Origin of the sequence: Halomonas sp. 328 (assembly GCF_015645095.1) — a bacterium.
Lineage (GTDB): Bacteria > Pseudomonadota > Gammaproteobacteria > Pseudomonadales > Halomonadaceae > Bisbaumannia.
In genome coordinates this window covers 1-107,463 of record NZ_JADOTW010000012.1, presented here as the reverse complement: position 1 = coordinate 107,463, position 107,463 = coordinate 1, and the positions used below count along the sequence as shown (strand labels likewise).

The 107,463-nt window shown below is 67.9% G+C and carries 92 protein-coding genes and 1 other RNA gene; 50 read left to right on the top strand and 43 right to left on the bottom strand.

Annotation, left to right across the window (positions count from 1 at the left end):
* The 5 genes from IHD13_RS07960 to IHD13_RS07940 form a co-directional block, all read right to left on the bottom strand.
* Positions 1-462, bottom strand: a 462-nt coding sequence (locus tag IHD13_RS07960; protein WP_326838327.1) for a DUF6708 domain-containing protein, incomplete at its 3' end; no start/stop codon positions are given.
* Positions 463-465: 3 nt separating this feature from the next.
* Positions 466-3,069 carry a toxin VasX gene (locus IHD13_RS07955; RefSeq protein ID WP_195860502.1) on the bottom strand — a complete coding sequence of 868 codons (2,604 nt, stop codon included), beginning with the start codon at positions 3,067-3,069 and terminating at the stop codon, positions 466-468.
* Positions 3,066-3,593, bottom strand: a complete 528-nt coding sequence (locus IHD13_RS07950; RefSeq protein ID WP_195860501.1) for a DUF4123 domain-containing protein — start codon at positions 3,591-3,593, stop codon at positions 3,066-3,068. Before IHD13_RS07950 ends, IHD13_RS07955 begins: the two co-directional genes overlap by 4 nt.
* 20 nt (positions 3,594-3,613) lie before the next feature.
* Positions 3,614-5,461 carry a type VI secretion system Vgr family protein gene (locus IHD13_RS07945; protein ID WP_230086199.1) on the bottom strand — a complete coding sequence of 616 codons (1,848 nt, stop codon included), beginning with the start codon at positions 5,459-5,461 and terminating at the stop codon, positions 3,614-3,616.
* A gap of 8 nt (positions 5,462-5,469) precedes the next feature.
* Positions 5,470-5,988: an Hcp family type VI secretion system effector gene (locus IHD13_RS07940; RefSeq protein WP_195860500.1), complete on the bottom strand. Its 519-nt coding sequence runs from the start codon at positions 5,986-5,988 to the stop codon at positions 5,470-5,472.
* A 495-nt stretch (positions 5,989-6,483) separates the two neighbouring features.
* Here IHD13_RS07940 and ilvA point away from each other — a divergent pair, with 495 nt between their 5' ends.
* A complete protein-coding gene (gene ilvA, locus IHD13_RS07935; protein ID WP_195860499.1) occupies positions 6,484-7,998 on the top strand; it encodes a threonine ammonia-lyase, biosynthetic in 1,515 nt (504 codons plus the stop codon).
* A 478-nt stretch (positions 7,999-8,476) separates the two neighbouring features.
* On the opposite strand, the gene IHD13_RS07930 is transcribed toward ilvA, so the two are convergent.
* From IHD13_RS07930 to IHD13_RS07920, 3 genes are all read right to left on the bottom strand, one after another.
* Entirely contained in the window at positions 8,477-9,121 is a 645-nt protein-coding gene (locus IHD13_RS07930; protein WP_195860498.1) for a 5-formyltetrahydrofolate cyclo-ligase, read from the bottom strand.
* A gap of 11 nt (positions 9,122-9,132) precedes the next feature.
* Positions 9,133-9,317: non-coding RNA, 6S RNA (gene ssrS, locus IHD13_RS07925), on the bottom strand.
* A gap of 55 nt (positions 9,318-9,372) precedes the next feature.
* Positions 9,373-9,672, bottom strand: coding sequence for a cell division protein ZapA (locus IHD13_RS07920; RefSeq protein ID WP_195860497.1), 300 nt, complete (start codon positions 9,670-9,672; stop codon positions 9,373-9,375).
* Between the two features lie 137 nt (positions 9,673-9,809).
* On the opposite strand from IHD13_RS07920, the gene IHD13_RS07915 reads away from it, so the two are divergent.
* From IHD13_RS07915 to ubiH, 3 genes are all read left to right on the top strand, one after another.
* Positions 9,810-10,382, top strand: a complete 573-nt coding sequence (locus IHD13_RS07915; RefSeq protein ID WP_195860496.1) for a UPF0149 family protein — start codon at positions 9,810-9,812, stop codon at positions 10,380-10,382.
* A gap of 24 nt (positions 10,383-10,406) precedes the next feature.
* Complete coding sequence (gene pepP, locus IHD13_RS07910; RefSeq protein ID WP_195860495.1) at positions 10,407-11,744, top strand: Xaa-Pro aminopeptidase; 1,338 nt, start codon at positions 10,407-10,409, stop codon at positions 11,742-11,744.
* A gap of 83 nt (positions 11,745-11,827) precedes the next feature.
* Positions 11,828-13,063 carry a 2-octaprenyl-6-methoxyphenyl hydroxylase gene (ubiH, locus tag IHD13_RS07905; RefSeq protein WP_230086198.1) on the top strand — a complete coding sequence of 412 codons (1,236 nt, stop codon included), beginning with the start codon at positions 11,828-11,830 and terminating at the stop codon, positions 13,061-13,063.
* A 79-nt stretch (positions 13,064-13,142) separates the two neighbouring features.
* Here the strand turns inward: ubiH and IHD13_RS07900 are convergent, their stop codons facing one another.
* Positions 13,143-14,528: a uracil-xanthine permease family protein gene (locus IHD13_RS07900; RefSeq protein WP_195860494.1), complete on the bottom strand. Its 1,386-nt coding sequence runs from the start codon at positions 14,526-14,528 to the stop codon at positions 13,143-13,145.
* A gap of 222 nt (positions 14,529-14,750) precedes the next feature.
* Here IHD13_RS07900 and IHD13_RS07895 point away from each other — a divergent pair, with 222 nt between their 5' ends.
* The gene (locus IHD13_RS07895) at positions 14,751-16,016 is read left to right on the top strand and encodes a UbiH/UbiF/VisC/COQ6 family ubiquinone biosynthesis hydroxylase (RefSeq protein WP_195860493.1); all 1,266 of its coding nucleotides are present in this window, start codon (positions 14,751-14,753) and stop codon (positions 16,014-16,016) included.
* 70 nt (positions 16,017-16,086) lie between these two features.
* Here the strand turns inward: IHD13_RS07895 and IHD13_RS07890 are convergent, their stop codons facing one another.
* The 3 genes from IHD13_RS07890 to gpmI all read right to left on the bottom strand — a co-directional run bounded on the left by IHD13_RS07890 (position 16,087) and on the right by gpmI (position 20,174).
* The gene (locus IHD13_RS07890) at positions 16,087-17,364 is read right to left on the bottom strand and encodes a S41 family peptidase (RefSeq protein ID WP_195860492.1); all 1,278 of its coding nucleotides are present in this window, start codon (positions 17,362-17,364) and stop codon (positions 16,087-16,089) included.
* Between the two features lie 84 nt (positions 17,365-17,448).
* A complete protein-coding gene (locus tag IHD13_RS07885; RefSeq protein WP_326838326.1) occupies positions 17,449-18,603 on the bottom strand; it encodes a murein hydrolase activator EnvC family protein in 1,155 nt (384 codons plus the stop codon).
* Positions 18,600-20,174, bottom strand: coding sequence for a 2,3-bisphosphoglycerate-independent phosphoglycerate mutase (gene gpmI, locus IHD13_RS07880; protein WP_195860491.1), 1,575 nt, complete (start codon positions 20,172-20,174; stop codon positions 18,600-18,602). Before gpmI ends, IHD13_RS07885 begins: the two co-directional genes overlap by 4 nt.
* 274 nt (positions 20,175-20,448) lie before the next feature.
* Here gpmI and IHD13_RS07875 point away from each other — a divergent pair, with 274 nt between their 5' ends.
* The 16 genes from IHD13_RS07875 (at position 20,449) to IHD13_RS07800 (ending at position 34,810) form a co-directional block, all read left to right on the top strand.
* Complete coding sequence (locus tag IHD13_RS07875; protein ID WP_195860490.1) at positions 20,449-20,871, top strand: rhodanese-like domain-containing protein; 423 nt, start codon at positions 20,449-20,451, stop codon at positions 20,869-20,871.
* Between the two features lie 42 nt (positions 20,872-20,913).
* The gene (secB, locus tag IHD13_RS07870) at positions 20,914-21,438 is read left to right on the top strand and encodes a protein-export chaperone SecB (RefSeq protein ID WP_195860489.1); all 525 of its coding nucleotides are present in this window, start codon (positions 20,914-20,916) and stop codon (positions 21,436-21,438) included.
* A gap of 3 nt (positions 21,439-21,441) precedes the next feature.
* Positions 21,442-22,170 (top strand): 16S rRNA (uracil(1498)-N(3))-methyltransferase, encoded by a 729-nt coding sequence (locus IHD13_RS07865; RefSeq protein WP_195860488.1) that lies wholly within the window; start codon positions 21,442-21,444, stop codon positions 22,168-22,170.
* A gap of 27 nt (positions 22,171-22,197) precedes the next feature.
* A complete protein-coding gene (locus tag IHD13_RS07860) occupies positions 22,198-22,878 on the top strand; it encodes a CvfB family protein (RefSeq protein WP_195860487.1) in 681 nt (226 codons plus the stop codon).
* Between the two features lie 135 nt (positions 22,879-23,013).
* Complete coding sequence (gene gshB / locus IHD13_RS07855; RefSeq protein WP_195860486.1) at positions 23,014-23,967, top strand: glutathione synthase; 954 nt, start codon at positions 23,014-23,016, stop codon at positions 23,965-23,967.
* Positions 23,968-24,027: 60 nt separating this feature from the next.
* Positions 24,028-24,864, top strand: a complete 837-nt coding sequence (locus IHD13_RS07850) for an energy transducer TonB (RefSeq protein ID WP_195860485.1) — start codon at positions 24,028-24,030, stop codon at positions 24,862-24,864.
* A gap of 14 nt (positions 24,865-24,878) precedes the next feature.
* On the top strand, positions 24,879-25,436 hold the full coding sequence (locus tag IHD13_RS07845) for a YqgE/AlgH family protein (RefSeq protein ID WP_195860484.1): 558 nt from the start codon (positions 24,879-24,881) through the stop codon (positions 25,434-25,436).
* Entirely contained in the window at positions 25,436-25,894 is a 459-nt protein-coding gene (gene ruvX, locus IHD13_RS07840; protein ID WP_195860483.1) for a Holliday junction resolvase RuvX, read from the top strand. Before IHD13_RS07845 ends, ruvX begins: the two co-directional genes overlap by 1 nt.
* Positions 25,895-25,902: 8 nt before the next feature.
* Positions 25,903-26,415: a bifunctional pyr operon transcriptional regulator/uracil phosphoribosyltransferase PyrR gene (pyrR, locus tag IHD13_RS07835; RefSeq protein ID WP_230086196.1), complete on the top strand. Its 513-nt coding sequence runs from the start codon at positions 25,903-25,905 to the stop codon at positions 26,413-26,415.
* A 16-nt stretch (positions 26,416-26,431) separates the two neighbouring features.
* Positions 26,432-27,448 carry an aspartate carbamoyltransferase catalytic subunit gene (locus IHD13_RS07830; RefSeq protein ID WP_326838325.1) on the top strand — a complete coding sequence of 339 codons (1,017 nt, stop codon included), beginning with the start codon at positions 26,432-26,434 and terminating at the stop codon, positions 27,446-27,448.
* A 76-nt stretch (positions 27,449-27,524) separates the two neighbouring features.
* Entirely contained in the window at positions 27,525-28,802 is a 1,278-nt protein-coding gene (locus IHD13_RS07825; protein ID WP_195860482.1) for a dihydroorotase, read from the top strand.
* A 101-nt stretch (positions 28,803-28,903) separates the two neighbouring features.
* Positions 28,904-29,335: a hypothetical protein gene (locus tag IHD13_RS07820; protein WP_195860481.1), complete on the top strand. Its 432-nt coding sequence runs from the start codon at positions 28,904-28,906 to the stop codon at positions 29,333-29,335.
* A 278-nt stretch (positions 29,336-29,613) separates the two neighbouring features.
* Positions 29,614-31,299: a methyl-accepting chemotaxis protein gene (locus tag IHD13_RS18545; RefSeq protein ID WP_195860480.1), complete on the top strand. Its 1,686-nt coding sequence runs from the start codon at positions 29,614-29,616 to the stop codon at positions 31,297-31,299.
* Positions 31,300-31,786: 487 nt separating this feature from the next.
* Entirely contained in the window at positions 31,787-32,926 is a 1,140-nt protein-coding gene (locus IHD13_RS07810; RefSeq protein WP_195860479.1) for a tyramine oxidase subunit B, read from the top strand.
* Between the two features lie 80 nt (positions 32,927-33,006).
* Positions 33,007-33,432: a Rid family hydrolase gene (locus tag IHD13_RS07805; RefSeq protein ID WP_195860478.1), complete on the top strand. Its 426-nt coding sequence runs from the start codon at positions 33,007-33,009 to the stop codon at positions 33,430-33,432.
* A gap of 85 nt (positions 33,433-33,517) precedes the next feature.
* Positions 33,518-34,810, top strand: a complete 1,293-nt coding sequence (locus IHD13_RS07800) for an NAD(P)/FAD-dependent oxidoreductase (protein ID WP_195860477.1) — start codon at positions 33,518-33,520, stop codon at positions 34,808-34,810.
* Between the two features lie 18 nt (positions 34,811-34,828).
* Here the strand turns inward: IHD13_RS07800 and IHD13_RS07795 are convergent, their stop codons facing one another.
* From IHD13_RS07795 to IHD13_RS07780, 4 genes are read right to left on the bottom strand one after another with little or no spacing between them, the layout of a single operon-like run.
* Positions 34,829-35,740 (bottom strand): helix-turn-helix domain-containing protein, encoded by a 912-nt coding sequence (locus tag IHD13_RS07795; RefSeq protein ID WP_195860476.1) that lies wholly within the window; start codon positions 35,738-35,740, stop codon positions 34,829-34,831.
* Positions 35,741-35,794: 54 nt separating this feature from the next.
* Positions 35,795-37,063, bottom strand: coding sequence for a tyrosine--tRNA ligase (gene tyrS, locus IHD13_RS07790; RefSeq protein WP_195860475.1), 1,269 nt, complete (start codon positions 37,061-37,063; stop codon positions 35,795-35,797).
* A gap of 36 nt (positions 37,064-37,099) precedes the next feature.
* Entirely contained in the window at positions 37,100-37,963 is an 864-nt protein-coding gene (locus IHD13_RS07785; protein ID WP_195860474.1) for a helix-turn-helix transcriptional regulator, read from the bottom strand.
* A gap of 30 nt (positions 37,964-37,993) precedes the next feature.
* Complete coding sequence (locus IHD13_RS07780) at positions 37,994-39,394, bottom strand: APC family permease (RefSeq protein ID WP_230086195.1); 1,401 nt, start codon at positions 39,392-39,394, stop codon at positions 37,994-37,996.
* Positions 39,395-39,630: 236 nt separating this feature from the next.
* Between IHD13_RS07780 and feaR the strand changes: the two genes are divergently transcribed.
* On the top strand, positions 39,631-40,563 hold the full coding sequence (feaR, locus tag IHD13_RS07775; RefSeq protein ID WP_195860472.1) for a transcriptional regulator FeaR: 933 nt from the start codon (positions 39,631-39,633) through the stop codon (positions 40,561-40,563).
* 429 nt (positions 40,564-40,992) lie between these two features.
* On the opposite strand, the gene IHD13_RS07770 is transcribed toward feaR, so the two are convergent.
* The 6 genes from IHD13_RS07770 to IHD13_RS07745 form a co-directional block, all read right to left on the bottom strand.
* Positions 40,993-42,486, bottom strand: coding sequence for an aldehyde dehydrogenase family protein (locus IHD13_RS07770; protein WP_195860471.1), 1,494 nt, complete (start codon positions 42,484-42,486; stop codon positions 40,993-40,995).
* 146 nt (positions 42,487-42,632) lie between these two features.
* Positions 42,633-43,940, bottom strand: a complete 1,308-nt coding sequence (locus tag IHD13_RS07765; protein WP_195860470.1) for an OprD family outer membrane porin — start codon at positions 43,938-43,940, stop codon at positions 42,633-42,635.
* A gap of 132 nt (positions 43,941-44,072) precedes the next feature.
* The gene (locus IHD13_RS07760; RefSeq protein WP_195860469.1) at positions 44,073-45,554 is read right to left on the bottom strand and encodes an amidase; all 1,482 of its coding nucleotides are present in this window, start codon (positions 45,552-45,554) and stop codon (positions 44,073-44,075) included.
* A 24-nt stretch (positions 45,555-45,578) separates the two neighbouring features.
* Positions 45,579-47,108 (bottom strand): malonate--CoA ligase, encoded by a 1,530-nt coding sequence (locus IHD13_RS07755; RefSeq protein WP_195860468.1) that lies wholly within the window; start codon positions 47,106-47,108, stop codon positions 45,579-45,581.
* A 28-nt stretch (positions 47,109-47,136) separates the two neighbouring features.
* Positions 47,137-48,486: a malonyl-CoA decarboxylase gene (locus IHD13_RS07750; RefSeq protein ID WP_195860467.1), complete on the bottom strand. Its 1,350-nt coding sequence runs from the start codon at positions 48,484-48,486 to the stop codon at positions 47,137-47,139.
* Positions 48,487-48,514: 28 nt separating this feature from the next.
* Positions 48,515-49,903, bottom strand: coding sequence for a short-chain fatty acid transporter (locus tag IHD13_RS07745; RefSeq protein ID WP_230086194.1), 1,389 nt, complete (start codon positions 49,901-49,903; stop codon positions 48,515-48,517).
* Positions 49,904-50,021: 118 nt separating this feature from the next.
* On the opposite strand from IHD13_RS07745, the gene IHD13_RS07740 reads away from it, so the two are divergent.
* The gene (locus IHD13_RS07740) at positions 50,022-50,693 is read left to right on the top strand and encodes a GntR family transcriptional regulator (protein WP_195860466.1); all 672 of its coding nucleotides are present in this window, start codon (positions 50,022-50,024) and stop codon (positions 50,691-50,693) included.
* Positions 50,694-50,754: 61 nt separating this feature from the next.
* On the opposite strand, the gene IHD13_RS07735 is transcribed toward IHD13_RS07740, so the two are convergent.
* Positions 50,755-51,519, bottom strand: coding sequence for a LuxR C-terminal-related transcriptional regulator (locus IHD13_RS07735; protein ID WP_195860465.1), 765 nt, complete (start codon positions 51,517-51,519; stop codon positions 50,755-50,757).
* A gap of 99 nt (positions 51,520-51,618) precedes the next feature.
* On the opposite strand from IHD13_RS07735, the gene IHD13_RS07730 reads away from it, so the two are divergent.
* The 3 genes from IHD13_RS07730 (at position 51,619) to IHD13_RS07720 (ending at position 54,080) form a co-directional block, all read left to right on the top strand.
* Entirely contained in the window at positions 51,619-53,277 is a 1,659-nt protein-coding gene (locus IHD13_RS07730; protein ID WP_195860464.1) for an FAD-dependent monooxygenase, read from the top strand.
* Positions 53,278-53,356: 79 nt separating this feature from the next.
* Positions 53,357-53,557 carry a hypothetical protein gene (locus IHD13_RS07725; protein WP_195860463.1) on the top strand — a complete coding sequence of 67 codons (201 nt, stop codon included), beginning with the start codon at positions 53,357-53,359 and terminating at the stop codon, positions 53,555-53,557.
* 79 nt (positions 53,558-53,636) lie between these two features.
* Positions 53,637-54,080: a hypothetical protein gene (locus IHD13_RS07720; protein WP_195860462.1), complete on the top strand. Its 444-nt coding sequence runs from the start codon at positions 53,637-53,639 to the stop codon at positions 54,078-54,080.
* A 34-nt stretch (positions 54,081-54,114) separates the two neighbouring features.
* Here the strand turns inward: IHD13_RS07720 and IHD13_RS07715 are convergent, their stop codons facing one another.
* Both IHD13_RS07715 and IHD13_RS07710 read right to left on the bottom strand, forming a co-directional pair.
* Positions 54,115-55,326 carry an MFS transporter gene (locus IHD13_RS07715; RefSeq protein WP_195860461.1) on the bottom strand — a complete coding sequence of 404 codons (1,212 nt, stop codon included), beginning with the start codon at positions 55,324-55,326 and terminating at the stop codon, positions 54,115-54,117.
* 13 nt (positions 55,327-55,339) lie between these two features.
* Positions 55,340-55,813: an Lrp/AsnC family transcriptional regulator gene (locus IHD13_RS07710; protein WP_195860460.1), complete on the bottom strand. Its 474-nt coding sequence runs from the start codon at positions 55,811-55,813 to the stop codon at positions 55,340-55,342.
* A gap of 188 nt (positions 55,814-56,001) precedes the next feature.
* Here IHD13_RS07710 and IHD13_RS07705 point away from each other — a divergent pair, with 188 nt between their 5' ends.
* Positions 56,002-59,487, top strand: coding sequence for an indolepyruvate ferredoxin oxidoreductase family protein (locus IHD13_RS07705; RefSeq protein WP_195860459.1), 3,486 nt, complete (start codon positions 56,002-56,004; stop codon positions 59,485-59,487).
* A gap of 93 nt (positions 59,488-59,580) precedes the next feature.
* Here the strand turns inward: IHD13_RS07705 and IHD13_RS07700 are convergent, their stop codons facing one another.
* The 7 genes from IHD13_RS07700 to IHD13_RS07670 form a co-directional block, all read right to left on the bottom strand.
* Positions 59,581-60,858 carry a multidrug effflux MFS transporter gene (locus tag IHD13_RS07700; protein WP_326838324.1) on the bottom strand — a complete coding sequence of 426 codons (1,278 nt, stop codon included), beginning with the start codon at positions 60,856-60,858 and terminating at the stop codon, positions 59,581-59,583.
* Positions 60,859-60,938: 80 nt separating this feature from the next.
* Positions 60,939-61,583, bottom strand: coding sequence for a maleylacetoacetate isomerase (gene maiA, locus IHD13_RS07695; RefSeq protein WP_195860458.1), 645 nt, complete (start codon positions 61,581-61,583; stop codon positions 60,939-60,941).
* Between the two features lie 14 nt (positions 61,584-61,597).
* Entirely contained in the window at positions 61,598-62,617 is a 1,020-nt protein-coding gene (locus tag IHD13_RS07690; protein WP_195860457.1) for a fumarylacetoacetate hydrolase family protein, read from the bottom strand.
* A gap of 100 nt (positions 62,618-62,717) precedes the next feature.
* Positions 62,718-64,028 carry a homogentisate 1,2-dioxygenase gene (gene hmgA / locus IHD13_RS07685; protein WP_195860456.1) on the bottom strand — a complete coding sequence of 437 codons (1,311 nt, stop codon included), beginning with the start codon at positions 64,026-64,028 and terminating at the stop codon, positions 62,718-62,720.
* Positions 64,029-64,046: 18 nt separating this feature from the next.
* Positions 64,047-64,253: a DUF2783 domain-containing protein gene (locus IHD13_RS07680; RefSeq protein WP_195860455.1), complete on the bottom strand. Its 207-nt coding sequence runs from the start codon at positions 64,251-64,253 to the stop codon at positions 64,047-64,049.
* Positions 64,240-65,946, bottom strand: a complete 1,707-nt coding sequence (locus tag IHD13_RS07675) for an FAD-dependent oxidoreductase (RefSeq protein WP_195860454.1) — start codon at positions 65,944-65,946, stop codon at positions 64,240-64,242. Before IHD13_RS07675 ends, IHD13_RS07680 begins: the two co-directional genes overlap by 14 nt.
* Before the next feature lie 65 nt (positions 65,947-66,011).
* Positions 66,012-66,980: an MBL fold metallo-hydrolase gene (locus IHD13_RS07670; protein ID WP_195860453.1), complete on the bottom strand. Its 969-nt coding sequence runs from the start codon at positions 66,978-66,980 to the stop codon at positions 66,012-66,014.
* Positions 66,981-67,279: 299 nt separating this feature from the next.
* On the opposite strand from IHD13_RS07670, the gene IHD13_RS07665 reads away from it, so the two are divergent.
* The 5 genes from IHD13_RS07665 to IHD13_RS07645 all read left to right on the top strand — a co-directional run bounded on the left by IHD13_RS07665 (position 67,280) and on the right by IHD13_RS07645 (position 72,520).
* Positions 67,280-68,341: a TRAP transporter substrate-binding protein gene (locus tag IHD13_RS07665; protein ID WP_195860452.1), complete on the top strand. Its 1,062-nt coding sequence runs from the start codon at positions 67,280-67,282 to the stop codon at positions 68,339-68,341.
* Positions 68,342-68,445: 104 nt separating this feature from the next.
* Complete coding sequence (locus IHD13_RS07660; protein WP_195860451.1) at positions 68,446-68,922, top strand: MarR family winged helix-turn-helix transcriptional regulator; 477 nt, start codon at positions 68,446-68,448, stop codon at positions 68,920-68,922.
* A 665-nt stretch (positions 68,923-69,587) separates the two neighbouring features.
* Complete coding sequence (locus IHD13_RS07655) at positions 69,588-70,658, top strand: TRAP transporter substrate-binding protein (protein ID WP_195860450.1); 1,071 nt, start codon at positions 69,588-69,590, stop codon at positions 70,656-70,658.
* A 12-nt stretch (positions 70,659-70,670) separates the two neighbouring features.
* Positions 70,671-71,228, top strand: coding sequence for a TRAP transporter small permease (locus IHD13_RS07650; RefSeq protein WP_195860449.1), 558 nt, complete (start codon positions 70,671-70,673; stop codon positions 71,226-71,228).
* Positions 71,225-72,520, top strand: coding sequence for a TRAP transporter large permease (locus IHD13_RS07645; RefSeq protein WP_195860448.1), 1,296 nt, complete (start codon positions 71,225-71,227; stop codon positions 72,518-72,520). The genes IHD13_RS07650 and IHD13_RS07645 overlap by 4 nt, the downstream gene beginning before the upstream one ends.
* A gap of 74 nt (positions 72,521-72,594) precedes the next feature.
* Here IHD13_RS07645 and IHD13_RS07640 read toward each other — a convergent pair whose 3' ends face one another.
* Together IHD13_RS07640 and uraD are read right to left on the bottom strand one after the other, a co-directional pair.
* Positions 72,595-73,428 (bottom strand): IclR family transcriptional regulator, encoded by an 834-nt coding sequence (locus tag IHD13_RS07640; RefSeq protein WP_195860447.1) that lies wholly within the window; start codon positions 73,426-73,428, stop codon positions 72,595-72,597.
* Between the two features lie 111 nt (positions 73,429-73,539).
* Positions 73,540-74,070: a 2-oxo-4-hydroxy-4-carboxy-5-ureidoimidazoline decarboxylase gene (uraD, locus tag IHD13_RS07635; RefSeq protein WP_195860446.1), complete on the bottom strand. Its 531-nt coding sequence runs from the start codon at positions 74,068-74,070 to the stop codon at positions 73,540-73,542.
* 200 nt (positions 74,071-74,270) lie between these two features.
* Between uraD and uraH the strand changes: the two genes are divergently transcribed.
* The 3 genes from uraH to IHD13_RS07620 all read left to right on the top strand — a co-directional run bounded on the left by uraH (position 74,271) and on the right by IHD13_RS07620 (position 76,762).
* Positions 74,271-74,624 carry a hydroxyisourate hydrolase gene (gene uraH / locus IHD13_RS07630; protein WP_195860445.1) on the top strand — a complete coding sequence of 118 codons (354 nt, stop codon included), beginning with the start codon at positions 74,271-74,273 and terminating at the stop codon, positions 74,622-74,624.
* A gap of 57 nt (positions 74,625-74,681) precedes the next feature.
* Positions 74,682-75,884 (top strand): urate hydroxylase PuuD, encoded by a 1,203-nt coding sequence (locus tag IHD13_RS07625; RefSeq protein ID WP_195860444.1) that lies wholly within the window; start codon positions 74,682-74,684, stop codon positions 75,882-75,884.
* Positions 75,885-76,045: 161 nt separating this feature from the next.
* Positions 76,046-76,762 carry a GntR family transcriptional regulator gene (locus tag IHD13_RS07620; RefSeq protein ID WP_195860504.1) on the top strand — a complete coding sequence of 239 codons (717 nt, stop codon included), beginning with the start codon at positions 76,046-76,048 and terminating at the stop codon, positions 76,760-76,762.
* 73 nt (positions 76,763-76,835) lie between these two features.
* Here the strand turns inward: IHD13_RS07620 and IHD13_RS07615 are convergent, their stop codons facing one another.
* The 3 genes from IHD13_RS07615 to IHD13_RS07605 all read right to left on the bottom strand — a co-directional run bounded on the left by IHD13_RS07615 (position 76,836) and on the right by IHD13_RS07605 (position 80,631).
* Positions 76,836-78,293 carry an NCS1 family nucleobase:cation symporter-1 gene (locus IHD13_RS07615; RefSeq protein ID WP_195860443.1) on the bottom strand — a complete coding sequence of 486 codons (1,458 nt, stop codon included), beginning with the start codon at positions 78,291-78,293 and terminating at the stop codon, positions 76,836-76,838.
* 70 nt (positions 78,294-78,363) lie between these two features.
* A complete protein-coding gene (locus tag IHD13_RS07610) occupies positions 78,364-79,752 on the bottom strand; it encodes an NCS1 family transporter (protein ID WP_230086193.1) in 1,389 nt (462 codons plus the stop codon).
* 132 nt (positions 79,753-79,884) lie between these two features.
* A complete protein-coding gene (locus IHD13_RS07605; RefSeq protein WP_195860442.1) occupies positions 79,885-80,631 on the bottom strand; it encodes an aspartate/glutamate racemase family protein in 747 nt (248 codons plus the stop codon).
* A 403-nt stretch (positions 80,632-81,034) separates the two neighbouring features.
* Here IHD13_RS07605 and IHD13_RS07600 point away from each other — a divergent pair, with 403 nt between their 5' ends.
* Together IHD13_RS07600 and puuE are read left to right on the top strand one after the other, a co-directional pair.
* Positions 81,035-81,727, top strand: coding sequence for an aspartate/glutamate racemase family protein (locus IHD13_RS07600; protein WP_195860441.1), 693 nt, complete (start codon positions 81,035-81,037; stop codon positions 81,725-81,727).
* 119 nt (positions 81,728-81,846) lie between these two features.
* Positions 81,847-82,782: an allantoinase PuuE gene (gene puuE / locus IHD13_RS07595; RefSeq protein ID WP_195860440.1), complete on the top strand. Its 936-nt coding sequence runs from the start codon at positions 81,847-81,849 to the stop codon at positions 82,780-82,782.
* Between the two features lie 99 nt (positions 82,783-82,881).
* Here puuE and IHD13_RS07590 read toward each other — a convergent pair whose 3' ends face one another.
* On the bottom strand, positions 82,882-84,324 hold the full coding sequence (locus tag IHD13_RS07590) for a YfcC family protein (protein WP_195860439.1): 1,443 nt from the start codon (positions 84,322-84,324) through the stop codon (positions 82,882-82,884).
* Between the two features lie 323 nt (positions 84,325-84,647).
* Here IHD13_RS07590 and IHD13_RS07585 point away from each other — a divergent pair, with 323 nt between their 5' ends.
* The 10 genes from IHD13_RS07585 (at position 84,648) to IHD13_RS07540 (ending at position 98,943) form a co-directional block, all read left to right on the top strand.
* Positions 84,648-85,499: a bifunctional allantoicase/(S)-ureidoglycine aminohydrolase gene (locus IHD13_RS07585; protein ID WP_195860438.1), complete on the top strand. Its 852-nt coding sequence runs from the start codon at positions 84,648-84,650 to the stop codon at positions 85,497-85,499.
* Between the two features lie 17 nt (positions 85,500-85,516).
* Positions 85,517-86,005 (top strand): ureidoglycolate lyase, encoded by a 489-nt coding sequence (locus tag IHD13_RS07580; protein ID WP_195860437.1) that lies wholly within the window; start codon positions 85,517-85,519, stop codon positions 86,003-86,005.
* 263 nt (positions 86,006-86,268) lie between these two features.
* Positions 86,269-88,044, top strand: coding sequence for a glyoxylate carboligase (gene gcl, locus IHD13_RS07575; protein ID WP_195860436.1), 1,776 nt, complete (start codon positions 86,269-86,271; stop codon positions 88,042-88,044).
* A 64-nt stretch (positions 88,045-88,108) separates the two neighbouring features.
* Complete coding sequence (hyi, locus tag IHD13_RS07570) at positions 88,109-88,885, top strand: hydroxypyruvate isomerase (protein WP_195860435.1); 777 nt, start codon at positions 88,109-88,111, stop codon at positions 88,883-88,885.
* Between the two features lie 113 nt (positions 88,886-88,998).
* A complete protein-coding gene (locus IHD13_RS07565; protein ID WP_195860434.1) occupies positions 88,999-89,889 on the top strand; it encodes a 2-hydroxy-3-oxopropionate reductase in 891 nt (296 codons plus the stop codon).
* Positions 89,890-90,100: 211 nt separating this feature from the next.
* Positions 90,101-91,402 carry a glycerate kinase type-2 family protein gene (locus tag IHD13_RS07560; RefSeq protein WP_195860433.1) on the top strand — a complete coding sequence of 434 codons (1,302 nt, stop codon included), beginning with the start codon at positions 90,101-90,103 and terminating at the stop codon, positions 91,400-91,402.
* Entirely contained in the window at positions 91,399-92,856 is a 1,458-nt protein-coding gene (gene pyk, locus IHD13_RS07555) for a pyruvate kinase (RefSeq protein ID WP_195860432.1), read from the top strand. The genes IHD13_RS07560 and pyk overlap by 4 nt, the downstream gene beginning before the upstream one ends.
* A gap of 114 nt (positions 92,857-92,970) precedes the next feature.
* A complete protein-coding gene (locus IHD13_RS07550) occupies positions 92,971-94,599 on the top strand; it encodes a Glu/Leu/Phe/Val dehydrogenase dimerization domain-containing protein (RefSeq protein WP_195860431.1) in 1,629 nt (542 codons plus the stop codon).
* Positions 94,600-94,698: 99 nt separating this feature from the next.
* On the top strand, positions 94,699-97,665 hold the full coding sequence (locus tag IHD13_RS07545) for a hybrid sensor histidine kinase/response regulator (protein ID WP_195860430.1): 2,967 nt from the start codon (positions 94,699-94,701) through the stop codon (positions 97,663-97,665).
* A gap of 6 nt (positions 97,666-97,671) precedes the next feature.
* Positions 97,672-98,943, top strand: coding sequence for an amino acid deaminase (locus IHD13_RS07540; protein WP_195860429.1), 1,272 nt, complete (start codon positions 97,672-97,674; stop codon positions 98,941-98,943).
* Positions 98,944-99,180: 237 nt separating this feature from the next.
* On the opposite strand, the gene IHD13_RS07535 is transcribed toward IHD13_RS07540, so the two are convergent.
* From IHD13_RS07535 to serA, 3 genes are all read right to left on the bottom strand, one after another.
* Complete coding sequence (locus IHD13_RS07535) at positions 99,181-100,077, bottom strand: DMT family transporter (RefSeq protein WP_195860428.1); 897 nt, start codon at positions 100,075-100,077, stop codon at positions 99,181-99,183.
* 134 nt (positions 100,078-100,211) lie between these two features.
* A complete protein-coding gene (gene trhO / locus IHD13_RS07530) occupies positions 100,212-101,174 on the bottom strand; it encodes an oxygen-dependent tRNA uridine(34) hydroxylase TrhO (protein ID WP_195860427.1) in 963 nt (320 codons plus the stop codon).
* A 286-nt stretch (positions 101,175-101,460) separates the two neighbouring features.
* A complete protein-coding gene (gene serA / locus IHD13_RS07525) occupies positions 101,461-102,711 on the bottom strand; it encodes a phosphoglycerate dehydrogenase (RefSeq protein ID WP_195860426.1) in 1,251 nt (416 codons plus the stop codon).
* 346 nt (positions 102,712-103,057) lie between these two features.
* Here serA and IHD13_RS07520 point away from each other — a divergent pair, with 346 nt between their 5' ends.
* The 3 genes from IHD13_RS07520 to dxs are packed head-to-tail and all read left to right on the top strand — an operon-like array spanning position 103,058 to position 106,142.
* Positions 103,058-103,339 carry an exodeoxyribonuclease VII small subunit gene (locus tag IHD13_RS07520; protein WP_195860425.1) on the top strand — a complete coding sequence of 94 codons (282 nt, stop codon included), beginning with the start codon at positions 103,058-103,060 and terminating at the stop codon, positions 103,337-103,339.
* A complete protein-coding gene (gene ispA / locus IHD13_RS07515; protein WP_195860424.1) occupies positions 103,329-104,213 on the top strand; it encodes a (2E,6E)-farnesyl diphosphate synthase in 885 nt (294 codons plus the stop codon). Before IHD13_RS07520 ends, ispA begins: the two co-directional genes overlap by 11 nt.
* A gap of 15 nt (positions 104,214-104,228) precedes the next feature.
* Entirely contained in the window at positions 104,229-106,142 is a 1,914-nt protein-coding gene (gene dxs, locus IHD13_RS07510) for a 1-deoxy-D-xylulose-5-phosphate synthase (protein ID WP_195860423.1), read from the top strand.
* Between the two features lie 65 nt (positions 106,143-106,207).
* Here the strand turns inward: dxs and IHD13_RS07505 are convergent, their stop codons facing one another.
* Both IHD13_RS07505 and IHD13_RS07500 read right to left on the bottom strand, forming a co-directional pair.
* Positions 106,208-106,591, bottom strand: a complete 384-nt coding sequence (locus IHD13_RS07505; RefSeq protein ID WP_195860422.1) for a hypothetical protein — start codon at positions 106,589-106,591, stop codon at positions 106,208-106,210.
* 235 nt (positions 106,592-106,826) lie between these two features.
* Entirely contained in the window at positions 106,827-107,261 is a 435-nt protein-coding gene (locus IHD13_RS07500) for a hypothetical protein (protein ID WP_195860421.1), read from the bottom strand.
* Between the last annotated feature and the right edge of the window lie 202 nt (positions 107,262-107,463).

Sequence of the window (107,463 nt, the reverse complement as noted above, 5' to 3'; positions counted from 1 at the left end):
GTACTGGGTCAGGGTGCGGCTCTCCTGCATCCAGGCCACCGCCTCGTCCCAGGGCACGTGGTAGAGCTTGTCCTTGTTCTGGAAGTAGACCTCCCGGGTACGGCGATTAAAGCGGATGGGGGAAGAGGATGGCCAGAAGACCTCCAGCAGAAAGACCGCCAAGGTAATCCCCAAGGCACCACCAATAACCATTAGGTACTTAACCAGCTCACCTTCTAGACGCAATGCCGGTGCCATCAATATCGCGCTATAAACCGCCAGCATCCCCCATATGCCGGTAAGGATCCCCTTGCCTTCTTCGGCACCGCTGGAGAGATCGAGATACAGCTCGGTCTGCTCCTGCACCTCGCCCAGTTGCATGGGCTGGCGGGCGGCCCGGCGCCTGGGCGAGAGCACGACCAGCTCGTCGGCCAGGCCCAGTCGTTGGGAGAGGTTGGCGAAATACGTCTTGATGCTCTGCATGGGCTAGCCGACCTCGATTTCGATGGGGGAGAGGGTCAGATCCGGGAAGGGCCGATAGTAGAGTGTGCCAGAAACCGAGCGTAGGCTCTGGCCTTCCCGGGTGCTATGGAAGACCCGGCGATAGACGGGGCGATCATGGCGATGCTGGCCGCCAATATCCAGGTCGAAGTCCTGCTCCGTCCATACATTTTCTTGCGTCTCGCCGCCCCACCACCCGGCACGCCAGCGCTCGGTGGCCCGGAGGGTAAACATGCCGGGAAAACGCTCGGCGGCGGGAAATTCCACATAGAGCCAGACCGCGGTATAACGGCGATCGAGGCGGTGGTTCCAGACATCCTTGCGTTCCAGCCGTATCCGCGGCTGGTAGAGCAGGCGGTAGAGCGCATCGAGCTCCCCTTCCAGATCGCCGGCCCAGGCGGCGGGCCGGGTACCGAAGCGGGTGTTGCGCAGCCACTGTTCCAGTGGATTCTCGCGGGTGTAGTAGAGGCTGACCGCCCCGGCGACGATCAAGAGCGTCAGCCCCAGCATCAGTCCCGGCTTGCCCGCCCGTGATGCCGTGGTGGCGGCCTGGACCAACTGGCCGCTGCGAAGTGCCGCCTGGGCGCGGCGGTATTGCACAAAGGCCTTGGCCGCCAGTGCCGTCTGGCCGGCACTGGCGGCACTCATGCCCGTTGCAATGGTCGCGGAGTCGAGATCGCCCTGGCCATAACGCTCCCAGGCCAGGCGACCAAAATAGACGCTATCGAATAGCGCGGTAACGCCTAGGGCACCATTGGTCACCTGGCTCAGCAGGAGATACTGACCAAATTTCGCTTCCCAGGCACCTGACATCCCCTGGGACAGTTGCAGGCCCCGGGCATCGGTCTGGGCAAAGTGCTGAAAGATCGCCGCCGTGGCCGTGGTGGTGCCGAAAAAACCAGAGCCAATCGAGATGCCGGTATCGATTGAGCGATCACCACCCGCGAGTGTTAATGCCCCGTCCAGCAACATCGCGCCATTCAGCAATACCAGAACGCTTTTCAGCGGGGCTTCACTGAGTGCCCGCGTAAAGGGGTTGCCCTGCACGGGCGCCGTGGCGTCATTCGCGGCCAGGCGCAACAGGGTCATTTGACGGCCTTCCAGGGGCTGCAGTAGCTCGGGACGCAAGCGATGGATCGCGCTGGGTGCGCCTGCTGCCCGGGCGCTGGGTTCGTTAAGCCAGTCGGCCATCTGCCGGGCCGGTACCGCCTCGGCGGTGATCGACTGGCTGCTGCGGGCCAGGGCAGCGGCGAAGTAACCGGCAACCAGAACCTTGTGCAGTGAGGCGGCACCCAGCTCCTTGAGGAGAGGCCCAATGGTGGTGCCAATAGCCAGAAACAGCCCCTCCCGCGCCGCCATCAGGCCACTGCCCAACTGGGAGGAAAGCTGGTTGAGGCTATGTGCCCAGGTGTCCCAGTCTGTCGCCTGCAGTCCGTCGGGAAGGGTCAGCATGCGGTGCACATCGCTAAGCTGCAATTGCCTGGAGAGGCCCAGTAGCGCTGTCCATAGCGAGTGACCCCCATGGTCGAAGGCGGGCCCTTCCTCCGGGTCGAGCATGCGCTCCACCATAAGGGCCCCGACCTGACTCTGCACGACACCCATCAAGGCGGCACTCCACAGGGTCTCCATGGCATCGTGATCGTCGGGCCGCGATGGATCGAAGTGACTCTGGGCGGCGGCCAGTGTGACGGGGCTGCCCTCGGCCCAGAAGGTGTCCATCCAGCGCCGCCAGTCACCGACTAGGGTGGCGAGTCGCGCTTCCAATACCTCGATCTCGGCATCATAGCGCTTGGCCGCCTCCTCGATCCTCGGCTGGTCGGCCAAGCGCGGAAGCTTGGCCCAGAATTCCCGGTTCTGCCTGGCCAGGGCAAGGATATTCTGGGCGAGGATCCGCTCTTCCCCTTCCCTGGCAAACCAGGCCTCGCGCTGTGCTAAGCCCTGGCGCTGCAAATGAACGAGGTCGATGATCACCCCCCAGGGATCATCGACGATAGCCACAGCCTGCACCTCGGCCTGAGTCAATACCGGCATCAGCGTTTCCCAGCGGGGCAGGGATGCCGAAGGCTCGCAGCTCCAGGCGAAGGCGTCGTCGTTCGGCGCGTTCAATTCAGGGACTTCGGTGGCCCATTCCAGGGGACCACTCTGCGGTGCCTGCGCCGGGTTGAACTCGCGCATCAGTGCCTGTCGACGTTCACTGCTGTGCTGCGTCGCTGTGTAGTGATCCTCGCTCCAGGCCACGGGCGACCAGGCAATGGCCGCGGGTTGCCCACAAGGCAGGAACAGGTAGGGGCCGCCGCCAGGCATGATTGGGTCGCCAGCCCGAGGGGTCTCCTCCAGCGCGCCGCCGGTTACCTGGTACTCGATCAGACGCTGCTGGTTCTCGAGCCAGACGTAACACCAGCCATCGCGAAGTGGCCGAGCCACATAACGCAGGGCGATCTCGGTTGCCTCATCGCCCGCTGTCATTATCTTGCCCTCGAGCTCGGGCAGCTCAATGCCTGCCAGGCAGGGGCTTTCCAGCCCGTCATGCCCGATGGCATAACGTACGGGAATAATGGCAGCAAGCAGCGGGCATTGGGCAGCGCTCATGAAGCGGTCTCCGAAGGCGAGAGTGAGGCCAGTTGGCGCTCATCGAAGGTGAACAGGGGACGCAGCGCATCGTCGTCAGGCTCTTCCCATGCCTGCCGTCCAGATACGGGAAGGGGTAGCCACTCTCCCTGTGGTGCGGAAAGCCGCAGCGAGGCAATGGCGTGCCAGAAGGCATCGGGGAAAACCCGTTGTTCGATTCCACGAGCCAACACGCGACCATCGGCATAGCGAAGCCAGAGCGTGCGCCCCATGGGGCCACGAATCAGCAGGCGGCGTCGCCAGTAAGCCGTAAGGGCATAGGGCGACAAGGGGCTGGTAAAGTACCAGGCGTCGCGTACCGGCGCTTCATTGGCACGCCAGCGCTCGAACAGCTCGCTATCGATATGGACTCTGGCCATCAGGGGACCGGAGGCCGCGATAGGTTCGTAGACGGTACCCTGCAATACTGCGAAGACATCTTCTGCCATTCCCGGGGCATATAGCGCGGGCAAGGCGCGGGGATTGAGCTTGCCATCGATCATCATCCAGCCTTGGGCTCCCATGATCAGGCACCTCCCTTAGCTTCGCAGACCTCGCAGACACCCTCGCCCAGTCGAGCGGCTTCATGCAGCACATAGTCCTGCTTGAGCAGGGCCGCAGGAGCCTTGAAGCTGACGTGTCCGCTCTCCTCCGCCAGCGTATGGCCTGGCAATAGCGGGGCCTCGGCGGCCTGGCCAGAGCCCGAGCCGGGGCTGCCGCCGGCGTTGATCTTGACGCTGGGGCCGGCGAGGGTCACGCCGCCGCCGTCGAGCTTGAGGAAGCTGCCGCCGGCGTTCAGGGTCAGCTCGCTGCCGGCCTCCAGCACCACCTTGTGGCCAGCCTTGATATGCAGCTCGCGGCCACACTCGCTGAGCCAGGCCTGGCCGGCCCGGACGTGCAGGCTGCCCTGGACGATCAGGTGCTGGTTGCCGTCGCTCTGCTCATGGCGGTTGCCGTGGACACGGTGGTGCTCGTCGTTGTCGATCTCACTGATGCGGTCGTTCGCGACCCGCAGGTAGCTATCGTGGCCGATCGCTTCGGTGCGGTCGTTATGGGTCAGTAGCTCCAGGTCCTTCTGGGCGTGCAGCCAGATCTGCTCCTGGTCGGCCTGGTCCTCGAAGCGCAGCTCGTTGAAGCCCTCGCCCTGGTGGCTCTGGGTGCGCAGCACGGTGCGGGTCTTGTGCTCGGGCAGCGCGTAGGGCGGGGTGTTGACCGCGTGGTAGGTGCGCCCGGTGATGATCGGTTGGTCGGGATCGCCCTCCAGGAAGCTGACGATCACCTCGTGGCCGATACGCGGAATGGCCATGCTGCCATAGCCACCGCCGGCCCAGCCCTGACTGACCCGCAGCCAGGCGCTGGCCGTCTCGTTGGGCTCGGCGTAGCGGTCCCAGGGGAACTGCACCTTGACTCGGCCGTGTTCGTCGCAGTGGATCTCCTCGCCCTCGGGGCCCACCACGAAGGCCACCTGGGGGCCGTCGACCCGGGGCCGCCGCGGCGGCTCGGGGCGCCAGGCACGGTCGGCGGGGGCCAGCACCAGGGTGTTGGCGAGGCGGGTCAGGCCGTCGGCCTGGGCGGCCTCCTCCTCCAGGGCCTGGGGCTGGCTGCCGGTATGGACCACCGCCACCACCTGCCAGTCGCGGTTCGTCTCCTCGAGGTCGTGGCCCTCGAGGGTGAAGCGGGTGCCGGGGGCCAGCTCCGGCAGGTCGCTCTCGGCCTCGGCGGTCAGCGCCTGGCGGCGCAGGGCCTCAAGGCGGATGCGGGTAAAGGCCGTGCCGGAGGCGTCCGCCTTATAGCGACCCGGGTAGTCGTAGTGCTCGTAGTCGTCCCGTTGCGCATGCGCATCGAGCCCGTCGGCCATATGCTCATGGAGCTGGGCCTGGTGTAACTGTGAATAGGCCGGCTGCTTAAAGGAGTAGTCCTTGAGCACGGCGCTGGCCGGGGCCACCCGCGAGACCTGGCGCAGCTTGCGCAGGTGGCGCTGTGGCGGGGTGCCGCCGGCACGGCCATGGTAGGTCCGCGGCCCCAGGCCGCCCAGCACCTGGGGGTCGTCGGCGAACACCAGGCGGTGGGCGCCGCCCTCGGTATTCTCAAACTCGTGGAAGAAACACAGCCCCTCCTCGGCGGCCAGGCGCTGGATAAAGGCCAGGTCGCTCTCGCGGTACTGCACGCAGTACTCGCGCTCTTCGGGCTCGCGGGTCACGGCAAAGGCCACATCACGCAGGCCGCGCTCCTCGCAGAGGGTATTGATGATGGTCAGCGGCGAGACTCGCTGGAAGATCCGCGAGTTGTGGCGCAGGCCGAGGCGCCACAGCGCCGGGCGGACCTCGAGGTGATAGAAGGTACGGCGGTGGCCGCGGTCGCCGCGGGCGGCCATCCTGGGGCTTACGCCTCCAGCGGCGCGCGCCAGTCGTCGGAGCCGGAGGTGCCGGCCACGGTGTGCTCCCAGTCGATCTTGCGATAGGCCAGGGAGACGTCCATCAGCTGGGTGAACTCGGACTGGGTCGAGTCCTGGGCATGCGGCATGCGCAGGTTGATGTCGACGATGGTGGCGTCGGTCAGGGTGGTGGTGAAGAAGTGCTCCTGACGGCCCTCCACGGAGGTGCGGTACCACTTCAGCTCGACATTCGGCAGCATCTCGCCGGAGGCCAGGGCGTTGTACATCAGCGGCACGGCCTTGTTCAGCGCCACGGTGAAGATGAACGGCTTGTGGGCGCGCTGGCCGGCGGGCTGGCCGGACTGCGGGTCGGTGGGCACGGTGACGATGTGCTTGAACTCCTGCACCAGCATCTCGTCTTCGTGGCCTTCCACGTAGATGTTGCCCACGGAATCCGGGGTGAAGGCGCCGGCGGTGATATGGCCCTGGGTCTGACCGTGGATGCTGATATAGCAAGGTGTCGGCATGAGTCTGCTCCTTGACGGTATGAGAAAAATGTCCTGAGGACACCAGTCATAGGGCAGGAGCCATGCCAGAAACCACAAAACCATTGATAATCAATGCATTATAAAAACAGGCACAATAAAAACATCCCGATCGGGCAAGAAGTGGCCCGAAAATCGGGTCATTTCTTGCTCGCGGGCAAAAAATGACCCGGCGTTTTGTTGCCGCAGGGTTAAGGAAGGTTATCGGGGTTACGAAGATTCCCCGGACGCGCCCTGCCCTGTCGCCACTCGATATCCCGGCGCATAAAGTCGAGGATCCAGCGGGCCATCAGGGCGTCGTGCCCTGGGATTCTGCTGGCCACCACGCTAATGAGGGGGGCGGCAGCATGGCGCGCCCAAGGTCCCTCTACTCCCGGCAGGCTGGACGGGGCGCCCAAGGGTCTGCTACCAATAGTCTCTTTTCCTCTCTCGCTTCACTCCGTGCGGCAATTCGGCCGCGCGTCTTGGGATATCAGGATGCTCGAAGATACAGTCAAGAAGATTCTCCAGGCCCGGGTCTACGAGGCGGCCCGGGAAACGCCGATCTCTCCGGCATCCTTTCTCTCGCGGCGGCTCAACAACCAGATTCTGATCAAGCGGGAAGATCTGCAGCCGGTCTACTCCTTCAAGATTCGCGGCGCCTACAACAAGATGGCCCAGCTCAGTGACGAGCAGAAGGCCAAGGGCGTGATCGCCGCCTCGGCGGGCAACCATGCCCAGGGCCTGGCCCTGGCCGCCCGGCTGATGGGGGTCAAGGCGGTGATCGTGATGCCGCGCATCACCCCGGAGATCAAGGTGGCCGCGGTGCGTGCCCGGGGGGCCAAGGTGGTGCTCAAGGGGGATGCCTTCGCCGCCGCCGCCGAGCATGCCCAGACGCTGATCGAAGAGCACGGCTACACCTATATCCCCCCCTTCGACGATATCGATGTGGTGGCCGGCCAGGGCACCATCGGCATGGAGATCCTCCACCAGCACAGTGGCCCCCTGGATGCCATCTTCGTGCCGGTGGGGGGCGGCGGCCTGATCGCCGGCGTGGCGGCCTACGTCAAGTACCTGCGCCCGGAAATCAAGATCATCGGTGTGGAGTCCGAGGACAGCGCCTGCCTCAAGGCGGCCCTGGAGGCCGGCGAGCGGGTGGTGCTGGACCAGGTGGGGGTCTTCGCCGAGGGGGTCGCCGTGGCCCAGATCGGCGAGGTGCCCTTCTCCATCGTCCGCGACCTGGTGGACGAGGTGATCACCGTCAATACCGACGAGATGTGTGCCGCCGTCAAGGATATCTTCGAGGACACTCGGGCCGTCTCCGAGACTTCCGGGGCCTTGTCGCTGGCCGGCCTCAAGAAGTATATCCAGCAGACCGGCGCCGAGGGCGAGACCCTGCTGTGCATCAACTCCGGGGCCAACACCAACTTCGATCGACTCCAGCATATCGCCGAGCGCACCGAGCTGGGCGAGCAGCGCGAGGCGATCCTCGCCGTGACCATTCCCGAGAAGCCCGGCAGCTTCAAGAAGTTCTGCAAGACCATCGGCAAGCGCATGGTCACCGAGTTCAACTATCGTTATGCCGACCCGGAGCAGGCGCATATCTTCGTCGGCGTCCAGGTCAAGCCCGGGGGGGAGGATCGCCAGGCGCTGATCGACAAGCTGCGCGAGGCGGGCTATCCGGTGGAGGACCTCACCGATAACGAGCTGGCCAAGCTGCATATCCGTCACCTGGGCGGCGGTCGGCCCAGGGAGCACTTCGACGAAGAGGTCTACCGCTTCGAGTTCCCCGAGCGCCCCGGGGCGCTGATGAATTTCCTGACCCACCTGCCCCACGACTGGAATATCTCCCTGTTTCATTATCGTAACCACGGGGCCGCCTATGGGCGGGTGCTGGTGGGCATGCAGGTGCCCAACGGCGATCGTACCCATGTGGAGGAGTACTTCGACGCCATCGGCTACCGCTACTGGAAGGAGTCGGAGAACCCGGCCTATCGCCTGTTTATGGCGTAATCGCCAAGGGGCTGTGTACGTGAGCGCCAACTTACGCCACAGCCCTAGAGAGAACAGCGTTTTCTTACGTTATTTGACGCTTCACCCGGTTGTTATTCAACGGTCATCGGCCTATAGTCTGGCCAGTCGTCACCCGTGGCGATCGATAACAATTTGCAACACTCAACGACCATTGAATTCCATGGAGTAGGCAATGAAGCGTAAGCCCGATCTGGTCATGGCACTGGTACTGGCCTTTGGCATTGGCGTCGTCGCCACCGGCTATGCCCAGGCCCTGGTCGGCAGTTGACCCCGAGGCAGGCATCAGTGCCATGACCAGAAAAACGCCTTAAGCCGGCAGCGACCCTGCCGGCTTTTTCGTCTCTGGGCATTCCTATCATGGTTTACGGCTTATTCGTGGCTTAGGGGCGAATCACTGCCCTATCGCCGACGATGGCTTGTCGCAGGAGAGAGCGGGACATCCCAATGGGTTTGGAGCTTAGGGACGAATCACTTCCCGGTCGCTGACAATCGCATCCAGCGGGACATCCCAACTGGCGCTGGGCAGGGCCGCGACGCGCTGGCAGTCGTGGGCCACACCGATCAGCCGGGGCCGGGGGCCTGGGCCGCGGGTAAAGGCGAAGCTGCGATCATAGAAGCCGCCGCCCATGCCCAGGCGTTCGCCCCGGGGGTCAAAGCCCACCAGCGGCATCAGCACCAGGTCCAGGGCCCAGGCGGGCAGGCGCCGGGCCCGGTGAGCGCCGTGGCGGGTGTCCGGTTCGGGGATGCCGAAGCGGTTCTTCACCATGGGGGTGCCGGGGTGGTAGTGGACGAACCACAGGCGATTTTCCGCCAAGGGGCAGAGGACCGGCAGATACACACGGCAGCCGCGGCGACGCAGCCAGGAAATCAGTGGGGTGGGATCGATCTCGCCGTCGTTGGGCAGATAGAGGGCCAGGCGGCGGGCACGCTGCACCTCGGGGAGGGCGCGCAGGCGGCGACACAGGGCCTCGGCGGCCTGCTGACGCTCTTGGGCTGTCAGGGCGCGACGCCGGCGACGCAGTTCGCGACGCAGGGCTTGGCGCTCGGTGGCCAGCGCGGTCGTTGCTGCCGGCTGGGCGTCGAAGGCAGTGAAATCTTCCATGGCAGCGTGAAGTGTTCCCCAGAATGCCGCTGTCGTTCTGGCCCTTGAACCCAGCGGTTCAAGGTGGGTGGCCGCAGACGAACCGTCAGGCTTTCCGACGCACGGACATGCACACGGGTCCGTCTAGCTGGTGGCCCCCTGGGTATTGCTCATAGGCTCGAGGGACTATAACGACTGGCGCACACCCCAGGGAACCTCTTTATCCTATCAGAGAGGGGGCACCCTCCCAAGGAAGGAATCCGCTCCCGGGGTTATTTGTCCTCGCCGCTGCCCAGGGCTCGCTCCAGGCGGGCATGCAGCTGGCTCAGGCCCTGCTCCTGGTCCTTGCGCTCGTCCAGCAGTTGCAGCAGCTCATGGGCGATATTGAGCGCTGCCATCACGGCGATCTTCTCGTTACCGAGGGTCTTGGCCTGGGCGTGGATGCCGTGCATGGCCCGATCCAGGTAGCGGGCCGAACGCAGCAGTGCCTCCTGTTCTTCCGGTGGGCAGGCGATCACGTAGCTGCGTCCCAGCAGGGTGATCTCGGAGGTCGGGCGTGAGGCATCGGTCATGGGGGCTCCGGGCAGGCCAAGGGGCGGCACGATGCGTTACTATGAGTCGAGCCGCCACTATAAGAGAGCCCTTTGCAAGTGGTCAACGAACCCGGCGCAATGGCGGCCCCACCCACCATGACCCGGAAGCCTCTGGCATGTCCCTGATCAACGACCGTCTCGATTTCTCCACCGTCGCCGACCTGTTTCTATTGCATAACAGCCTGCAGTCGCCCGCCTTCCTGGATGGCCGCCTGGCCGCCGCCCTGGCGCTGCATGACCACACCGCCGAGGCCTGGCTCGAGGAGCTGTGCCTGGCCCTGGGGGTGGAGCAGCCCCGGGACGCCGAGAGCGCCGAGCAGTTCCTGGCCTGGCGCCGGCAGGCCCTGGACGCCCTGAGCGCCGCGGCCCTCGACTATGCCCCCCTGCTCCCCGACGAGCTCTTCTCTTTGGCCGAGCAGGCCCGTGGCCTCAAGGAGTGGACCCAGGGCTTCCTGGAGGTGCTGGCGGAGGTCGATGCCGACAAGCGCCAGGCCTGGTCCGACAACCTCAAGGAGGCCCTGGCCGACCTGGAGATCCTGGCCGGCCTGGAGGCGGAGTTGGAGGAGAGCAGCGAGAACGAGAATGACCTCTTCGCCCTCACCGAACATGCCCGCATGGCCGCCATGCTGCTCTATACCGAACAGCACCCGGGGCGCCCCCAGGTCGAACAGCCGCCGAAAGAACACTGAGCCTCGAGCCTTTCAGGAGTCACCATGAGTCGAGAGAGACTGCCCCGCCCGGCCCCCATCGGCCTGGACGAGTATCGTGCCCGGCGCCGCGCCCTGATGGACGCCCTGCCCCCCGCCAGCGCCGTGCTGCTGCCCGCCGCCGGCCTGGTGACCCGCAGCCGCGACAGCGACTTCCCCTTCCGCCAGAACAGCGACTTCCACTACCTGACCGGCTTCCCCGAGCCGGAGGCCCTGCTGCTGCTGTTGCCGGGGCGTGCCGAGGGAGAATGCGTGCTCTTCTGCCAGGAGCGTGACCCGACACTTGAGGCCTGGACCGGCATTCGCCTGGGCGCCGAGGGGGCCCAGGCTCAGTATGGCGTCGACCAGGCCTTCGAGAATGACGAGCGGGCGGAGCGCCTGGCGGGCCTGCTGAATGGCCGCGAGACCCTCTATCTGCCCCTGGATGACGCCGCGGCCCTGGCCCTGGGGGAATCCCTGCGCGGCGAGCTGCTGGCCAAGCAGCGCCAGGGCGCGCTGGCGCCCCGGGCCTTCGCCGATGTCTGCACGCTGCTCCACGAGCAACGCCTGATCAAGAGTGAGGCGGAGCTGGCATTGATGCGCCATGCCGCCGAGATCTCCGCCCGGGCCCATCGCCGGGCCATGGCCCTGTCCGCCCCAGGGCTCGCCGAATATCACCTCCAGGCGGAGCTGGAGCATGAGTTCCTGTGGCAGGGGGCTAGCGGTCCCGCCTACGCCTCTATCGTCGGCGGCGGCGCCAATGCCTGTGTGCTGCACTATATCGAGAATCGCGCCGAGCTGCGGGACGGCGACCTGGTGTTGATCGATGCCGGTGCCGAGTTCGATCTCTATGCCGGCGATATTACCCGTACCTTCCCGGTCAATGGGCGTTTCTCGGCGGCTCAGCGTGCCCTCTACGAGGTGGTGCTCCATGCCCAGGAGCGGGCGGTAGCGGCGGTGCGCCCCGGTGCCACCCTGGTGGAGATCCATGATGGCGTGGTGCGCGACCTGACGGCGGGGCTGATCGAGCTGGGCCTGCTGGAGGGGGAGCTCGAGGCGTGCATCGCCGAGCAGGGTTACCGCCGCTTCTACCTCCACTCCACCTCCCACTGGCTGGGGCTGGATGTCCACGACGTGGGGGCCTACCGCCACGACGGTCAGGCACGCCCCCTGGTACCGGGCATGGTGATCACCGTGGAGCCGGGGCTCTATATTCCCGACGAGGCGGACATTCCCGAGGCCTATCGTGGCATCGGCATTCGTATCGAGGATGACGTGGCGGTGACTGCCGAGGGGCATGAGGTGCTCTCCGCCGGCGTGCCCAAGCGGGTCGAGGAAATCGAGGCCCTGATGGTCAAGGAATGATCGCTCGGGTGGCTAGCTTTTCTTAGTTACGTAATTACATTATTGGTGTTCGGCCGCTTCCTGGCCGCTTTCACGAGAGAGGCATGATGGAGACGCCCAGCCACAGCATAGACCAGGCACCGGCAAGGCCCGTGGATATCGCCATCATCGGTGGCGGCCTGGTGGGGGCCAGTCTGGCCTGTGCCCTGGCGCCCCTGATTCGTCGCCATGACCTGCGGGTGGCGGTGATCGAGGCGACCCCGCTGCCCGCGGCCGGCGAGGCCGACTGGCAGCCCAGTTTCGATGCCCGGGCCAGCGCCATCGCCCAGGGCTCCCGATGGCATTTCGAGGCGCTGGGCCTGTGGGACGCCATGGCCCGAGAAGCGGAGCCGATTCGCCGCATCCATATCAGCGAACGCGGACGCCTGGGGGTGACGCGGCTGGCCGCCGAGGAGCTGTCGGTGGAGGCCCTGGGCTATGTGCTGCCCAATGCCTGGATGGGACGGGTGCTGCACCAGCGTCTCGCGGAGTTGCCCCTGGCCTGGCACTGCCCGGCCAGGGTCGAGTCGATGAGCCCCGGCGGCTCGGGCTATCGCCTGAGGCTCAGCGATGGCCAGTGCCTGGAGGCGGGGCTCACCGTGCTGGCGGATGGGGGGCGCTCCGGGCTCAAGGAGCGCCTCGGCATCGATAGTCGCGCCACCCCCTACGACCAGGTGGCCCTGATCGCCAACCTGGAGGTGAGTCGCCCCCATGGCGGCACCGCTTTCGAGCGCTTCACGCCGGAGGGGCCCCTGGCCCTGCTGCCCCTCAAGGGGAATCGCATGGAGCTGGTCTGGACCCATGCGGTGGGCGGCGAGGCCGAGACCCTGGCGCTCTCCGACGGTGACTTCCTGTGGCGGCTGCAGCGGGCCTTCGGCGATCGCGCCGGGCGCTTTCGTCGGGTGGGGCAGCGCCATAGCTACCCGCTCTCCCTGGTGACCGCCCGGGAGACGGTGCGCCCGGGGCTTGCCGTGCTGGGCAATGCCGCCCATGCCCTGCACCCGGTGGCCGGCCAGGGCTTCAACCTGGCGCTGCGAGGGGTGGTGGATCTGGTCGCGGCCCTGGAGGCCGGCCTGGCCAGCGGGCAGTCCCTCGGTGCCATGACGGTGCTCGGCGACTTCGAGGCGCGCCGCGATCGCGATCGCCATAACGTCATCCGTTTCAGCGATGGCCTGGTGCGCCTCTTCGGCATCGATCATCCCCTGCTCTCCCATGCCCGGGCGGCGGGACTGATCGGCCTCAACCTGGTGGGGCCGTTGCGCCGGGCCCTGGCACGGCGGGCCATGGGCCTGGAGCGCTGAGGCGCCGAGAGCCACCAGCAGAAACGCCAAGGGCCCGGCAGTGTTGCCGGGCCCTTGGCGTCTTGGGTCCTGCTAAGGCTTACTTCTTGGGCGTGGCCGCTTCGGCCGCGGCTGCTGCCTCATCGGCCTCGATGGGCTCGCGCTTCGGCTTGCCGGGCAGGATGGCGTCCAGCAGCAGGGCCGCCAGGGCCGCCGGCACCAGGCCGGACTTGAGCAGCAGGCCGAGCTGGCCGGGCATGGTTTCGGAGATGGCCTCCACCGCCGGCAGGCCGATACCCAGGCTCAGGGAGACGGCGATGATCAGCATGTTGCGCTGGTTCAGGTCGCACTCCTGGATGATCTTGAGGCCCGCGGAGGCAATCATGCCGAACATGACCACGCCGGCGCCGCCCAGGACGGCATGCGGCATGGCGGCGACCAGGGCGCCCAGTTTCGGGAACAGGCCCATGCAGATCAGCAGGATGCCGCCGATGGTCACCACGTGACGGCTGACCACGCCGGTCAGGGTGATCAGGCCCACGTTCTGGGCATAGGCGGTGTTGGGCAGGGTGTTGAAGATGGCGGCGAAGGAGGTGGCCACGCCGTCGGCCATGACGCCGCCGGAGAGCTCGCGATCCTTGGCATGGCGGCCGGCGCCGCCGATGGTGATGGCCGAGATGTTGCCGATGGTCTCCAGGCCCACCACGAACATGATCAGGGCCATGCCGATGATGGCGGTCAGCTGGAACTCCAGGCCGTACTGGAAGGGCTTGGGAATGGAGAACCAGGCGGCGTCGCCGACGGTGGAGAAGTCCACCATGCCGAGGAAGATCGCCAGGATATAACCGCTGGCCAGGCCCACCAGGATGGAGGCGGCCTTGAGGAAGCCGCGGCCGAACTGGTGGACGCCGATGGTGACCACCAGCACGAAGAAGGCCAGGCCCAGGTTGGTGGGGGAGGCGAAGTCGGGGTTGCCGATGCCGCCGGCGGCATAGTTGAGACCCACCGGCATCAGGATGATGCCGATCAACAGCACCACGATGCCGGTGACCACCGGCGAGAACCAGTGGCGGATCTTCTTCAGGCTGGCCCCCAGACCCACCTGCAAGACGCCCGCCACCAGGGAGGCGCCGAGTACGGCGGGGAGGCCGAAGGTGCCGGCCAGGGGCAGGGCCACCGGCAGGAAGCCGAAGCTGGTGCCCTGAACGATGGGCAGGCGGGCGCCGATGGGGCCCATGCCGATGGTCTGGATCAGGGTGGCGATACCGGCCACGAAGAGCGCGACCTGGATCAGGAAGATCGTTTCGCCGGTGGTGGCGCCGATGACCCCGGCGATGATGATGGGCGGGGTCACGTTACCGGCGAACATCGCCATGATGTGCTGAATGCCCAGGGGGATCGCCTTGCCCAGGGGGGGCATGGCATCGGGGTCTCGATTGATGGTGCGGGATGGCCGGGGTTCGGCCTGGGGGGTGGCTTCGGTCATCTTGTGCCTCTCGCGCGGTTGTTGTTGTACACACTCAATCCCTAAGGGATGAATACTTTGTTATGTAGTTGTTGTACACAAAATAGCCACAAAGGGGGGGAGGGTCTATCCCCGAGGATGAGCTGATAAGGACTATTTCATTGTCGGCATACTTCCAGGGAGTGGTATTCAGACTAGCCGGGTTGGTGGCACCTTCGCAGGGGGCGCCTGGCGAGAGCGGTCATGCGACAATGGCGACACGAGAATTCGGCAGTCGAGGAGGCAGCGATGCGAGCCGAGGTAGTGGTCGTAGGCGGAGGCATGGTGGGGGCCACCCTGGCCGCCCTGCTGGGAGGGGCCGGGGTCGCCGTGACGGTGCTGGATGCCCGCCCCGCCCCCCTGGCGCAGGATGATGTGGCGGGCATGCCGCCGGGGCGCCGGGTCAGCGCCGTCACGCCGGTCTCCCAGCGTCTGCTGAGCGGCCTGGGGGTCTGGGAGACCATCGTCGCTCGTCGTGCCACCCCCTATACCGGCATGGCGGTCTGGGATGCCCAGGGCAGCGGCGAGATCGCCTTCGAGGCAGGGCAGGCCGGGGTGCCGGCGCTGGGACATATCGTCGAGAACGACGTCATCCTGGCGGCCCTGGAGGCGCGCCTGGCGGCTCTGCCCACGGTGACCCAGCGCTTCGGTGCCGTGATCGAGGGGTATCAGGAGGACGCCGATGGTGCCTGCTTGACCCTGGCAGGCGGCGAGGCCCTGAGTGCGCCCCTGGTGGTGGCCGCCGATGGCGCCCGCTCGCGGCTGCGGTCGCTGGCAGGGATCGCCGCCGAGCCCAGGGACACCGGTCAGGTGGCGGTGGTGACCACGGTGCGCACCGCCCTGCCCCATGGCGGCGTGGCTCGCCAGGTGTTCCTGCCTACCGGCCCCCTGGCCTTCCTGCCCCTGACATTGGAAGGTGAGCCTCGCTACTGCTCCATCGTCTGGTCGACCACCCCCGAGGAGGCGGAGCGCCTGGTCGGCCTGCCCCGGGTCGCCCTGGGCGAGGCCCTGGAGGCGGCCTTCGAGGGGCGTCTCGGCCGGGTGGAAGCGATCGATGGCGCCCTCAGCGTGCCCCTGGTGCAGCGACATGCCGAGCGCTATGTGCGTCCCGGCCTGGCGCTGATCGGCGATGCCGCCCACAGCATTCACCCCCTGGCTGGCCAAGGGGTGAACCTGGGGTTGATGGATGCGGCGGTGCTGGCGGAGGAACTGTTGGACGCCCGGCGGCGGGGGATTCGCCCGGGTAGTGAGCGGATCCTGGCCCGCTACGCCCGGCGGCGGCGCGGCGACAACGCCGCCATGCTGGCGCTGATGGACGGCTTCCGGCTGCTGTTCGGCGCGACCCATCCGGCCCTGGCGTTGGCCCGCAACCTGGGACTCTCCGGGGTCGACCGGGCCACGCCGATCAAGCGGTTGCTGATGCGACAGGCGATCGGCGAACGGGGTCGCCTGCCGCCGAGTTGCCGCTAAGGCGTGAACCGCGGTAGGTCGGATGCTCTCGCCTGCGGCTCGTTTATTCGACCTACGCCGTTTATCCGACCTACCCTGCGGCGGCGGGGCGCTGGCCGATCACCTTGAGGGCCTTGAGCAGGTTGAGGGCCTCGGCCAGTTGATAATCCTCTCGCAGCCGCTCGCTGATCGCCTCGCTGCGCTGGCGGGTTTCGCCGCGCCGGCCCAGGTGCCCCTCCAGATCCGCCTCGCGCAGCTGCCGACTGCTCTCCGCCAGCTCCAGGCGGCCCCGGGCCACCTCCACGTCGGGGGCGATGCCCAGGGCCTGGATGGAGCGCCCGCTGGGCGTGTAGTAGAGGGCGGTGGTCAGCTTGAGTCCCTCGCCGTTGCCCAGCGGCATGATCTGCTGCACCGAACCCTTGCCGAAGCTCTCGGTGCCCATCACCACGGCGCGGCGCTGATCCTGCAGGGCGCCGGCGACGATCTCCGCCGCCGAGGCGCTGCCGCCGTTGATCAGTACCACCATGGGCACCTCGGCGGCGACCTGGCTGGCACTGGCATTGAAGCGCAGCTCGCTGTTGGGCAGGCGTCCTTCGGTATAGACGATCAGCCCCCGCTCGAGGAAGGCGTCAGCCACCGCCACCGCGGCCTGCAGCACGCCACCGGGGTTGTTGCGCAGGTCCAGCACCAGGCCGTCCAGGGCACCGTCCCGCTCCAGGGCCGCCACCGCACTCTCCACCTGCTCGCCGGTGCGGCTCTGGAACTGGCTGATACGCAGGTAACCGTAGCCCGGCTCCAGCAGTTCGCTGCGCACGCTCTCGGTACGAATGATCTCCCGGGTCAGGGTGACGGTGCGGGGCGTCTCCTCGCCGCGGCGTAGCAGGGTCAGCTCCAGGTCGGTGCCCGGCTCGCCACGCATCAGGTTGACCGCCTCCTGCAGCGACATGCCCTCGGTGGGGGTGTCACCGATGCGCAGGATGGCGTCCCGAGCCTGCAGGCCGGCGCGGGCCGCCGGGGTGTCATCGATGGGAGCGATCACCGTCAGCTGGCCGTTCTCCAGTCCCACCTCGATGCCGATGCCGCCGAACTCGCCCTGGGTCGACTCCTGGAGGCTGCGGAAGGCGTCACGATCCAGGTAGGCGGAGTGGGGGTCGAGTTCGCCGAGCATGCCGCGCATGGCGTTACGCAGCAGGGTGGCGTCGTCCACCTCCTCCACATAGGCGCGCTTGATGCGCTCGAAGACCTCGGCGAAGGTCTGGATCTCCTCCAGGGCGAGATCGTCATCGGCCGCCGGGGCCTGCAGTGGCAGGGCCACCAGGGCCAGGGCGGCGAGGCCCGAGAGCAGTGGGCGGGGAATGGTGATGGGCATGCAGTCTCCCGTGTCGGGGGCTAATTGAGTGACTGACAGGGCTTCAGGATAGCGCCGTCGCGGCGTCCGGCGCCATAGGCGGTGTCAGCGACGGGCGATCCAGCCCTGGGGGTCGATGGGGTCACCGTCGCGGCGCACCTCGAAATAGAGCGCCGGCTGGCCGCGACCGCCGCTGGCGCCCACGGCGCCGAGGCGGGTGCCGCGCTCCACGGCGGCGCCCACGCCCACGTCGAAGCGTTGCAGGTGGGCGTGCAGGGTCATGATGCGATCGCCGTGATCGATGATCAGCAGGTTGCCGAAGCCGCGCATCCAGTCGGCGAACACCACCCGCCCCGCATGGACCGCCTCCACCGGGGTGCCCTCGGCGGCCTGGATCAGGATGCCGTTGCGATTGACCCCCTCGCCACGGCCGAAGCGCGAGGCGATGGCGCCCTGTACCGGCCAGGGCAGGTCGCCCCGGGTCTGAGCGATGGCGGTGGAGGGCGGCGGGCGCTGGAGCCGCGCCAGCTCTTCCTGCACCTGGCGCAGCACCCGTTCGGCATGGGCGCGGTCCTGGTTGAGATCCGCCAGGCGGGCCTGCTCGCTGGCGTAACGGGCGTCGAGTTCGGCCACCAGGGCCTGGCGCTCGCGGCCCTGCTCGGCCAGCTCGGCGCTACGCGCCTCCAGGGCGGCCTGGTTGGTGGCCAGGGCGCTGGCGCGCTCGTCCAGGGCCCGGCGGTTGGCGGCCAGCCGCGCGTTCAGTTCGGCCAGCTCGTCCAGGCGCGCGTTGCGCGCCCGGGTCAGGTGATTGAGGTAGGTCTGCAGGCGATCCAGGCGTGCCGGATCCTCCTGGTTGAGCAGCAGCTTGAGCTGGGGCGTCTGGCCGAGGCGGTAGAGGGCGTCGAGCTGGGTGGCCAGGGCCGCTTCCAGCTCGTCGCGTTCCGCCTCCAGGGCCTCGCGCTGGCGCTCCAGGTCATAGACCTCGTCGTCGAGGCGCCGCCGCTCGGCCTGGAGCTCGTCCAGGCGGCGGTGGGTCTCGGCGAGGGCGGTCTCCACCCGGCGCAGGGCCTGGTCGGCGTCGTCCCGGGCGTGGCGGGTGCCCTCCAGGCGACGGTTCAGCGCCTGGATCTCGCCGCCGATGGCATCCAGGCGCTCCCGGGCCTGGCGCTCGTCGGGCTGGGCCGCCAGGGGGGCGGCCCAGCCCAGCAGCAGGGCGAGACTCAGGGCACCGCCCAGGGTGTGGGCGAGGCGCCGCCTCACGGGAAGTCGATCAGCACCTGGCCGGTCATCTCCGGCGGGATCGCCTCGCCCATCATGGTCAGCAGGGTCGGGGCGATATCGCAGAGCCGGCCGCCGTCGCGCAGGCGCGCTTGGCGGGGGGTGACATAGACCAGCGGTACGGCGAAGGTGGTGTGGGCGGTCTGGGGGGCGCCGGTGTCCGGGTTGGTCATCTGCTCGGCGTTGCCATGGTCGGCGGTGATCAGGCACTCGCCCCCGGCTCGCTCGATGGCTTCCACCACCCGGCCGACACAGGCGTCCACCGCCTCGATGGCTTGGACCGCGGCGTCGAACTTGCCGGTGTGGCCGACCATGTCGCCGTTGGCGTAGTTGCAGACGATCAGGTCGTAGGCACCGGAATCGATGGCCTCCACCAGCCGGTCGGTGACCTCGGGGGCACTCATCTCCGGCTTCTCGTCGTAGGTCTTCACCTCCTGGGGCGAAGGCACCAGCACCCGGGTCTCGCCGGGATACTCCGCCTCCTGGCCACCGGAGAAGAAGAAGGTCACGTGGGCATACTTCTCGGTCTCGGCGATGCGCAGCTGGGTCTTGCCGCGGCTGGCCATCACCTCACCCAGGGTGTTGCGCAGCTCCTCCGGAGGGAAGGCGGCCGGGGCGGGGATATCGGCGGCGTACTGGGTCAGCATCACCAGGCCGTCGGCGGCCAGCCGCGGGTGGGCGCGGCGCTCGAAGCCGGCGAAGCCGGGTTCGACGAAGGCGCGGGTCAGTTCCCGGGCGCGGTCGGCGCGGAAGTTCATGAAGATGGCCGCGTCGCCCTCGTCCATGGCGATGGCCCGGCCCGCCGGGCGCACGCTGGTGGCGGCCACGAATTCATCGGTCTCGCCGCGCTCGTAGGCGGCGGCCAGGCCGGCCTCGGCGCTCTCCACCACCTGCTCGCCCTCGGCCTCGGTGATCAGGCGGTAGGCCTTCTCGACCCGGTCCCAGCGGTTATCGCGGTCCATGGCGTAGTAGCGGCCGATCAGCGAGGCGATAAAGCCGTTGTCGGCGCCCACCAGCTCGGCGAGGCGGGCATCGGTGCGCTCGATGGAGGCGGCAGCGCTCTTGGGCGGCATGTCGCGGCCGTCGAGGAAAGCATGCACATAGATGCGCTTGACGCCACGCTCGGCGGCCAGGGCGGCCATGGCCAGGATATGCTCCTCATGGCTGTGCACGCCGCCCGGGGAGAGCAGGCCCAGTAGGTGCAGTGCCTTGCCGTCCCGGGCAGCGGCATCGATGGGCGCGGTCAGTACCGGGTTATCGGCCAGCTCACCGTCTTCGATGGCCTTGGTGATGCGGGTGAAGTCCTGGTAGACGATGCGTCCGGCCCCCAGGTTCATGTGCCCCACTTCGGAGTTGCCCATCTGGCCCTCGGGCAGCCCCACGAACTTGCCGTCGGTGTGGATCAGCGCATGGGGGTAGTCGCGCTGCAGGCGGTCCATTACCGGGGTGTTGGCCGCGGCGATGGCATTGTCCTGGGCGTCGTCGTTATGGCCGTAGCCATCGAGAATGATCAGCGCCACCGGGCGCGGGGCGGCTGCATTGGCATCAGACATGAAGATTGGCCTCGTTGTGTCAGCGTCGAAGGCCCCGTCGGCATCCGCCGGCGGGGTCGCGACTCACGGCTCCTTGGGGCATCATATCGCACCGCCCACCGGGCCGTCAGCTTGAGGGGATGGGCCAGCGCCCCGCGGCGATGCCAACGGCGACGGCCTTGGCGGGCCAGACGCTCGCCGATGGCTTGTGTATACTGTGCCGGTTCGGCGGCGTGGTGCCGCCACGGTGCCTGCACCATTCCTCGGAGTCACCCAACGAGAGCTACCGCAAGCCATGATCGACCAGCTGTTCGAATTCGTCGCCAATCACCCGCTGCTGGTGGGTGCCTTCGTCCTGGTGCTGTTCGCCTGGATCGCCTACGAGATCCGCAACAGCAGCGCGGGTGGCGTCACCTCCAGCGAGGCCACCCAGTTGATCAACCGCGAAGACGCGGAGGTGATCGATATTCGCGAGGCGGGGGAGTTCAAGGCCGGGCATATCGCCGGGGCCCGCAATATTCCCCAGAGCAAGCTCGAGTCGCGCCTCGGTGAGCTGGAAAAGGCCAAGGAGAAACCGGTGATCGTGGTCTGCAAGCATGGCCAGGCCTCCGGTATCGCCGTGGCCAAGCTGGCCAAGGCCGGCTTTACTCGCCCCCTCAAGCTCAAGGGTGGCATGCTCCAGTGGCAGAGCGACGGCCTGCCGGTGGTCAAGAAGTAACCCACGACCTTTTTTATCCCAACGTCGGCAAGGAATCCCAGCATGGCGGAAGAGAACAACCAGAGCACAGGCGGCAACGACCAGGCCGCCGGCCAGCAGAACCAGCAGCAGCTGCAGTTCGCCCTGCAGCGCATCTACGTCAAGGACATCTCCTTCGAGGCTCCCAACTCGCCGGCGGTGTTCCAGCAGCCCTTCAAGCCGAAGGTCGGCCTGGACCTCAATACCTCCAGCCAGCAGGTGGGTGAGGGACTCTATGAGGTGGTGGTCAAGGTCACCGCCCAGGTCGCCCATGCCGAGAGCGGCAGCACCTCCTTCCTGGTGGAAGTGGAGCAGGCCGGCCTGTTCCGCATCGGCGGCCTGGAAGGCGAGCGCCTGGAGCACACCCTGGGGGCCTTCTGTCCCAATGTGCTCTTCCCCTATGCCCGGGAGTGCATCGACAGCCTGGTCAACCGTGGCGGCTTCCCGCCGCTGATGCTGGCTCCGGTCAACTTCGAGGCGCTCTATCTGCAGAAGAAGAAGCGTGCCGCCGAAGGAGCCGCCCAGCAGAGCGGCGAGACCACCCAGTAAGCCATGGGTCAGCCGCGCATCCACGTCGCCGCCGGGTTCGCCCCCGGCGGCGACCTCGTTCTGCCGGAGGGGCCGGCGCGCCACCTGGCCCTGGTGCTGCGCCTGCGCGAAGGCGCCGTGGTGACCCTCTTCGACGGCCAGGGCCGGGAGGCCGAGGCGCAGATCGTCGAGGCGGGTCGCAAGCGGGTCGTGGTGCGCATCGAGGTGGTCGCCGAGGGGCGGGGCGAGTCACCCCTGGCGGTGCACCTGGGCCAGGCGATCTCCAAGGGCGAGCGCATGGACTACGCCATCCAGAAGGCCGTGGAACTGGGGGTGGCGGCCATTACCCCGCTCTATACCGAGCATGGCGATGTGCGGCTCAAGGGCGATCGGGCCGCCAAGAAGCTCGCCCACTGGCAGGCGGTGGCCGCCAGCGCCTGCGAGCAGTGCGGCCGTGCCGTGGTGCCGCCGGTGCACCCGCCCCTGGCCCTGGCCGACTGGCTGGCCGGGCGCGACGAGGCCCTGCGCCTGGTGCTGCATCCCGCCACCTCGGGTGCCCTAGACCGGCATGACGCCCCTGCCGACGCGGCCCTGCTGATCGGCCCCGAGGGCGGACTGTCCGAGGCGGAAGTCGCCGGCGCCCAGGCGGCCGGCTTCCTGCCGCTCTCGCTCGGCCCGCGTATCCTGCGCACCGAGACCGCGCCGGTGGTGGCGCTATCCTTGTTGCAGTACCGCTTCGGCGACTTCGCCTGATCCCACTCCGTCACCCTGGAAGCCACCATGTCCCGATCTCCCCAAGCCTCCCCCACCGCGCATGTCGGCGAGGTCGCCTACCTCCGGGTGGCGGCGGTCAACGCCACCGGCGCCTTCCTCGACTGGGGCCAGCCCAAGGAGCTGCTGCTGCCCTACCCGGAGCAGCGTTTCCGCCCCGAGGTGGGCAAGCGGGTGCTGGTGTGCATCTACGAGGATGACCGGGGGCGGCCGGTGGCCTCCCAGCGCCTCGACAAGCACCTCCAGGACGAGTCCCGGGGCCTGGCCGCCGGCGACGAGGTGATCCTGGTGATCGCCGATCGCACCGATCTGGGCTTCAAGGTGGCGGTGAATCACCGCTTCTGGGGCCTGCTCTACCAGGACGAGGTGAGCCGGCCGCTGCGCCGTGGCCAGCGCCTCAGCGGCTATATCAAGCGGGTCCGCGAGGATGGCCGCCTGGACCTCTCGCTGCTGCCGCCGGGGCCGGCGCGCCTCGACGTGGTCGGCGAGCAGGTGCTCGGCGCCCTGCGCCAGGCCGGCGGCTACCTGATGCTCTCCGACAAGAGCGACCCCGCCGAGATCAAGGCGCGGCTGGGGATCAGCAAGAACGCCTACAAGCAGGCCATCGGCCGCCTCTACAAGCAGCGCCGCATCCTGATCGAGGACGGCGGCATTCGCCTGCTGCCCGAGGGCGACGGCGCCGAGCGCTAAGCCCGCCCCCAGGATAGCCCCGAGCCTCCGGCACAGGGCGCCCCTTTGGCCGGTGATGACAGCGCCCGCCTTGGTCTTCCCCGGGCCGCTGCGGCATACTGCGCCCATCACTCCGCGTCCAGGACACCCGACTCGATGAGCGCACTCCGCATTGGCGTGGTGATGGATCCCATCGCCGATCTCACCTTCAAGAAAGACACCACCCTGGCCATGCTGTGGGCCGCCCAGGAGCGGGGCGCCTCGCTCTTCTACCTGGAGCAGGAGGACCTCTTCCTGCGCGAGGGGCGCGCCTTCGGCCGCCTGCGCCCGCTGACCGCCCACCGCGATCCCGGCCACTGGTACGATCTGGGCGAGGCCGAGGCCCGGCCCCTGGCGGAGCTCGATGTGATCCTGATGCGCAAGGATCCGCCGGTGGACGCCCACTTCCTCAATGCCGTCTACCTGCTGGGGTTCGCCGAGCGGGAGGGCGTGCTGGTGGTCAACCCCACCCGGGCCCTGCTGGAGTGCAACGAGAAGCTCTTCGCCCAGCAGTTTCCCCAGTGCTGCACCCCGACCCTGGTCTCCTGCAACGAGGCCGAGCTGCGCGCCTTCCACGCCGAGCACCAGGACGTGATCCTCAAGCCCCTGGATGGCATGGGCGGCAGCGGCATCTTCCATGTGCAGCCCGACGGTCGCAACCTGGGCGCCATCATCGAGATGCTCACTGAGCGGGGCCGCCGCCAGATCATGGCCCAGCGCTATATTCCCGAGATCCGTGACGGCGACACCCGCATCCTGCTGGTGGACGGCGAGCCGGTGCCCTATGGCCTGGCCCGGGTGCCCATGGCCGGCGAGACCCGCGGCAACCTGGCCGCCGGCGGCACCGGCGTCAGCCGCGAGCTGACCGAGCGGGATCACTGGCTGATCCAGCAGGTGCAGCCCATGATTCGTGACAAGGGGCTGATGTTCGTGGGCCTCGACGTGATCGGCGACTACATCACCGAGATCAATGTCACCAGCCCCACCTGCGTGCGGGAGATCGACGACCAGCGCGGCACCGATATCGCCGGCCTGCTGATGGACGCCATCGAGCGCCGCCTGGCCGCTTAGTGAAAACTATCCGATGAGATAAGCGCCGGCCCCGCTTATCCGAGCCCCGGAAGGAGATGCATGGCGCAGCCGATCAACGATGCCCTCGTCTATGCCCCGGTCACCCACCCCTATCGGCGCTGGGTGGCCTGGGCCCTGGCGATCCTGCTGCACCTGGTGCTGATCGGCGCCGTGGCCAGCTGGCGCCTGGCGCCGACGCCCCCGGAGGCCCCGCCCCGCCCCAGCCTCGATGTGGTGCTGGTGGGCCTGCCCGGCGAGGCGCCAGAGCAGGCCGAGGCCATCGCCGCGGCGGCCCAGCAGGCGAGAGGCCGCGATGCCGAGCCCGCCCCCCGGGCCCGGGCTCAGGCCGCCGCGGCCAGCGCCAGTGCCGGCGGCGCCGAGCGTGCCGCGCCTGCCCCCGAGACGCTGAGCGGGTCGGCCCCGGACGCGGCCCCCGCCCCGGCCCGGGCCGAGCCCCTGCCCCCCGGCAGCTTCGCGGCGGTCAGCGAGGCGGCCGGTGGCGAGCGTGGCCGGCAGGCCCGGGACACCGGCCCCGAGGCGAGCCTCGCCGGGGAGGAGGACGAACTCGGCCAACTGGCCGCCCGGGAGGCCGCCGAGGCGCGTTATATCGCCGCCTGGACCCGCCAGGTGGAGGCCTTCGGCAATCGCCATTACCGCCTGTCGCCGGCCCTGGAGGGGCAGCTGCGAATTCGCGTGGTGGTGGGACGCGAGGGTCAGCTGCGTCAGATAGAGGTGGTACAATCGTCGGGACACCCCGAGCTCGACCAGGCCGCCCTGACCACGGTGCGCGACGCCGGCCCCTACCCGCCCTTCGACGGCGAGATGGCCGGCCTCGACAGCCTCTCCATCACGCGCGTCTGGCGCTTCGGGAAAGGCAACGACTTCGGCGTGCCCTGACGCCCGGGAGACCCATGCAAAGCTTGAAGAATCATTTCCTGCTGGCCATGCCGCAGCTCGAGGATCCCAACTTCGCCGGCAGCCTCAGCTACCTGTGCGACTACGACGACAACGGCACCATGGGGGTGATCGTCAACCGGCCCATGGAGATCACCCTGGACGCCCTCTTCGACCAGCTCGAGCTGGGCGGCGATGCCCCCCACCATGCCGATGCCCCGGTCTACTTCGGCGGCCCGGTGCACAAGGATCGCGGCTTTATCCTGCATCGCGGCAGCAGCGCCGACTGGGACTCCAGCATCCAGGTCACCGAAGACATCGCCCTGACCACCTCCCTGGACATGCTCAAGGCCCTGGCCGAGGGGCGCGGCCCCAGCCAGTTCCTGGTCTGCCTGGGCTGTGCCGGCTGGGAGGCGGGCCAGCTGGAGAGCGAGCTCAAGGAGAACAGCTGGCTCACCGTGGAGGGCCATGCCGATATCCTCTTCTCGGTGCCCCCGGAGCAACGCCTGCAGGCCGCCGCCGGGGCCCTGGGCGTCGACCTGACCCTGATGAGCCGCGAGGCGGGGCACTCCTGATGGCCGCGGCGGGGGAGCGGCTGATCCTGGCCTTCGACTTCGGCACCCGGCGCATCGGCGTGGCGGTGGGCAACGAGCTGATCCACAGCGCCCGGGAGCTGGAGCCGCTGCCGGCCCGGGACGGCATCCCCGACTGGGCCCAGGTCACGCGCCTGGTGGAGGAGTGGCGTCCCGACCTCTTCGTCGTCGGGCTGCCGATCAACATGGACGGCAGCGAGTCGGAGATGAGCACCCGCGCCCGCAAGTTCGGCAAGCGCCTCTATGGCCGCTACGGCAAGCCCTGCGAGCTGGTCGACGAGCGCGGTTCCACCCGCGAGGCCAAGGCCATCGCCCGGGAACAGGGCCACCGCGGCAACTACCGGGAAGAGGGCATCGACGGCCTGGCCGCGGTGCTGATCCTCGAGGGCTGGTTCGCCGGCCGCGAAGGCCTGCCCGGCGGCCGCCACAGCCAACCCTGAAGGACTTCATGATGACACTCCCCGAGATACCCGCCCTGTTCGACAGCCTCGAGGCGCGCCTCGAGCTCTGCCTCGAGCGCCTGGCGGTGGACCGCGACCGACTGGCCGTGGTGGGCATCCACACTGGCGGCGTCTGGGTCGCCGAGCAGCTGCATGGGCGCCTGGGTTTGCCCACCCCCCTGGGTACCCTGGATATCGGCTTCTGGCGCGATGACTTCGACCACCAGGGCCTGCCGGAGGGCATCCGCGCCAGCGACTTGCCCTTCGCGGTGGAAGGCCGCGACATCCTACTGGTGGACGACGTCATCATGTCCGGGCGCACCATCCGCGCCGCCCTCAACGAGCTCTTCGACTACGGTCGGCCGCGCCGCGTGCTGCTGGCCAGCCTGCTCTCCCTGCCGGGCCGCGAGCTGCCCATCCAGCCCGACGCCTGCGGCGCCGAGCTGAGCCTGGCCCCGGGCCAGCGGGTCAAGCTCCAGGGCCCCGACCCCCTTACCCTGTCGCTGGTCGAGCGACGCTGATCTTCCAGGAGGCTCCGTGATCGACCCCGCATCCCGCCCGGGCACACCGGCCCAGGTCCAGCTCGGCGACGATGGCCGGCTGCGCCACTTCATCGATATCGAGGGCCTGCCCAAGGCGCTGCTCACCGAGATCCTCGACACCGCCGACAGCTTCCGCGGCGTCCAGGAGGCCCAGGTCAAGAAGGTGCCGCTGCTGCGCGGCAAGACGGTGGCCAACCTCTTCTTCGAGAACTCCACCCGCACCCGGGCCACCTTCGAGCTGGCCGCCAAGCGCCTCTCGGCGGACGTGCTCAACCTGGATATCAAGACCTCCTCCACCGCCAAGGGCGAGACCCTGCTGGACACCCTGCAGAACCTCGAGGCGATGCAGGCGGACGCCTTCGTGGTGCGCCACTCCGACTCCGGCGCCGCCCATTTCATCGCCAGCCAGGTGACCCCCCGGGTGGCGATCATCAATGCCGGCGACGGGCGCCATGCCCACCCCACCCAGGCGATGCTCGACATGCTGACCATCCGCCGCCACAAGGGTGACTTCGCCAAGCTGCGGGTGGCCATCGTCGGCGATATCCTCCACTCCCGGGTGGCCCGCTCGCAGATCCTCGCCCTCAACACCCTGGGCGCCGCCGAGGTGCGGGTGGTGGCGCCACGCACCCTGCTGCCGGTGGACGTGGAAGCCCTGGGCTGCCGGGTCTTCACCCGCCTGAGCGAGGGCCTGGCCGGCGCCGACGTGGTGATCGCCCTGCGCCTGCAGAAGGAGCGCATGGACGGCGCCCTGCTGCCCTCCGAGAGCGAGTTCTACCGCCACTACGGCCTGACCCGGGACAGCCTGGCCTGGGCCCACCCGGAGGCCATCGTCATGCACCCGGGGCCCATCAACCGCGGCGTGGAGATCGAGTCCGCGGTGGCCGACGGCCCTCGCTCGGTGATCCTCGACCAGGTCACCAACGGCATCGCCGTGCGCATGGCGGTGCTGTCGATGGCGGTCAGCGGACAGACGCGGGAACGGGAACAGCGGCGGCAGGAGACGCAGTGATGAGAGTGATGAAATGGCACCAGGGCGTCGTTATGGATGGACGGGCCGGGGCGCAGCGGCGGCAGGAGAGCCAAGCATGAAGTTGACACTCAAGGGCGCCCGGGTAATCGACCCGGCCAGCGGCATCGATCGCGTCACCGACCTGCACCTGGCCGCCGGGCGCATCGTCGGCCTGGACGCGCACCCCGACTTCCGCGCCGAGAAGGTGCTGGAGCTCTCCGGCAAGTGGCTGCTGCCGGGCCTGGTGGATATCGGCGCCCAGCTGCGCGAGCCCGGCCCCCGCTACAAGGGCAGCCTGGAGAGCGAGTCCGCCGCCGCCCTGGCCGGCGGCTACAGCCGGGTGGCGGTGCGCCCCGACACCAGCCCGGTGCTCGACAGCGCCTCCCAGGTGCGCACCCTGCACGACCGCGCCCAGGAGGTGAACGGCGTGCGGGTGGTGCCCCTGGGGGCCCTGACCCAGGGCCTGGAGGGGCGATTGCTGGCCAATATGGCCGGCCTCCAGGGCGCCGGCTGCGTGGCCCTGACCAACCTGCGCCGGCCCCTGGCCGACGCCCGGGTGCTGCGCCGCTGCCTGGAGTACGCCGCCACCCACGATATCCCGGTGCACTTCCAGGCTCAGGAGGCGGCCCTGGCCGCCGGCGGCTGCGCCCACGAGGGCGCCCTCGCCTCGCGGCTCGGCCTGCCCGGCATCCCCGAGAGCGCCGAGACCACCGCCCTGGCCCAGTGGCTGCTGCTGATCGAGCAGACCGGAGTGCGCGCCCATGTGGCCCACCTCTCCACCGCTCGGGGCCTGGAGATGGTCGGCGAGGCCAAGGCCCGCGGCCTGCCGGTGACCTGCGACGTGACCATGGCCCAGCTGCACTGGACCGATGCCACCCTGGCCGGCTTCGATGCCAACTTCCACCTGGAGCCGCCGCTGCGCAGCGAGGCGGATCGCCAGGCCCTGTGCCGGGGCGTGGCGGATGGTCGCATCGACGCCATCGTCAGCGGTCACCTGCCCCACGAGCAGGCCGCCAAACTGGCCCCCTTCGCCGCCTCCGAGCCCGGCATGAGCAGCCTGGAGACGGTCTGGGCCCTGGGCCAGGCGCTGGTGGACGAGGGCGTGCTCGACCCCCTGACCCTGGCGGCGCGGCTCTCCCTGGGGCCGGCCCGGGTGCTCGGTCAGGGCGGCGGCAGCCTGGCGGCCGGCGAGGCCGCCGACCTGGCGGTCTTCGACCCCGAGGCCGAATGGACGCCGAGCGGCGCGACCCTGCGCTCGGCGGGCCTCAACACCCCCCTGCTGGGCCGGCCCCTCAAGGGCCGCGCCATCCTCACCCTGGTGGAGGGCGATATTCGCCATAGCGGCTTCCTGTAATGCAGGGCGGTTTCATATGAAACCGGCTTGACCCGGATCAAGGCGCGATCGGGGATGGGTATCGATACTGGGGCAAAGACTCAAGCGAGGAGCCCCCACCGATGACCATCCCCTATGCCAAGCCGCCGGCCTCCATCGACCGTCCGGAGCGCCTCCACGACTACCTCCGGGGCGACCGCGTCCTGCGCGAGCTCAGGACCCATGCCCCCGCCGCCCTGGATCGTCTGATCGACGACCTGGAACACCCCCTGAGCGCCCCCTTCGAGCGTGCCGTGGTGCGGGCCCTCGGTGCCGAGCGCCTGCCCGGCTTCGTGCCCGCCGCCACCCTGATGCCCACCATGCTGACTCGCTTTGGCCTGCCCGCCGAGCTGGCCACGGAGAAGGCACTCGAGGTCCAGCGCCGCACCTGCAACCGCTGCCCTCAGGTAGGCCACTGCTGGCAGGCCCTGCGCCATGGCGCCGACGCCGAGGCGTGCCGGGGGTTCTGCCCCAATGCCGAGGCCTTTACCGCCATGGGCGAGGATCCGGCATAAGGCAGGCATAAGACCGGCATAAGCCAGCAAGACGTGCCCGTTTCTGCCGCTCTCCCGGGGCGTGACTTCACGCCGATCTGCGAAGAGCCTTTTTTTTCCTGGGCGACGGTAGCCCGGGGTCTCGTTCGAGGCCAGAGTGCTCTGCGTTGACTATCTAAATAAGCATTTGCTTGATAAGTGCTAGCTTTGCTTCGTGGGTGGTCATTCGCGGCTACCCGAAAGCCTCAGGCCGACGCAGATCGACCGGGACGGTAAAGCACATACGCAGAGGTGTGTTCATGCTCAAGAAAATGAAGGTTTCCCAGCAGTTGACGCTTCTTGTCGGGGTCTTCGCGGTGGCCTTGATCGGGATCGGCCTCTTTGGTCTCCAGGGGAAGCGCACCACCCTGGCGAGTCTCGATACCGTCTATCAGGATCGTGTGGTGCCGCTGCGCCAGCTCTCGGGCATCGCCGATGCCTATGCGGTCAATATCGTCGACACCTCCCATAAGGTCAGCAATGGCAATATCGGCTGGGCCCAGGGGCGGCGTAACGTCGCTGAGGCGAGCGACATTATCCGGCAAACCTGGGAAGCCTACCTGGGCACTGTGCTGGTTGCCGCGGAGGAGCGCCTCGTCGCCGAGCTGCGTCCGCTGTTGCAGGATGCCGATACCGCCGTGGATCGTCTGCAGGCCATCTTGCAACGGGAGGACGGCGCGGCCCTGGAGGCCTTTATCGCTAGCGAGCTCTACCAGCGTATCGACCCGGTTTCCGAGGCCTTCGGGCACTTGATGCGGGTGCAACTGGAGGTGGCCGAGGCCGAATACCTCGGTGGCGTTCAGGAGTATGCCCAGATGCGGGTGATCTTTATCGCCACCCTGGCCATCGTGCTGCTGCTCGGCATCCTGCTGGCCTGGTACATCATCGCCGGCATCGGCCGCAGCCTGGGGGCGGAGCCCGCCCGGGTCGCCGAGATCGCCCGGCAGGTGGCCGATCAGAACCTGACCATCGAGATCGAGACTCGCCCTCAGGACCGGGATAGCGTGCTGTTCGCCATGAAACGCATGGTGGAGCAGCTGTCCGGCGTGATCAGCGGGGTTCGCGAAAGCAGCGGCTCCATTCATGTGGGAAGCCGCGAGATCGCCACCGGCAATGCGGATCTCTCCTCGCGCACCGAGGAGCAGGCCGCGGCCCTGGAACAGACCGCCTCCAGCATGGAGGAGCTGACTACCACCGTGAAACAGAACGCCGATAATGCCCGTCAGGCCAGCGGCCTGGCCCAGGAGGCGTCCCATACCGCCGAGCGTGGCGGCGAGGTGGTGGAGCAGGTGATCGAAACGATGCATGGCATCGCCGACAGCTCCCAACGGGTCGCCGATATCACCGGCGTGATCGACTCCATTGCCTTCCAGACCAATATCCTGGCGCTCAATGCCTCCGTCGAGGCGGCCCGGGCCGGGGATCAGGGCCGCGGCTTCGCGGTGGTGGCCGGCGAGGTGCGCAGTTTGGCCAGCCGGAGTGCGGAGGCGGCCAAGGAGATCAAGGCGCTGATCGAGGGCTCGGTGGCCCAGGTGCAACAGGGCTCTACCCTGGTGGAGCAGGCGGGTGCCACCATGCGGGACGTGATGGCCGCGGTGCGGCGGGTCAACGACATCATGGACGAGATCTCCGCCGCCTCCCAGGAGCAGAGCGACGGCATCGAGCAGGTCACCCAGGCGGTGAGCCAGATGGATCAGGTGACCCAGCAGAATGCGGCCCTGGTGGAGGAGGCCTCGGCGGCGGCCGCCTCCCTGGAAGAGCAGGCCAATCGCCTGGAGCGGGCTGTGTCGGTCTTCAAGCTGGGTTCCGCTTACGGGAGGGGGAACGATGGCCTGCCGGCATGGCTGGGGAGTGCCGGCGTGGCCTTGCCCACCGCCACCCAGGTGAGCAAGACCGGCCCCGCACGGTCGCAGAGCGGTGGCGAGGCCGAGTGGGAGGCATTCTAGTGGCGCGACGAGACTGTCCGCCCGGTACCTGACGATCTCCGTGGAGAGGGTGCGCGACCACAAGAAACACCGTTGCGCCAAGCTTGGTACCCACTCCCGGTCGGAGCTGTTCGCGCTCTTCTGGCAGGATCGCCGCTAGGCGATCCTGCTGTCGTGGGGCCTATCGCTCCCAGCTAGCTGCCAGACGATCCAACCGCTCCCGCTGGAAGGCTTGCAGATCATCGGTCGCCGTGACATCGGACTTGGCCATGGTCGGGTACCGTTGTTGTTATTGAAGTGGCCAGGAAAACGGGCCATGCAGGCATCTTGGCCGCCTCGGGAAGCCCTGACCATCGTGCAGATGAACGATGGGTGGCAACCGATGGCCTCGATTCCGTCGATCGCTGAATTGCCGATTTGTGCTAACGCCGGGGGATACCGGCGCGCAACATGAATACCGATAACTGCTCTGGCAGCCCGGTATCCAATAATAAATCGGAATTCAGCCATGACCCATGACACTCGTATCGACTTTATCTATCTCTCGGAATCCGACATGGTTCGAGCCGGCGTCACCGATATGGCGGCCTGCGTGGACACCATGGAGGAGATGTTCGGGCTTCTTCATCACGGCGACTACCGCATGGCGGGGCCGAACAACGATTCCCACGGGGCCATGATCATGTTCCCCGAGGAGTCGCCCTTTCCCACCATGCCCAAGCCCACTGCCGACCGCCGCATGATGGCCATGCCCGCCTACCTGGGCGGCAACTTCTGCACGGCGGGCGTCAAGTGGTATGGCTCCAACATCGCGAACAAGGAGAAGGGGCTGCCGCGCTCCATCCTGATGTTCACGCTCAGCGATGCCGACACCGCCGCGCCCCTGGCCCATATGTCGGCCAACCTGCTCTCGGCCTACCGTACCGGCGCGGTGCCGGGCGTCGGCGCCCGCCATCTGGCGAGAAAGGACTCCAAGGTCGTGGGCATCTTCGGGCCCGGCGTGATGGCGCGCACCTCGCTAGCCGCCTTTATTGCCGCCTGTCCGCAGATCGACACCGTCAAGGTCAAGGGACGCGGGAAGAAGAGTCTCGACACTTTCACCGACTGGGTTCGCGAGAACTACCCGCAGATCACCACCCTCCAGGTGGTCGACGATATCGAATCGGTGGTGCGCGACTCCGACATCGTGACCTACTGCGCTTCGGGAGAAGTGGGCAACCCCGACGACTATCCGCTGATCAAGCGCGAGTGGGTCAGCCCGGGCACCTTCCTGGCCATGCCGGCTCCCTGCAACTTCGACGCCGGCATGGAAGCGCCGGACGTGCGCAAGGTGCTCGACAACACCGGCCTGTACGAGGCCTGGTACGAGGAAGTGCCCAAGCCGGCCCACCACTGCATTCCGCTGGTCGGCATGAAGTTCATGGACATGATCGCGGGGGGCCGCCTTGCCGCCGACACCCTCGAGGACCTGGGGGCGATCGTGGCCGGCGCCGTACCGGGCCGCCAGAACGACGACGAGATCATCCTGATGTCGGTCGGCGGCATGCCGGTCGAGGACGTGGCCTGGGCCACCGTGGTCTATCGCAAGGCGATCGAACAGGGCATCGGCGTCAAGCTCAACCTGTGGGATGAGCCGCTGCTGCGCTGAGGGCCATCGCACTGCCTGCCGGCCCCGTCCCGCAAGGCGGCGCCGGTTCTCCTTCACCTCATTGCTAGCAGGACAACACCATGACCAAGATCGTCAAAGTCAAGACCGGCTCCAAGTTCGAGGAACACGCCAGCTACTCGCGGCTGGTGGCCGTCGACAACTGGATCCTCGTGTCCAACACCGCCGGCCGCAACCCCGACACCAAGGAGATCCCCGACGACGTGAGCGAGCAGCTGCTGCAGGTCTTCGCCAATATCGAAGGCGCCCTCGGCACGGTGGGCAGCGGCCTGTCCGACATCGTGGCCGCGAAGATTTTCATCCAGGATCCGGCCGATACCGAAACCGTCATGACCCTCTTCGGCCAGAAGATGCGCGGCGTCGATCCCTCCATCACCGTGACCTGCCCGCCGCTGGGCTCCGAGGTCTACAAGGTCGAGCTGGAAGTGACCGCCTATCGCGGCGCCGGCAGCGCCGAGGTGGAGCGGATCGACACCTCCACCCAGTAACGCAGTCCACTCGCTTGCCGGGGCGGCCTGCAGGGCGGGCCGCCGCCGCTTCGTTGATATTCCGATACCTCGAGGGCTTCCTGCCATGGCACCGACAATAGCGCCTGTTCAAACGTCCAGCGACTTCCCCGCCTCGACGAGCGTGGTGATCATCGGGGGTGGCATCATCGGCCTCACCGCGGCCCTGGCACTGTCGGAACGGGGCATCCCCGTGGTCGTGCTGGAGAAAGGACGCCTCGCCGGCGAACAGTCCTCCCGCAACCTGGGCTGGATCCGCAAGACCAGCCGCCATGCGGAGGACGTGCCCCTGGCACAGGCGGCGGATCGGCTCTGGGCCGGCATGGCCGAGCGGGTCGGCAGCGATGTCGGCTACCGCCAGTCGGGGATCCTGTTCCTGGCCCGTACTGCCGAGCAACTGGCCATGCACGAGGCCTGGCTGAAGTCCGTGGACGCCCTGTCCCTGGACTCGCAGTTGCTCGGTCCCCGGGAGATCGATCGCCGGGTGCCCGGCGGCCAAGGTGACTGGGCCGGCGGCATCTACACCCCCTCCGACGGTCGGGCCGAGCCCACCCTGGCCTCCAGCGCCATCGCCAGGGCCGCCATGGCCAGGGGGGCCGTGATCGTCGAGAACTGCGCGGTACGTACCTTGTCGATGACGGGGGGCAAGGTCAGCGGCGTGGTGACCGAGCAAGGCGAGATCCGCTGCGACCAGGCGCTGCTCGCCGGCGGCCTCTGGTCGCGGCGCTTCCTGGGCAACCTCGGGGTGTCGTTACCGACGCTGCCGCTGATCTGTTCGGTATTCAAGACCGCTCCGATGGAGGGGCCGACGGAGATCGCCGTGGGGGCACCGGACTTCTCCTTCCGCAAGCACCGGGACGGCGGCTTTATCGTCACCCAGCGTGGCGCCCTCGATGCCCCCCTGATGCTGGATCATCTGCTGATCGGCTCCCGCTATCTGGGCGCGTTGCGCTCCCAGCGCCACCTGTTGCGGCTCTCGCTGGGCAAGCACTTCCTGCGCGATCTGGCGCTACCCAGGCGCTGGGGGGCCGGCAAGCGCTCGCCCTTCGAGCGCCTGCGCACCATGGATCCCCCGGCCAATGCCAAGATCAATGACGAGGCCCGGCGCAATCTCGCCGCCGCCTGGCCGGTGTTCGAGGGGGCCCGGGTAGAGACCGCCTGGGCCGGCATGATCGATATCACCCCGGACTCCAATCCGGTGATCGGGGCGGTTCCCGGGGTGCCGGGGCTGACCGTTGCTTCCGGCTTCTCTGGCCACGGCTTCGGCACCTCGCCGGCGGCGGGTCAACTGGCGGCCGATCTCCTGGCCGGCGAGGCGCCGCTTATCGATCCGACCCCCTACCGTTTCGACCGCTTCTAAGAGGCGTGCTAAGGGGCGTTATTGCCCCAGGACGCGACTCAGGGTGGTGGAAGGGGTTTCCCGGAACAGCCGGCGGTACTCGCGGCCGAAATAGCTCTGATGGAAGAACCCCTGACAGGCGGCGGCGTCGGCGATGCGTTGGTTGGGGTCTCGCAACAGGCTGCGCCGCACCGCGTTGAGCCGCAGCGCGCGCAGGTAGTGTATCGGCGACTGGCCGGTCTCCGCCTGAAAGCTGTACTGCAGGGTGCGACGCGAGATTTTCAACTGGTGACACAGTGCCGTGAGTGAGGGAGGGTCGTCCGGTCGCGCCCGGGTCAGCGCCTGGCAGCGATCGACGATATAGCGCCGGGTACGGTAGCAGGTCGGATCGAGAGTCGGTGATCTCGAGCAGTCGCTGAACAGCAGCTCGACGCCCTCCTCGAGCTGTCGCGAGAACACCTCCTGAGGCACCACCGTCGGGACGCCCTGGGCCTGGCCTGCCAGCAGATAGTCCGTCATCGCCCGCCACTGCTCCCTGACGCCGGCCAGCCGGGCCGCCGGCACCGCCAGGGTGCGCAGCCGTCGTTCGTCTTGCTCCAACCAGCCGTAGCGGTGGCGATCTATCGACACCACCAGCAGATCGTAGTGTCCCGGAGCCACGCTCCAGAACTCCTCGCAGCGGGGCAGTACCGTGATGGCGTCGGCGGGAAAGAGTCCATCACCAGGCCAGTGGAGGGGCAGGATCAGGTGCCACTGGGTTTCCGGGAAGTGCATCGACTGGGCCAGGCCCAGGTTGGCGCTCTCACGGAATAGCCGCATCCCGCATCCGGCGACATCGATGATATCGCCACGGAAGTGCCCCTCCTCGATCTGGTCGTATTCCTGCTGCCAGCCATCCAGCCGCTGGGCATGTTCGGTGACATCCTCACAGTGATGAAGCGCTATCGTCATGGGTGGTGTCCTGACCTTGTTGTTGTAGTAACGGGACCCGGTTTGAGAGGAGGGTCAGCCTCGCTTGAGCAGGGCGAAGCGCCTCTTGCCCTTCTGCACGACCCAGTAATGGTCGAAGAGGGCGAAGGTATCGCCGAGGCGACCCTGGTCGCGGGGTTCGCCATTGACGCGCACCGCCCCCTGGCTCATCAGCTCCCGGGCCTGGCGCCGGGAGGGCGCCAGGCCCGCCATGACCAGGGCCTCCTCCAGCGGGCTGTCCGGGGCGGTCGCCACGCAGGGCAGGCCATCGAGCTCCAACTGCTCGAGCTCCTCCCGGCTGAGGCGGGTCACCTCGCCGCTGAACAGGGCCGCCGAGATGCGCTGTGCGCCCTTAAGTCCCGCCTCCCCGTGCACGAAGCGGGTGAGCTCCTCGGCCAGGACGCGCTGGGCCCTGGGCCGCCCCGCCGCCTGGCGATCCTCCGCCTCGATGGCCTCGATCTCGTCGCAGGAGAGGAAGGTGTAGTAGCGCAGGAAGCGATAGACGTCGGCGTCGTCCACGTTGAGCCAGAACTGGTAGAACTGGTAGGGCGAGGTCTGGCGCGGGTCGAGCCACACTGTGCCGCTCTCGGTCTTGCCGAACTTGGTGCCGTCGGCCTTGGTGATCAGCGGCAGGGTGAGGCCGAACGCCTGCTCCCCGTTGAGGCGGCGCACCAGGTCGATGCCGCCGACGATATTGCCCCACTGGTCGTTGCCACCGATCTGCAGCCGGCAACCCAGCTCCCGGTTGAGGTGAGCGAAATCCCGGGCCTGCAGCAGGCCGTAGCTGAACTCGGTGAAGGAGAGGCCCTGCTCGGCGCGCTCCAGGCGCTGGCGCACGGACTCGCGGTTGATCATGGCGTTGACCGAGAAGTGCTTGCCCACGTCGCGGAAGAAGTCGATGACATTGATCTCGCCGAGCCAGTCGGCGTTGTTGACCACCCGCAGCGGTTCGTCGAGGTGGGGCGTCATCAGCTGCTGGATCTGCCCGCCCAGGGCGTCGACCCAGCCCTGCACCGTCTCGGGGGCATTGAGCCGGCGCTCGCTGGCCTTGAAGCTGGGGTCGCCGATCATGCCGGTGGCGCCACCGATCAGCGCCAGGCCCCGGTGGCCGGCGTCCTGGAAGCGCTTGAGCATCAACAGCGGCACCAGGTGGCCGATATGCAGGCTGCCCGCCGTGGGGTCGAAGCCGCAGTAGACCACCAGTGGGGTGTCGAGGGCCGCCGTCAGGGCCTCGGGGTGGCTCGACTGGGCGATCAGGCCGCGTCGCTCGAGGTCATGCAGCAGGGGGGAGGTATCGTTTGGCATCGCTGGGCTCCAGAAACCGAGGGTCTGGAGCAGAGGCTAGCGCTTGCCCGGGACGGGGACGATATCCCTAAAAGGGGCATTTTCGGGGTCGTCCTTCCGCGCCTGGGCCGCCAGGGTGATGGCGTGATTGAGGAACCGGCGAAACAGCTCCCCCCGGGAGCCGATGCCGAGGCGGGCATAGAGGCGCTTGCGGTGATTCCTGGCGGTGCCCGGGGTGATCGCCAGGCGCTCGGCGATTTCTTCCGGGGTGAGCCCCTGCACCATCAGGGTGGCCACCTGGCGCTCCCGGGGCGTCAGCAGGCCCTCGCCGAAGCACTCCAGGGCGCGGCTCAGCAGCGCGCCGGCGTCGTCCTCGCCGGTGGTCGGGGGCGAGAGGGTCAAGGGGTCGCTCGCCCAGTGCTGGCGGCAGAGCGCGGCCAGCAGGTCGAAGCGCTCGTGCAGGCGCTGGTACGCCTCGGCGGAGAACGCGTGGCCTGGGGCGAGCCGCCCCAGGTAGATGACGACCCAGCGGGCTGCGTCGAGGCAAACGGCGAGGCACAGCTCGTCCCGCCAGCCGGTCTGTTGATAGAAGGCCTTCATGTACTCCGGGTCGCTCCGCCCCTCGGTGGCCTCCAGGGCGTCGGCGAGTCGGAAGAGCCCCTCCCGGCGGTGGCTATCGAGGGCGACCAGGAAGGGGTCGCCCTGCCAGGCTTGCATCAGGTAACGCTGGAACAGCAGCTCGCGTTGCCGGGGCAGGGCGTCGTGCAGGTAGATGGGGGCTTGGCCGGGGCGATGACCGATGATGACCGCGCCATCGAAGTCGACCAGGTCGCGCAGCAGGGCGACCAGGCTCCCGGTGAAGCCCGGCGAGCGCAGGGAGGCGATGGCCTGGGTCAGCAGGGCGGTCTGGGGGTCGCGCATAGTCGCCTTTGGGGCACGATGTGCCGGTAGTCAGTCGGTCAGGTCCGGCGCGAAGAGGCCGGTTTTCATCCGGAACTTGACCCAGAGTAGCGCGATCACGGCGACGCTGCCGAGCACGGCCCCCAGCAAGGTGTAGACGGTGGACGTCATCTCGGGGGAGGGCGAGGCATTGGCGGCCACGTAGCCCATGCCGAGGATGCCGATGATCTGCGGGATGGGGTAGAACGGTGTGCGATAGGGGCGCGCGCGCTGAGGGTGACGGGTGCGCAGCACGACGACATTGATATGGGCAACGATATAGGCCAGCAGCCAACTGGTCGAGGCGCCGATCAGCAGCAGGATGATGTGGTCGGGAGTGACGAGCAGGAACGGGATCGCCACGATGATCGCCAGGAACAGGATGCCGACCCAGGGGGTGTCGAAGCGCGAATGCCTGCGGCCCATGATGGCGAACGCCTGGCCGTTGTCGGCCATGCCCGAGAGCATTCGGGGCACCGCGGCGAGCACGGTATTGACGGTACTGCAGGTGGCGGTCAGCCCCATGACGGTGGCGATAATCAGTCCCGCCTGGCCGAAGACGCCGTCGACCAGGTCGAGGTAGGGCAGCGGCGAGGTGATCAGCGTCTCCTGGGAGAGGTAGCGCCCGGCGCCCAGGCAGAACAGCGTGAAGAGTACGAAGATGGCGATCAGTGAGACGAACATCGCGCGGGGCACGCGACGCTCCGGCTGACGGATCTCCTTGATCAATGGGCAGATGAATTCACAGCCGACGAACATCCACATGGCCAGCGCCGTCAGGGCGATAAAGCTGCCATCATAAATGCCTTCGGCCCCCCAGCCGATGCCGGCCGCCGCCTCGGCGACCGACGCCGAGGGCGTGTCCAGCAGCGCCGTGGCGCCGACCAGCAGGATGGCGGCGATCATGGCGAAGGTGAACAGGTTCTGTGTCCTGGCGAAGGCATCGGTGCCCAGGATATTCAGCGTCGCCAGGCCGATGAGCAGCAGCAGGGGAACCAGGTATGGAGGCAGCATGCCGGGGAAGAGCGTCTGCAGCAGGAGGTCGACCAGGATCAGCTCCGCCGCCAGGCCGAACATCGCGACCACCACATAGCCGGCAAACACCGAGACGATCGCCGGGAAGTGGCCGATGGCCTTCTGGGTATAGGTCGCCAGGGTGCCCGACGAGGAGGGGTACATCAGCGAGAGCTCGGAGAAGCTGATGGCATTGCAGAAGGCGAAGAGCAGTGCCAGCCCCATGGCGGCCACAAAGCTCAGCCCGCCGATACCGAAGCCCATCAGCGCTGAGGCCATGGCGCCCTGCACCACGACACAGCCGACGCAGATGGCGATCAGGGTCTTGAAGCCGATGCCTGGGGCGCTCGAGCGGGGGTGACTCTCGGCGGCGCCGCGAGCGGATGATGAGTCGATCAAGGTGAACCTCCTTAGGCCTGTTATTGCCATTGTTGTTATGCCTCGACTCGCCGTGCGATGCGGCGAGCCTCGGGCCCAGATTGGGCCCAACGCCGGCTGGTGTCTTGATCCTCCTTGACGGCGTCTTGACCCTCCGCGCCTAGCGTCAGTCGCGATGAGGGAAGGGTTGGCCAGAGGCGGTGATGGCGCGCATAATAGTTTCACTTACAACCATAATCGCTCGAGTGGAGAGGCCGATGCCTTCACACGCTCCCCAACTGGCATTCAATGCCTGGCTGGCGTCCCTGCGCCGGGTCTGCGGCGGTTTCGACTCCCGCCCCCCGGAACCTCATATTCCCTTCCTCGGTGAGGTCGGTGCCCGCTCGATCTGTGGTCTCGAGATCGCGGAGATCCGCACCAATGCGCGATGGATCGCGCGGCGTCGGCGGGATATCGAGCAGGGCGAGGGGCGCTACTGCTTTCTCGTCGTGCAGCGTCGCGGACGAGCGGGGATTCGCCAGCAGGGGCTCGACCTCGAGCTGAATCCCGGCGAGATGGCACTGGTGGACTCGGCGCGCAGCTGCGAGATACTGCCCCGGGGACTGATCGAACATGCGTCTTTCCATATGCCTCGGGCGGCGCTGGCTGCCCGCCTTCCCGGACAGGAGGTGCCCTTCGGCAAGCTGCCGACGGCGGGGCCCGGTGGGCAGCTGCTGCAACTGATGGTCAATCGGATCATTTCCCGGCAACTGGTCGGCGATGCGACCCCGGCCGAGGGACAAGGGATCAGTGAGGCACTGAGCTCGCTGCTGGTGCCCCTGGCCCTGGGAATAGCGCGGAATCCGGAGGTCTCCCCGGCGCTGCTCTATCAGGGGGCCTGCCAGTTGATCGACCAGCAACTTCAGGAGCCCGACCTGACACCGGCCACGCTTGCCGAGCGCATGAATGTCTCGCTGCGCCGCCTCTACCGTCTCTTCGAAGCCCATGAGGAGACCGTGTGCCGCCATATCCAGCGTCGCCGGCTACAGCGCTGTGCCGAGGACCTCGCGGCTCCCGGCCAGGCCCACTGCTCCATCACCGAGATCGCCTATCGCTGGGGCTTCACCGATTCGGCGCACTTCAGTCGCGCCTTCAAGAAGGCCTATGGCGAAGCGCCCCGGGACTACCGTCGCCGCCATTGTCTGCACTGATGACCGGCAGAGATGGCGGAGAGGCGGAAAAAGGGCTCATCGCACTTTGGCGTGAATCCTATCGTGGGAGCGCGGATTCCGCGCGATTCGCCCGTAGGGCGATCCTGATAAATACCCAAGGGCGACTGCGTCGCCCAATCGCTCGGGGAACCCAAGCTCCCACAACACCAGTGGCCAACCCAGCCTTTTCATTATTGCCGTTGTGGGTCGCCTTAAAGCATACAAGCGCGGATTCCGCGCGATATCGCCCGTAGGGCGATCCTGGTAAATACCCAAGGGCGACTGCGTCGCCCAATCGCCGAAGCGTCGGACCGCCGGAATCCAGACTCCCACCACCCCAGTAGCCAACCAGGCCTTCACGCTGATCTGCGGAGCGGCGAAAAAAGGCGCCCGATAGGCCATCGGGCGCAAACACGACAAGCCATCGGTTCAGTAAGCGATACACACCGACTTGAGCTCGGTGCAGGCTTCCACCGCCTCACGACCAAATTCCCGGCCCAGGCCCGACTGCTTGATGCCGCCGAAGGGCAGGCTGGCGTCGAGGGTCACGTGGGTATTGACCCACACCGTGCCCGCCTCGATGCGCGGGATCAGCCGCATGGCCAGGCCCAGGTCATTGGTCCACAGGCTGGCCGCCAGCCCCAGGTCACTGTCGTTGACCATGGCCAGCCCTTCCTCGACCTCGTCGAAGGGAATCACCGAGAGCACCGGCCCGAAGACCTCCTCCCGGGCCACCGTCATGTGCTGGGTGACTCCGCTAAGCACCACCGGCGAGACATAGAAGCCCGTCTCCGGGACCTCGACACCGCGCAGCACCCGGGCGCCTTCCGCTTCTGCGCGGTCGATATGCGCCAGGACGCTGCGCTGATGACGCTGCGAGACTAGCGGGTTGACGGTCGCTTCGGGATCCCGGCCGGGGCCGGCGCGCATGCCCTGGATGGCGGCGTGCAGGCGCTCGCAGAAGGCATCGTGGATCGTGCGATGGACATAGAAGCGCGAGGCGGCGGCGCACACCTGCCCCTGGTTGAGTAGCCCGGCCATCAGGGCTCCGGCCACCGCCTTGTCCAGGTCGGCATCGGCCAGGACCAGCATGGGGTTCTTGCCGCCCAGCTCCAGGGAGAAGCGGGCCATATGGTCGACGGCGGCATGGCCGATCTGCTTGCCCACCGCGGTGCTACCGGTGAAGGTCACCTTGCGGATGTCGGGATGCTCGGCCAGGCGCTGGCCGGCGATGGATCCGGCGCCCACCACCACGTTGAAGACCCCGGCGGGTACCCCTGCCTCGATGGCCAGTTCCGCCAGGCGCAGGGCGGTCAGCGGGGTCTCGGTGGAGGGCTTGATGACGATGGAGCAGCCCGCCGCCAGGGCCGGGATCACCTTCCACAGGGCGATCATCATCGGGAAGTTCCAGGGCACGATGCCGGCTACCACGCCCACCGGCTGGCGCAGGGTGTAGGCGTGGAAATTGGCATCTTCCGGGACGCCGATGGAGACCTCGGTGGTCTGGCCCTCCAGCTTGGTGGTCCAGCCGGCGGTGTAACGCATGAAGTCCACCGAGAAGCCCACGTCGATCATCCGTGCGATATGGATCGACTTGCCCTGGTTGAGGCTCTCGAGCTGGGCCAGCTCCTCGCCATGATCCTCCACCAGATCGGCGAACTTGAGAAGGGTGCGCTCGCGCTGGGCGGGGGCCATGCCACGCCAGGCACCATCGTCGAAGCGCTGCTTGGCGACGGTGACGGCCCGATCGACGGTGGCCTCGTCGGCGAGCCCCAGGTGGGTCAGTGGCGTGGCGCTGGCGGGGTCGAGGATCTCGGCGTGGCGACCGCTCCCCTGAAGGTGCTCGCCGTCGATATAGGAGCCGCAGGCGCGGGACAGAAAGGCTTCCACTTCGGGAAGAGGGGGAATCGTGGCGTTGCTCATGGATCGTGCCTCTGGTGTCTGGGGATCATGGCCTCAAGGGCCGCTGGCCGGTCTGGACTGTGTCTGTGAAGCTAGCAGCCCACCTGGGCCCTGGCTTGTTCCTGGGTGCCAGGGAGATGACTCCCGCTGCCAGGGCCGCCGTAGGCCTAGAAGTCGTAGCGGTAGGTCAGGTAGAGGCGGTTGGCCTCGTGGGTGATCAGGCCGGCGGGGCCGAAGGTGGGGGCCTTGCCGTTGACGGCGGCGGGCTCGCCGTCGGTGTCGTGATTGACGTAGAGCCAGGCCAGGCTCAGGCCGTCCAGGGCGCCGGCGAAGCGGTACTGCAGCACGCTCTGCCACTCCCGGCGGGAGAAGTCGCTGAAGCCGGTGGCCTCGTCGGAGAAGGCGTAGTGGCCGTCCCAGCGCAGCCCGGGCAGGCCCAGGTCGGCGAAACCGAAGCCGGTGGAGACCTTCCACATCGCCTCGCCCTCCAGGCCGAAGCGGTAGAAGTTATTGGCGGCGCTGTCCCAGTGGCCGTGGTCATCGGCGAACAGCAGGCGGTCGTAGTTGCCACCCCAGACACGGGTATGGGCCAGCCCCAGGTACTTGTCGCGATGGGTCAGGCGCAGGCCGAACTCGTTGTAGCGGGCGTCATGGCCGTCGGCGGCGGGATAGAGGCCGGGGATACCCTGGGTTTCGAAACGGTCGCCGGCATCCCGCTGGCGGCCATGGGCCACCTGGCTGTGGAGTGTCAGGTCATCGCCCAGGCGAGCCTGGTGGCTCAGGCGGACCAGGCCCTGGCGAAGGTAGTCGTCGCTCTCCAGGTATTCGGCCTCCAGGCGTAGGTCGGCGGGCAGGGCATAATCGATGCCGGCCAGATTGACCGCGTCGATCTCCCGGCCGTCGAAGGTGGTCAGCCGATCTCCCCAGCCGGAATCGTCGCGGCGGCTAAAGCGCTCGATTCGCGACAGGTAAAGCTCGAGATCTCCCGCTTCATAGGTCAGGTCGTAGCCGAGTGAGGCGGCGGGCAGGATACGGCTGGTGTTGTCGGCGTAGAGGCGATGGCGGCGGGTCTGCTTACCGGCCCCCAGGCGCAGTTGGTGGTGGTCATTACCGAACTCGGCGCGTAGGTAGGCGCGGGTCACCTTGGCGATGCCGTGGGGATCCTGTACCGAGTCGCCGGGACGCAGGTTGGTAATGTTGGTCGCACCGCTACCCACGGAGATAGCATCGGCGGCGCCCAGGCCCAGCTCGATGCCGAAGGTGTCGTGGATCTTGCCGGAGTCCAACTCCAGCAGCAGGCCATGCACCCATTCATCCCGGGTGGGGCCGATGCCATCTTGGGGGTTCTCGTCCCAGTAGTAGTTGCGGTACTGGAGGCTGGCGCTGGCATCGTCGGGCCAGGGCGAGGCCTGGGCGCTGAATGCCAGGGCCGGGGCGAGGCAGAGGGCGAGTCGGGAAGCGAGTCGGGTCGGCATTGGGTTTCTCATTGTTATGGCTCTTGTTAAGGCTCTTGTGATGGCCGGGGTTGAACGCCCGTGTCGAGGGCGCAGGGAGTCGTCCCGCGCCTTCGGGAAGGCGCGGGTCAGGAACATGCGGGCTGGGTCGGGTTAACGGTCGGGCGAGAACTCGGGTAGGTGGCGCAGCCAGTCCCCCGCGGCCTGTTCAAAGGCGTGGGCCAGTTGCAGCACGCCGAGGTCGTCCCGGGGCCGGCCGATCAGTTGCAGCCCCATGGGCAAGCCATTGGCGTTGAAGCCGGCGGGCAGGCTGATCACCGGGCCGCCGGAGAGGGAGCCGGGCACCACCACCTCCATCCAGCGGTGATAGGTGTCCATGGCGCGGCCGGCGATCTCCCGGGGCCAGTGCTCTTCCACCGGGAAGGGGAAGACCTGAGCGCTGGGCAGGGCCAGGACGTCATAGGTCTCGAAGAGCTCGAGCAGTCGGGCGTGCCAGGCGCTGCGGGTCTGGTTGGCGCGGTGCACGTCCAGGGCCGACAGGGCGAGCCCCCCCTCCACCTCCCACCGAGCCTCGGGCTTGAGCAGGTCGCGCTTGGCGGGGTCCGCGTGGAGGGGGGCCAGGTTGCCGGCCACCATCCATTGGCGCAGGGCCACCCAGGCTTCCCAGAGCCGCTCCGCCTCGAAACCGGGGTCGGCCGCCTCCACCGCGCAGCCCAGGTCGCGGAAGGTGGCGAGTGCCTGCTCGCAAAGGGGGATCACTCCCGCTTCCATGGGCAGGTGGCCGCCCCAGTCCCCCAGCCAGCCGATACGCACCCCCTTGAGGTTCCGCTCCAGCGAGCCAGTAAAGAGGGCCGGGTCCTCCGTCAGCGATAGTGGCAGCCGCGGGTCATGACCGGCCTGGGTGGCCAGCAGCCGGGCGAGATCCGCCACGCTGCGGGCCATGGGCCCCTCGGTGGCCAGTTGGTGGCCGAAGTTTTCCGGCAATGGGCCCAGGGGCACCCGGCCGAAGGAGGGACGCAGGCCGAAGACATTGTGGTAGGCGGCGGGGTTGCGCAGCGAGCCCATCATGTCGCTGCCGTCGGCCACCGGCAGCAGGCGCATGGCCAGTGCCGCGGCGGCGCCGCCGCTGGAACCGCCGGCACTCTTGGTCGGGTCGTAGGCGTTGCGAGTGGTGCCGAATACCGGGTTGTAGGTGTGGGAACCCAGGCCGAACTCCGGGGTATTGGTCTTGCCGATGATCAGGGCGCCGTCGCGTTTCATGCGTGCCGCCATGATGCTGTCGTGCTCGGGCACCTGGTCGGCGAACAGCGGCGAGCCCAGCGTGGTGCGCAGCCCGGCGGTGGCGGAGAGGTCCTTGATGGCCTGGGGAATGCCGTGGAGCCAGCCCCGGGAGCGCCCCCGGGCCAGTTCCCGGTCGCACTCGTCGGCCTCGGCGAGCAGCTCGGCTTCATTGCGCAGCGAGACGATGGCGTTGACCCGGGGGTTGCAGGCGGCGATATGCGCCAGGTAGGTGGTCATCACCTCGCGGCAGGAGAGCTCCCGGGCATGGATCACCCGGGAGAGGGTCAGGGCATTCCAGGTGACCGGCTCGGGAAGGCGATAGGGAGCCTGGGGGGGCGTCGGAGTGGTTGTCATTGTCGTCATCTCCTCGAGTTTGCCTTACGCCTGGCTGGCCAGTGGTTGGTAGAGGCCGGCATAGGTCTCGCGGAGCTGCTTCTTCTGTACCTTGCCCATGACGTTGCGAGGCAGGGCATCGACGAAGAAGACGCGCTTGGGCTGCTTGTAGCGGGCCAGTTGGTCGCCCAGGGCCGCCAGTATGGTGGCCTCGTCCAGGTCGCCCTCGGCCACCACCACGGCGGTGACCCCCTCGCCCAGGTCCGGGTGAGGCACGCCGATCACCGCCGACTCCACCACCCCGGGCAGGTCATCGATCAGCTGCTCCACCTCCTTGGGGTAGACGTTGTAGCCGCCGGAGATCACCAGGTCCTTGTCGCGGCCGACGATCTGCAGGTAGCCGTGCTCGTCGATGCGCCCCAGGTCGCCGGTGATAAAGAAGCCGTCGTCGCGGAACTCGGCGCGGGTCTTCTCCGGCATGCGCCAGTAGCCCTGGAAGACGTTGGGGCCGCGCAGCTCGACCATGCCGGTCTCGCCTTGGGGCAGCTCGGCGCCGCTGTCGCGATCGCTGATGCGCAGCTCCACCCCCGGCAGCGGCAGGCCCACGGTGCCGGGGCGGCGGGCGCCGTCGTAGGGGTTGGAGGTGTTCATATTGGTCTCGGTCATGCCGTAGCGCTCGAGGATGGCGTGGCCGGTGCGGGCCTCGAACTCCTGGTGGGTTTCCGCCAGCAGCGGCGCCGAGCCGGAGACGAAGAGCCGCATCTTGGCCACGGCATCGCGGTCGAGGCGCGGCGACTGCAGCAGCCGGGTATAGAAGGTGGGCACCCCCATCAGCACCGTGGCCCGGGGCATCAGCTCGAGCAGCTGCTCCACGTCCAGCTTGGGCAGGAAGGTCATGGAGGCGCCCGTGGTCAGGGTGATATTGCAGGCCACGAAGAGGCCATGGGTGTGGAAGATCGGCAGGGCATGCAGCAGGTGATCGTCGGCGGTGTAGTGCCAGGCCTCGGCCAGGGCGCGGCTATTGGAGGCCAGGTTGGCGTGGCTGAGCATGGCGCCCTTGGAGCGCCCGGTGGTGCCGGAGGTGTAGAGGATCGCCGCCAGGTCGCGCTCGCCGATCTCGGCGATCTGCTCCCAGGGCTCGGCCCGATCGGCCTTCTCCAGCAGGCTGCCGTCGCCCGTGCTGCCGAGGGACTCCACCCGGGGCACGCCGCAGGCGGCGGCCAACTGGCGGGCCTCCGCCAGGGCCTTGGGGCGGCACACATAGAGGCGCGGCTCGGCATCGCCCAGGAAGTATTCGATCTCGGCGCTGGTGTAGGCGGTGTTCAGCGGCAGGTAGACGGCGCCGATCTGCAGGCAGGCCAGGTAGAGCAGGATCGCCTCCGGGCTCTTGTCGACCTGCACCGCGACCCGCTCGCCGGGAGTGACGCCCAGCTCGCGCAGGGCACCGGCCAGGCGCCGGGACCGTGCCTGGGCCTCGCCATAGGTGTATCCCTGGCCCGCCGGGGACTCGATCAGGGGCTTCTGCGGCTGGCGCTGGAAGTGGGGCAGGAACTGCAGGTAGAGGTTGTGACTCATGGCGTTCTCTCTCGCGAAAAGCGGGGTATCAGGCGTTATGGGGTGCGCTCAGCAGCGGCCTGGCGCGACTCGCCAGGCGGCGCAGCTCATTGGGGCAGGCGACGCTGCCGTCGCGGCTGAAGGCCTCGTGATTCTGTTCGATGCGCTCCAGCTCGTAGCGGTAGTTGACCATCAGGCCGTGGGCCTGTCGGCGTCCCTTGGCGGAGGTGTCGCCGGGCCAGTTGAGGCGGTGCAGGCTGGCGCCGTTGCCCAGGTGGAAGCGTGCCACCGGGTCCAGCGGCAGGCCGCTGCGGTGTTTGGCTTCGAGGAAGTAGTGGGCGGCCAGGGCGCGTAGTTCCGGCTCCAGGGCCTGGCGGGCGGCCTCGTCCTGCGCCCAGGCGTCGTCCGCCAGGGCCGCCTCGGCGGCGGGGGAGAGGCGGCACTGGCCCGCCTCCCGCACGCCATCCAGCCAGGCGGCGAAGCCGGGCACCGGCGACAGGGTGACGAACTGGGAGAGGTTGGGCAGTTCCCGCTTGAGTTCCTGCACCACCTGCTTGATCAGGAAGTTGCCGAAGGAGATGCCCTTCAGGCCGCGCTGGCAGTTGCTGATGCTGTAGAAGACGGCGGTATCCGCCTCCTCGGCGGGCAGCTCCTCGCCATCCGCCAGGATGGCCTGGATATTTCCGGGGATGCCGCGGCACAGCGCCACTTCCACGAAGATCAGCGGCTCGTCGCCGGTGGCTGGATGGAAGAAGGCGTAGCAGCGGCGATCCTCCGGGTCGAGGCGGCGGCGCAGGTCGCTCCAGTCGCAGATCTCGTGCACCGCCTCGTAGTGGATCAGCTTCTCGAGGATGGCCGCCGGGGTGTTCCAGTCGATGCTCTCCAGCATCAGGAAGCCGCGGTTGAACCAGGAGGCGAAGAGGTGGGCGAAGTCGGCGTCCAGCGGCGCCAGCTCCGGGGCTTCCCTGAGCAGGCCGAGCAGGTCGGCGCGCATCTTGACCAGTTCGTAGGTGCCGCCGGGGCAGAGGTTGAGGCGTCGCAGCAGGCGCTGGCGGCGTGGCTCGCAGGCGGCGAAGAGGCGCTGCAGGGTGGCGTTGCCCTGGTCTTCCCGGTAGGCGGCATAGGCGGCGTGGATCGCCTCGGGATCGGCGGCGTACTCCTCGGCCAGCAGGCCGAAGAAGGCACGCCGCTGCTCGGCGCCCAGGCCCGCATAGTGGCTCAGCGCCTGCTGGGCGACGAGGATGCGCGAGGCCTCGCCGCCGGGCTGCATCAGGGTCTCGCAGGCTAGGGTCAGGGCCGCCAGGCTCTGGGCCGGGGTCGCCGGCTCCTGGGTGCGACGCCGGCCGCGGCTGACGATGCCGCTCAGCAGTTCCTGCAGAAAGTTTCGATTGGCGCTCATGTCCGCCTCCTCGTCGATGGCGCTTGGGTCATACCAGTAACAGTAGGCTGCCGGCGCAGAGTACGAAGACCGCCAGCATCAGGATCGCCGTATAGCCCAGCACCTGGCCCACCTTGAGGCCGGTGATACCGAGCAGCGGCAGCAGCCAGAAGGGCTGGACCAGGTTGGTGAGCTGGTCGCCCATCATCACCGTCATGACCGCCACATGGCTGGGCAGGCCCAGCTGGGCGGTGGCCTCGATGGCGATGGGCCCCTGCACCGCCCACTGGCCGCCGGCGGAGGGCACCGCGAAGTTGACCAGGGCGGCGCTGATCATCGACCACAGCGGGAAGGTGGTGGGGGTAGAGATGGCCACGAAGGCGTTGGAGATCATCGCCAGCAGGCCGCTGCCCGCCATCAGGCCGAGGATGCCGGCATAGAAGGGGAACTGCAGGATGATGCCACCCACCGCGGCGCTGCCCTTGGCGATGGCACGCCCGTAGTCGCCCAGGGAGCCGTGCAGCAGCAGGCCCAGCATCAGCATGGTGAAGTTGAGCACATTGAGGTTGAGTCCCAGCACGCCGTGGTCGCCGATATAGCGCGCCACATAGAACAGGCCGCCGGCGACGATCACGCCCATCAGCAGGCGACTGCGATTGAAGCGTTCGGCGGGGGTCGCCGGCGCCTCGTCCACCCTGATGGCTTCCTCCTCGCCCTCGATCTCCACCACCCGGCGGCGTGAGGGGTGCAGGCTGGCCAGCAGTAGCGGCGTCATCAGCAGGGTCAGGCCGACGAAGACCAGGCTATAGGGCTGGAAGATGGTCTCGGAGAGGGGCAGCAGGCCGATCTTCTCCTCCAGGAAGTGTCCCGGGGTATTGACCAGCAGGGCCGCGGAGCTGGAGAGCCCGGTCTGGGAGATCACCATGCCCCCATAGGCCGCCGCGGCGATCAGCGGGAAGTGGGCCTTGAGGCCGCGTCGCTTGGCGGAGTGGGCCACGGCCTTGGTCAGGAAGGCGCCCACCACCAGGGCCACGCCCCAGTGCAGGAACCCCAGCAGGCCGGCGATGACGGCGGTCATGATCACCGCGCCCTTGGCACTCTGGGGGCGGTCGGCCAGCCAGCGCAGGGTACGCTGTACCGGGGGCGCCGTGGCCAGGCCATAACCGGTGACCACGATCAGCACCATCATCATGCCGAAGGCGAGCAGGTTCCAGAAGCCGCCGTACCAGGCGTCGACCAGGTCGATGGGACCATGGTCGGTGGCGATCAGGGCGGCCAGGTAGACCACCAGGGTCAGGGCCACGGCGATGGCGAAGGCGTCGGGAATCCAGCGGGTGCTGAAGGCGGCGACGCCCTCCCCCAGTCGTTGCATGGCGCGCTGCATGGGGCCGCCCTCCGTCGATGGGGTGGTTTCAACCTTGAGGTCATGGGTAGGCATGGGGCTTATCCTCATTGTCGTTATTGGTCGGGAAAGCGCTGTTAAATACACAGGGCCGAGTTGTTATATATAACAGATAGGGCCAAGATATAGATCTGTCAAGGAAGGAGTCGTGATCATGGCTACCGTTTCTCAAGCGCAGCGCCTGCGTGCCCTGCTCGAGGACGCCATCGTCGAGGGGCGTTTCGCCCCCGGGGCGCGCCTCGATCCCGAGGCCCTGGCCCGGGAGTATCAGTGCTCGCGGACGCCGATCCGCGAGGCCCTGCAGCAGCTGGCCATGTCGGGCATGGTGCGGGTGGTGCCCAAGCGGGGCACCTTCGTCACCCAGCTCAGCGTCACCGAGCTGGTGGAACGCTTCGAGGTGATGGCGGAACTGGAGGGGATGTGTGGCCGGCTGGCGGCGCGGCGCATCACCGAAGCGGAGCTGGCCGCCCTGCGTCAGGCCCACGAGGCATGTCGGGCCCGGGTCGAGGCGGGAGATGCCAACGGCTACTACTACGAGAACGGCATCTTTCACCAGCGCATCTACGAGGCCAGCCACAACGGCTTCCTGACCCAGGAGGCGGCGCGGCTACACGCGGTGCTGCAGCCCTACCGGCGCATGCAGCTGCAGGTGCGCCACCGCCTGCAGGGCTCCTTCGACGAGCACGAGGCAGTGGTGGCGGCCATCGCCGAGGGCGACGAGGCCCGGGCCGAGGCGCTGCTGCGCGACCATGTGGTGATCCAGGGGGAGCGCTTCAACGACCTGGTGGCCTCGGTGCAGAGCCTGCAGCAGGGTCAGCGGGCCTAGCGGCCGGGCCCGCTGCCAAGGGCCATCGCGCACTAAAGTGCGCTCCTACGGTGAGGTGGGGTTATTGCCGCCGGCATAGGGCGACTAGCCGGGCTTTCGAGGGTATCCCCAGCTTGGCATAGGCGCGCTTGCGGTAGGTCTCGGCGGTGGAGAGGGCCACCTCGAGCTCCGCGGCGGCGCTCTTGAGGGTATGGCCGCGCAGCAGGCGCAGGCAGAGCTGGCGCTCGCGCTCGGAGAGGGGCGCCAGCACCGCCTGCTCCTCCGGGCTGAGACGCGCCTCGGCCGGGCGCGGGGCGCCATAATGGCGGCGGATCAGGCTGGCCAGCAGTGGCGCCAGGGCATCCAGGGTGGCCAGGTCGTCGGCATCGAAGGGGCCGGCCTCGCGGCCCCGGTAGAGGTTGAGGGTATAGGCGCCCTCGGCCTCGCGCAGGGTCAGGGCCACCTTGTCCACCAGGTCGGGGAAGGCGAACAGCGAGCCCCGGTAGCTCTCCGGCATCGCCTCGGCGCGCATGGGCGTCAGCTCCAGCGTCGGCGAGGCGGCCTGTGCCAGGCGCCGGTAGTTGGGGTCGTGGCGGAACAGCCCTTGGGTATAGAGGCGCGCCAGGCGGTCGGCCAGGCGCGGCTGGCGGGCGTTGTCGGCGAGCAGGCAGTCGACGCCCTCGGCGTCGTCGTAGGCGAAGATCATGCACTGCTCGATGCGCGCTCCTTTCCGCAGCAGGGCCAGCAGGCGCGCCTCGAAGTCCGCGCCGCCCAGGGCCTCGACGCAGTCGGCCACCCCGGCCAGCAGGGCGGGCCAATGATCGGAGGGCGGTGTGGGCCGGGTCATAAGGCTCTCCTCGGGATGGCCTGTCCCGGCTTTTGCGGGACAGGCGGACGTGGCGGCGCGGGCTAGGCTGGTCTCCACAACACCAACGAGGAGCCGCCCATGCGACCCGCCGGACGCGCCGAGAGCGATTCGCTCTACTTCGATTATCCGCATTTCCCCTTCGTTCGTCCCCCCGAGCTGGACGGCGCGACGCCGCGCCACCGGGTGGCCATCGTCGGCGCCGGCCCGGTGGGCGTCACCGCCGCCCTGGAGCTGGCCCGCCACGGCATCGACTGCGTGGTGCTGGACGACAAGGCTACCGTCAACGACGGCTCCCGGGCCATCTGCCTCTCCCGCCATAGCCTGGAGATCCTCCAGCAGCTGGGCGTCGATCGGCGCTTCGTTGCCAAGGGCCTGGGCTGGACCCGGGGGCGCACCTACTTCCGCGACCGGGAGATCTACCGCTTCGAGATGCCCCACTCGGATCAGGAGCGCTTCCTGCCGATGGTCAACCTGCAGCAGCAGTATATCGAGCAGTTCCTGATCGAGCGGGCCATGGAAAGCGAGCGGGTGGAGTTGCGCTGGCAGAGCGCGGTCAGCGGCGTGACCCAGGATGCCGAGGGCGTCACTCTCACGGTGAGCACCCCGGAGGGCGACTATGCGCTGACCTGCGACTACCTGCTGGCCGCCGATGGCGCCCGCAGCCTGGTGCGCAAGGCCCTCGACCTGACCCTGCACGGTGAGGCCTACGAGGGGCGCTACGTGATCGCCGACGTGCGCCTTAAGTCCGACTTTCCCACCGAGCGGCGGGCCTTCTTCCACTCGGCGGCGCTGCCCGAGGCCACCATCCTGGTGCACAGGCAGCCCGACGATATCTGGCGCATCGACTACCAACTGGGCCCCGACGAGGACCCCGACGAGGCCGTTCAGGAGGCGAGGATCCGCGACCGGGTGGAACGGATCATCCGCGAGGTGATGCAGGAGCGCGGCGATTGGGAGCTGGAGTGGTGGAGCCTCTACAAGGCCCACACCCTGGCGCTGGACGACTACCGCCATGGCCGGGTGCTCTTTATCGGCGACAGCGCCCACCTGGTGCCGATCTTCGGGGTGCGTGGCCTCAACAACGGCCTGGCCGATGCGGTCAATGCCGGCTGGAAGCTGGCCTGGGTGCTCCAGGGGCGGGCCCCGGAGCGGCTACTCGACAGCTACACCCCGGAGCGGCGGGGCGCCACCCTGGACGTCTTTGCCAATGCCGGCAAGAGCACCCGCTTCATGACGCCGCCGACCCGTGGCCACCGGCGGATGCGCGATGCGGCCCTGGCCCTGGCGTTGCACAACGACTACGCCAGCCCCTTCGCCGACCCCCGCCAGGTGACCCCCTACACCTATGCCGAGAGCCCCCTGACCCTGGCCGACCGGGACGCCTTCGCTGCCGGCCCTCGCCCCGGGGCGCCGCTGATCAACCGCCGCCTGGGCGACGACGACTTCCTGCTCGATCACCTGGGAACGGGCTTTAATCTGCTGCTGTTCGGCGAGGCAAGCCCTGAGCTTGCCGCCGCCCTGGGCGAATACCCGGAACTCGCGGTGCTGCACCTGGGCGTGGAGGATTCCGCCCTGGGCCAACCCCTGCCCGGCGACGCGGCCCTCTTCGCCGCCTATGGCGCCGAGCCGGGCAGCGCCTACCTGGTGCGTCCGGACCGCCACCTGGCGGCGCGCTGGAAGCGTCCCACCGCCGCCGACCTGAACGACGCCTTGATCACTGCCCTGGGAGGCGCCTGACCATGACCACTTCGACACTGGCTTTTGCTGATACTGACTCGAATGAGGTCTTGGCCTCTGCTCTGGGAGGAAACGAATCATGACCGCATCGACACTGCCCTTCGACGATCTCGAGCGGGTCTACGAGCGCCTGGCCGAGACCCTGGATGCCCTGCCCGAGGCCCAGGAGGGGCCCTTTCTGGCCCAGTTGGCGCTGGCGCTGGCCCATCGGATTCCCGACGTGAGTCAGGTGGAGGCGGCCATCTTCGAGGCCAGGCGAGCCAGCGAGGAGGAGGGGTGAGCGACCACTGACCTGGGTCAAGGCATGGCGGAGGCCGGGTGCCGATACTGAAGTTATCCCCGCCACGGAGATCGCCGCCATGCCGACCTCCTCTCTTACCACCGCGCCCCAGAGCGCCCGCCTCGCCGATGCCTTGAGCGACTATCTGGCCGGCGAGCGCGCCCTGCTCGAGCTCAGGTGCTGCGCCCCCAAGCGGCTGAGCGCGCTGATCCACGACCTGTCCCGGCCGCTGCCCTCGCCCCTGGAGCGGGCCCTGGCCCGGGGCCTGAACAGCGGCGAGCTGGCGGCCTGGCTGGGCCCCGCCGAGACCCTGATGCCACCCATGATGCGCCGCTTCGGCCTCGACCCCGAGGGCTTGGCCACGGCCCCCCGGGCCGCCGAATGGCGGGTCGCCTGCCGGGCCTGCCCGCATATCGGCACCTGCTGGCAGGCCCTGCGCCACGACACCGACGCCGAGGCGTGCCGCGCCTTCTGCCCCAATGCGGAGGCCTTCGCCGAGGTCGGCCGCGAATCGAAGCGTTGATCTCTCCCCGCCTTGGGCAGCCTTCCGTTTGTTATCAGGCGGCTTTTTCGGTTGGCTCGTCGGCGCTTTGGGTCCGCCAGCTCCGCAGCCGCCAGGCGAACACCAGCCCCAGCGCCAGTAGCCAGAGGCCGGCGCCGGCCAGCAGCCAGCGGCTATCGCCCAGGCGCAGGATCAGCCCGCCCAGCCCGACCCCCACCGACTGGCCCAGGAAGAGGCAGCCGGCGAACACCGCCATGGCGGTGCCCCGGGCGGCGGGCGCCATCTGGGTGGCGTTGATCTGCAGGGTGTTGTGCATCATGTAGAAGCCGAGGCCGGCGACGAAGGCGCCCAGGGAGGCCCCCATGGGGGTGGGCGCCAGGGCCAGGGCGAGGAAGCCGGCGCCCATCAGGGTGCCGCCGCCCAGGGCCAGGCCGGCCTCGCCCAGGCGCCGCACCAGTAGCCTGGCCAGGGCGGCGAAGATCAGCCCGCCGACCCCGAACAGCGCCACCGCCAGCCCGGCCCGGGTCAGGGAGAGGCCCTGCCAGCGGTGCAGGTGGCTGGCGGCGAAGCCCAGGGCGCCGAAGGCGGCGATGCCCTCCAGGAACACCAGGGCGAGGAGCCAGCGGGCCCGGGCCTCGGCCAACACGCCGTGGATCCGCGCCAGGAAGGCGAGGCCGTCGCTGCCCTCGCCCGGGGGCGAGAGCTCGGGGCGCCGGCGCAGGGTGGCGATCAGCAGGATACCCGCGACCAGGAAGACCCCGGCCAGCAGCAGGAAGGCGGATCGCCAGCCCAGGGTGTCCGCCAGCAGGCCGCCCAGGGTCTGGCCGGCGATCAGCCCCAGCACCGCCCCGGAGAGCATCCGCGCCAGGGCCACCTGGCGCTCGGCATAGGGCACGGTGTCGCCGACCCAGGCCATGGAGAGGGGGATGATGGCGGCGGCGGTGGCGCCGCTCAGGGTACGAAACAGCAGCAGCATCGGCAGCGACCCGGCCAGGGCCGCGCCGAGCGAGCCCAGGGCGCAGGCCAGGGTGGCCAGGCCGATCACCCGCAGGGCGCCGTGGCGATCCCCCAGGGGGCCATAGGCGAGCTGCATCAGGCCGTAGGCCACGGCGAAGAGGGTGATGTTCTGGGCCACGTCGGCCACCGGGCGGGCGAAGGTCTCGGCCAGGGCCGGCAGCATGGCGTCGGTGATGCGCATCGAGGCCATGCTGGCGAAGCCGGCCAGGGCCAGCAGCAGGATCATCCGTGAGGTGGCCGGAGTGGGCATGGGGCTTTCCTTGTCAGCGAATCGGGATGGCGGTCTCGTTCTTGATCTCGCGCAGGGCGAAGTTGGAACTCACCTGGGAGATTCCCGCCAGGGTAAAGAGCTTCTCGTTAAGGAAGCGGTCGTAGGCGGCCATGTCCTCGATCACCACCCGCAGCACGAAGTCGGCGTTGCCGGTGGTGGCGTAGCACTGCAGCACCTCCGGGTACTCGAGGATCTGTCGCTCGAACTCGGCGGTGTTGTCGATATGGTGGCGCACCAGGGTCACCATCACCAGGGCGGTGAGGGGCTGGCCGACCCGGGCCGGGTCCACCAGGGCGGTGAAGCGCCGCAGGGTGCCGCTCTCCTCGAGGGCCTTGACCCGTCGCCAGCAGGCCGCCGAGGAGAGACCGATCTCCTCCGCCAGCTGCTGATTGGTGATGCGTCCCTGGGCCTGAAGCAGGCGCAGGATCTTCTTGTCGTAGGCGTCCAGGGGGGCGTCGGAGGCCATGGCGGGTTCCCTAATGGTTTAAACCAAGGTCGTAGATTTCGAAGGCTGTTTCTCCAGAGTGGAAATGGAGAAATATCCTTTCGAATGATGGCGGTTTCGGGGGTGAGTTCGCAAGCACCTTTAGCGGGGCCTTGGCTAGACTGCGGCCAACATAACTCCAAGGCCCATTCCCCGTGAAGGTGGCGACCATGACTACGACTCCCCCCGTCGTCCTCGACGACTACCAGCTCAACGACCGTTACTCCCGCGACACCGGCCGGATCTTCGTGACCGGCACCCAGGCCCTGGTGCGCATCGCCCTGCGTCAGGCGCAGCTGGATCGTCGCGACGGCCGCCACACCGCCGGCCTGATCAGCGGCTACCGCGGCTCGCCCCTGGGCGGCGTCGACCAGGCCCTGTGGCAGGCCAAGGCGGCCCTGGATAGCTACCAGATCGACTTCGTGCCGGCCATCAACGAGGACCTAGGCGCCACCATGATGCTGGGCAGCCAGCAGGTGGAGACCGACCCGGACAAGGAGGTCGATGGCGTCTTCGGCTTCTGGTACGGCAAGGGACCGGGGGTGGATCGGGCCGGCGACGCCTTGAAGCACGGCAACGCCTACGGCAGCTCCCCCAATGGCGGCGTGCTGGTGGTGGCCGGCGACGACCATGGCTGCGTCTCCTCCTCCATGCCCCACCAGTCCGACGTGGCCTTTATGGCCTGGTTTATGCCGGTGATCAATCCGGCGTCCCTGGCCGAGTACGAGGCCTTCGGCCTCTGGGGCTATGCGCTCTCCCGCTACTCCGGCTGCTGGGTGGGCTTCAAGGCGGTCTCCGAGACCGTGGAGAGCGGTGCCTCCATCGAGGTGCCGCCGCTGCCCACCTTTGCCACTCCGACCGACTTCACCCCGCCGGAGGGCGGCCTCCACTACCGCTGGCCGGACCTGCCCGGGCCCCAGCTGGAGACCCGCATCGAGCACAAGCTGGCGGCGGTGCAGGCCTTCGCCGCGGCCAACCCCATCGATCAGCGCCTCTACGCCAATGACCGGGCGCGCTTCGGCATCGTCACCACCGGCAAGGGCCACCTGGACCTGCTCGAGGCCCTGCGCCTGCTGGGCCTCGACGAGGCGGCGCTGCGCGAGCTGGGGGTGGAGCTCTACAAGGTCGGCATGGTGTGGCCCCTGCACCGTCGCGGCATCCTCGATTTCGTGCACGGCAAGCAGGAGATCCTGGTCATCGAGGAGAAGCGCGGCATCATCGAGAGCCAGATCAAGGAGTACATGTCCGAGCCGGATCGCCCCGGCGAGGTGCTGATCACCGGCAAGCAGGACGAGGCGGGCAAGCCGCTGATTCCCTATGTGGGCGAATTGAGCCCGCGGCTGCTGGCCGGCTATGTGGCCGAGCGCCTGGAGCGCTTCTTCACGATTGACTTGAGCGAACGCCTCAGCAAGCTGGATCGCTGCCGCGCCGAGGCCCGGGAGCTGGGCGGCGTGCGTCGCCTGCCCTACTTCTGCTCCGGCTGCCCCCATAACAGCTCCACCAAGGTGCCGGAGGGCAGCAAGGCCCTGGCCGGCATCGGCTGTCACTTCATGGCCTCCTGGATGGGCCGCCAGACCGAGTCGCTGATCCAGATGGGCGGCGAGGGGGTCAACTGGGTGGGCAAGAGCCGCTTCACCGGCAACGGCCACATCTTCCAGAACCTGGGCGAAGGCACCTGGTTCCACTCCGGCTCCATGGCGATCCGCCAGGCGGTGGCCGCCGGGGTCAATATCACCTACAAGGTGCTGTTCAACGACGCCGTGGCCATGACCGGCGGCCAGCCGGTGGACGGTCAGATCACCGTACCGATGATCGCCCAGCACGCCGCCGCCGAGGGCGTGAAGCGCATCGTGGTGGTCAGCGACGAGCCCGAGAAGTACCGGGGCCACGAGGGCCAGTTCCCCAAGGGGGTGACCTTCCACCATCGGGACGAGATGGACGCCCTGCAGCGGGAGCTGCGCGAGATCCCCGGCTGCACCGTGCTGGTCTACGACCAGGTGTGCGCCGCCGAGAAGCGCCGTCGCCGCAAGCGCGGCCTGATGGAGGACCCGGCCAAGCGGGTCTTTATCAACCATCACGTCTGCGAGGGCTGTGGCGACTGCTCGGTGCAGTCCAACTGCCTGTCGGTGGTGCCTCGTGAAACGGAGCTGGGTCGCAAGCGCAAGATCGACCAGTCCTCCTGCAACAAGGACCTCTCCTGCGTGGGCGGCTTCTGCCCCAGCTTCGTCACCGTGGAAGGCGGCGAGCTGCGCAAGGGCCAGGGGGTCGGCGTCGACGAGGCCTTCTGGCGTAAGGTGGAGGCGTTGCCGGCGCCCCAGGCCCCGGCGCTCGAGGCCCCCTATGACCTGCTGGTGGGCGGCGTCGGCGGCACCGGCGTGGTCACCGTGGGCCAGCTGATCACCATGGCCGCCCACCTGGAGGGCCGTGGCACCAGCGTGCTCGACTTCATGGGCTTCGCCCAGAAGGGCGGCACCGTGCTCAGCTACGTGCGCCTGGCGCCCGCCCCCGCCGACCTCCATCAGGTGCGCATCGAGTCTGGCCAGGCCGATGCGGTGATCGCCTGCGACATGGTGGTGGCCAGCTCGAAGAAGGCCCTGGACGTGCTCCAGGCCGACACCACCCGGGTGGTGGCCAACCTGGCCGAGCTGCCCACCGCCGACTATGTGCTCTACCGGGACGCCGATATGCAGGCGGACCAGCGCCTGGCGGTGCTGCGCGACGCCGTGGGTGAGGCCAACTTCGCCACCCTGGACGCCAATCGCCTGGCGGAGCAGCTGCTGGGGGACACCGTCTTCTCCAATGTCATGATGCTCGGCTTCGCCTGGCAGCAGGGCCTGCTGCCGGTCAGCGAGGCGGCGCTCAAGCGCGCCATCGAGCTCAACGGCGTGGCCATCGACAAGAACCAGCGCGCCTTCGCCTGGGGCCGATTGGCGGCGGTGGAGCCGGAGTATCTGCAGCGTCGCCTGGACGACACGCCGCTGGCTGCCGATGCCGGCCTCGACGAGGTGATCGCCCGCAACGCCCGCCTGCTGGAACGCTACCAGGACCGCGCCTATGCCGAGCGTTACGTGCAGAAGGTGGCCCGGGTGCGCGAGGCGGAAGCCCGCCTCGAGGCCGGCGAGGCCCTGACCCAGGCGGTGGCCACCCAGCTCTACCGGCTGATGGCCTACAAGGACGAGTACGAGGTGGCGCGCCTCTACACCGAGAGCGATTTCCTCGAGGAGCTCGACGCCACCTTCGGCGGCGACTACAAGCTGACCTTCCACCTGGCGCCGCCGCTGCTGGGCGGCCGCAAGGATGCCAAGGGGCGTCCGGTGAAGCGTCGCTTCGGGCCCTGGATGCTCACCGCCATGAAGGGGCTGGCCAAGCTCCGCGGCCTGCGCAACGGCCCCCTCGACCCCTTCCGCTTCAGCGCCGACCGCAAGCTGGATCGCCGCCTGCTGGCGGAATACGAGGCCCTGCTCGACGAGCTGGTGACGCGCCTGGATGACGCCAGCCACGCCACCGCCCTGGCGCTGGCCAAGCTGCCGGAAGAGGTCCGTGGCTATGGCCCGGTGCGCGAGGCCGCCGCCGAGCAGGCCCGGGCCCGCCAGGCCAAGCTGCTGGAGGAGCTGCGCAACGGCCGCCCGATGACCATCGCCGCCGAAGTGGCCTGATCGAGGCCTGATCGGCCCCACCAAAGCAACGCCGCCCTGCTAAGCAGGGCGGCGTTTTTTGTGGCGTGGCTTTGGTGGCGACTTATCGGGGTGTCACTCCGAGAGTGCCTGGCGCTCCGCCTCTTGGCGGGCGGCGGGGCGCACCAGGCGCCAGTAGGCGACCAGGGCCAGCAGGCCGGCCAGGCCGATGGTCAGCGCCAGGGTGCGGGAGCTGCCGTCGTGGAGCTGGCCCACCAGGCCCCCCACCACCGCGGCGATGCCCATCTGCAGAAAACCGAACAGCGAGGAGGCGGCGCCGGCGCACTGGGGGTTGGGGGCCAGGGCGCCGGCCATGGTCTGGGGCATCAGGATGCCCACCCCCATCATGAAGAGGACATGCGGCCCCACCACCGCCCAGGCCTGATAGATGCCGGCCAGGGCCAGCAGGGCCATGGTCGCGCCGCCCAGGGTGCAGAGCAGGGCGCCGCGCAGGATCAGCCGGTCACGGCCCAGGCGGCGGCTGTAGCGGCCGCTGATCAGGGTGCCGCTAAAGAAGCCGGCGACGATCAGGGCGAAGAGGATGCCGTAGGTGGTGGGGTGGACGCCGATAAACTCGATCAGCACGAAGGCGGAGCCGGAGAGGTAGGCGAAGAGCCCCGAGAAGGCGGCGGCATTGGTCAGGGTATAGCCGACGAAGGCACGCTGGCCCAGCAGCATGCGGAAGTTGCCGAGCATGGCCGCGGGACTGATGGGCTGGCGCAGCTCCCGGGGCAGGGGCTCCGGCAACGCGAAGATCAGCAGCGCCAGGGCGATGGCCGCATAGAGGGCCAGCACCAGGAAGATCGCCTCCCAGCCGAAGGCCAGCAGCAGGCCGGCCCCCACCACCGGGGCCAGGGCCGGGGCCAGGGCCATGATGCTGGCCAGGTGGGCGAGGATGCGTCCGGCCTCCAGGGGGCCGTAGATATCGCGCACCGCGGCGCGGCCCAGCACCGGGCCGGCGGCGCCGCCGAGGGCCTGCAGGAAACGTCCGGCCAGCAGCCACTCGATGGTGGGCGCCAGGGCGCAGAGCAGGCTGGCGGCCAGGAAGAGGGTGAAGCCCCCCACCATGATCGGCTTGCGACCGAAGCGGTCGGAGAGCGGGCCGCAGAACAGCTGGGCCAGGGCGAAGCCGGCCATGTAGAGGCTCAGGGTCAGCTGCACCTGATCGGGGCCGGTATTCAGCGCCTCGGCCATGGCCGGCATGGCGGGCAGGTACATATCGGTGGCCAGCGGGCCCAGGGCGGTGAGGGCCGCCAGCAGGATCACGGTGGCGGGGGAGGTCAGCCGTAGCACCCGGTTCTCCTTGGAGGCGTGGGAGGCGCGTCCGGTGGTGGTGAAATAAGAAGCGGGCACGGCCCCTGGGGCCGTGCCCGCTTTATTAGGCCGCTTATTATACACCGGAAAGGCAAGGCTTGCCGGATGTGCCTCCCTGGTTAGCCAGCGTCCGGCTGGGCCTCCGGGGCGGCCTGGGCGAAGGCGTCCAGGGCCCGGCAGTTGGCCACGATGCGGCGGATCCGCGGGTAGGGGGCCAGGTCGCATTCGAAGCGCTCGGCGTTGAACACCTGGGGCACCAGGCAGAGGTCCGCCAGGCCCGGGGTGTCGCCGTGGCAGAAGTCGCCGCTGCCCGCCTCCCGGGAGAGCTGGGCCTCCAGGGCGGCGAAGCCCTCGGCGATCCAGTGCCGGTACCAGGTCATCTTGGCCGCCTCGTCCAGCCCCAGCTCCCCGGTCAGGTACTTGAGCACCCGCAGGTTATTGAGGGGGTGGATCTCGCAGGCCACCGACTGGGCCAGGGCACGCACCCGGGCGCGGCCGGCGGCGTCCGCCGGCAGCAGGGCCGGGTCGGGATAGCGCTCGTCCAGGTACTCGCAGATCGCCAGGGACTGGGTCAGCCGCACGCCGTCATCGGTGACCAGCGCCGGCACCAGCCCCTGGGGGTTGCGGGCGAGGTATTCCTCGCCCCGCTGCTCGCCCTTGACCAGGTTGACCGGGGCCTGGTCATGGGCCAGGCCCTTGAGGTTCAGGGCGATGCGTACCCGGTAGGCGGCGGACGAACGGAAATAACCGTAGAGGGTCGTCATCCTGCCTCCTCGCCTTAGTGGGGCTTGTACTCGACCACCTGCTGGTCGATGGCGCCGAAGATACTGTTGCCGTCGCGGTCGAACATCTCGATGCGCACCCGGTCGCCGAAGCGCATGAAGGGCGTCTTCACCTGGCCATGCAGGATCTGCTCGACCATGCGCACCTCGGCCAGGCAGCTGTAGCCCACGCCGCCGTCGGCTACCGGCTTGCCGGGGCCGCCCTCGGCGTCCGGGTTGGAGACGGTGCCGGAGCCGATCACGGTGCCGGCGCCCAGGTAGCGGGTCTTGGCGGCATGGGCCACCAGCTCCGGGAAGCCGAAGATCATGTCGGGGCCGGCCTCCGGCTCGCCGAACTTCTCGCCGTTGAGGTGCACGGTCAGCGGCCGATGGACGCGACCCTCCTTCCAGGTGTCGCCCAGCTCGTCGGGGGTGACGCAGATCGGCGAGAAGCTGGAGGCGGGCTTGGCCTGATAGAAGCCGAAGCCCTTGGCCAGCTCGCCGGGGATCAGGCCGCGCAGGCTGACGTCGTTGACCAGCATGATCAGCTTGATATGGCCGGCGGCCTGCTCCGGGGTCACCTCCATGGGCACGTCGTCGGTGATGACGGCGATCTCGCCCTCGAAGTCGATGCCGTGGGACTCGCTCACCGCCTCGATGTCCTCGGTGGGAGCGATAAAGCGGTCGCTGCCGCCCTGGTACATCAGCGGGTCGGTCCAGAAGGTCTCGGGCATCTCGGCGTTACGCGCCTGGCGCACCAGCTTGACGTGGTTCAGGTAGGCGGAACCGTCGGCCCAGTGGTAGGCCCGGGGCAGCGGCGAGTGCAGCTTGGCCATGTCCAGGTCGAAGGCATTCTCGGCCTGGCCGCCGTTGAGGGCGTCGTAGACGTGCTGCAGCTGGGGCGCCAGGGTCTCCCACTGCTCGATGGCCTGCTGCAGGGTGGCGGCGATCTGCGGCACCTTGACGGCGCGCTTGAGGTCACGGGAGACGACGATCAGTTCGCCGTCGCGGCCCTTGTTGAGGCTGGCAAGTTTCATCTGGGTAATCCTTTGTCGTCAGGGAGTCGGGCTGAGTGTTTGTACCAAGCCTAGGAGGCGCTGATTTATGCCGCGAGCGCAGCAATAAATCGGTGTTTTCCTAGCGATTCTCGGGGTCGAAATGGCTCTTCATGCCGGCCCACACATCCACATAGTCGCGCTGGCGGAAGTCCGCGTTCAGCGCCGCTTCGGTGGGATGATAGACGTAGCGGCTCTCGAACATAAAGGCCATGGTGGCGCCCTGGTACTGGGGCGTCAGCTCGCACTCGCTGGCCTTCTCGAAGGTCTCGGCGTCCGGGCCATGGGGCGACATGCAGTTGTGCAGGCTGGCGCCGCCGGGCAGGAAGCCCTCCGCCTTGGCGTCGTACTCGCCGTGGATCAGGCCCATGAACTCGCTCATCAGGTTGCGATGGAAGTAGGGCGGGCGGAAGGTGTTCTCGGCCACCATCCAGCGCGGCGGGAAGATCACGAAGTCGATATTGGCCATCCCCGGGGTGTCGGAGGGGGAGGTCAAGACGGTGAAGATTGACGGGTCCGGGTGGTCGAAGCTCACGGTGTTGATGGTGTTGAAGGTGGCCAGGTCGTACTTGTAGGGGGCCACGTTACCGTGCCAGGCCACCACGTCCAGAGGCGAGTGATCCAGGCGGGCCGACCAGAAGCGGCCGGAGAACTTGGCCACCAGCTCGAAGTCGCCCTGCACGTCCTCGTAGGCCGCCACCGGGCTCAGGAAGTCGCGGGGGTTGGCCAGGCCGTTGGCGCCGATGGGCCCGAGCCCCGGCAGCTCGAAGGGCGCGCCATAGTTCTCGCAGACGTAGCCGCGGGCGGCGTCGATGCCGTCGCCCAGGCGCACCTGGAACTTGACGCCCCGGGGGATGGCGGCGATCTCGCCGGAGGCCACCTCGAGCTCGCCAAACTCGGTGCGCAGGCGCAGGGTGCCGAGCTGGGGCACGATCAGCAGCTCGCCGTCGGCGTTATAGAAGAAGCGCTCCACCATGTCCCGGTTGATGGCGTAGAGGTGCACGCCGCAGCCGGCCTGGGTGCCGGCGTCGCCATTGACCGCCACGCTGAGCAGGCCGTCGAGGAAGTCGGTGGCGGCCTCGGGCAGCGGCATGGGGTCCCAGCGCATCTGGTTGGGGTCGGCGGCGGGCCTGGCCAGGGGGGCGGTGGCGACCCGGGCGTCGTCCAGCGGCCGGTAGGCGGACTGGGCCACCGAGGGGCGGATGCGGTAGAGCCAGGAGCGCAGGTTCTGGTGGCGCGGCGAGGTGAAGGCCGAGCCGGTGAACTGCTCCGCGTAGAGGCCATAGGGGCAGCGCTGGGGCGAGTTCTGGCCCTGGGGCAGGGCCCCGGGCAGCGCCTCGCTGGCGAAGTGGTTACGGAAACCACTCTGGTATTCCAGGGTTGGGGCGGTCATGGTGATATCCTCTCGAAATTACCGTTCCTGGGGTGCCGGTGCGGCGGCGATGTGCAGCGCCTCCTCCAGCACCGCTTGGTTGCCGACATGGTTGGCCAGCAGCAGGATCAGGCGAGCATTGATGCGCTCGCTCTCCTCGTCGCTGCGCTCCCGGTGGAGTGCGGTGAGCGCCGCGTAGAAGGCATCTGGGTCGCTGAAATTGGGGGCAAGATTAAGCCGTGACATGGGTCACCTCCGCGGCGGTCAGGTGCTGGCCCAGGGCCGTGGCCAGGGCGTGCTCCACCGCCTCGACGCGACACTCGGGCCAGCGGGCGGCGACGTGTTGGTCGGGACGCAGCAGGTAGCCGGCTCCCGGGGTCAGGCCGTAGCGGCTGGCCACCAGCCCCTGGGCGTCCTCGATCTGGCGGCAACGCGGCAAATCGGCCAGGGCCTGTGGGGCCGGCCCCAGCAGCAGCAGGTCGAGGTCCGGCTGGCGATCCAGCAGGGCTTGCAGTTCGGCGGCGCGGCCGGCCGGGCCAGCCTCCCGGGCATCCAGCAGCAGCACGAAACGATCCCCCAACTGGTTGAGCAGCCAGGCGTCTTCGCCGGCCAGGCGCACCGGCGCGTCCTTGGCGGGGCTGCCCGGGCGCAGCTCGACGGGCAGGCCCGCGGCGTCGTCGCCATTGAGGGGCGAGCCATCGTAGCGGCAGGGCATCGACAGGCGACCGCTGTTGACCAGGGTGCGGGCGAAGTCGTAGTGCTCGGCCAGCTCCAGGGTGGTGTCCCGGAAGAGGCGGCTGACGCGGCTCTTGGGGGTGATGAAATCGGTGGCCCGGGTGGAGTTGAGGATGTTCTCCGCCGCCCCGTGCTGGCGCTCGTCGTCATAGGTGGCGAGCAGCGCCGCGGGCGCCTGGCCCTTGAGCACCCGGGCCAGCTTCCAGGTCAGGTTCTCCACGCTCTGGATGGCGCCGTTGGCGCCTCGGGCGCCGAAGGGCGAGACCTGGTGGGCGGCGTCGCCCATGAAGAAGACCCGCCGGTGGATGAAGCTGTCCATCTTGCGGCAGCGGAAGGTGTAGACGCTGGCCCACTCCAGCTCGAACTCCACGTCGTCGCCGAGCATGGCCTGCACCCGGGGGCGGATGTTCGCTTCCTTCTTCTCTTCTTCCGGGTCGGCCTCCCAGCCCAGCTGGAAGTCGATGCGCCAGACGTTGTCTGGCTGCTTGTGCAGCAGCACCGACTGATTGGGGTGGAAGGGCGGGTCGAACCAGAACCAGCGCTCGGTGGGGAAGTCCGCCTTCATCACCACGTCGGCGATCAGGAAGCGGTCCTGGAACACCTGGCCCTGGCATTCCAGGCCCAGCATGTCGCGGATGCGGCTGTTGGCGCCATCGGCCACCAGCAGGTAGTCGCAGGCCAGGCGGTAGTCGCCATCCTCGGTGCGCACCGTCACCAGGGTGCGCTCGGCCTGGCTGTCGACCTCGATCACCTGGTGCTTCCAGCGCAGGTCGATGCGCTCGGGGAAGGCCTCGGTGCGCTCGACCAGGTACTCCTCGAAGTAGTACTGCTGCAGGTTGATAAAGGCCGGTACCCGGTGGCCATCCTCCGGCAACAGGTTGAACTCATAGACCTGGCGCTCCTGGAAGAAGACCTTTCCGAGCTGCCAGGTGACGCCCTTGTCGAGCATGGGCTGGGCGCAACCGAGGCGATCCATGATCTCCAGGGTGCGCTTGGCGAAGCAGATGGCCCGGGAACCGACGCTGACGGTGTTGTTGTCGTCCAGCAGCACACTATCGATGCCCTGCTGGGCCAGGTCGATGGCCGCGGCCAGCCCCGAGGGGCCGCCACCGATGATCACCACCGGGCAGTGGCGAATCTCGGCCCGGTCCAGCTCCGGCGGCCGGCGGTAAGGGTAGACGGGATTCTTGTAGGTATTCGGCATGGCTCCTCCGACCGCGACCCGTTACCGGGCCGCGGGGGTGTCCTGGGGTCAGCGAGCGCGGGGGGTTACTGGTTCTCGACCACTTCCTGCAGGGAGTGCCACATCTGCTGGTCGCGCTCGGCGGTCCAGATGCGCGGGTCCGGGTACTCGCCACCGGCCTCGTCATAGCAACGGGTGATATCGAAGGGCAGGCAGTGATCGAAGATCACCCAGTGGCCGTACTTGGGCTTCATCAGCGCGTAGGTCTCGGCATAGCACTCGGAGAGCGACTTGCCGGCGGCCTTGCCCGCCTTGACGCTGTTGTACATGGTCAGCAGGAAGTCGCGGGTGCCCTCGATGGCCTCGCGGCACTTCTCCGGGGTGGTCAGGGCGTCGCCGCGACCCGGCACCAGCTGCTCGGGCTCGAGGGCCAGCAGCTTGTCGAGGGTGGCCGGCCACTCCTCGTGGTAGGCGTCGCCGCTGTAGGGGGTGGCGCCGTACTCCACCTGGTCGCCGGAGAAGAGCACCTTCTCCTTGGGCAGCCAGACCACGGTGTCGCCCTTGGTGTGGCCCTTGCCCAGGTGCATGATGCGCACCTCGCGGCTGCCCATGAAGACGGTCAGCTCGCGCTCGAAGACGATGTTCGGCCAGGTCAGGCCCGGTACCGAATCGACGCCCTGGAAGAGGCGCGGGAAGCGGCCCACCTCGGATTCGTAGTCCTGCTGGCCGCGCTCCACGATCAGGTCGTAGGTATTGCGGCTGGCGTAGATGTTCTCGGCCTCGTAGGCGGAGGCACCCAGCACCCGCACCGCATGGTAGTGGCTCATCACCACATGCTTGATGGGCAGGTCGGTGATTTCGCGGATCCGGCGGATCACGTCCTGGGCCATGATCGGGGTGGCCTGGGTGTCCACCACCATGACGCTGTCGTCGCCGATGATGATGCCGGTGTTGGGGTCGCCCTCGGCGGTGTAGGCGTAGAGGCCGTCGGCGAGCTGGGTGAAGCTGACCTGCTTCTCTTCGGTATCGGCGTGGGATGCGAACTTCTTGCTCATGGTTCCTCCGCTCGGTCGGGGGGGCGCAGGGGCGGCGCCTTGTCGTTGGTGTGTCGGGATAATAGTTTCTATTGAAACTTGTTGTCCAGCCGGCTTCGCGCCCTCCGTCGTCTTCATCGACCGATTCTCGCCATGACTCATGTCAAATCAGTGGCTTAATTGGCGATCAGACTTAAGTCTAGTCCATTTCTCACCGGCAAGTAGTTGCGCAAGAGATCAATTGGCGGGCAAGGTGTCGGCGATAACGCATAACAATGATGCCGATGCCGCGCATCGGTCCGACGACAAGGAACTCGACCATGCATCACGCCACTCGCCTGTTGCTGGGGGCCGCCGCCGCCCTCTGCCTGAGCGCCCCTGCCTTGGCCCAGACTCAGGCCCAGACCACCCTCACCGTCAGCACCTGGGGAGGCCCCAACCACGGTGTCAACACCATCGTCTGGCCCACCTGGCAGGCCTGGATCGAGGAGGCTACCGAGGGGCGGGTGACCCTGGAGGTGGTCCACGACATGGGCCCCCCTGCCTCCCAGATGGATATCGTGGCCGACGGCATCGCCGATGCCAGCTGGATCTTCCATGCCCATATGGCCGGCCGTTTCCTGGCCACCCAGTTGCCGGAATTCCCCACCTTCGAGCCCTTCTCCTCCGAGGACGCCGCCGCCGCCTACTGGCACACCCATCAGGCCCATCTGGCCCAGGCCAACGAGCATCGCGGCGTGGACGTGGTGGCCATGGGGGTGCATGGCCCGGGGCAGGTCTTTACTCGCGATGCCGTGGCCGATCTCGATGGGCTGGCGGGCAAGCGCCTGCGGGTCGGCGGCGGGGTGATGAGCGGCCTGGCGGAGGCCCTGGGCGTCACCGGCGTGGCCCTGCCGCCCACCGGCGTCTACGAGGCGGCCTCCCAGGGCGTGGTGGATGGCGCCATGCTGACCCTGGAGAGCCTGCGTAGCTTCCGGGTCGCCGAGGTGGCGCCCCATACCCTGACGGTGGATGGCGGCTTCTACCGCGGCAGCTTCGCCATCGTGGTCAACCCGGCCTTCTGGGATCGGGTTTCCCCGGAAGACCGCGCGGCCATCGAGGCGGTCTCCGGCGAGCACCTCTCGCGGCTGTTCGGCTACATGATGGATATCTCCGACGAGCGCGGCGTGGCCTTCGGCGAAGAGAGCGGTCAGGTCACCCAGGCCCTGGGCGAGAGCGATATCGCCCGGCTTCAGGAGATCACCGCGGAGCTGATCACCTCCTGGTCCGCGGACGTGGCCCGCCGCGGCGTCGAGGCAGAGGTGGCCCTGGCGCACTTCCATGAGCAACTCGCCGAGGCCGCCGAGGCCGAGGGCATCGCTTCCCGGGTTGTGGCCCATTAAGGGCCGGGAGGCATTGCCATGCAGCGCCTCCCTCTGGCCGCCATCGGCGGGGATGCGTGCCGGCGCCGCCTTTCCTGTGCCAGCGGTCCTGTGAAGGAGGCGTGATGAGTGTCGGGTCGTCTCGTGAGGTGCCGCCGGCGAAGGCGGAGCTGGACCTGGGGCAGTTCCTGCCCTACCGGTTGAATAGCCTGGCGGAACGCATCAGTCAGGCCCTGGCGCGCCAGTACGAGTCGCGCTACGGGCTCAATGTCTCCCAGTGGCGGGTGCTGGCCTGGCTCAGTCATCGCGACGTACTCACGGCCACCCGGATCCGCGAGGCGACCCAGATGGACAAGGCCCGGGTCTCCCGGGCGGTGCAGGCCCTGGAGGCGCGGGGCCTGATCCGTCGTACCCCCTGCACCAGCGATCAGCGTCTGCACTACCTGAGGCTGACCGCGGCGGGGGAGGCGCTACTGGCGGAGCTGGTGCCCCAGGCCCGCGCCTGGGAGGCGGAGCTGGTGGCGACCCTCGGCGCCGGGGAGTATCGCGACCTGTTCAATGCGATGGGTAAGTTAGAGAGGCAGCTGGCGCGTATGACCTAGGCTATGTCCGAAAACTGGCTGTGCTCGGCCATACGGCGTTAAAAACCGGCTCGTGCGCGAGTCCGATCAAAGTACTCATTTACACCGCGTAAACTCCGTCTTTTCGCCGATTTTTGCCTTGTCTGACCTTCGCTCGCCGACTTTTCAGACAAAGCCCAGCAAGAAATCGATACCGCCTGACGCCGCCGTGAGGCGATTTCGTGGTTGATGTGGTCGGGGCGTCGATGGCTGGGCGAGCGCGGCGGGGAGGGCCAGATGAGTCGTGGCCTGGTGGGAGCCTTCCTGTTTGGGTTTAGGAAGCGACACAAAGAAACTGGCTAAATATTAGCATTTTGTTTGGATTATATTTCTGCATGACAGGATGTTGGTGGCGATATCAGCTATTTCGTGCGCTTTCCGATGATGGCTTCTCGACTACTTGTTTGCTTGCTACAAGATTGTCAATACATTGAAAGTAAAGGATTTTTCTCCGCTTAGACCTATGTCTTATTAGCCATTTGTCGCGACGCCATTGCGCCGGCGGGGCTCTGCCGGGCATTGTATGCACAACGTGTTTCTTTCTATCGATAAAAATACAAAAAAATGTATCGCTTTGCGGCCTCGTCCGCACCCTAGCTAACAACAGCAAATCATGCCGCCACCCGGTGGCGACGGAGGGAGTGACCATGTACAAGAAGACCGCCAGCCTGATGATCGGCGCCCTGGCCGCCGCGTCCCTGAGCACCTCGGCCCTGGCCCAGACCACCATCACCGTCAGCACCTGGGCCGGCCCCAACCATGGCATCAACACCATCGTCTGGCCCACCTGGAAGGCCTGGATCGAGGAGGCCACCGAAGGTCGAGTGACCCTCGACGTGGTCCACGACATGGGGCCGCCCGCCTCCCAGATGGAGATGGTGGCCGACGGCATCGCCGATGCCACCTGGGTCTTCCATGGCTATAACACCGGTCGCTTCGAGCTGACCAAGCTGCCCGAATTCCCCACCTTCGAGGACTTCTCCTCCGAGCATGCTTCCGCCGCCTACTGGCGCACCCACCAGGAGTACCTGGCCGATGCCGGCGAGCATCGGGGCGTCGAGGTGGTGGCCGCGGGCGTGCACGGCCCGGGCTGGATCTTCAGCCGTGAACAGTACGAGACCCTGGACGACCTGCGCGCCAAGCGCATTCGCGTCGGTGGCGGCGTGATGGGTGACCTCTCCAATGCCCTGGAGCTGACCGGCGTGGCCCTGCCGCCCACCGGCGTCTACGAGGCGGGCTCCCAGGGCGTCATCGACGGTGCCATGCTGGTGCCGGAAGGCCTGCGCAGCTTCCGCGTCGCCGAGGTCTTCCCCTACACCCTCAAGGTGGACGGCGGCTTCTATCGCGGCAGCTTCACCATCGTGGTCAATCCGATGATCTGGGACCAGATCTCCGCGGAGGATCGCGAGGCCATCGAGGCGGTCTCCGGCGAGCGTCTCTCCCGCCTCTTCGGTTATATGTTCGATACCGTGGACGTGCGTGGCGTCGCCTTCGCCGAAGCGCAGGGGCACACCTTCACCGAACTCAACGGCGAGGACCTGGAGACCCTGCGCGGTATCAGCGAGACCCTGGTCGACGACTGGGCCGAGACGGTCACCACTAGCCGTGGCGTCGATGCCCAGGCCGCCATTGCCTTCTTCCGCGAGCAGCTGGCCGCCGCCGCCGAGGAAGAGGGCGTGGCCGCCCTGGTGCCGGACACCATCGTGCCGGCCGAATAAGCGGAGCTACCCATGCAGACCCTGGCGACCCGCGCCGCGCGGCTCGGTCTGGTGATGCAGCGAGGCCTGGAGGGGGTGGCGGGCGCCACCCTCTTCGCCCTGATGCTGCTGACCACCGCCGATGTCACCGGCCGCTACTTCTTCAATAACCCCATCCTCGGCACCGTGGAGCTGACCCAGCTGATGCTGGCGGCGGTGGTCTTCCTGTCGCTGCCGGTGGTGTGCTGGCGGGAGGCGCATATCAGCGTCGACCTGCTCGATGCGGTCTTCCCCAGGGGCCTGATCTGGTTCCGCCAGCTGGTGGTCAATGGCGTCTGTTGCGCGGCCCTGTGGGTGATGACCCGGCGGGTCTGGGCGCTGGGCGAGCGGGCCTTCGCCTGGGGCGACGTCACCGAGTTCCTGCGGCTGCCGCTCGGCTACCTGATTTACCTGATGGCGCTGATGCTGGGCCTCTCGGCGCTGCTGCTGGCCCTGCGCGCCCTGGGCTACCTGCTCGAGGGGCTCAGGGTGATCGAGCGCGGCGGGCCGCTCAGCCCCGAGCGCGAGACGCCCCCGGAGGACAAGGCATGATCGAGGCACTCTACGGTTTCGCGGCGCTGCTGCTGCTGGTCTTTTTGCGCCTGCCGCTGGCCTTCGCCATGGGCATCGTCGGCTTCCTGGGCTTCTACTACCTGACCGGTAACTGGAACGCCGCCGAGGCGATGGCCGCCCGGCGGGTGGTGGATACCGCCATGGACTACGGCCTGTCGGTGATCCCGCTGTTTATCCTGATGGGCAACTTCGTCTCCCATGCGGGGCTCTCGGATGCCCTGTTCCGGGCCTCCAACGGCTTCCTGGGGCACCGCAAGGGCGGTCAGGCGATGGCCACCATCGTCGCCTGCGGCGGCTTCAGTGCCATCTGCGGCTCGAGCCTGGCCACCGCCGCCACCATGGGGCGGGTGGCCATGCCGCAGATGCGCAAATACGGTTACCACGACTCCCTGGCCTCGGCGTCGATCGCCGCCGGGGGCACCCTGGGGATCCTGATTCCGCCCAGCGTGATGCTGGTGATCTACGGCATTCTCACCGAGACCAGCATCCGCGAGCTGTTCGCGGCGGGCTTTATCCCCGGGGTCCTCGGCATCGTGCTCTACCTGCTGGCGGTGAAGTGGGTGCTGTGGCGTGACCCCAGCGCCGGGCCGGCGGCGGAGCGGGTGCCCTGGGCGGAGCGCTTTGCCGCCCTGAAGAGCGTGGGTAGCACCCTGGCGCTCTTCGTGCTGGTGATCGGCGGCATCTACCTCGGCGTGTTCACCCCCACCGAGGCGGCGGGCATCGGCGCCATGGGCGCCTTCGTGATCGCCCTGCTGCGCCGGGCGCTGACGCCCCAGGTGGTGATGAACGTGCTGATGGACACGGTGCGCACCACGGCGATGCTCTTCGCGGTGGTGCTGACGGCGTTGATCTTCGCCAACTTCATCAACCGGGCGGGGTTGCCCAACGACCTGCTGGCCTTCGTCAACGGCCTCAATGTGGCGCCCTTCGTGGTGATCCTGGTGATCCTGGCGATCTATGTGCTGCTGGGCTGCGTCTTCGAGAGCATGTCGATGATGCTGCTCACCGTGCCGGTGTTCTTCCCGGTGGTGGCGGGGCTGGGCTTCGATCTGGTGTGGTTCGGCATCCTGGTGGTGATCGTCATCGAGATCAGCCTGATCACGCCGCCGGTGGGAATGAACGTCTTCGTGTTGCGGGCGGTGTTGCCGGACGTCTCCACGGGGACCATCTTCCGCGGGGTGACGCCCTTCTGGTTCGCCGGCATGGCACGGGCGCTGCTGGTGCTGGTATTCCCGGGGATCGTGCTCTTCCTGCCGCAACTACTCTACTAGCCGCTCTCCCGAAACCTAGACGGCAAAAAGGCCGACCCTCGAGAGGGTCGGCCTTTTGGTTGGAGGGGCCGGAGTTAAAACGCCTCGGGGCTGGGCTGCTTGCCGCCAATTTGCGCGGTAATCTCCCGCGCCGCGCGGCTGACCAGGCCGCCGAGCTCCGCCAGGCGCGATTCGGGAATCCGCGCCACCGGGCCGGAGACCGAGATGCCGGCCAGGGCATTGCCCTGTTCGTCGTGGATGGTGGCCGCCACGCAGTGCAGGCCCACCGCGTGCTCTTCCCGATCGCAGGCGTAGCCCTGGCGACGAATCTCGGCCAGGGCCTCGCGCAGCCGCGCCGGGGTATCGATGGTGCTGGCGGTGACCCGGGGCAGGCCGCGGGCCTGGAGGATGCGCTCCACTTCCTTGTCCGGCAGCCAGGCCAGCAGGGCCTTGCCGACGCCGGAGGCGTGCATGGGCGCCCGGGAGCCGAGGCGGGTGATCATGCGCATCATCTGCGGTGACTCGCTCTGGGCCAGGAAGACCGCCATGCCGTCGTCGCGGATGCCCAGGTTGGCGGACTCGCCGCTCTCCTCGGTGAGGCGGCGCAGGAAGGGGCGGGCGGTGGCCACGAAGTCGCGGGCCTCCAGGAAGGTGTTGCCGATCTGGAAGGTCTTGACCCCCACCTTCCACAGCCCCAGCTCGGTGTCCTGGGTGATAAAGCCCTGCTGATGCAGGGCCTGGAGCAGCCGGTGGGTGGTGGAGGGGGCCAGGCCGACGATCTGGGCGATGTCGGACAGCGCCAGGCCCATGGGGGCGGCGGCCAGCCCCTCGAGGATATTGAGGCCGCGCACCAGCGACTGGCTGTGTCCGCCGCTGCTCTTGCCGCTTCCGGCCGGCCGTCCCACCGTCTTGCGTTTGCTCTCGGTCACGCCTCGTTCTCCGTCACCCAACTGCGATGGCGCCTAGGATACACCCTCGGCGCCGCTCTGTCGTGGTAACGGAAACCCCTTCCACTAAACCTCGCGAGCGGCGCCATCGCCTCACTGCTGCTCGGCGCGGGCCTGGAGGCGGAAGAGGGCGATGCGGTTGATCTGTTCTACCACGGTGCGGCGCTCTTCTTCGGCACTGTTCTCCAGGCGCTCCTCGAAGGCGGCGAGGATCAGGTGGCGGTTGCTGCCCTTGACGGCCATCACGAAGGGGAAGCCGAAGCGCTCCTTGTAGGCGTTGTTGAGACGCTCGAAGCGGGCCAGCTCCTCGGGGGTGCACTGGTCGAGGCCGGCACCGGCCTGCTCGCTGGTGGAGTCGTCGGTGAGCTCGCCGGCCAGGGCCGCCTTGCCGGCCAGGTCCGGGTGGGCGCGCACCACTTCCAGCTGACGCTCGGGGCTGGCCTCGTCGAGCACCTTGCCCATGGCCGCGGCCAGGCCCTCGGGGGTGTCCTGCTCGGCGCCGAGGCCGGCCTCCCAGGTCAGTTCGGCGACCCAGGGGGAGTGCTCGTAGATCTCGCCGAACTGGGCCACGAAGGTGGCGCGGTCCATGCTGCTGGGGCGGGGGTGCAGGGTCTTGTCGCTCATTGTTTTCTCCTTGGGAGGCAGAGGGCCCATGATACGCTACATCTACTGTATACAAAAACTCTTTGAAATGTACTCCATTTGAGGCTAAAACTGTAACCATAGAGTTTGGGCCGGTTTCCGGCGAGGGCACGCTTGCCGAGCCTCGGCCTTTTCCTTACCCGCGCCGCCCCGCGGTGCCATGACGACAACAGGAGAGACACATGGGACGCGTAACCACTCACGTCTTGGACTCTGCCAAGGGCCGGCCGGGCCACGGTATTCGCATCGAGGTCTTCCGCATCGAAGGCGACGAACGGGTGCGTATCGGCGAGGCCGTGACCAACGACGATGGCCGCTGCGATGCCCCCATCCTCGAGGGCGATGCCCTAACCGTGGGCGAATATGAGCTGCTTTTCCATGCCGGTGACTACCTGGACCGCGAAGGCGTGGCCGGTCCCAAGCCGCGCTTCCTGGACCGCATTCCGCTGCGCTTCGGCGTCGCCAACGCGGACGAGCACTACCATGTGCCGCTGCTGCTGGCGCCCTACAGCTTCTCCACCTACCGGGGCAGCTGATCCCGGTCGGTTCCCCTGAAACGACTCACAACAACCGTACAAAGCGAGCGCTGAGTTATGGACGCGTACCTCCTCGAATTTGCCAATATGCTGCTGCGATGGCTCCACGTCATCGCGGCGATCGCCTGGATCGGTGAATCGATCTACTTCGTGATGCTGGATAACGGGCTGAAGACGCCCAAGGACGAGGCCTGCCGCAAGAAAGGCGTGTTCGGCGAGATGTGGGCCGTGCATGGCGGCGGCTTCTATCACAACCAGAAGTACGCTACGAGCCCGGAAAAGCTCCCCGACGACCTGCACTGGTCGTTCTGGAAGTCCTATACCACCTGGCTGTCGGGCTTCGCGCTCTTCGCCCTGCTCTACATGGCCAATCCCAGCTTCTACCTGGTCAATCCCAACAGTCCCTGGGAGTGGGCCGCCAACATGACCGGCTGGCAGGCCAATGTCATGGCACTGGTCTTCCTGCTCGGCGGCTGGGTGGTCTACAACGAGCTGTGCAAGCGCATCAGCCCCAACATGGAACGTGACGGCGTGCTGAGTATCGCCGTGGCGGTGATGATGGTGGTGGTCGCCTACCTGAGCGTGCATATCTTCTCCGGTCGCGCCGCCTTCCTGCTGACCGGGGCGGTGATGGCCACCGCCATGTCCGCCAACGTCTTCTTCTGGATCATCCCCGGCCAGCGCCGCATGGTGAAGGCGCTCAAGGCCGGCGAGACCCCGAACCCCATCGACGGCAAGCGCGGCAAGCAGCGCTCGGTGCATAACACCTACTTCACCCTGCCCGTCGTGCTGCTGATGATCAGCAACCACTACTCCTTCCTCTACGCCCATGAGCTGGCTTGGGTGCTGATGGTGCTGTTCATCTTCGCCGGTGCCCTGATTCGCCAGTTCTTCGTGCTGATGCACTCCGGCCAGATCAAGCCGGCCTACCCGGCGGCGGGGGTGGTGCTGATCCTGATCAGCATCTGGATCGGTGCCCCGGCCAGCAGTCCGGCCGGTGAGGTGGTCGAGGGCGAAGGGCCCGCCATCGAGGAAGTGGCCGCGATCATCAATGATCGCTGCGTGACCTGCCACTCCCGGGAGCCGAGCCATCCCAGCTTCGCCGCCGCCCCGGCCGGGGTCGCCTATGACAGCGAAACCAGCATCCTCAATGGTGCGGCGCAGATTCGCCAGGTCGTGGCCAGCAACTACATGCCGCTGGGCAACATGACCCAGATGACCGACGAGGAGCGCGAGGTGATCGCCGCCTGGCGCGACTGAGCGAGCCCGGCGCAAGGAAGCTTGCGCCTCTCATCGCAAGAGCAAGACGGTGGCCCGCCCCTGGCGGGCCCTGTCGTCTCTGGGCAACGAAAGCGTATACAATGGCCTGGATGATGGGCAGTCGATCTGGAGAGTTGCCGACCATGACGGAACACAAACCGATGCCGGCCGCGGAGCGCCCCAAGCGGCGCCTGGGCAAGAACGGCGATGGTGCCGAGCGCCACGATGCCATCTATCGTCATATCAGCGATGCCATCATCGAGCACCGCCTCAAGCCTGGTGCCAGGCTGCGCGAGGACGCCCTGGCCGAGGTATTCGGCGTCAGCCGCACCGGCATCCGCAAGATCCTCCAGCGCCTGGCCCTGGAACAACTGGTGACCCTGACCCCGCGGCGCGGGGCCAGCGTGACCCGGCCCACCGCCGACGAGGCCAAGGACGTCTTCGATGCCCGGCAGATGGTGGAGTGCGGCCTGATGCCCGAGGTGGCGCGGCGCATCACCGCCGCCGACCTGCGTGGCCTGCGCGACATGGCCCGCCGGGAACGCGAGGCGCTGCGCGCCGGTGAACAGAGTGCGGCCATCAAGCTCTCCGCGGCCTTTCACGAGCGCCTGGCGCGGCTCTCCGGCAACGCCACCCTGGCCGAGTTCGTCGGCCGTCTCTGCTCGCGTTCCTCGCTGATCCTGGCGGTCTATGGCAACACCGGCCACCTGGGGTGCGAGTCCCACGATCATGATGACCTGATTCGCTTCCTGGAGGAGGGCAACGGCGAGCGCGCCGCGGCCTTTATGAGTCGTCATCTCAAGGCCATCGAAGCCTCCCTGTCGATCACCGAGGCGGAGGAGGAGGCGCCCGATCTGCACCAGATCTTCTCCGGCTAAGGCCGCGTTATCTTCAACGACACGGGCCCCGGGCAGCATTGCCCGGGGCCCGTGTCGTTGCGGGGTGGTGGAATCAGGCGCCGGCAAGGGCCGGGGCGACCCGGAACTGACGCATCAGGCCATAGTAGAAGAGCCCGCCGAGGGCGGCGCCCATCAGCCAGCCATAGCCATTGAGGTCACTGAGTGCCGGCACGATCACGGTGGAGATCGAGAACAGGGCCGCGCCGCCGAAGGCGAGCAGGGCGCGCTTGTTCCAGCCCTTGAGGTAGTAGTAGGTGGTGCCCTCCTTGGAGGAGAAGAGGTCCTGCATGTTCAGGTGCTGGCGCTTGATCAGGTAGTAGTCCACCACGATGATCCCGTAGAAGGGGGCGACGATGGCGCCGAGGGCGTTGACGAAGCCCGGCACGCCGATCTGGCTGATCACCGAGACCCACAGCGCCCCCACGAAGAAGGCCACCCCGGCGGTGATCAGGCCACCCACCTTGAAGCTGATCTTGCTGGGGAAGAGGTTGGCCAGGTCATAGGCCGGCGGGATGAAGTTGGCCACCAGGTTGATGCCCACGGTGGCGGCGAAGAAGGTCAGGGCGGCGACGATGGTCAGCGGCAGGGAGTCGACCCGCTCGACGATATCCGCCGGGTTGGTCAGGGCCTCGCCGAACAGCACCAGGGTGCCGGCGGTGATGATCAGGGCGATGAAGGAGAAGAAGGCCACGTTCAGCGGCAGACCCAGCAGGTTGCCGAGCTTCATCTGGCGCTCGCTCTTCACGAAGCGGGTGAAGTCACCGAAGTTGATCACCACCGCGGCGAAGTAGGCCACCATGGTGCCGACGATGGCCAGGAAGGCCGCCAGGGCACTGCCACTGCGCTCGCCATCGGCGCTGAAGATGGTGCCCACCGCGGGCAGCAGGTCGCTGCCGGCCTGGTACCAGACCACGATCATCAGCACCACCATCACCACATAGACCAGCGGGCCGGCCCAGTTGAGGAAGTGCTTGATGCGCTCGATGCCCTGCCAGAAGATCGCGATCTGGAACAGCCAGACGATCACGAAGGCCAGCCAGGCGACCCCGGAGAGGCCCAGGAAGGTGCCGCCGTTGCCGGCACCGAACAGCGCCACCAGCAGCAGGGCCACCGCGGTGGAGGCGAAGTAGGTCTGCACCCCGTACCAGAAGATGCCGATGATGGCGCGCAGCATGGCCGGCAGGTTGGCGCCGCGTACCCCCATGCTGGCGCGCACCATGACCGGGAAGGGGATGCCGTACTTGACGCTGGGCTTGCCGGTCAGGTTGACCAGGAACATCACGATCACCCCGGCCAGGATGATCGCCGCCATCACCGCCCAGCCATTCAGCCCATAGGCGAGGAACAGCGAGGCCGCCAGGGTGTAGCCGAACAGGCTCTGGATGTCGTTGGACCACACATTGAAGATCTCGAAGGCGCCCCAGTTGCGATCCTTGTGCTTGAGTGGAGCCAGATCCTCGTTATAGAGGGTCGGGTCGATCGTCTGGATATCCAGATCGCTCTCTTTCATCGATGTCACCATTGTCGTTATTGGTGGGGGTGCCGCCCGGCGCTGGCCGGGCGGAAGTCGGGGAAGGCGTTTACTGGCGGAAGCGCTGGCAGGGGGCCCAGTGCTGCATCAGCAGGTAGTAGGTGACGCCGGCGGGGATCAGGCTGGCGTACCAGGAGACCGCGGAGAAGGTCAGGGCGGCGGCGATGCCCACCAGGGTGGCGATCAGGGCCGCATAGTTGACGCCCCGGTAGGGCCCGGTCTCGTCATACAGCTTGGCCAGGTCGAGGGTGCGGCCGCGGATCAGGTAGTAGTCCACCACCAGTACCGCGAAGATCGGGCCGAGGAAGGCGGAGTAGGTCTGCACGAAGAGCTGCAGGCCGGCGGCGGAGTCGGGCTGCACCAGCTTCCAGGGGAAGGTGGCGAAGGCCAGCAGCCCCACGATCACGGTGGCCACCGGGAACTTCAGCTTGAACACGTCCATCAGCACATAGGTCGGCGGTACCACGTTGTTGAGCACGTTGGTGGTGACCTGAGCGAAGGCGATGAACAGCAGGGTGGTCATCAGCAGCGGGGTGTTGTCCACGGCGTTGGCGAACACCTGGATGGGATCGGCGGTACCGGTGGCCTCGGAGACCATGAAGCCGATCAGGCCCATGAAGAGGGTGCAGGGCAGGATCGACATGGCGTAGATGGTGGTCAGGATGCCCGGGCCGGTGCCGTGCTTGTGCTCGCGAGCATAGTCGCTGACGTTGAGCATCATGGTGCTGTAGATGCCCAGGAAGAGCATGGTGGCGCCCCAGAAGGGCAGGCCCCAGGAGCCTTCCATGGTCAGCAGGTTGGCGGAGAGCTCGTCGCCGTAGCGCTGCACCGTGGCATAGAACATGTAGGTCAGCGAGGCGAGGATAAAGGCACTGCCGATGTTCTCCAGCCACTTGATGCCCTGGAAGCCCATCACCGACAGGCCGATCTGCAGGAACTGGAAGGTGATGAAGTAGAAGATCAGGTTGTCGAAACCGAACAGGGTCGCCGAGACCATGTTCAGGGCGCCGGCACCGATCCAGCTCTGGAAGCCGTACCAGACGATGGCCGGCACCGCCCGTACCAGGCCCGGCAGGCGGGTGCCGGCGAAGCCGAAGGCGCTGCGGGCCTGGACCATGAAGGGAATGCCGTACTTGTAGCCGGCGGCGCCATTCAGCGCCAGGGCGATACCGATCACGAAGCAGCCGATGGCGATGGCCACCGTGGCCTGGATCAGGTTCAGGGTACCCACGACGCTGGAGCCCATGGCGAAGGTGCCGATGGAGACGCAGCCGCCGAACCAGGCCAGGAAGTAGGAGGCGCGCCCCATGATGCGGGTCTGCTGGGGCGCCAGGGATTCCTGGCCAGGGGCCTTGGTCTGGGAAGCGCTGCCCGGGATGGCCCCCGAAGGTGCCGCACTGACCTGTGGAGCCGTACCGTGGGGAGTGGGATCGGTCATGGTGGTGTCCTCGCAAGTGTCTGCTTGACTTGTGGTTATTGCCGGACAGTCGTCCGATGGTCGCTTGCGTCTGGCGTGCGCCTGGGGCGTCTTGTGGTTATGGGTGATGTGGCGTGACCGGAAGCGAGCCGGTCAGCGGCCGGGGGCCAGGTTCGAGAAGTGTTCGAAACGACCGGTGAAGGCCTTGGGCCGCGGGAAGGCCAGGTCGCCATGCTTGCTGGTGCCCAGTCCCAGCCCGACCAGGGCCTCGGCCAGCTTGACCGCTGCGGTGACGCCCTCCACCACCGGCAGGCCCACGGCCTCGGTGATCTCGGCGGTCAGGTCCGCCATGCCACCACAGCCCAGCACGATGGCGCCGATGCCATCCTCCGCCTTGGCCCGACGGCTTTCGTCGATGATGCGTGCCACGGCGGCGTCGCCGTCCTCCTCCAGGTCGAGCACCGGAATCTCCGCCGCCCGCACCCGGCGGCAGTGATGGGCGAAGCCATACTGGGCCAGCAGGTGCTCGGCGATGATGGCGGTGCGCCCCAGGGTGGTGACCACCGAGAAGCGGGTGCTGATCAGGCTGGCCATATGAAAGGCCGCCTCGGCGATGCCGACCACCGGGGCCCGGGTCAGCTCGCGGGCCGCCAGCAGCCCCGGGTCGCCGAAGCAGGCGATGATATAGGCATCGGTACCCTCTCGCTCGCCGGCCAGCACCTCCTCCTGGACACCCACCGCGGCCACCGCCTCGTCGAAGTGACTCTCGATGGAGACCGGCCCGGCATCGGGCTGGGTGGCGACGATATGGGTGCCCGGGGCGGCGATGCGCGTCGCCGCCTCACCGATGGTGGCGGTCATGCCGGCGGTGGTATTGGGGTTGATCAGGCGTAGCCGCATGGGGAGCTCTCCGCTGCGTGTGAACAAGGAAATCTTGTTTTGTACACAAAATAGATTCGCCTTGGCCTAACCGCAAGAGAAAAGACGATATGGCTTTTTACCTGGATTAATCATTGTGAAACAACGTCTTGTATATTGTTTTCTAATTATTATTCGAAATTTCTAGACTAGACTTAAGTCGCAACCACCCGGTTTTTTCGAGGATGTCGACCGTATTTCCGACGTCATGTATACACTTGATTGTATCCAATGTTCTCAGTTGCCCACCGTCGGCAGCGATCGGGGGTTAGTCGGCCATATCCCGAGGAATGAAGGATAGGAGGAAAAAAGTGCTTGAATTTTTTGTATACAAAGGCCAATCCTTAACAGGGGCTATCCGAGACGTGATCGGCGAGCCACCGGCATGAAAGAAGAGGAGAGTGCGATGCGCCTGCTGCTGCTCAACGGCAATAGCAATGCCGCCATGACCGCGGTCATGGCCGATCGCGCCCGGCACTGGCTGGGCGAGTCGGTCACGGTCATCGAGGAGACCGCCGAGGAGGGGGTGCCCTATATCGGTTCACGGCGGGACTGCGCGCTGACCGCGGCCAGCACGGTAAGTCGGGTCGAGGCGCGGCTGGCCAGGAGCGGCGTGGAGGTGGAGGCCATCCTGCTGGCCTGCTTCGGTGAGCCGGGGCTGGACGCGGTGCGCGAGATCAGCCCGGTGCCGGTGCTGGGCATGCTGGAGGCCTCGGTGCTCAGCGCCCTGCAGCTGGGAGAGCGCTTCGCCATCATCACGCCGGGGGCGCGCTGGCCGCGGATGATCGAGGAGCGCCTGCATGCCCTGGGCGTCTCCCATCATTGCCTGGAGATCGTGCCGGTGGTGATCGACGACCTGGCGCTGCCCGCCCAGCGGGACGAGGCCCGGACGCGGGTCGCCGAGGCCTTGGCCGGGTTGGAAGCGCGCTGCTCCCCCTCGGTGGTGATCATCGGTGGGGCGGCCTTCGCCGGCTTGGCCCGGGAGCTGTCGGCGCCCGAGGGGGGCCGCTTGCTGGACGCCTTCGATGCCGCCCTGGCCCAGTCCCTGGCCCTGATGCATCTGGGGGCCCAGAGATAGTCCCCTCGGGACTTGCAAGGCCGCTGGATACACTCTATCTTCGTATTGTATACATAAACTGTTGCTCGCTTCTGTCCCCCGGAGGTCGAGCCGACGCAGAACAATCAGGAAGGTCAGCCATGAGCGTTACGCCTAACCGCGACTATCCCCGTGACCTGATCGGCTACGGCCGTGACCCGGTGCATGCCAACTGGCCCGGCAAGGCCAGGATCGCCGTGCAGTTCGTCCTCAACTACGAAGAGGGCGGCGAGAACTGCGTGCTGCACGGCGATAGCCACTCCGAGAAGTTCCTCTCCGAGATCGTCGGTGCCGAGGCCTACCCGGAGCGTCACCTGAGCATGGAGTCGATCTACGAGTACGGGTCGCGGGCCGGCGTCTGGCGCATCCTCAAGGAGTTCGAGCGCCGTGGCCTGCCGCTGACCGTGTTCGGCGTCGCCATGGCCCTGGAGCGCCACCCGGAAGTGGCCCACGCCTTCAAGGAACTGGGTCACGAGATCGCTTGCCACGGCCTGCGCTGGATCCACTACCAGAACGTCCCGGAGAGCGTCGAGCGCGAGCACATGCAGCGCGCCATCGAGATCTTCCAGAGCCTCTACGGCGAGAAGCCGCTGGGCTGGTATACCGGCCGCGACAGCCCCAACACCCGTCGCCTGGTGCTCGACGAGGGCTCCTTCCTCTACGACAGCGACTACTACGGCGATGACCTGCCGTTCTGGACCACCGAGCGCGACAGCCAGGGCGAGGCCCGCTCCCACCTGGTGGTGCCCTACACCCTGGACACCAACGACATGCGCTTCGCCACGCCCCAGGGCTTCAACACCGGGGACCACTTCTTCAGCTACCTGCGTGACGCCTTCGACGTGCTCTACGCGGAGGGCGAGGAGGCGCCGAAGATGCTCTCCATCGGCATGCACTGCCGCCTGCTGGGTCGCCCGGGCCGCTTCCGCGCCCTGCAGCGCTTCCTCGACCATATCGAGTCCCACGACCGGGTCTGGGTCACCCGCCGCGTGGATATCGCCCGCCACTGGGCCGAGCACCACCCGGCCACGCGCTGAGGTCGGCTTCCGATGATGGCGCCTCCCGAAACCAACATGCCCCGCCCGGCGAGGCCGGGCGGGGCATGGGGGTGGGGCGGGGATCGGCGCGTCAGGCGATCAGCCGACCCATTGGGTGGCCTGGGCGAAGGCCAGGAAGCCCAGGGCGATCACTACCCAGAGGCAGAACAGCGGGAAGAAGAATTTCACCCACTTCTGCCAGGGCACGCCGGCGATGGCCAGAGTGGCCATGAAGTAGCCGGAGGTGGGGTAGAGGATATTGCCCATGCCGTCGCCGAGCTGGTAGGCCAGCACTGCGGTCTGGCGGGTCACGCCGATCAGGTCGGAGAGCGGTGCCATGATCGGCATGGTGACCAGGGCCTGGCCGCTGCCGGAGGGCACCACGAAGTTGAAGGCGAGCTGGGCAAAGTACATGCCGATGGCGGAGAGCAGCGAGGGCAGTTCGCCGACCAGGCTGCCGAGGCCCATGACCAGGGTGTCCATGATCTGGCCGCCTTCCAGGACGACGGCTACGCCACGCGCCACGCCGGCGATCATGGCGCCCACCAGCACATCGCGGAAGCCCTTGTTGAAGGCCTCGCAGATGGCTTCGGTGTTAAGGCCCGCGATCATGCCGACGACGATGCCCATGACGATGAACAGGCCCGCCATCTCCATCATGAACCAGCCCTGGCGCAGTACGCCATAGACCAGGATGCCGAAGAAGGCGAAGGTGGCGATGGCGGCCAGCTTCTGACGGCCGTTGGCGGTCAGGGCGCCTTCGTCGTCGGCGTGCAGGTAGAGGCGGCGCTTCTCGGCCTCACCCTCGTCGTCGGCCATCAGGCTGAGGCTGGGGTTCTCACGCACCTTGCGGGCATAGCGCATCACGAAGAAGATGCCCGCGCCGAGTACCACGGCGAAGGCGGCGGCGCGCAGGCCAAACCCCGAATAGAGGGGCAGGTCGGAGAGCTGCTGGCCGAGGCCGGTATTGATGGGGTTGAGGATGCCGGTGGCGAAGCCGGCCGTGGTGGCACACAGGGCCACGGCGGCGGCGGTCACCGAGTCGAAGCGCAGGGCGATCATCAGCGGCAGGATCACCGGCACGTAGACCAGGGCGAGCTCCTGGGTGCCGATGATGGTCGCCACCACGGCGAATACCGTCATCAGTACCGGGATCATCAGCAGGCTCTGGTTGGCGAAGCGCCGGCTCAGCTTGTCGACGCCGATCTCGATGATGCCGGTGCGGCGCAGCACCATGAACATGCCGCCGATCATGAAGGTGAAGAACACCACCTCGCCGGCACTCATCAGGCCATTGGGGATGGCCAGCATGAAATCGACGACACCGGCGGGGTTCGAGTCCACATACTGGAACGACTCGGCGTCGATGGTGATCCGTCCATTGGGCCCGGGGATGCGCTCGAACTGGCCGGCCGGAACGAAATGCGTGGCGATCGCCGCCAGGGCGATGAAGATCACCAGGATCACGTAGATATGCGGGATACGCCAGCCGGATGGCTTGGCGGCAGCCGCCTTGGTCGCGCTGGAAGAGGGTTCAGACATGATATTGCCTCATTTTGTTGTTTCTTGAGGTGTACGCGAGTGCATGCGGGCTCATGCACTCCGAGGAAGCGCTTCTGCGTCGCTCCCCTCTCCAGGCGCCCGCTGGGCTGGCCTGGAGCAAGGCGAAGGATCAATCCGCTATGGCTAATCTTGTATACGGACTATTTGCGGCCTTGCCTTGACTCTGATTGAAGCTTAAATTGGAAATAGTTTCCAGAGATTTTTTGCCGTGCTTTGCCGACCCGGCGGCGCGGCCCGAACACAACCGCCGGGTGCCTGTTGCATCGCAGAGAGCGGTTATTCCCAACCAACGAGGACACACCATGGCTCGTAATACCTATTACGCCCCCCAGGGCGGCCATCCGCCCCAGACCCAGCTGCTCTCCGACCGCGCCGTCTTCACCGAGGCCTACGCCATCGTTCCCAAGGGCGTGCTGCGGGACATCGTCATCAGCTACCTGCCGTTCTGGGAAAACACCCGTCTGTGGGTGCTGGCGCGTCCGATGACCGGCTTCTCCGAGACCTTCTCCCAGTACATCGTGGAAGTCTCTCCCGGCGGCGGCAGCACCAAGCCCGAGCTGGACGAGGGCGCCGAGGGCGTGCTCTTCGTGGTCGAGGGCGAGATGGTGCTGACCCTGGCCGGCGAGAAGCATGTGATGCAGCCGGGCGGCTACGCCTTCATTCCGCCGGGCAGCGACTGGAGCCTGCGCAACGAGAGCGACGCCGCGGTGCGTTTCCACTGGATCCGCAAGGCCTACGAGTTCGTCGAGGGCATCGAGGTGCCGGAGGCCTTCGTCACCAACGAGAACGATGTCGAGCCGATCGCCATGCCGGGCACCGACGAGAAGTGGGTCACCACCCGTTTCGTCGACCAGTCCGACATGCGTCACGACATGCACGTCAATATCGTCACCTTCCAGCCCGGCGGCGTGATCCCCTTCGACGAGACCCACGTCATGGAGCACGGCCTCTATGTGCTCGAGGGCAAGGCGGTCTATCACCTCAACCAGGAGTGGGTCGAGGTGGAAGCGGGTGACTACATGTGGCTGCGCGCCTTCTGCCCGCAGGCCTGCTATGCCGGTGGTCCGGGCCCGTTCCGCTACCTGCTCTACAAGGACGTCAACCGCCACATGAAACTCAATGCCTCCGCCGCCTACCGCGGCCTGCAGCGTTGAGTCGCGAGGAGGACGTGATGCTGGAACTCACCGCCGCCCCCCTGACGCGGGAGGCCTTCGCTCCCTTCGGTGATGTCATCGACACCCGGGGCGCCGACTTCTTCCCCATCAATGCCGGGCGCACCAAGCGCTACCACGACCTGGCCAAGGTGGAGACCCTGGGCGAGGAGGCGCGGACGCTGATCAGCATCTTCGTCAGCCAGCCGGTGGAGGTGCCCCTGAGCCTCGACTTCCTGGAGCGTCACCCCCAGGGCAGCCAGGCCTTCGTGCCGCTGCACGAGGAGCGCTTCCTGGTGGTGGTGGCTCCGCCGGGGGACAAGATCGACCCGGCCCAGGTGCGCGCCTTCGTCACCGATGGCCGTCAGGGCGTCAACTACCGCGCCGGCACCTGGCACGCCATCCAGTCGGTGCTGGAGCGCGAGGGCGAGTTCCTGGTGGTCGACCGGGGCGGCACCGGCAACAACTGCGACGAGCATCCATTGGCGGTTCGCGTCACCCTGGACTGAGCCTCCCTCTAGCCAGTCTCGGAGGGCCGGCGGGGTATCCCGTCGGCCCCTTCGGCGTGTCTGGGTTTTGTCGCTGATTCTATGATAATTGGATGGCATTTTGACAAAATTTCTGGAGATGCAAATTTTTGAAATAAAAGAGGTTTTCTGTTCTTTGGTAATTTCTGTGGAAATGTCTTCCATAAAATATTGACAGGGTGGCGGCGCCCGCCTACCTTGAATGGCAAGAACCCTGATTACCGTGTCACCGAGGAGGAATCGTCGTGGCCAAGATGACCGCAGCAGAAGCCGCCGTTCACGTTCTGAAGAAAGAGGGCATCGATATCGCCTTCGGCGTGCCCGGCGCCGCCATCAACCCCTTCTATGCCGCCCTGCGCAAGGTCGGCGGCGTGGATCACGTCCTGGCTCGCCACGTCGAGGGCGCCTCGCACATGGCCGAGGGCTACACCCGCACCAAGGCCGGTAACATCGGCGTCTGTATCGGTACCTCCGGCCCCGCCGGCACCGATATGATCACCGGCCTCTACTCCGCCAGCGCCGACTCCATTCCGATCCTCTGCATCACCGGCCAGGCGCCGCGCGCCAAGCTGCACAAGGAAGACTTCCAGGCGGTCAACATCCAGGAGATCGCCGGTCCGGTCACCAAGTGGGCCGTCACCGTGCTGGAGCCGGCCCAGGTGCCGCGCGCCTTCCAGCAGGCCTTCCACCTGATGCGCTCCTCGCGCCCGGGCCCGGTGCTGATCGACCTGCCCATCGACGTGCAGATGAGCGAGATCGAGTTCGATCCGGACACCTATGAGCCGCTGCCGGCCTACAAGCCCACCGCGAGCCGCGCCCAGGCCGAGAAAGCCATGGAGCTGCTCAACGACGCCGAGCGCCCGCTGCTGGTGGCCGGTGGTGGCGTGATCAACGCCGACGCCAGCGACCTGCTCACCGAATTCGCCGAGCTCACCGGCGTGCCGGTCATCCCGACCCTGATGGGCTGGGGCACCATCCCCGACGACCATCCGCTGATGGCGGGCATGGTGGGTCTGCAGACCTCCCACCGTTACGGCAACGCCACCATGCTGGCTTCCGACTTCGTGATGGGCATCGGTAACCGCTGGGCCAACCGCCACACCGGTGAGATCTCCACCTACACCGAAGGCCGCAAGTTCGTTCACGTGGACATCGAGCCGACCCAGGTCGGTCGCATCTTCGGCCCGGACTACGGCATCGTTTCCGACGCCAAGGCGGCCCTGGAGCTGTTTATCGAGGTGGCCAAGGAGTGGAAGGCCTCAGGCAAGCTGAAGAACCGCAGCGCCTGGGCCGAGGAGTGCCAGGAGCGCAAGCGCACCCTGCTGCGCAAGACTCACTTCGACAACGTGCCGGTCAAGCCCCAGCGCGTCTACGAAGAGATGAACAAGGTCTTCGGCAAGAACACCCGCTACGTCAGCACCATCGGTCTGTCGCAGATCGCTGGCGCCCAGTTCCTGCACGTCTACAAGCCGCGCCACTGGATCAACTGTGGTCAGGCCGGCCCCCTGGGCTGGACCATCCCGGCCGCCCTGGGCGTGTGCCGCGCCGATCCGGACGCCGAAGTCGTCGCCCTCTCCGGTGACTACGACTTCCAGTTCATGATCGAAGAGCTGGCCGCGGGCGCTCAGTTCAAGCTGCCCTACATCCATGTGCTGGTGAACAACTCCTACCTGGGGCTGATTCGCCAGGCCCAGCGCGGCTTCGACATGGACTACCAGGTGCAGCTCTCCTTCGAGAACATCAACTGCCCGGAGATCAACGACTACGGCGTCGATCACGTCTCCGTGGTGGAAGGCCTGGGGTGTAAGGCGCTGCGCGTCACCCAGCCCGAGGATATCGCGCCGGCTCTCGAGGAAGCGCGCAAGCTGATGGCCGAATACCGGGTGCCGGTGGTGGTCGAGGTGATCCTCGAGCGGGTCACCAATATCGCCATGGGCACCGACCTGGGCGGCGTCAACGAGTTCGAGGCCCTGGCCGAGAATCAGGAAGACGCCCCGACCTCCATCGCCTCTTTGACCTAAAGTAGACGGCACTCCGCCGCCCTCGGGCGGCGGTTCCGGAAACCCGTTTCAACAGGAGCCGATCATGCCCAAGTTTGCCGCCAACCTCAGCATGCTGTTTACCGAGGTGGACTTCCTCGACCGCTTCGAGGCCGCCGCCAAGGCCGGTTTCCAGGGCGTCGAGTACCTCTTCCCCTACGACTTCGGCGCCGACGAAATCAAGCAGCGCCTGGACGCCAATGGCCTGACCCAGGTGCTCTTCAACCTGCCGGCCGGTGACTGGGGCGCCGGCGAGCGCGGTATCGCCTGTCACCCGGATCGTGTGGACGAGTTCCGCGCCGGCGTCGACAAGGCCATCGCCTACGCCAAGGTGCTCGGCAACACCCAGGTCAACTGCCTGGCCGGCATCAAGCCGGAAGGCGTCAGCGACGACCAGGCCCGCCAGACCCTGGTGGAGAACCTGCGTTTCGCCGCCGAGAAGCTCGAGGCCGCCGGCATCCGGTTGATCGCCGAGCCGATCAACACCCGCGATATCCCCGGCTTCTTCCTCAACGGCACCGAGCAGGCGCTGGCGATCTTCGACGAAGTGGGCAGCGACAACCTCGAGCTGCAGTACGACATCTATCACATGCAGATCATGGAAGGGGATCTGGCCCCGACCATGGAGACGCACCTGGCGCGCATCGCCCATGTGCAGCTCGCCGACAACCCGGGCCGTCATGAGCCGGGCACCGGCGAGATCAACTATACCTTCCTGTTCGCCCACCTCGACCGTCTCGGTTACGACGGCTGGATCGGCTGCGAATACAAGCCCAAGACCACCACCGTGGAAGGCCTGGGCTGGCTGGATAGCGTGCGCTAAGTAACTGACCCCATGGGGTCAGACCCCAGTCAGGGTGCCAGGTCCGTGAGCGTGCACCTGGCCGGCGGTGACGGTACCGCCGGGGTCTGACCCAAGTAAGAAGGAGAGAGACTATGAGCAAGATCGGTTTTATCGGCCTGGGCATCATGGGTCGCCCCATGGCGGGTCACCTGCTGGACGCCGGCCACGAGATTTTCACCGTGCAGCATGGCAGCCCGATTCCCCAGGACCTGGCCGACAAGGGCGCCCAGGTGGTGGCCAACCCCAAGGCGGTGGCCGAGGCCGCCGAGATCATCATCACCATGGTGCCGGATACCCCGGACGTGGAGCAGGTGCTGTTCGGTGAGAACGGCGTGGTCGAGGGCCTCAAGCCGGGCTCCCTGGTGATCGACATGAGCTCCATCGCGCCGATCGCCACCCAGGAGTTCGCCAAGCGCATCGTGGAAGCCGGCGGCGAGTACGTCGACGCTCCGGTCTCCGGCGGCGAAGGCGGTGCCATCAATGCCGCCCTGACCATCATGGTCGGTGCCACCGAGGAAGGCTTCGCCCGCGCCAAGCCGGTGCTGGAAGTGATGGGCAAGACCATCACCCATATCGGCGGTCACGGCGCCGGCCAGACCTGCAAGGTGGCCAATCAGATCGTCGTCGCCCTGACCATCGAGGCGGTGGCCGAAGGCCTGCTGTTCGCCTCCAAGGCCGGCGCCGACGTGGCCAAGGTACGCGAGTCCCTGCTCGGCGGCCTGGCCACCTCGAAGATCCTCGACGTTCACGGCGAGCGCATGATCAACGGTACCTTCGATCCGGGCTTCAAGATCAAGCTCCATCAGAAGGACCTCAACCTGGCCCTGGAAGGCGCCCGCAGCCTCAACCTGTCGCTGCCGGGGACCGCCAACGCCCAGCAACTCTTCCAGGCCTGCGTGGCCCATGGCGGCGCCGACTGGGATCACGCCGGCATCCTGCGCGCCCTGGAGCAGCTCGCCGACCATAGCGTCAGCGACAAGTAAACCCTCCCCCCAGGGATTGGGTGGGCCGCGGTGAAACGACCTTCGCCGCGTCCCATCGAGTTCCTGACTGGCAGGCGCCGGGTCGTCGTCTGCCATGCCACGCATGTGGCCCTTCTCCGGTGGCGGTCTCCCTGTGGTAGGCCCTTGGCCGTCACCGGCTTTTTTTCTTCCCCCTTTTCCGCCCGTTGCGGCTTCCGTGAGGAGTCTGCCGATGAATGCTATCGCTCCCTTTTCGAGTCATGAGGCGGCGCGCCAGTGGCTGTCGCGTCTCGCTCAGACGGCGGTTGCCGCCGTGCACCCCGATTCTCTGTTACCCGATAACCTGCCCGAGCCGCCCAAGGGGCGCACCCTGGTGGTCGGCGCCGGCAAGGCCGCCGCGGCCATGGCCGCGGCCCTGGAACACGCCTGGCAGCAGCGCTACCCCGAGGCCGAGCTGAGTGGCCTGGTGGTCACTCGCTACGAGCACGGCGCCGAGTGCCGGCGCATCGAGGTCCTCGAGGCCTCCCACCCGATGCCCGATGACCTCAGCGAGAAGGCCGCCCGGCGCATGCTCGAGGCGGTGGAAGGCCTCGGCGAGGATGACCTGGTGATCGCCCTGGTCTCCGGCGGCGGCTCGGCGCTGATGACATTGCCGGCCCCCGGCCTGACCCTGCACCAGAAGCAGCAGCTCAACAAGGCGCTGCTGCGCTGCGGGGCACCGATCCGCGAGATCAACACCGTGCGTCGCCACCTCTCCGCCATCAAGGGCGGGCGCCTGGCCGCCGCCGCCCACCCGGCCCGAGTCGTCACCTACCTGATCTCCGACGTGCCCGGCGATGACCCCACCCTGATCGCCTCCGGCCCCACCCTGCCGGACGACTCCACCCCGGCGGACGCCCTGGCGATCCTCGAGCGCTATGGCATCGAGATCCCCGACAGCGTGCGTCGCCACCTGGTGGCGGACACCAGCGCGCCGCGCCGCGACGATGCCGGCTTCGCCCGGGACGAGGAGGTGGTGCTGGCCCGGGCCGCCGAGGCCCTGGAAGCGGCCCGCCGGAGCGCCGAGGCGAGCGGCCTGGCGGTGCGCGTGCTGGGCGACGACCTGGAGGGCGAGGCCCGCGACCTGGGCCGCGCCCAGGCGCGCCTGGCGCTGACCCTGCAGGGTGAAATCACCGAGCCGCTGCTGATCCTCTCCGGGGGCGAGACCAGCGTCACCGTCCAGGGCGATGGCCGCGGCGGGCGCAACGTCGAGTACCTCCTGGGGCTCTTCGAGGCCCTCAAGGGCGCCGAGGGCATCCACGCCCTGGCCATCGACACCGACGGCATCGACGGCTCCGAGGACAACGCCGGCGCCCAGTTCGGCCCCGACTGCTGGGCCCGGGCCAAGGCGGCGCGGCTGGCGCCCCTGGACTACCTGGCGCGCAACGACGCCTACAGCTTCTTCGCCGAGCTGGACGACCTGATCATCACCGGGCCGACCCGCACCAACGTCAACGATTTCCGCGCCATCCTGGTGCTGCCGAGGACCGCATGAACGCTTTGCCCCACTCCCCATTGCGCCGCACCAAGATCGTCGCCACCCTGGGCCCCGCCAGCGACCGGGAGGGCGTGCTCGAGGCGATGATCGACGCCGGCGTCGACGTGGTGCGCCTCAACTTCTCCCACGGTACCGCCGAGGATCACCGCCGCCGCCTGCAGGCGGTGCGCGAGATCGCCGACCGTCTGGGGCGCAGCGTCGCCGCCCTCGGCGACCTCCAGGGCCCCAAGATCCGCATCGCCCGCTTCAGCGAGGGCGCCGTGACCCTCGCCGAGGGCCAGGCCTTCGTCCTTGACATGGCCATGGACACCGAGGCGGGCAATGCCGAGCGGGTCGGCTGCGACTACAAGTCTCTGGCCGAGGACGTATCGGTCGGCGACGTCCTGCTCCTCGACGACGGCCGCCTGGTGCTGGAAGTGACCCGTATCGACGGCCCCGAGGTGCACACCACCGTGACCGTCGGCGGGCGGCTGTCCAATAACAAGGGCATCAACAAGCAGGGCGGCGGCCTCTCCGCCGCGGCCCTCACCGACAAGGACAAGACCGACCTCAAGACCGCCATCGACATCGGCGTCGACTACCTGGCGGTGTCCTTTCCGCGCAGCGCCGCCGACATGCAGGAGGCCCGCGAACTGCTCGGCGAGGCCGGCAAGGAGATCGGCCTGGTGGCCAAGGTCGAGCGCGCCGAGGCGGTGGCCGACCCGGAGACCCTGGATGGCATCATCCGCGCCTCCGAGGCGGTGATGGTGGCCCGCGGCGACCTCGGCGTGGAGATCGGCGACGCTCAGCTGATCGGCGTGCAGAAGCGCATCATCAGCCGCGCCCGCAAGCTCAACCGGGCGGTGATCACCGCGACCCAGATGATGGAGTCGATGATCAGCGCGCCCCTGCCCACCCGCGCCGAGGTGTTCGACGTGGCCAATGCGGTGCTCGACGGCACCGACGCGGTGATGCTCTCCGCCGAGACCGCCGCCGGCGACTACCCGGTGGAGACCATCGAGGCGATGCACCGCCTGTGCCTGGGCGCCGAGCGCGAGCGCACCGCCCAGGAGTCGGGCCACCGCATCCACGAGGGCTTCTCGAAGATCGACGAGACGGTGGCCCTGTCGGCCATGTACGCCGCCAACCACCTGGCCGGCGTGGCGGCCATCGCCTGCATGACCGCCACCGGCTACACGCCGCTGATCGCCTCGCGCATCCGCTCCGGCCTGCCCATCGTCGGCCTGGCCCACAGCCCCATCGCCCAGCGGCGCATGGCCCTCTATCGGGGCGTGGTCTCGGTGCTCTTCGACACCCGCGCCATGGAGGCCACCGAACTCAATGCCCGCGCCCTGGACGAGCTCCAGGCCCGCGGCATCGCCGGCCCCGGCGATCAGGTGATCCTCACCCGCGGCGACCATATGAACGCCCATGGCGGCACCAATACGATGAAGATTCTCTCGGTGGCATAAGCTGCCTTCGCCGGCCACCCTCCCCGGTGGCCGGCATTTTTCCCTCTCGTCGCCACTTTCCCTTCCGAGTCCCTGGCCTACGCTTAAGGCAGTATCCCCTGAGCGAGGCGTGCCATGGCCGATTCCCCCCTGCGTCTGCTGCTGGTGGAAGACAACCCCCTGCATAGTCGATTGATTCAGCAGCTGCTCAAGGAAGATGCCCAGCTGCGCTGCGAGGTGGAGGCGGTTACCACCCTGGCCGAGGGACTGACTCGCCTGGTCAAGGGCCGCGTCGACCTGGTACTGCTCGACCTGGTGCTGCCGGACAGCCAGGAGCTGGAGACCCTGTGGCGGGTGCGCCTGGTGGCGCCCCAGGTCCCGGTGGTGATCCTCACTGGCCTCGATGACCTGCAGCTGGCGGCCCGGGCGGTGGAGTCCGGGGCCTCCGATTACCTGGTCAAGTCCAACCTCAAGGGCGCCGCCCTGGGGCGCACGGTGCGCTACACCCTGGCGCGGGCTCGGGTGCGCGGCGGCGAGTGGGACTCGCCGCTGTTCCGCCAGGCCCAGCAGCAGTTCCTCAAGGCGGCCCAGGTGATGGCCCTGGACGATGGCCTGCGCCAGCGGCTGCTGTTTCCCCAGCGGGCGCGGCTGGTCACCTTCCCCTTCCGGCGCGACGACCACCATCAGGCGGAGACCCTGTTCGGCTACCGGGTGCAGCACCTGCGTCTACCGGGGCCGACCCTGGGTGGCGTGCGCCTGCATCCGGAGCTGGGGCTCGGCGAGATGGCCGCCCTGGCGATGTGGGCAACCTGGCAGTGTGCCCTGCTGGGCCTGCCCTGCGGCGGCGCCAAGGGCGGGGTAAGGGTCGACCCCACCGCCCTCAATGCCGGCGAGCGCCAGCGCCTGCTGCGCGCCTTCGCCCGGGAGCTCAGGGGCGACCTGTCCACGGGGCGGGATATCCTCGCCCCTGGCCTGGGCGTCGATGAGCGGGCCATGGCCTGGCTGCTCGACGAGGGGGTGCCGGTGACCGGCAAGCCGGCCCTGCTGGGCGGCCTGCCGGAGCGCCAGGCCGCCATCGGCGCCGGCCTGGTGGCGCTGATCGCCGCCGCCGCGGAGCATCTCGGCCTTGCCCTGGGCGGCGCCCGGGTGGTGCTCCAGGGCCTCGGCCAGGTGGGGCTGGCCGCGGCCCGTCAACTGGTGGCCCGGGGCGTCAGGTTGATCGCCGTCGGCGACGCCTCCGGGGCGCGACAGGACCCGGCGGGCCTCGACCTGGCGGCGCTGGAGGCGCACCTGGCGAGCCAGGGTGCCCTGGCCGGTTTCGCCGGCGGCGAGCCCCTCGACAATGGCGACCTGCTCGGCCTGCCCTGCGACATCCTGGTACTGGCGGCGGTGCAGCAGCAGGTCACCGCCGAGAACGCCCCGCGGCTGAACTGCCGCCTGCTGGCGGAGGGGGCCCATGGCCCCACCCTGCTGGAGGCGGAGGAGAGCCTCCACGAGCGGGAGGTCTTCGTGCTGCCGGATATCCTCGGTAACGCCGCCGGGTCGGGGCTGGCCTACCTGGAGTGGGCCCAGGGGGTGTGCCCCTGGGAGCGCGAGAGCGCTCAGGCCTGGCTCGAGGCGCGGCTGCTGGACGCCTTCCGCCGTTGCCTGGGGCGGGTCGAGTCGGAGGGACTGGACATGCGCACCGCGGCCCTGGTGGAGGCACTGATGCGCCTCGAGGGCCAGGGCCGGCTACGTGGCCTGCTCGACGATTCGCCTGACTAGGTAGGAGCCGGCCATGATGACGATCGAGGTGTCTAGGGGGGCCGCCCAGGCGGTTGGCCCGAGGCCTCCTGGCACCGCCTACGAGACCAGGAGCCGGCCATGATGACGATCGAGGCGCGCCTGGCCGCCGCCGAGGCCGCCCGCGCCGAGGCCCAGGCCGCCTATCGGCAGCTGGCCGAGGCCATCGAGAGCATCTCCGAGGGCTTCACCCTCTACGACGCGGACGATCGCCTGGTGCTCTGTAACCGGCGCTTCCGCGACGACTTCTCCGGGGCCGCCGAGGTGGTCGAGCCGGGCATGCGCTTCGAGACCCTGATCCGTACCGTGGTGGGGTCGGGGCTGATCGATATCGGCGACAACGAGCCGGAGGCCTGGATCGCCGCCCGCCTGGCCCGGCGTCGTGACCCCGGCGCTTCCTTCACCTACCGGCGCACCGACGGCAAGCAGCTCCGGGTCAGCGAGCGGCGTACCCGTGGCGGCGGGGTGGTGGCCATCTATACCGACATCACCGAGTTCGAGGCCCAGCGCGCCCACCTGGAGGCCCTGGTGACCCTCACCGAGGAGGCCCAGGCCCGGGCCGAGGCGGCCCGCGACCAGCTCACCGAGGCCCTGGAGTCGATCGCCGAGGGCTTCGCCCTCTATGATGCCGATGACCGCCTGGTGCTCTACAACTCCCGCTTCAAGGAGCACTTCGTCACCCCCGGCGACCTGGTGCAGGAGGGCATGGCCTTCGAGGCGCTGCTGCGGGCGGTGGCCGAGCGGGGCCTGATGCCCCGCGGCTTCGCTTCCGCCGAGGCATGGATCCGTGAGCGCCTGGCCCAGCACCACGACCCTCGGGGCCCCTACCAGTTCGTGCGCAGCGACGGCCTGTGCATCCAGGTCAGCGAGCACCGCACCGGCGACGGCGGCTATGTGGCGGTCTATTCCGATATCACCGAGCTGGAGCAGCACCGCCACCGCCTGGAGGAGCGGGTCGCCGAGCGTACCGCCGAGCTGGAGGAGGCCGCCCGGGCGCTGCGGCGTTCCCAGACCGAGCTGCGCCGGGCCCGGGACGAGGCCCAGCGGGCCAGCCTCGCCAAGAGCGAGTTCCTGGCCAACATGAGTCACGAGATCCGCACCCCCATGAACGGGGTGATCGGCGTCGCCGAGCTGCTCGAGCGCACCGAACTGACGCCCCAGCAGGCGGAGTACGTGGCGCTGATCCAGACTTCGGCGGACACCCTGCTGGGGCTGATCAACGAGATCCTCGACTTCTCCAAGATCGAGGCGGGGCGCCTGGAGCTGGAGGCGCGCCCCTTCCCGCTGCGCGATACCCTCGCCGACACCCTGCAGACCCTGGCCCTGCGCGCCGACGAGAAGGGCCTCGAACTGGCGGTGCATATTCCTCCGGAGGTGCCCGACCAACTGCTGGGGGATCCGCTGCGGCTGCGTCAGGTGGTGGTCAACCTGGTGGGCAACGCCATCAAGTTTACCCCCCAGGGTGAGGTCGTCGTGGATCTCTCTCTGGAGGCCCGGGAGGCGCAGCGGGTGCGCCTGGGTTTCGAGGTGCGCGATACCGGGATCGGCATCCCCGAGGCCCAGCGCCAGCAGATCTTCGAGGCCTTCGGCCAGGCCGATACCTCCACCACCCGGGTCAATGGCGGCACCGGCCTGGGGCTCTCCATCGCCGCTCAACTGGTCGCCATGATGGGCGGTGAGATCCGCGTCGACAGCGGCCCCGACGGGCGCGGCAGTCGCTTCACCTTCGGTGCCGACTTCGGTCTCGCCGAGGCCCCGGCCGCCGCCCCGCGTTCCCGGCTGCTGGAAGACCAGCGGGTGCTGGTGGTGGACGATAACCAGACCAATCGCCGTATCCTCGAGGAGATCCTCACCAGCTGGGGCATGCGGCCCCGGGTGGTAGACGGCGGCGAGGCAGCCCTGGCGGCCCTGGACGAGGTGGCCGAGCCGCTGCCCCTGGCGCTGCTCGACGTGATGATGCCGGGCATGGATGGCTTCACCCTGGCCGAGCGCCTGCGCGCTCATCCCCGCCATGGCGACATGGCCTTGCTGATGCTCTCCTCCGGCAGCCGGGCCGGCGACGCCAGCCGCCGCCAGCGGCTGGGGATCGGCCGGCTGCTGATGAAGCCGGTCAAGCAGTCGGAGCTGCTGGAGGCGGTCAGCGAGGCCCTGGGCGCCGAGCCCCGACTGGCGACGCCGACGCGTGCCGACGCCGAGGCGCGGCCGGCGGACTGGCGCCCGCGCCGGGTGTTGCTGGTGGAGGATGGCGTCACCAACCAGCGGGTGGCCATCGACCTGCTGAGCCAGCGCGGTCATCATGTCGAGCTGGCTACCCAGGGCGCCGAGGCCCTGGCGGCGCTGGCCGAGCGGGAGTTCGAGGTGGTGCTGATGGACGTGCATATGCCGGTAATGGATGGCCTAACGGCGACCCGGGCGCTGCGTGAGCGGGAGCGCCGCCGCGGTGGCCACCTGACGGTGGTGGCGATGACCGCCAGTGCCACCCGAGAGGATCGTCAACGCTGCCTGGCGGCGGGCATGGACGATTATGTCACCAAGCCGTTTCGCGCCGCCGAGCTCTACCGGGCGGTGGAAGCGCCCCCGCGGGGCGTGGCCGTCGACGAGGCGCCGCCGGCGCCCCTCGAGCCCACACCGCCGGAACCCACGCCACCGGCGCCTGCGGACCAGGCGGCGGGCGAGCCGGTGCGGGATCGGGCCGGGGCCCTGGCCAACCTGGAGGGCAAGGAGGCGCTGCTCGAGGAGATGGAGGCGCTCTTCCGGGGCGAATGTCCGGCCCTGATGGCCGAGGTCGAGGCCGCCATCGCCGGCGGCGACGGCGTGACACTGCGCCGCGCCGCCCATACCCTGAAGGGCTCGGCCCTGGTGATCGGCGCCCGGGCCCTGGGGGCCACGGCGCTGCGCCTGGAGACCCTGGCCCGTGGCGGCGAGCTGGCCGAGGCCCCGGCGCTACTGGCCGAGCTCAAGGCCCGCCTCGACGAGCTGGCCCCGCTGCTAGCCGCGGATCCCGACTCGGCCCCCGACCCCGACCCCGACCCCGACAAGGAGCCCTGAGTGCCCATGCCATCGGCCCGCCCCGACGCCAGCCCTGCCCCGACGCCCGCCGCCTGGCCCCTCGACAAGGGCGCCATCGAGACCGGCCCCGACCTGCTCTCCGGCGTCGGCCTGCCAGCGGCGGTGATCCACCAGGCGCCATTCGAGCACAACCTGGCCTGGATGCAGCGCTTCGCCGACGACCACGGCGCCCGCCTGGCGCCCCACGGCAAGACCACCATGACCCCGGCGCTGTTCCGGCGTCAGCTGGATGCTGGCGCCTGGGGCATCACCCTGGCCACCGCCGCCCAGTGCCGGGCCGCCTTCGCCGCCGGAATCCCCCGGTTGCTGATGGCCAACCAGCTGGTGGGCGAGGCCAACATGGCCATCGTCGCCTCGCTGCTGGAGGCCGGCGCCGAGTTCTACTGCGTGGTGGACAGTGCCGCCAATGTGGCCCAGCTCAGCCGCTACTTCGGCGTCCGGGGGTTGCGTCTGCGGGTGCTGATCGAGCTGGGCGTGCCGGGCGGGCGCTGTGGCTGTCGCGATCAGGACGAGGTGCTGGCCCTGGGCGAGCTGATCGAGGCCGAGCCGGCCCTGGTGCTGGCCGGCCTGGAAGGCTACGAGGGGGTGGTGTTCGGCGAGGATCCGGCCCGGGCGGTGCGCAGCTACGCCTGGCATCTGGTGGAGGCCGCCCAGGCCCTGGATCACGACGGCCTGATCGAGGCCGAGGCGCCGCTGATCACCGCTTCCGGCTCCGCCTGGTACGACCTGATCGCCGAGGTGTTCCGGGAAGCGCACCTGGGCCGCCACTTCGTGCCGGTGCTGCGCCCCGGCTGCTATGTGGTCCACGACCACGGCATCTATCGGGAGGCCCAGCGCGGCGTGCTGGGTCGGCGCCCCGAGCTGGAGCAGGGGCTGCGCCCGGCCCTGGAGGTCTATGCCCAGGTGATCTCCCTGCCGGAGCCGGGCCGCGCCATCCTCGGCCTGGGCAAGCGGGATATCGGCCACGATCAGCTACCGGAGCCGCTGCGCCGCCACCGCGAGGGCGGCGACCCGCATCATTCGCTGTCGGTGGCGGGTTGGCGCATCACCAAACTGATGGACCAGCATGCCTTCGTGGAGCTGCCCGCGATGCCCGTCGCCGAGCCGGGGCTGCCCGGCAACGGCGGCGAGGTGCGGGTGGGGGATATCGTCGCCCTGGGCACCTCCCACCCCTGCCTGACCTTCGACAAGTGGCGGCGGGTCTGCCTGGTGGACGACGACCTGCGGGTGGTGGAGGAGATGGCCACCTATTTCTAGGGGGCTATTCCCTCTGCAGCCGCCGCTCCCCGGGCCCGAAACGTGGGATCCACGACTCACTCGGACGAAACCCTGGCGCGACGCTAGCCGCTTGCACGTCGCGCCGGAACGAGGTCCCTCTCGCCGATCGCTAAATCGACATCCCTGTCGATTTCCGTGCGCGGCGACACTTGCGCCAGCGTCCTCGCGGACGTCGTGTGATCTCCACGTCCGGCTCCGACCAAGATGGCGCTCTTCTCAGGGCAGGGCAGCCCGCTTGGCGGCCCGCCGCGCCAGGCGGTCTCCGAACAGGTAGGCGCCCAGGGCCACCAGGATCAGCGCCGCCCCCAGCCACATGGAGAGGCTGGGGCGCTCGCCGTTCAGCGCCATGCCCAGCCCCAGGGCCAGCACCGGGGTGATCAGGGTGACCAGGGCCACGGTGGCGGCGGCCAGCCGCGAAAGGATCAGGTAATAGCAGAGGAAGCCGATCAGCGAGCCGAACAGCGCCAGGTAGAGCACCGCCCAGAGGCCGCGGGGCGTCAGCGGCACCATCAGCGGCTCGCCGCTGGCCAGCCAGAGTAGCGCGAAGCAGGGCATCGACAGCAACAGGGCGCCGGCGGTCTGCTCCAAAGGCGGCAGCCCCGCCGCCACCCGCTGCACGGCGATGCCGCTGCCGCTGAACAGGGTCACCGCCGCCACCATCATGGCCAGGGCGCCGAGCTGGTCGACCCCGGCGCCCTGGGAGTCGGCGAAGATCACCGCCAGGCCCGTCACCCCCAGCAGGCACCCCAGCCAGTGCCAGGGCTTGAGGCGGGTGGCGCCGGGCAGCGCCTGGAGAATCAGCCCCGAGATCAGCGGCGCCAGGCCGAACATCACCGACAGCAGCCCCGAGGGCAGGCTCATGGAGGCGCGGTAGCTCAACGCCATGGCGCCGAACACCCCGGGTACCGCCACCGCATAGCTGATCAGGGCGCGCCGCGAGCGGGGCAGGCCACGGCCCAGCAGGCGCAGGATCAGCAGGGCCAGCACCGCGGCGATGGCCATGCGCAGCCAGACGCTGCCCACCGGGGCGCCGGCCTCGGCGCTCCACTTGATGGCCAGGGGCGTGGTGGCCCATACCAGCACCACGGTGAGATAGGCCGGCCCGGTCGGCATGATGACTCCCTCCAGAAAAGCGCGGGATGCCCCGTGGGGCATCCCGTAGAAAATCCATTCGAAGGTTAACCATTACCACGAAAAAAGCCACCGCGTCGAGACGCGGTGGCCGTGTGATCACTCGGGGCTGGGGCCTACGCCTCCTCGGCCTCGGCGACCTTCATCTGCCGCGGGTCGCGGCCGATGGGGTGGGGCTCGCCCCGGGCCTTGGCCAGCTCGATCTGGCGCTGGCGTTCCCGGGCGGCGGCGCGGGTCTTCTCCGGCAGGCTGTCGTAGCAGTGGGGGCAGCTGACCCCGGGCTCGTACTGCTCGGAACGCATCTCCTCGGCGGAGACCGGCATGCGGCAGGCGTGACACTGGTCGTAGTCGCCGCGGCTCAGGTCGTGGCGCACCGTGACCCGGTTATCGAAGACGAAGCACTCGCCGCGCCACAGGGACTGCGCCTCGGGCACCTTCTCCAGGTAGTTGAGCACGCCGCCCTTGAGGTGGTAGACCTCCTCGAAGCCCTCCTTGAGCATAAAGCTGGAGGCCTTCTCGCAGCGGATACCGCCGGTGCAGAACATGGCCACCTTCTTGTGCTTGCTCGGATCATAGTGCTGGCGCACATAGTCCGGGAACTCGCGGAAGGTGGTGGTCTTGGGGTCGATGGCGCCCTCGAAGCTGCCGATGGCCACCTCGTAGTCGTTGCGGGTATCGATCACCAGCACCTCGGGGTCGCTGATCACCTGGTTCCACTGCTCCGGCTCCACATAGGTACCCACGGTGTCGTTGGGGTCGATGCCCGGCACGCCCAGGGTGACGATCTCCCGCTTGAGCTTCACCTTGGTGCGGTAGAAGGGGTGGGCGTCGCAGTAGGACTCCTTGTGGTCCAGGGCGGCCAGGCGCGGGTCGGCCTGGAGCCAGGCCAGCAGGGCGTCGATGGCCTCCCGGGGGCCGGAGACGGTGCCATTGATGCCCTCCCGGGCCAGCAACAGGGTGCCCTTGACGTCATGGGCGAGCATGGTCTGGCGCAGCGGCTCGCGCAGGGCCTCATAGTCTTCGAGGGTGACGAACTGATAAAGCGCCGCCACCACGATCCGCGGGGAATCCTGGGTCATCTCTCTCTCCTGGTAGTCGTCCTCGCAAAGGACGGACCGGGTTGGGGAGGCGCCATTCTACTCAAGGCGGCGGATCGCTGCATCCTGCGGCCTTGACCTGGATCAAGGCCCCAAACGCCAGCGCCCCCGGCGAGAGCCGGGGGCGCTGTATACGGCAGAGGGGGCGCCGCGGGGACGGGCCGGGACAGGTTTTCGCGAGGCGCTGTAAACCCTTCCCTGGGAGCTACTTTTGCCATCCCTGGACAAAAAACCCTCGCTCTACCCTGTTCCCGCCCCGGAGGCTTCTTCAGCTATCGAAGTTGACCTCGGAGTAGAGCACCCGCACGCGCAGGGTGTGCTCCACCTGCTTGAGGGCCTCCAGGGCCTTGGCGCCATAGGCCTTGTCCACGTCGATCACCACATAGCCGACCTTGTCGTTGGTCTGCAGGTACTGGCCGGAGATATTGATATCGTTCTCGGAGAGCACATGGTTGATCTCGGAGAGCACGCCCGGCACGTTGTCGTGAATATGCAGCAGGCGGTGCTTGTCCGGGTGGGCCGGCAGGGCCACTTCGGGGAAGTTCACCGAGGTCACGGTGGTGCCGTTGTCGGAGTAGGTGATCAGCTTCTCGGAGACCTCGACGCCGATGTTCTCCTGGGCCTCCAGGGTGGAGCCGCCCACATGGGGGGTGAGGATGACGTTGTCCAGGCCGCGCAGCGGGCTGACGAACTCCTCGTCGTTGCCCTTGGGCTCCACCGGGAAGACGTCGATGGCCGCGCCCAGCAGCTTGCCTTCCTTGAGCGCCACGGCCAGGTCCTCGATCACCACCACGCTGCCCCGGGAGGCATTGATCAGGATGCCGCCCTGCTTCATCAGCGCGATCTGCTCCTTGCCGATCATCCACTTGGTGGAGGGCAGTTCCGGCACGTGCAGGCTGACCACGTCGGCGCGGGCCAGCAGCTCCTCGAGGCTGGCCACCTGGCGGGCGTTGCCCATGCCGAGCTTGGTCACCACGTCGTAGAAGATGACGTCGAAGCCCAGGGACTCGGCCAGCACCGAGAGCTGGGCGCCGATATTGCCGTAGCCGACGATACCCAGGGTCTTGCCGCGGGCCTCGTGGGAGTTCTTGGCGCTCTTCATCCAGCCGCCCTGGTGGGCGGAGTGGCTCTTCTGGGGAATGCCGCGCAGCAGCATGATCGCCTCGGCCAGCACCAGTTCGGCCACCGAGCGGGTATTGGAGTAGGGAGCATTGAAGACCGGGATACCGCGGCGCAGGGCGGCGTTCAGGTCGACCTGGTTGGTGCCGATGCAGAAGCAGCCGACGGCGACGAGCTTCTCGGCGGCAGCGAAGACGCGCTCGTTGAGCTGAGTGCGGGAACGAATACCGATGAAGTGCGCGTCACGGATCTTCTCGATCAGCGACGCCTCGTCCAGGGAGGTGGCGAGGTGCTCGATATTGGTGTAACCGGCGTTCAGGAAGTTATCTACCGCACTCTGGTGGACACCTTCGAGCAGCAGGATCTTGATCTTGCTCTTGTCCAGCGACGTCTTGGCCATTCTCGAATCAACCCTTTCCGCGGCGGGGCCGCTTATCAGTCATATAGTGTGTGCCTGTTCGCCTCCTGAGGGGCGCGGCGGGTTCCGGACGGCGGGGCTGGGGAACCGGCGCGAAGCGGATGGAGGATCACGCAGGGGGCGTAACAGGGGCACTATCCTAGCACAGCCGCCCGAGGCGCCGGATGAAAATGCTGCGCCGCCAGCATGAGCCGGCTGCATCCAGGCAGGGGCGCACCGAGGCCTCCGGCCATGCTGGGGCAGACGCCCCCCGGGGCAGAGGGTGTATACTGTGCGCTTTGACTTTTTGGCGACGCCGGCCGCGGCGTCACTAGCCGACGAGGGGGCCATGGCCGACAAGGATACCGCGACACCCGAGGGCGCCGAGCCGCAGGACTTCGCCGCCACCCTGGAACGCCTGGAGACGCTGGTGGAACGTCTCGAGTCCGGCGAACTGAGCCTGGAGGCCTCCCTGGCGGCCTTCGAACAGGGCGTGGGCCTGACCCGCGACGCCCAGCGCCGCCTGGACGAGGCCGAGCTGCAGGTGCGCCGCCTGGTGGAACAGGACGATGGCAGCCTGGGCATAGCCCCCTTCGCCGGCCCCGACGATGAGGTACCCCATGACGCCTGAGCCCCTGACCACGCGCCTGGCCGCCGACCGGGCGCGCATCGATGCCTGGCTGGAGGGGCTCTTCGCCGCGCGAACGCCCCCCTCGGCCCGCCTCGAGGCGGCCATGCGCCATGGCCTGCTGGTGGGCGGCAAGCGCCTGCGCCCGGTGCTGGTCTATGCCGCCGGCCGCGCCCTGGGCGCCGACGACGCCCTCCTCGATGCCCCCGCCGCCGCGGTGGAGCTGGTCCACGCCTACTCCCTGGTCCACGACGACCTGCCGGCCATGGACGACGACGACCTGCGCCGCGGCCAGCCCACGGTGCACAAGGCCTATGACGAGGCCACGGCGATTCTCGCCGGCGACGCCCTCCAGGCGCTGGCCTTCGAGGTGCTGGCCCGGGCCGCACATCCGCGCCTGCCGGCCCTGATGCTGACCCTGGCCGAGGCCGCCGGCCGCGACGGCATGGTCGCCGGCCAGGCCCTGGACCTGGCCGCGGTGGGCGGCCATCCCGACGTGGCGGCCCTGGCCACCATGCATGGCCACAAGACCGGCGCCCTGATCCGTGCCGCGGTGCGCCTCGGCGCCCTCAGCGCCGCCGCCGACGACGACCCCCGGGTGGTGGCCCTGGACACCTATGCCCGGGCCGTGGGCCTGGCCTTCCAGATCCATGACGACATCCTCGACGTGACCGGCGACACCGCCACCCTGGGCAAGACCGCGGGCGCCGACGCCGCCCACGACAAGCCCACCTACCCGGCCCTGCTCGGCCTGGACGGCGCCCGGGCCAAGGCCGATGGCCTGCTCCAGGAGGCCCTGGCCGCCCTGGCGCCCCTGGGCGAGGCCGCCACGCCGCTGGCCGAGCTGGCCCGCTACATGATCGAGCGCGACCACTGATACGCGGATGACCCCATGAAGCTGTTCGACGAGATTCCCGCCGAGCGCCCGGCCACGCCGCTGCTCGACGCCCTGGACACCCCGGCCGCGCTGCGCGCCCTGCCCAGCGCCCAGCTCCAGCAACTGGCCGACGAGCTGCGCGCCTACCTGCTCTACAGCGTGGGCTGCAGCGGTGGCCACTTCGGCGCCGGCCTGGGCGTGGTGGAGCTCACCGTGGCCCTGCACCAGGCCCTGGAGACCCCCCATGACCGCCTGGTGTGGGACGTGGGCCACCAGGCCTACCCCCACAAGATCCTCACCGGGCGCCGCGAGGCGATGCCGCGTATTCGCCAGTACGGCGGCCTGGCGGCCTTCCCCAGCCGCGCCGAGTCGGAGTACGACACCTTCGGCGTGGGCCACTCCAGCACCTCCATCTCCGCGGCGCTGGGCATGGCCCTGGCGGCCCGCGCCAAGGGCGAGAAGCGGCGTACCTGTGCGGTGATCGGCGACGGCGCCCTCACCGCCGGCATGGCCTTCGAGGCCCTGGCCCACGCCGGCCACGTGGACGCCAACCTGCTGGTGGTGCTCAACGACAATGAGATGTCGATCTCCGAGAACGTCGGCGGCATCGCCAGCTACCTGGCGCGGATCCTCGCCAGCAAGCCCTATACCGCCATGCGCGAGAACGGCAAGAAGGTGCTCTCCCACCTGCCCGGGGCCCTGGAGCTGGCGCGGCGCACCGAAGAGCACATGAAGGGCATGATCAGCCCGGCGACCCTGTTCGAGGAGATGGGCTTCAACTACATCGGCCCCATCGACGGTCATGACCTGCCGCTGCTGGTGCAGACCCTGCGCAATATGCGCGACCTGGACGGCCCCCAGTTCCTCCATGTGAAGACCCGCAAGGGGCGCGGCTTTCGCCCCGCCGAGGCGGATCCCATCGGCTACCACGCCATCACCAAGCTGGAGAAGCGCGACGAGACACCGCCGCCGCCGGTCAAGGTGTCACCGCCGAGGAAGAGCCCGAAGAAGTACTGCAACGTCTTCGGCGACTGGATCTGCGATATGGCCGCCGCCGATAGCCGGCTGATCGGCATCACCCCCGCCATGCGCGAGGGCTCCGACCTGATCCGTTTCTCCCGGGAGTATCCCCAGCGCTACTTCGACGTGGCCATCGCCGAGCAGCACGCGGTAACGCTCGCCGCCGGCATGGCCTGCGAGGGCGTCAAGCCGGTGGTGGCCATCTACTCCACCTTCCTGCAGCGCGGCTACGATCAGCTGATCCACGACGTGGCGGTGCAGCACCTGGACGTGACCTTCGCCATCGACCGGGCCGGCCTGGTCGGTGAGGATGGCCCCACTCATCACGGCAGCATGGATCTCTCCTTCCTGCGCTGCGTGCCGGGCATGGTGGTGCTGGCCCCCGCCGACGAGGCGGAGTGCCGGGCCATGCTCAGCGCCGCCTATCATCACCCCGGCCCCGCCGCGGTGCGCTACCCCCGCGGCACCGGCCCCGGGGTGGCGATTCCCGAGCACCTGGCGCCCCTGCCCATCGGCCAGGCCGAGACCCGCCGCGAGAGCGGCGCGGCCCCCGGTGCCCGGGCCGCCCTGCTGGCCTTCGGCAGCCTCAATACCGCCGCGGCCGAGGTGGCCGAACGCCTCGACGCCAGTCACCTCAATATGCGTTCGGTGAAGCCGCTGGACCGGGACGCCGTGCTGGCCGCCGTCGCCGACCACGACCTGCTGGTGACCCTGGAGGAGAACGTGGTGGCCGGTGGCGCCGGCAGCGCCGTGGCCGAGCTGCTGGCCGCCGAGGGCATCCAGGCCCCGCTGCTGCAACTGGGCCTGCCCGATGCCTTCGTCGAGCACGGCAAGCCGGCGGAACTGCTCACCGACTGCGGCCTCGACGCCGCCGGCATCGAAGCGTCCATTCGCACTCGACTGGGCTGATCGCCGGGGCCGCCAACGACAAGGGGCCTCCCGCACGGCGGGAGGCCCCTTGTCGTGAGAGTGGGCTAGGCCTGGTCCAGGCGAATCGACAGATCGGACGAGTTATCGAACACCAGCTTCAGCAGCGCGAAGATCACCAGCCCGACGGGTAGATAGAGCATAAAGCCGAGCCCGCCAAAAAAGAGGGTAATGATCAGCCCGCCGATACCGTAGGGCAGCATAAAGGCAAACATCGCCTTCCCGAAGCGTCCCTTCCTCTTCATGAAGTCCGCCAGCTGTTCCTCCTCTTCTGCCTGGATCTGCAGCTCGCTACCACAGTCGGGACAAGCGGCCGTCCTGGATGCCAGGAGGCCGGTGACCCACTCCGATCCCTCGCAAAAATGGGAGGCGCAGGCGGGGCACTCGAAATCCAGGTCCTGGAATACGGCCTTCTCTGCTTCCTTGCTCACTGTTTCATTCTCCTGTGTGGGGTAGGGGGACGGTGCCGTAGCGGGCACTAGCCATGGGAGGCTTCTGCTTGTTCACTGTCCCGGTAAAGCAGCCGATGCAGCTTGGCGCGACCGAAGGCTTTGATCATCGGCAGTACCAGGAGGCTCGAAGGCGAGGTGGGCAAGGCGCCGATGGCGAGGATGACCATGGCGGGGATGGACCATTTTCCTTGGCCAGGGCGATAAGCATATGACATCAATGCCAGGCCCGAGAGGGTGAAAGCCACGCAGGCAAGGGGTAGGGGTAGAGGAATTCGATATTATTGCTGGTGGTGTAGAAGAGCCCAATGCCGGCAACCAGTGCAACGTAGATTACGGTGCAGATAATCCCCTGGTCATAGCTGACCTCCTGTTGGTCGACACCTCGGTCCTTCAGAAAATCGAACAAGGGGGCCTGAAGCGCTCCGGCGTGCTTCAGGTTCACGAGGCTCTCTTTCTGGTGCATTATGAAGAGGGGCTTGTTGCTTTCGTTCCTGATCTCTCCAATGCCTGCCTTGCTGGGGGCTGTGACGACTCTTCCGCTCTTCGTTCTGAGCACAAGGCTTATGCTCGCATCATGATGCTGGAGGTCCTGGTACAGGGCGGTAACGAAATCGATATCAAAGTCATGCTTGAAATATAAAGGAAACATGTGCTCTATCCTTGAGGCGGTGGTGTGCTATACATGAGTGTTCGGGGGTGAGTTAAGGGGGGTATGGTGGCTCATCCCTTGATTGCTCCTTCCTGATGCCCTTCACTGTCAGGCTGTTTCGCTGTGGTCATGGCCGCATCCTGGTTAGCCGCTTCTACGCTAGTGATGTACTGGAAGCCCCGCTTACGAAGATAGCCTCTGC

Bases quoted from the DNA above. Each gene is read 5' to 3' on its own strand.
- IHD13_RS07955 (WP_195860502.1), bottom strand. From the start codon at position 3,069: ATGAGCGCTGCCCAATGCCCGCTGCTTGCTGCCATTATTCCCGTACGT.
- IHD13_RS07950 (WP_195860501.1), bottom strand. From the start codon at position 3,593: ATGATGATCGATGGCAAGCTCAATCCCCGCGCCTTGCCCGCGCTATAT.
- IHD13_RS07945 (WP_230086199.1), bottom strand. From the start codon at position 5,461: ATGGCCGCCCGCGGCGACCGCGGCCACCGCCGTACCTTCTATCACCTC.
- IHD13_RS07940 (WP_195860500.1), bottom strand. From the start codon at position 5,988: ATGCCGACACCTTGCTATATCAGCATCCACGGTCAGACCCAGGGCCAT.
- ilvA (WP_195860499.1), top strand. From the start codon at position 6,484: ATGCTCGAAGATACAGTCAAGAAGATTCTCCAGGCCCGGGTCTACGAG.
- IHD13_RS07930 (WP_195860498.1), bottom strand. From the start codon at position 9,121: ATGGAAGATTTCACTGCCTTCGACGCCCAGCCGGCAGCAACGACCGCG.
- IHD13_RS07920 (WP_195860497.1), bottom strand. From the start codon at position 9,672: ATGACCGATGCCTCACGCCCGACCTCCGAGATCACCCTGCTGGGACGC.
- IHD13_RS07915 (WP_195860496.1), top strand. From the start codon at position 9,810: ATGTCCCTGATCAACGACCGTCTCGATTTCTCCACCGTCGCCGACCTG.
- pepP (WP_195860495.1), top strand. From the start codon at position 10,407: ATGAGTCGAGAGAGACTGCCCCGCCCGGCCCCCATCGGCCTGGACGAG.
- ubiH (WP_230086198.1), top strand. From the start codon at position 11,828: ATGATGGAGACGCCCAGCCACAGCATAGACCAGGCACCGGCAAGGCCC.
- IHD13_RS07900 (WP_195860494.1), bottom strand. From the start codon at position 14,528: ATGACCGAAGCCACCCCCCAGGCCGAACCCCGGCCATCCCGCACCATC.
- IHD13_RS07895 (WP_195860493.1), top strand. From the start codon at position 14,751: ATGCGACAATGGCGACACGAGAATTCGGCAGTCGAGGAGGCAGCGATG.
- IHD13_RS07890 (WP_195860492.1), bottom strand. From the start codon at position 17,364: ATGCCCATCACCATTCCCCGCCCACTGCTCTCGGGCCTCGCCGCCCTG.
- gpmI (WP_195860491.1), bottom strand. From the start codon at position 20,174: ATGTCTGATGCCAATGCAGCCGCCCCGCGCCCGGTGGCGCTGATCATT.
- IHD13_RS07875 (WP_195860490.1), top strand. From the start codon at position 20,449: ATGATCGACCAGCTGTTCGAATTCGTCGCCAATCACCCGCTGCTGGTG.
- secB (WP_195860489.1), top strand. From the start codon at position 20,914: ATGGCGGAAGAGAACAACCAGAGCACAGGCGGCAACGACCAGGCCGCC.
- IHD13_RS07865 (WP_195860488.1), top strand. From the start codon at position 21,442: ATGGGTCAGCCGCGCATCCACGTCGCCGCCGGGTTCGCCCCCGGCGGC.
- IHD13_RS07860 (WP_195860487.1), top strand. From the start codon at position 22,198: ATGTCCCGATCTCCCCAAGCCTCCCCCACCGCGCATGTCGGCGAGGTC.
- gshB (WP_195860486.1), top strand. From the start codon at position 23,014: ATGAGCGCACTCCGCATTGGCGTGGTGATGGATCCCATCGCCGATCTC.
- IHD13_RS07850 (WP_195860485.1), top strand. From the start codon at position 24,028: ATGGCGCAGCCGATCAACGATGCCCTCGTCTATGCCCCGGTCACCCAC.
- IHD13_RS07845 (WP_195860484.1), top strand. From the start codon at position 24,879: ATGCAAAGCTTGAAGAATCATTTCCTGCTGGCCATGCCGCAGCTCGAG.
- ruvX (WP_195860483.1), top strand. From the start codon at position 25,436: ATGGCCGCGGCGGGGGAGCGGCTGATCCTGGCCTTCGACTTCGGCACC.
- pyrR (WP_230086196.1), top strand. From the start codon at position 25,903: ATGATGACACTCCCCGAGATACCCGCCCTGTTCGACAGCCTCGAGGCG.
- IHD13_RS07825 (WP_195860482.1), top strand. From the start codon at position 27,525: ATGAAGTTGACACTCAAGGGCGCCCGGGTAATCGACCCGGCCAGCGGC.
- IHD13_RS07820 (WP_195860481.1), top strand. From the start codon at position 28,904: ATGACCATCCCCTATGCCAAGCCGCCGGCCTCCATCGACCGTCCGGAG.
- IHD13_RS18545 (WP_195860480.1), top strand. From the start codon at position 29,614: ATGCTCAAGAAAATGAAGGTTTCCCAGCAGTTGACGCTTCTTGTCGGG.
- IHD13_RS07810 (WP_195860479.1), top strand. From the start codon at position 31,787: ATGACCCATGACACTCGTATCGACTTTATCTATCTCTCGGAATCCGAC.
- IHD13_RS07805 (WP_195860478.1), top strand. From the start codon at position 33,007: ATGACCAAGATCGTCAAAGTCAAGACCGGCTCCAAGTTCGAGGAACAC.
- IHD13_RS07800 (WP_195860477.1), top strand. From the start codon at position 33,518: ATGGCACCGACAATAGCGCCTGTTCAAACGTCCAGCGACTTCCCCGCC.
- IHD13_RS07795 (WP_195860476.1), bottom strand. From the start codon at position 35,740: ATGACGATAGCGCTTCATCACTGTGAGGATGTCACCGAACATGCCCAG.
- tyrS (WP_195860475.1), bottom strand. From the start codon at position 37,063: ATGCCAAACGATACCTCCCCCCTGCTGCATGACCTCGAGCGACGCGGC.
- IHD13_RS07785 (WP_195860474.1), bottom strand. From the start codon at position 37,963: ATGCGCGACCCCCAGACCGCCCTGCTGACCCAGGCCATCGCCTCCCTG.
- feaR (WP_195860472.1), top strand. From the start codon at position 39,631: ATGCCTTCACACGCTCCCCAACTGGCATTCAATGCCTGGCTGGCGTCC.
- IHD13_RS07770 (WP_195860471.1), bottom strand. From the start codon at position 42,486: ATGAGCAACGCCACGATTCCCCCTCTTCCCGAAGTGGAAGCCTTTCTG.
- IHD13_RS07765 (WP_195860470.1), bottom strand. From the start codon at position 43,940: ATGCCGACCCGACTCGCTTCCCGACTCGCCCTCTGCCTCGCCCCGGCC.
- IHD13_RS07760 (WP_195860469.1), bottom strand. From the start codon at position 45,554: ATGACAACCACTCCGACGCCCCCCCAGGCTCCCTATCGCCTTCCCGAG.
- IHD13_RS07755 (WP_195860468.1), bottom strand. From the start codon at position 47,108: ATGAGTCACAACCTCTACCTGCAGTTCCTGCCCCACTTCCAGCGCCAG.
- IHD13_RS07750 (WP_195860467.1), bottom strand. From the start codon at position 48,486: ATGAGCGCCAATCGAAACTTTCTGCAGGAACTGCTGAGCGGCATCGTC.
- IHD13_RS07745 (WP_230086194.1), bottom strand. From the start codon at position 49,903: ATGCCTACCCATGACCTCAAGGTTGAAACCACCCCATCGACGGAGGGC.
- IHD13_RS07740 (WP_195860466.1), top strand. From the start codon at position 50,022: ATGGCTACCGTTTCTCAAGCGCAGCGCCTGCGTGCCCTGCTCGAGGAC.
- IHD13_RS07735 (WP_195860465.1), bottom strand. From the start codon at position 51,519: ATGACCCGGCCCACACCGCCCTCCGATCATTGGCCCGCCCTGCTGGCC.
- IHD13_RS07730 (WP_195860464.1), top strand. From the start codon at position 51,619: ATGCGACCCGCCGGACGCGCCGAGAGCGATTCGCTCTACTTCGATTAT.
- IHD13_RS07725 (WP_195860463.1), top strand. From the start codon at position 53,357: ATGACCGCATCGACACTGCCCTTCGACGATCTCGAGCGGGTCTACGAG.
- IHD13_RS07720 (WP_195860462.1), top strand. From the start codon at position 53,637: ATGCCGACCTCCTCTCTTACCACCGCGCCCCAGAGCGCCCGCCTCGCC.
- IHD13_RS07715 (WP_195860461.1), bottom strand. From the start codon at position 55,326: ATGCCCACTCCGGCCACCTCACGGATGATCCTGCTGCTGGCCCTGGCC.
- IHD13_RS07710 (WP_195860460.1), bottom strand. From the start codon at position 55,813: ATGGCCTCCGACGCCCCCCTGGACGCCTACGACAAGAAGATCCTGCGC.
- IHD13_RS07705 (WP_195860459.1), top strand. From the start codon at position 56,002: ATGACTACGACTCCCCCCGTCGTCCTCGACGACTACCAGCTCAACGAC.
- maiA (WP_195860458.1), bottom strand. From the start codon at position 61,583: ATGACGACCCTCTACGGTTATTTCCGTTCGTCCGCCGCCTACCGGGTA.
- IHD13_RS07690 (WP_195860457.1), bottom strand. From the start codon at position 62,617: ATGAAACTTGCCAGCCTCAACAAGGGCCGCGACGGCGAACTGATCGTC.
- hmgA (WP_195860456.1), bottom strand. From the start codon at position 64,028: ATGACCGCCCCAACCCTGGAATACCAGAGTGGTTTCCGTAACCACTTC.
- IHD13_RS07680 (WP_195860455.1), bottom strand. From the start codon at position 64,253: ATGTCACGGCTTAATCTTGCCCCCAATTTCAGCGACCCAGATGCCTTC.
- IHD13_RS07675 (WP_195860454.1), bottom strand. From the start codon at position 65,946: ATGCCGAATACCTACAAGAATCCCGTCTACCCTTACCGCCGGCCGCCG.
- IHD13_RS07670 (WP_195860453.1), bottom strand. From the start codon at position 66,980: ATGAGCAAGAAGTTCGCATCCCACGCCGATACCGAAGAGAAGCAGGTC.
- IHD13_RS07665 (WP_195860452.1), top strand. From the start codon at position 67,280: ATGCATCACGCCACTCGCCTGTTGCTGGGGGCCGCCGCCGCCCTCTGC.
- IHD13_RS07660 (WP_195860451.1), top strand. From the start codon at position 68,446: ATGAGTGTCGGGTCGTCTCGTGAGGTGCCGCCGGCGAAGGCGGAGCTG.
- IHD13_RS07655 (WP_195860450.1), top strand. From the start codon at position 69,588: ATGTACAAGAAGACCGCCAGCCTGATGATCGGCGCCCTGGCCGCCGCG.
- IHD13_RS07650 (WP_195860449.1), top strand. From the start codon at position 70,671: ATGCAGACCCTGGCGACCCGCGCCGCGCGGCTCGGTCTGGTGATGCAG.
- IHD13_RS07645 (WP_195860448.1), top strand. From the start codon at position 71,225: ATGATCGAGGCACTCTACGGTTTCGCGGCGCTGCTGCTGCTGGTCTTT.
- uraD (WP_195860446.1), bottom strand. From the start codon at position 74,070: ATGAGCGACAAGACCCTGCACCCCCGCCCCAGCAGCATGGACCGCGCC.
- uraH (WP_195860445.1), top strand. From the start codon at position 74,271: ATGGGACGCGTAACCACTCACGTCTTGGACTCTGCCAAGGGCCGGCCG.
- IHD13_RS07625 (WP_195860444.1), top strand. From the start codon at position 74,682: ATGGACGCGTACCTCCTCGAATTTGCCAATATGCTGCTGCGATGGCTC.
- IHD13_RS07620 (WP_195860504.1), top strand. From the start codon at position 76,046: ATGCCGGCCGCGGAGCGCCCCAAGCGGCGCCTGGGCAAGAACGGCGAT.
- IHD13_RS07615 (WP_195860443.1), bottom strand. From the start codon at position 78,293: ATGAAAGAGAGCGATCTGGATATCCAGACGATCGACCCGACCCTCTAT.
- IHD13_RS07610 (WP_230086193.1), bottom strand. From the start codon at position 79,752: ATGACCGATCCCACTCCCCACGGTACGGCTCCACAGGTCAGTGCGGCA.
- IHD13_RS07605 (WP_195860442.1), bottom strand. From the start codon at position 80,631: ATGCGGCTACGCCTGATCAACCCCAATACCACCGCCGGCATGACCGCC.
- IHD13_RS07600 (WP_195860441.1), top strand. From the start codon at position 81,035: ATGAAAGAAGAGGAGAGTGCGATGCGCCTGCTGCTGCTCAACGGCAAT.
- puuE (WP_195860440.1), top strand. From the start codon at position 81,847: ATGAGCGTTACGCCTAACCGCGACTATCCCCGTGACCTGATCGGCTAC.
- IHD13_RS07590 (WP_195860439.1), bottom strand. From the start codon at position 84,324: ATGTCTGAACCCTCTTCCAGCGCGACCAAGGCGGCTGCCGCCAAGCCA.
- IHD13_RS07585 (WP_195860438.1), top strand. From the start codon at position 84,648: ATGGCTCGTAATACCTATTACGCCCCCCAGGGCGGCCATCCGCCCCAG.
- IHD13_RS07580 (WP_195860437.1), top strand. From the start codon at position 85,517: ATGCTGGAACTCACCGCCGCCCCCCTGACGCGGGAGGCCTTCGCTCCC.
- hyi (WP_195860435.1), top strand. From the start codon at position 88,109: ATGCCCAAGTTTGCCGCCAACCTCAGCATGCTGTTTACCGAGGTGGAC.
- IHD13_RS07565 (WP_195860434.1), top strand. From the start codon at position 88,999: ATGAGCAAGATCGGTTTTATCGGCCTGGGCATCATGGGTCGCCCCATG.
- IHD13_RS07560 (WP_195860433.1), top strand. From the start codon at position 90,101: ATGAATGCTATCGCTCCCTTTTCGAGTCATGAGGCGGCGCGCCAGTGG.
- pyk (WP_195860432.1), top strand. From the start codon at position 91,399: ATGAACGCTTTGCCCCACTCCCCATTGCGCCGCACCAAGATCGTCGCC.
- IHD13_RS07550 (WP_195860431.1), top strand. From the start codon at position 92,971: ATGGCCGATTCCCCCCTGCGTCTGCTGCTGGTGGAAGACAACCCCCTG.
- IHD13_RS07545 (WP_195860430.1), top strand. From the start codon at position 94,699: ATGATGACGATCGAGGCGCGCCTGGCCGCCGCCGAGGCCGCCCGCGCC.
- IHD13_RS07540 (WP_195860429.1), top strand. From the start codon at position 97,672: ATGCCATCGGCCCGCCCCGACGCCAGCCCTGCCCCGACGCCCGCCGCC.
- IHD13_RS07535 (WP_195860428.1), bottom strand. From the start codon at position 100,077: ATGCCGACCGGGCCGGCCTATCTCACCGTGGTGCTGGTATGGGCCACC.
- trhO (WP_195860427.1), bottom strand. From the start codon at position 101,174: ATGACCCAGGATTCCCCGCGGATCGTGGTGGCGGCGCTTTATCAGTTC.
- serA (WP_195860426.1), bottom strand. From the start codon at position 102,711: ATGGCCAAGACGTCGCTGGACAAGAGCAAGATCAAGATCCTGCTGCTC.
- IHD13_RS07520 (WP_195860425.1), top strand. From the start codon at position 103,058: ATGGCCGACAAGGATACCGCGACACCCGAGGGCGCCGAGCCGCAGGAC.
- ispA (WP_195860424.1), top strand. From the start codon at position 103,329: ATGACGCCTGAGCCCCTGACCACGCGCCTGGCCGCCGACCGGGCGCGC.
- dxs (WP_195860423.1), top strand. From the start codon at position 104,229: ATGAAGCTGTTCGACGAGATTCCCGCCGAGCGCCCGGCCACGCCGCTG.
- IHD13_RS07500 (WP_195860421.1), bottom strand. From the start codon at position 107,261: ATGTTTCCTTTATATTTCAAGCATGACTTTGATATCGATTTCGTTACC.